At 60.0% G+C, this 111,633-nt stretch carries 113 protein-coding genes, 2 tRNA genes and 1 pseudogene (2 of these 116 running past the window's edge); 86 read left to right on the plus strand and 30 right to left on the minus strand.

The genetic code is table 11. The features are described 5' to 3' along the window. A protein-coding gene (gene plsB / locus AC3WMV_RS01320) for a glycerol-3-phosphate 1-O-acyltransferase PlsB (protein WP_097086427.1) crosses the window boundary here: on the minus strand, nt 1-1,551 show its 5' portion. 948 nt of this gene lie to the left of the window's left edge; the window shows 1,551 of its 2,499 coding nt (coding positions 1-1,551); the start codon lies at nt 1,549-1,551; the stop codon falls past the left edge of the window. 237 nt (nt 1,552-1,788) lie between these two features. Here plsB and AC3WMV_RS01325 point away from each other — a divergent pair, with 237 nt between their 5' ends. Further along, the gene (locus tag AC3WMV_RS01325; protein WP_016771489.1) at nt 1,789-1,998 is read left to right on the plus strand and encodes a cold-shock protein; all 210 of its coding nucleotides are present in this window, start codon (nt 1,789-1,791) and stop codon (nt 1,996-1,998) included. Nucleotides 1,999-2,138: 140 nt separating this feature from the next. On the opposite strand, the gene AC3WMV_RS01330 is transcribed toward AC3WMV_RS01325, so the two are convergent. The 4 genes from AC3WMV_RS01330 to AC3WMV_RS01345 form a co-directional block, all read right to left on the minus strand. Then, complete coding sequence (locus tag AC3WMV_RS01330; RefSeq protein ID WP_007964251.1) at nt 2,139-2,516, minus strand: hypothetical protein; 378 nt, start codon at nt 2,514-2,516, stop codon at nt 2,139-2,141. Between the two features lie 75 nt (nt 2,517-2,591). Next, nucleotides 2,592-3,401, minus strand: coding sequence for a putative RNA methyltransferase (locus AC3WMV_RS01335; RefSeq protein WP_103368421.1), 810 nt, complete (start codon nt 3,399-3,401; stop codon nt 2,592-2,594). After that, nucleotides 3,401-4,552, minus strand: coding sequence for a succinyl-diaminopimelate desuccinylase (gene dapE / locus AC3WMV_RS01340; protein ID WP_103368420.1), 1,152 nt, complete (start codon nt 4,550-4,552; stop codon nt 3,401-3,403). The genes AC3WMV_RS01335 and dapE overlap by 1 nt, the downstream gene beginning before the upstream one ends. A 216-nt stretch (nt 4,553-4,768) precedes the next feature. Further along, on the minus strand, nt 4,769-7,360 hold the full coding sequence (locus tag AC3WMV_RS01345) for a glycosyltransferase (protein WP_003222095.1): 2,592 nt from the start codon (nt 7,358-7,360) through the stop codon (nt 4,769-4,771). A 382-nt stretch (nt 7,361-7,742) separates the two neighbouring features. Here AC3WMV_RS01345 and tcdA point away from each other — a divergent pair, with 382 nt between their 5' ends. After that, nucleotides 7,743-8,561, plus strand: a complete 819-nt coding sequence (gene tcdA, locus AC3WMV_RS01350; protein ID WP_103368419.1) for a tRNA cyclic N6-threonylcarbamoyladenosine(37) synthase TcdA — start codon at nt 7,743-7,745, stop codon at nt 8,559-8,561. A gap of 102 nt (nt 8,562-8,663) precedes the next feature. Here tcdA and AC3WMV_RS01355 read toward each other — a convergent pair whose 3' ends face one another. The 4 genes from AC3WMV_RS01355 to AC3WMV_RS01370 all read right to left on the minus strand — a co-directional run bounded on the left by AC3WMV_RS01355 (nt 8,664) and on the right by AC3WMV_RS01370 (nt 11,828). Next, on the minus strand, nt 8,664-9,068 hold the full coding sequence (locus AC3WMV_RS01355; RefSeq protein WP_103368418.1) for a SufE family protein: 405 nt from the start codon (nt 9,066-9,068) through the stop codon (nt 8,664-8,666). Next, nucleotides 9,065-10,270, minus strand: coding sequence for an aminotransferase class V-fold PLP-dependent enzyme (locus AC3WMV_RS01360; protein ID WP_103368417.1), 1,206 nt, complete (start codon nt 10,268-10,270; stop codon nt 9,065-9,067). Before AC3WMV_RS01360 ends, AC3WMV_RS01355 begins: the two co-directional genes overlap by 4 nt. Before the next feature lie 128 nt (nt 10,271-10,398). Continuing rightward, nucleotides 10,399-11,433, minus strand: a complete 1,035-nt coding sequence (gene dapD, locus AC3WMV_RS01365) for a 2,3,4,5-tetrahydropyridine-2,6-dicarboxylate N-succinyltransferase (RefSeq protein ID WP_007954762.1) — start codon at nt 11,431-11,433, stop codon at nt 10,399-10,401. Between the two features lie 32 nt (nt 11,434-11,465). Then, complete coding sequence (locus AC3WMV_RS01370; RefSeq protein WP_003222107.1) at nt 11,466-11,828, minus strand: ArsC family reductase; 363 nt, start codon at nt 11,826-11,828, stop codon at nt 11,466-11,468. A gap of 279 nt (nt 11,829-12,107) precedes the next feature. Between AC3WMV_RS01370 and AC3WMV_RS01375 the strand changes: the two genes are divergently transcribed. Further along, on the plus strand, nt 12,108-13,739 hold the full coding sequence (locus AC3WMV_RS01375; protein WP_103368416.1) for a Na+/H+ antiporter: 1,632 nt from the start codon (nt 12,108-12,110) through the stop codon (nt 13,737-13,739). 20 nt (nt 13,740-13,759) lie between these two features. On the opposite strand, the gene AC3WMV_RS01380 is transcribed toward AC3WMV_RS01375, so the two are convergent. The 5 genes from AC3WMV_RS01380 to map all read right to left on the minus strand — a co-directional run bounded on the left by AC3WMV_RS01380 (nt 13,760) and on the right by map (nt 20,374). Next, on the minus strand, nt 13,760-14,524 hold the full coding sequence (locus AC3WMV_RS01380) for a zinc metalloprotease (RefSeq protein WP_256584957.1): 765 nt from the start codon (nt 14,522-14,524) through the stop codon (nt 13,760-13,762). A 147-nt stretch (nt 14,525-14,671) separates the two neighbouring features. Further along, nucleotides 14,672-15,364: a M12 family metallopeptidase gene (locus tag AC3WMV_RS01385; protein ID WP_103368414.1), complete on the minus strand. Its 693-nt coding sequence runs from the start codon at nt 15,362-15,364 to the stop codon at nt 14,672-14,674. A gap of 163 nt (nt 15,365-15,527) precedes the next feature. Continuing rightward, nucleotides 15,528-16,727 carry a succinyldiaminopimelate transaminase gene (dapC, locus tag AC3WMV_RS01390; RefSeq protein WP_103368413.1) on the minus strand — a complete coding sequence of 400 codons (1,200 nt, stop codon included), beginning with the start codon at nt 16,725-16,727 and terminating at the stop codon, nt 15,528-15,530. 120 nt (nt 16,728-16,847) lie between these two features. Beyond that, nucleotides 16,848-19,550 (minus strand): [protein-PII] uridylyltransferase, encoded by a 2,703-nt coding sequence (locus tag AC3WMV_RS01395; protein ID WP_103369683.1) that lies wholly within the window; start codon nt 19,548-19,550, stop codon nt 16,848-16,850. Nucleotides 19,551-19,591: 41 nt separating this feature from the next. Beyond that, nucleotides 19,592-20,374 (minus strand): type I methionyl aminopeptidase, encoded by a 783-nt coding sequence (map, locus tag AC3WMV_RS01400; protein ID WP_007964271.1) that lies wholly within the window; start codon nt 20,372-20,374, stop codon nt 19,592-19,594. Between the two features lie 373 nt (nt 20,375-20,747). Between map and rpsB the strand changes: the two genes are divergently transcribed. From rpsB to ispD, 23 genes are all read left to right on the plus strand, one after another. Next, nucleotides 20,748-21,485 carry a 30S ribosomal protein S2 gene (gene rpsB, locus AC3WMV_RS01405; protein WP_003222119.1) on the plus strand — a complete coding sequence of 246 codons (738 nt, stop codon included), beginning with the start codon at nt 20,748-20,750 and terminating at the stop codon, nt 21,483-21,485. Between the two features lie 203 nt (nt 21,486-21,688). Continuing rightward, on the plus strand, nt 21,689-22,552 hold the full coding sequence (gene tsf / locus AC3WMV_RS01410; protein ID WP_027611027.1) for a translation elongation factor Ts: 864 nt from the start codon (nt 21,689-21,691) through the stop codon (nt 22,550-22,552). A 212-nt stretch (nt 22,553-22,764) separates the two neighbouring features. Beyond that, nucleotides 22,765-23,508 carry a UMP kinase gene (gene pyrH / locus AC3WMV_RS01415; protein ID WP_003222124.1) on the plus strand — a complete coding sequence of 248 codons (744 nt, stop codon included), beginning with the start codon at nt 22,765-22,767 and terminating at the stop codon, nt 23,506-23,508. Next, nucleotides 23,505-24,062 carry a ribosome recycling factor gene (frr, locus tag AC3WMV_RS01420; RefSeq protein ID WP_047291868.1) on the plus strand — a complete coding sequence of 186 codons (558 nt, stop codon included), beginning with the start codon at nt 23,505-23,507 and terminating at the stop codon, nt 24,060-24,062. Before pyrH ends, frr begins: the two co-directional genes overlap by 4 nt. 14 nt (nt 24,063-24,076) lie before the next feature. Beyond that, nucleotides 24,077-24,832, plus strand: a complete 756-nt coding sequence (gene uppS, locus AC3WMV_RS01425) for a polyprenyl diphosphate synthase (protein WP_003222128.1) — start codon at nt 24,077-24,079, stop codon at nt 24,830-24,832. Further along, a complete protein-coding gene (locus AC3WMV_RS01430; protein WP_027611029.1) occupies nt 24,832-25,638 on the plus strand; it encodes a phosphatidate cytidylyltransferase in 807 nt (268 codons plus the stop codon). Before uppS ends, AC3WMV_RS01430 begins: the two co-directional genes overlap by 1 nt. Beyond that, entirely contained in the window at nt 25,635-26,825 is a 1,191-nt protein-coding gene (ispC, locus tag AC3WMV_RS01435) for a 1-deoxy-D-xylulose-5-phosphate reductoisomerase (RefSeq protein WP_103369682.1), read from the plus strand. The genes AC3WMV_RS01430 and ispC overlap by 4 nt, the downstream gene beginning before the upstream one ends. A 54-nt stretch (nt 26,826-26,879) precedes the next feature. After that, nucleotides 26,880-28,232, plus strand: a complete 1,353-nt coding sequence (gene rseP / locus AC3WMV_RS01440) for a sigma E protease regulator RseP (RefSeq protein WP_103369681.1) — start codon at nt 26,880-26,882, stop codon at nt 28,230-28,232. Between the two features lie 74 nt (nt 28,233-28,306). After that, nucleotides 28,307-30,694 carry an outer membrane protein assembly factor BamA gene (gene bamA, locus AC3WMV_RS01445; RefSeq protein WP_027611032.1) on the plus strand — a complete coding sequence of 796 codons (2,388 nt, stop codon included), beginning with the start codon at nt 28,307-28,309 and terminating at the stop codon, nt 30,692-30,694. 45 nt (nt 30,695-30,739) lie between these two features. Then, on the plus strand, nt 30,740-31,243 hold the full coding sequence (locus AC3WMV_RS01450; protein WP_003222140.1) for an OmpH/Skp family outer membrane protein: 504 nt from the start codon (nt 30,740-30,742) through the stop codon (nt 31,241-31,243). 3 nt (nt 31,244-31,246) lie between these two features. Next, the gene (lpxD, locus tag AC3WMV_RS01455; RefSeq protein ID WP_027611033.1) at nt 31,247-32,302 is read left to right on the plus strand and encodes a UDP-3-O-(3-hydroxymyristoyl)glucosamine N-acyltransferase; all 1,056 of its coding nucleotides are present in this window, start codon (nt 31,247-31,249) and stop codon (nt 32,300-32,302) included. Between the two features lie 106 nt (nt 32,303-32,408). Then, nucleotides 32,409-32,849, plus strand: a complete 441-nt coding sequence (fabZ, locus tag AC3WMV_RS01460; RefSeq protein WP_003222142.1) for a 3-hydroxyacyl-ACP dehydratase FabZ — start codon at nt 32,409-32,411, stop codon at nt 32,847-32,849. Then, complete coding sequence (lpxA, locus tag AC3WMV_RS01465) at nt 32,846-33,622, plus strand: acyl-ACP--UDP-N-acetylglucosamine O-acyltransferase (protein ID WP_007964278.1); 777 nt, start codon at nt 32,846-32,848, stop codon at nt 33,620-33,622. The genes fabZ and lpxA overlap by 4 nt, the downstream gene beginning before the upstream one ends. Nucleotides 33,623-33,624: 2 nt before the next feature. After that, nucleotides 33,625-34,755: a lipid-A-disaccharide synthase gene (gene lpxB / locus AC3WMV_RS01470; RefSeq protein ID WP_027611035.1), complete on the plus strand. Its 1,131-nt coding sequence runs from the start codon at nt 33,625-33,627 to the stop codon at nt 34,753-34,755. 8 nt (nt 34,756-34,763) lie between these two features. Then, complete coding sequence (gene rnhB, locus AC3WMV_RS01475; RefSeq protein ID WP_027611036.1) at nt 34,764-35,390, plus strand: ribonuclease HII; 627 nt, start codon at nt 34,764-34,766, stop codon at nt 35,388-35,390. 76 nt (nt 35,391-35,466) lie between these two features. Next, a complete protein-coding gene (gene dnaE, locus AC3WMV_RS01480) occupies nt 35,467-38,988 on the plus strand; it encodes a DNA polymerase III subunit alpha (RefSeq protein WP_097086450.1) in 3,522 nt (1,173 codons plus the stop codon). A 139-nt stretch (nt 38,989-39,127) separates the two neighbouring features. Then, a complete protein-coding gene (locus tag AC3WMV_RS01485) occupies nt 39,128-40,075 on the plus strand; it encodes an acetyl-CoA carboxylase carboxyltransferase subunit alpha (RefSeq protein WP_064586192.1) in 948 nt (315 codons plus the stop codon). Between the two features lie 145 nt (nt 40,076-40,220). After that, nucleotides 40,221-41,537 carry a tRNA lysidine(34) synthetase TilS gene (gene tilS, locus AC3WMV_RS01490; protein ID WP_256584952.1) on the plus strand — a complete coding sequence of 439 codons (1,317 nt, stop codon included), beginning with the start codon at nt 40,221-40,223 and terminating at the stop codon, nt 41,535-41,537. A 274-nt stretch (nt 41,538-41,811) separates the two neighbouring features. Further along, on the plus strand, nt 41,812-43,443 hold the full coding sequence (gene pyrG, locus AC3WMV_RS01495) for a CTP synthase (protein WP_003222153.1): 1,632 nt from the start codon (nt 41,812-41,814) through the stop codon (nt 43,441-43,443). Nucleotides 43,444-43,447: 4 nt separating this feature from the next. After that, nucleotides 43,448-44,293 carry a 3-deoxy-8-phosphooctulonate synthase gene (gene kdsA / locus AC3WMV_RS01500; RefSeq protein WP_103367847.1) on the plus strand — a complete coding sequence of 282 codons (846 nt, stop codon included), beginning with the start codon at nt 43,448-43,450 and terminating at the stop codon, nt 44,291-44,293. 156 nt (nt 44,294-44,449) lie between these two features. Then, the gene (eno, locus tag AC3WMV_RS01505; RefSeq protein WP_003222156.1) at nt 44,450-45,739 is read left to right on the plus strand and encodes a phosphopyruvate hydratase; all 1,290 of its coding nucleotides are present in this window, start codon (nt 44,450-44,452) and stop codon (nt 45,737-45,739) included. Nucleotides 45,740-45,910: 171 nt separating this feature from the next. Further along, nucleotides 45,911-46,189 carry a cell division protein FtsB gene (ftsB, locus tag AC3WMV_RS01510; protein ID WP_007964293.1) on the plus strand — a complete coding sequence of 93 codons (279 nt, stop codon included), beginning with the start codon at nt 45,911-45,913 and terminating at the stop codon, nt 46,187-46,189. Next, nucleotides 46,186-46,893, plus strand: coding sequence for a 2-C-methyl-D-erythritol 4-phosphate cytidylyltransferase (gene ispD, locus AC3WMV_RS01515; RefSeq protein WP_027611041.1), 708 nt, complete (start codon nt 46,186-46,188; stop codon nt 46,891-46,893). Before ftsB ends, ispD begins: the two co-directional genes overlap by 4 nt. A gap of 143 nt (nt 46,894-47,036) precedes the next feature. Here the strand turns inward: ispD and AC3WMV_RS01520 are convergent, their stop codons facing one another. Then, on the minus strand, nt 47,037-47,933 hold the full coding sequence (locus tag AC3WMV_RS01520) for a LysR family transcriptional regulator (protein WP_007964295.1): 897 nt from the start codon (nt 47,931-47,933) through the stop codon (nt 47,037-47,039). A gap of 115 nt (nt 47,934-48,048) precedes the next feature. On the opposite strand from AC3WMV_RS01520, the gene AC3WMV_RS01525 reads away from it, so the two are divergent. The 8 genes from AC3WMV_RS01525 (at nt 48,049) to rpoS (ending at nt 55,268) form a co-directional block, all read left to right on the plus strand. Then, nucleotides 48,049-49,161 carry an S-(hydroxymethyl)glutathione dehydrogenase/class III alcohol dehydrogenase gene (locus AC3WMV_RS01525; RefSeq protein WP_027611042.1) on the plus strand — a complete coding sequence of 371 codons (1,113 nt, stop codon included), beginning with the start codon at nt 48,049-48,051 and terminating at the stop codon, nt 49,159-49,161. Between the two features lie 65 nt (nt 49,162-49,226). Further along, on the plus strand, nt 49,227-50,072 hold the full coding sequence (gene fghA / locus AC3WMV_RS01530; RefSeq protein WP_103367846.1) for an S-formylglutathione hydrolase: 846 nt from the start codon (nt 49,227-49,229) through the stop codon (nt 50,070-50,072). A gap of 43 nt (nt 50,073-50,115) precedes the next feature. Continuing rightward, nucleotides 50,116-50,589 (plus strand): 2-C-methyl-D-erythritol 2,4-cyclodiphosphate synthase, encoded by a 474-nt coding sequence (gene ispF / locus AC3WMV_RS01535; protein WP_027611044.1) that lies wholly within the window; start codon nt 50,116-50,118, stop codon nt 50,587-50,589. Further along, nucleotides 50,586-51,644: a tRNA pseudouridine(13) synthase TruD gene (gene truD / locus AC3WMV_RS01540; RefSeq protein WP_027611045.1), complete on the plus strand. Its 1,059-nt coding sequence runs from the start codon at nt 50,586-50,588 to the stop codon at nt 51,642-51,644. Before ispF ends, truD begins: the two co-directional genes overlap by 4 nt. Further along, a complete protein-coding gene (gene surE, locus AC3WMV_RS01545) occupies nt 51,632-52,381 on the plus strand; it encodes a 5'/3'-nucleotidase SurE (protein ID WP_047601272.1) in 750 nt (249 codons plus the stop codon). Before truD ends, surE begins: the two co-directional genes overlap by 13 nt. A gap of 41 nt (nt 52,382-52,422) precedes the next feature. Beyond that, nucleotides 52,423-53,058: a protein-L-isoaspartate(D-aspartate) O-methyltransferase gene (locus AC3WMV_RS01550; RefSeq protein ID WP_169841266.1), complete on the plus strand. Its 636-nt coding sequence runs from the start codon at nt 52,423-52,425 to the stop codon at nt 53,056-53,058. Nucleotides 53,059-53,270: 212 nt separating this feature from the next. Further along, a complete protein-coding gene (locus AC3WMV_RS01555; RefSeq protein WP_027611047.1) occupies nt 53,271-54,152 on the plus strand; it encodes a peptidoglycan DD-metalloendopeptidase family protein in 882 nt (293 codons plus the stop codon). Between the two features lie 105 nt (nt 54,153-54,257). Continuing rightward, complete coding sequence (gene rpoS, locus AC3WMV_RS01560; protein ID WP_103367845.1) at nt 54,258-55,268, plus strand: RNA polymerase sigma factor RpoS; 1,011 nt, start codon at nt 54,258-54,260, stop codon at nt 55,266-55,268. Between the two features lie 612 nt (nt 55,269-55,880). Here rpoS and fdxA read toward each other — a convergent pair. Both fdxA and mutS read right to left on the minus strand, forming a co-directional pair. After that, nucleotides 55,881-56,204, minus strand: coding sequence for a ferredoxin FdxA (gene fdxA, locus AC3WMV_RS01565; protein WP_003222178.1), 324 nt, complete (start codon nt 56,202-56,204; stop codon nt 55,881-55,883). A 163-nt stretch (nt 56,205-56,367) separates the two neighbouring features. Further along, nucleotides 56,368-58,950 carry a DNA mismatch repair protein MutS gene (gene mutS, locus AC3WMV_RS01570; protein ID WP_103367844.1) on the minus strand — a complete coding sequence of 861 codons (2,583 nt, stop codon included), beginning with the start codon at nt 58,948-58,950 and terminating at the stop codon, nt 56,368-56,370. 209 nt (nt 58,951-59,159) lie between these two features. Here mutS and AC3WMV_RS01575 point away from each other — a divergent pair, with 209 nt between their 5' ends. The 46 genes from AC3WMV_RS01575 to recX all read left to right on the plus strand — a co-directional run bounded on the left by AC3WMV_RS01575 (nt 59,160) and on the right by recX (nt 93,343). Beyond that, nucleotides 59,160-59,894, plus strand: a complete 735-nt coding sequence (locus tag AC3WMV_RS01575; RefSeq protein WP_027611049.1) for a LexA family transcriptional regulator — start codon at nt 59,160-59,162, stop codon at nt 59,892-59,894. A gap of 698 nt (nt 59,895-60,592) precedes the next feature. Then, complete coding sequence (locus AC3WMV_RS01580; RefSeq protein ID WP_256584953.1) at nt 60,593-60,811, plus strand: tail fiber assembly protein; 219 nt, start codon at nt 60,593-60,595, stop codon at nt 60,809-60,811. Between the two features lie 49 nt (nt 60,812-60,860). After that, nucleotides 60,861-61,283 carry a tail fiber assembly protein gene (locus AC3WMV_RS01585; RefSeq protein WP_103367843.1) on the plus strand — a complete coding sequence of 141 codons (423 nt, stop codon included), beginning with the start codon at nt 60,861-60,863 and terminating at the stop codon, nt 61,281-61,283. 265 nt (nt 61,284-61,548) lie between these two features. Next, the gene (locus tag AC3WMV_RS01590; RefSeq protein WP_178085231.1) at nt 61,549-61,977 is read left to right on the plus strand and encodes a tail fiber assembly protein; all 429 of its coding nucleotides are present in this window, start codon (nt 61,549-61,551) and stop codon (nt 61,975-61,977) included. A gap of 145 nt (nt 61,978-62,122) precedes the next feature. Next, nucleotides 62,123-62,464, plus strand: coding sequence for a phage holin family protein (locus AC3WMV_RS01595; protein ID WP_003222183.1), 342 nt, complete (start codon nt 62,123-62,125; stop codon nt 62,462-62,464). A gap of 72 nt (nt 62,465-62,536) precedes the next feature. Then, nucleotides 62,537-63,058 carry a hypothetical protein gene (locus AC3WMV_RS01600; protein ID WP_103367842.1) on the plus strand — a complete coding sequence of 174 codons (522 nt, stop codon included), beginning with the start codon at nt 62,537-62,539 and terminating at the stop codon, nt 63,056-63,058. A 3-nt stretch (nt 63,059-63,061) separates the two neighbouring features. Next, nucleotides 63,062-63,670 (plus strand): phage baseplate assembly protein V, encoded by a 609-nt coding sequence (locus AC3WMV_RS01605; RefSeq protein WP_103367841.1) that lies wholly within the window; start codon nt 63,062-63,064, stop codon nt 63,668-63,670. A 14-nt stretch (nt 63,671-63,684) separates the two neighbouring features. Then, the gene (locus AC3WMV_RS01610) at nt 63,685-64,017 is read left to right on the plus strand and encodes a phage baseplate protein (protein ID WP_003222189.1); all 333 of its coding nucleotides are present in this window, start codon (nt 63,685-63,687) and stop codon (nt 64,015-64,017) included. Then, nucleotides 64,014-65,009, plus strand: coding sequence for a baseplate J/gp47 family protein (locus tag AC3WMV_RS01615; RefSeq protein WP_103367840.1), 996 nt, complete (start codon nt 64,014-64,016; stop codon nt 65,007-65,009). The genes AC3WMV_RS01610 and AC3WMV_RS01615 overlap by 4 nt, the downstream gene beginning before the upstream one ends. After that, nucleotides 65,006-65,659 carry a phage tail protein I gene (locus tag AC3WMV_RS01620; RefSeq protein WP_103367839.1) on the plus strand — a complete coding sequence of 218 codons (654 nt, stop codon included), beginning with the start codon at nt 65,006-65,008 and terminating at the stop codon, nt 65,657-65,659. The genes AC3WMV_RS01615 and AC3WMV_RS01620 overlap by 4 nt, the downstream gene beginning before the upstream one ends. 69 nt (nt 65,660-65,728) lie before the next feature. Then, nucleotides 65,729-66,259, plus strand: a complete 531-nt coding sequence (locus AC3WMV_RS01625; protein ID WP_103367838.1) for a hypothetical protein — start codon at nt 65,729-65,731, stop codon at nt 66,257-66,259. 80 nt (nt 66,260-66,339) lie between these two features. Further along, on the plus strand, nt 66,340-66,960 hold the full coding sequence (locus tag AC3WMV_RS01630; RefSeq protein WP_103367837.1) for a hypothetical protein: 621 nt from the start codon (nt 66,340-66,342) through the stop codon (nt 66,958-66,960). 9 nt (nt 66,961-66,969) lie between these two features. Then, on the plus strand, nt 66,970-67,227 hold the full coding sequence (locus AC3WMV_RS01635) for a tail fiber assembly protein (RefSeq protein WP_232519474.1): 258 nt from the start codon (nt 66,970-66,972) through the stop codon (nt 67,225-67,227). A gap of 87 nt (nt 67,228-67,314) precedes the next feature. Further along, nucleotides 67,315-67,500 (plus strand): hypothetical protein, encoded by a 186-nt coding sequence (locus AC3WMV_RS01640; RefSeq protein ID WP_103367836.1) that lies wholly within the window; start codon nt 67,315-67,317, stop codon nt 67,498-67,500. A 2-nt stretch (nt 67,501-67,502) separates the two neighbouring features. After that, the gene (locus AC3WMV_RS01645) at nt 67,503-68,669 is read left to right on the plus strand and encodes a phage tail sheath protein (RefSeq protein ID WP_047291938.1); all 1,167 of its coding nucleotides are present in this window, start codon (nt 67,503-67,505) and stop codon (nt 68,667-68,669) included. Continuing rightward, nucleotides 68,669-69,175: a phage major tail tube protein gene (locus AC3WMV_RS01650; RefSeq protein ID WP_103367835.1), complete on the plus strand. Its 507-nt coding sequence runs from the start codon at nt 68,669-68,671 to the stop codon at nt 69,173-69,175. Before AC3WMV_RS01645 ends, AC3WMV_RS01650 begins: the two co-directional genes overlap by 1 nt. A 171-nt stretch (nt 69,176-69,346) precedes the next feature. Beyond that, a complete protein-coding gene (locus AC3WMV_RS01655; protein WP_102355682.1) occupies nt 69,347-69,928 on the plus strand; it encodes a phage tail assembly protein in 582 nt (193 codons plus the stop codon). Between the two features lie 128 nt (nt 69,929-70,056). Next, the gene (locus AC3WMV_RS01660; RefSeq protein WP_103370573.1) at nt 70,057-72,531 is read left to right on the plus strand and encodes a phage tail tape measure protein; all 2,475 of its coding nucleotides are present in this window, start codon (nt 70,057-70,059) and stop codon (nt 72,529-72,531) included. Beyond that, nucleotides 72,528-72,911, plus strand: a complete 384-nt coding sequence (locus tag AC3WMV_RS01665; RefSeq protein WP_007964328.1) for a phage tail protein — start codon at nt 72,528-72,530, stop codon at nt 72,909-72,911. The genes AC3WMV_RS01660 and AC3WMV_RS01665 overlap by 4 nt, the downstream gene beginning before the upstream one ends. Next, a complete protein-coding gene (locus AC3WMV_RS01670; protein WP_007964330.1) occupies nt 72,904-73,116 on the plus strand; it encodes a tail protein X in 213 nt (70 codons plus the stop codon). Before AC3WMV_RS01665 ends, AC3WMV_RS01670 begins: the two co-directional genes overlap by 8 nt. A gap of 9 nt (nt 73,117-73,125) precedes the next feature. Beyond that, nucleotides 73,126-74,154 (plus strand): phage tail protein, encoded by a 1,029-nt coding sequence (locus tag AC3WMV_RS01675; protein ID WP_103367833.1) that lies wholly within the window; start codon nt 73,126-73,128, stop codon nt 74,152-74,154. A 169-nt stretch (nt 74,155-74,323) separates the two neighbouring features. Continuing rightward, nucleotides 74,324-74,908: a phage tail terminator protein gene (locus tag AC3WMV_RS01680; protein ID WP_103367832.1), complete on the plus strand. Its 585-nt coding sequence runs from the start codon at nt 74,324-74,326 to the stop codon at nt 74,906-74,908. Next, nucleotides 74,905-75,084: a DUF2635 domain-containing protein gene (locus AC3WMV_RS01685; RefSeq protein ID WP_027611066.1), complete on the plus strand. Its 180-nt coding sequence runs from the start codon at nt 74,905-74,907 to the stop codon at nt 75,082-75,084. Before AC3WMV_RS01680 ends, AC3WMV_RS01685 begins: the two co-directional genes overlap by 4 nt. After that, nucleotides 75,084-76,580 (plus strand): phage tail sheath subtilisin-like domain-containing protein, encoded by a 1,497-nt coding sequence (locus AC3WMV_RS01690; RefSeq protein ID WP_027611067.1) that lies wholly within the window; start codon nt 75,084-75,086, stop codon nt 76,578-76,580. The genes AC3WMV_RS01685 and AC3WMV_RS01690 overlap by 1 nt, the downstream gene beginning before the upstream one ends. A gap of 67 nt (nt 76,581-76,647) precedes the next feature. Further along, nucleotides 76,648-76,995, plus strand: a complete 348-nt coding sequence (locus tag AC3WMV_RS01695) for a phage tail tube protein (protein ID WP_007964335.1) — start codon at nt 76,648-76,650, stop codon at nt 76,993-76,995. Beyond that, complete coding sequence (locus tag AC3WMV_RS01700; protein ID WP_003222226.1) at nt 76,992-77,288, plus strand: phage tail assembly protein; 297 nt, start codon at nt 76,992-76,994, stop codon at nt 77,286-77,288. The genes AC3WMV_RS01695 and AC3WMV_RS01700 overlap by 4 nt, the downstream gene beginning before the upstream one ends. Nucleotides 77,289-77,418: 130 nt before the next feature. After that, nucleotides 77,419-79,416, plus strand: coding sequence for a phage tail tape measure protein (locus tag AC3WMV_RS01705; RefSeq protein ID WP_103367831.1), 1,998 nt, complete (start codon nt 77,419-77,421; stop codon nt 79,414-79,416). Further along, nucleotides 79,403-80,638, plus strand: a complete 1,236-nt coding sequence (locus AC3WMV_RS01710) for a DNA circularization protein (RefSeq protein ID WP_103367830.1) — start codon at nt 79,403-79,405, stop codon at nt 80,636-80,638. Before AC3WMV_RS01705 ends, AC3WMV_RS01710 begins: the two co-directional genes overlap by 14 nt. Before the next feature lie 3 nt (nt 80,639-80,641). Then, a complete protein-coding gene (locus AC3WMV_RS01715; protein ID WP_103367829.1) occupies nt 80,642-81,685 on the plus strand; it encodes a phage baseplate assembly protein in 1,044 nt (347 codons plus the stop codon). Between the two features lie 141 nt (nt 81,686-81,826). After that, nucleotides 81,827-82,336, plus strand: coding sequence for a phage baseplate assembly protein V (locus tag AC3WMV_RS01720; RefSeq protein WP_027611071.1), 510 nt, complete (start codon nt 81,827-81,829; stop codon nt 82,334-82,336). Continuing rightward, a complete protein-coding gene (locus tag AC3WMV_RS01725; RefSeq protein ID WP_103367828.1) occupies nt 82,336-82,734 on the plus strand; it encodes a phage GP46 family protein in 399 nt (132 codons plus the stop codon). The genes AC3WMV_RS01720 and AC3WMV_RS01725 overlap by 1 nt, the downstream gene beginning before the upstream one ends. Continuing rightward, a complete protein-coding gene (locus tag AC3WMV_RS01730; protein ID WP_103367827.1) occupies nt 82,724-83,770 on the plus strand; it encodes a baseplate J/gp47 family protein in 1,047 nt (348 codons plus the stop codon). The genes AC3WMV_RS01725 and AC3WMV_RS01730 overlap by 11 nt, the downstream gene beginning before the upstream one ends. Beyond that, nucleotides 83,758-84,357 carry a YmfQ family protein gene (locus tag AC3WMV_RS01735; protein WP_003222238.1) on the plus strand — a complete coding sequence of 200 codons (600 nt, stop codon included), beginning with the start codon at nt 83,758-83,760 and terminating at the stop codon, nt 84,355-84,357. The genes AC3WMV_RS01730 and AC3WMV_RS01735 overlap by 13 nt, the downstream gene beginning before the upstream one ends. Nucleotides 84,358-84,371: 14 nt before the next feature. Continuing rightward, on the plus strand, nt 84,372-85,103 hold the full coding sequence (locus tag AC3WMV_RS01740) for a hypothetical protein (RefSeq protein ID WP_027611074.1): 732 nt from the start codon (nt 84,372-84,374) through the stop codon (nt 85,101-85,103). Between the two features lies 1 nt (nt 85,104). After that, nucleotides 85,105-85,530 (plus strand): phage tail assembly chaperone, encoded by a 426-nt coding sequence (locus AC3WMV_RS01745; protein ID WP_103367826.1) that lies wholly within the window; start codon nt 85,105-85,107, stop codon nt 85,528-85,530. A gap of 57 nt (nt 85,531-85,587) precedes the next feature. Beyond that, nucleotides 85,588-86,682, plus strand: coding sequence for a phage tail protein (locus AC3WMV_RS01750; RefSeq protein ID WP_103367825.1), 1,095 nt, complete (start codon nt 85,588-85,590; stop codon nt 86,680-86,682). A gap of 8 nt (nt 86,683-86,690) precedes the next feature. Next, nucleotides 86,691-87,257, plus strand: coding sequence for a tail fiber assembly protein (locus AC3WMV_RS01755; protein ID WP_103367824.1), 567 nt, complete (start codon nt 86,691-86,693; stop codon nt 87,255-87,257). 22 nt (nt 87,258-87,279) lie between these two features. Continuing rightward, nucleotides 87,280-88,176: a gp53-like domain-containing protein gene (locus tag AC3WMV_RS01760; RefSeq protein ID WP_103367823.1), complete on the plus strand. Its 897-nt coding sequence runs from the start codon at nt 87,280-87,282 to the stop codon at nt 88,174-88,176. Beyond that, complete coding sequence (locus AC3WMV_RS01765) at nt 88,177-88,623, plus strand: tail fiber assembly protein (RefSeq protein WP_097086504.1); 447 nt, start codon at nt 88,177-88,179, stop codon at nt 88,621-88,623. It abuts the gene before it with no gap. An 18-nt stretch (nt 88,624-88,641) separates the two neighbouring features. After that, nucleotides 88,642-89,802 (plus strand): glycine-rich domain-containing protein, encoded by a 1,161-nt coding sequence (locus AC3WMV_RS01770; RefSeq protein WP_103367822.1) that lies wholly within the window; start codon nt 88,642-88,644, stop codon nt 89,800-89,802. Beyond that, nucleotides 89,802-90,056: a hypothetical protein gene (locus AC3WMV_RS01775; protein WP_103367821.1), complete on the plus strand. Its 255-nt coding sequence runs from the start codon at nt 89,802-89,804 to the stop codon at nt 90,054-90,056. The genes AC3WMV_RS01770 and AC3WMV_RS01775 overlap by 1 nt, the downstream gene beginning before the upstream one ends. Nucleotides 90,057-90,089: 33 nt before the next feature. Beyond that, entirely contained in the window at nt 90,090-90,656 is a 567-nt protein-coding gene (locus tag AC3WMV_RS01780) for a glycoside hydrolase family 19 protein (RefSeq protein ID WP_097086509.1), read from the plus strand. Then, nucleotides 90,635-91,153, plus strand: a complete 519-nt coding sequence (locus tag AC3WMV_RS01785) for a lysis system i-spanin subunit Rz (RefSeq protein WP_103367820.1) — start codon at nt 90,635-90,637, stop codon at nt 91,151-91,153. Before AC3WMV_RS01780 ends, AC3WMV_RS01785 begins: the two co-directional genes overlap by 22 nt. 68 nt (nt 91,154-91,221) lie before the next feature. Further along, nucleotides 91,222-91,722, plus strand: coding sequence for a CinA family protein (locus AC3WMV_RS01790; RefSeq protein WP_096795871.1), 501 nt, complete (start codon nt 91,222-91,224; stop codon nt 91,720-91,722). A gap of 83 nt (nt 91,723-91,805) precedes the next feature. Continuing rightward, the gene (gene recA, locus AC3WMV_RS01795) at nt 91,806-92,864 is read left to right on the plus strand and encodes a recombinase RecA (RefSeq protein ID WP_003222269.1); all 1,059 of its coding nucleotides are present in this window, start codon (nt 91,806-91,808) and stop codon (nt 92,862-92,864) included. 8 nt (nt 92,865-92,872) lie between these two features. After that, nucleotides 92,873-93,343: a recombination regulator RecX gene (gene recX / locus AC3WMV_RS01800; protein WP_027611085.1), complete on the plus strand. Its 471-nt coding sequence runs from the start codon at nt 92,873-92,875 to the stop codon at nt 93,341-93,343. Nucleotides 93,344-93,399: 56 nt separating this feature from the next. On the opposite strand, the gene AC3WMV_RS01805 is transcribed toward recX, so the two are convergent. After that, a complete protein-coding gene (locus AC3WMV_RS01805; RefSeq protein ID WP_097086513.1) occupies nt 93,400-94,518 on the minus strand; it encodes an LOG family protein in 1,119 nt (372 codons plus the stop codon). A gap of 358 nt (nt 94,519-94,876) precedes the next feature. Between AC3WMV_RS01805 and AC3WMV_RS01810 the strand changes: the two genes are divergently transcribed. Beyond that, on the plus strand, nt 94,877-95,071 hold the full coding sequence (locus AC3WMV_RS01810) for a hypothetical protein (protein WP_027611087.1): 195 nt from the start codon (nt 94,877-94,879) through the stop codon (nt 95,069-95,071). Here AC3WMV_RS01810 and AC3WMV_RS01815 read toward each other — a convergent pair whose 3' ends face one another. Then, nucleotides 95,072-95,497, minus strand: a complete 426-nt coding sequence (locus tag AC3WMV_RS01815; RefSeq protein ID WP_027611088.1) for a PA3611 family quorum-sensing-regulated virulence factor — start codon at nt 95,495-95,497, stop codon at nt 95,072-95,074. 189 nt (nt 95,498-95,686) lie between these two features. Here AC3WMV_RS01815 and AC3WMV_RS01820 point away from each other — a divergent pair, with 189 nt between their 5' ends. The 3 genes from AC3WMV_RS01820 (at nt 95,687) to AC3WMV_RS01830 (ending at nt 97,745) form a co-directional block, all read left to right on the plus strand. Continuing rightward, a complete protein-coding gene (locus AC3WMV_RS01820; protein WP_177408950.1) occupies nt 95,687-96,433 on the plus strand; it encodes a tRNA-uridine aminocarboxypropyltransferase in 747 nt (248 codons plus the stop codon). Between the two features lie 224 nt (nt 96,434-96,657). Continuing rightward, a complete protein-coding gene (gene erdR, locus AC3WMV_RS01825; protein WP_103367819.1) occupies nt 96,658-97,308 on the plus strand; it encodes a response regulator transcription factor ErdR in 651 nt (216 codons plus the stop codon). A 74-nt stretch (nt 97,309-97,382) separates the two neighbouring features. Beyond that, entirely contained in the window at nt 97,383-97,745 is a 363-nt protein-coding gene (locus AC3WMV_RS01830; RefSeq protein WP_003222276.1) for a diacylglycerol kinase, read from the plus strand. Here the strand turns inward: AC3WMV_RS01830 and AC3WMV_RS01835 are convergent. Beyond that, nucleotides 97,742-98,668: a LysR family transcriptional regulator gene (locus AC3WMV_RS01835; RefSeq protein ID WP_007964377.1), complete on the minus strand. Its 927-nt coding sequence runs from the start codon at nt 98,666-98,668 to the stop codon at nt 97,742-97,744. The two genes, AC3WMV_RS01830 and AC3WMV_RS01835, sit on opposite strands and share 4 nt — an antisense overlap. Before the next feature lie 133 nt (nt 98,669-98,801). Between AC3WMV_RS01835 and fpr the strand changes: the two genes are divergently transcribed. Continuing rightward, nucleotides 98,802-99,581: a ferredoxin-NADP reductase gene (gene fpr, locus AC3WMV_RS01840; protein ID WP_003222277.1), complete on the plus strand. Its 780-nt coding sequence runs from the start codon at nt 98,802-98,804 to the stop codon at nt 99,579-99,581. A 171-nt stretch (nt 99,582-99,752) separates the two neighbouring features. Here fpr and tsaA read toward each other — a convergent pair whose 3' ends face one another. From tsaA to rimO, 5 genes are all read right to left on the minus strand, one after another. Further along, entirely contained in the window at nt 99,753-100,451 is a 699-nt protein-coding gene (tsaA, locus tag AC3WMV_RS01845) for a tRNA (N6-threonylcarbamoyladenosine(37)-N6)-methyltransferase TrmO (RefSeq protein ID WP_103367818.1), read from the minus strand. Nucleotides 100,452-100,636: 185 nt separating this feature from the next. Then, entirely contained in the window at nt 100,637-101,104 is a 468-nt protein-coding gene (locus AC3WMV_RS01850) for a YehS family protein (protein WP_103367817.1), read from the minus strand. 71 nt (nt 101,105-101,175) lie between these two features. Continuing rightward, entirely contained in the window at nt 101,176-101,886 is a 711-nt protein-coding gene (locus AC3WMV_RS01855; RefSeq protein WP_103367816.1) for an rRNA pseudouridine synthase, read from the minus strand. Between the two features lie 189 nt (nt 101,887-102,075). Then, nucleotides 102,076-102,549: a GNAT family N-acetyltransferase gene (locus AC3WMV_RS01860; RefSeq protein ID WP_103367815.1), complete on the minus strand. Its 474-nt coding sequence runs from the start codon at nt 102,547-102,549 to the stop codon at nt 102,076-102,078. A 328-nt stretch (nt 102,550-102,877) separates the two neighbouring features. Next, complete coding sequence (rimO, locus tag AC3WMV_RS01865) at nt 102,878-104,215, minus strand: 30S ribosomal protein S12 methylthiotransferase RimO (RefSeq protein ID WP_003222282.1); 1,338 nt, start codon at nt 104,213-104,215, stop codon at nt 102,878-102,880. Nucleotides 104,216-104,564: 349 nt separating this feature from the next. Between rimO and AC3WMV_RS01870 the strand changes: the two genes are divergently transcribed. Further along, on the plus strand, nt 104,565-106,406 hold the full coding sequence (locus AC3WMV_RS01870; RefSeq protein WP_409077702.1) for a potassium transporter Kup: 1,842 nt from the start codon (nt 104,565-104,567) through the stop codon (nt 106,404-106,406). A gap of 185 nt (nt 106,407-106,591) precedes the next feature. Here the strand turns inward: AC3WMV_RS01870 and AC3WMV_RS01875 are convergent. The 5 genes and pseudogenes from AC3WMV_RS01875 to AC3WMV_RS01895 all read right to left on the minus strand — a co-directional run. Then, nucleotides 106,592-106,723, minus strand: a pseudogene (locus tag AC3WMV_RS01875) (DUF3077 domain-containing protein); the annotation flags it as partial. Nucleotides 106,724-107,063: 340 nt separating this feature from the next. Beyond that, complete coding sequence (locus tag AC3WMV_RS01880) at nt 107,064-108,356, minus strand: virulence factor family protein (RefSeq protein ID WP_103367813.1); 1,293 nt, start codon at nt 108,354-108,356, stop codon at nt 107,064-107,066. After that, a complete protein-coding gene (mprF, locus tag AC3WMV_RS01885) occupies nt 108,356-110,995 on the minus strand; it encodes a bifunctional lysylphosphatidylglycerol flippase/synthetase MprF (protein ID WP_103367812.1) in 2,640 nt (879 codons plus the stop codon). The genes AC3WMV_RS01880 and mprF overlap by 1 nt, the downstream gene beginning before the upstream one ends. Before the next feature lie 279 nt (nt 110,996-111,274). Then, a tRNA-Met gene (locus AC3WMV_RS01890) sits at nt 111,275-111,351 on the minus strand. 220 nt (nt 111,352-111,571) lie between these two features. Continuing rightward, nucleotides 111,572-111,633 (minus strand) — tRNA-Met (locus AC3WMV_RS01895); it runs 115 nt beyond the window's last position.

Raw genomic sequence — 111,633 nt, forward strand, 5'->3', positions numbered from 1 at the left:
CGCGACTTTCTCGCCAAGGCGGTTGGTGGTCTCGTTGAGCCACGCCGGTTTGTACTGCGGGCCGAGTTCCTGCTGGCGCCAGTCTGGCTGTTCGCTGTCGAGGAATTCCGCGAGTTTGATCGGCTCGCCGAAGTTCACCGCGACCTGACCGAAGCGCTGCTTGAGCGCGCCGATGACTTTGAAGATGTCGAAGATCGACTCTTTCTTCTTGCTCGCGCCACGCAGTTCGCCGAGGTAGGTGCGGCCTTCCAGCACGCGCTCGTAACCGATGTACACCGGCACGAAAACGATCGGCATCCGCGACGAACGCAGGAAGCTGCGCATCGTGATCGCGAGCATCCCGGTTTTCGGTTGCAGCATGCGCCCGGTGCGCGAGCGGCCGCCCTCGACGAAGTACTCGACCGGGAAACCTTTGGTGAACAGGGTGTGCAGGTATTCGTTGAACACCGAGGTGTACAGCGGATTGCCCTTGAACGTGCGGCGCATGAAGAACGCGCCGCCACGGCGCAGCAGGCTGCCGATCACCGGCATGTTCAGGTTGATTCCGGCGGCGATATGCGGCGGTGTCAGGCCGTTGCGGAACAGCAAGTACGACAGCAACAGATAGTCGATGTGGCTGCGGTGGCACGGCACGTAGATCACTTCGTGACCCTGGGCGACCTTCTGCACGCCTTCGATGTGGTTGACCTTGATCCCGTCGTAGATCTTGTTCCAGAACCAGCTCAGCACCACTTCGAGGAAGCGGATCGCGGTGTAGGTGTAGTCCGAGGCGATCTCGTTGCCGTAGCGCAGGGCCTGGGCCTTGGCTTTTTCCGGGGAGATGTTTTCGCGCTCGGCTTCGTCGAGGATCGCTTGCTTGACCAGCGGCTGGTTGAGCAGGCCTTTGACCAGATTACGACGGTGCGAGATGTCCGGGCCGATGACGGCGGCTTTCAGATTGCGGAAGTGCACGCGCAGGATGCGCTGGGCCATGCGCACGGTGCGTTCGTGGCCCTTGTTGTGCTCGATCAGTTCGCGCAGGTGGATCGGCGCCGAGAACTGCACACGGGTTTTACGCCCCAGGACAATGATGCTCAGCAGCCGGCGCAGGCGCCCGGTGACCGCCCAGCTGTCAGCGAACAGCAGCTTCCATGGGCTGTTTTCGCTGTCCGGCGACTGGCCCCAGAAAACGCTGACCGGAATGATCTGCGCGTCTTCGGCGGCGTTTTGCGTCAGGGCGCTGACCAGTCGGGTCAGGGTCGGCGGCGCACCGCGCTTGTCCTGACGGCCGAGCCAGTCCGGATCTGGCGTCAGATAGAAAAACGCCGCCGGTTCGATCAACGGCCCCACCGACACCGGCAGTACCGGACGCGGCAGACCGGCCTTGGTGCACTCGGTGTCGACCACCGCCAGATCGGTGAGCGAGGGGTTTTGCAGGACGTAGAACACCGGACGACTGCGGTCGAGGTTGAGGGTGAACGACGACTGGTTGATCGTCTCCGAGCGAACCCAGAGGTACAACAGTCGGCGCAAGGTGCCAAACACAAGACGGCGGAACGGGGAACGGGTCATACGGCTTCTGCGTGAGTGAATAAAACCGAGCGTTTGCTCGGGCGGTCGACAGTTTGCCGTATTAGTCGAAAATCGGCAAAAAAGCGGCGAAGTAATCTCCTGTTGAGACTTTTTGCGCCTGTCATATACTCGGCAATCTGTCGCCGGGGCCCTTTATGGACGTCGGGCGCAGGCTGACGTTCCGCAAAGGCTTTCCTGCGAAAAGCCTGTTCAATAATAAAAAAGGAGTATGAACAGATGGCAACACGTGAAACCGGCAATGTGAAGTGGTTCAACGACGCCAAGGGCTACGGCTTCATTCAGCGCGACGACGGGGTGGACGTGTTCGTGCACTACCGCGCGATCCGTGGCGAAGGGCATCGCTCGCTGACTGAAGGTCAGCAGGTTGAGTATGCGGTGATTACTGGCGAGAAGGGATTGCAGGCTGAGGATGTGGTCGGTCTGTAACACAACCCTCCAAAACATCCCAAAACCAATGTGGGAGCGGGCTTGCTCGCGAATACGTCGTGTCATTCAGCACAACTGTAGCTGATACACCGCATTCGCGAGCAAGCCCGCTCCCACATTTGGATATGCGTTGTCCGGGATTACGCGGTTTTCCAAGTGATTTCTTCTTCACCGTCGGCGCTGATGCGAATCCAGCGATCCGCCGTCTCTTCGCCTTCTTCCTCGACCCACGTGCCCGGTGCGCAACGCACTTCGACGTTCAGCGCGGCAAAGGCTGCACGGGCGCAGGCGATGTCGTCGTCCCAAGGGGTCGCATCGCTTTCCAGGTACAAGCTGTTCCATTTGCCCACGGCTTTCGGCAACCAGGTCACCGGGATGTTGCCGGCCTTGCACTTGTAGGTCTGGCCTTTCTGTACCCAGTCGCTGCACGGGCCCAGAGCCTCACCGAGCCAGGCGGAAATTGCCTTGTGGTCGACGTCGGCGTCTTTCAGGTAAATCTCGATATCCGGTTGGCGCATGGATGTCCTCACTGCGGGTCTGAAAAATCCATTCGCGGATTTAGCCGGCCCCGGGCACTTGCCCGAGACCAAAAGTTATTGAAGAACGAAATAATCGTAGCGCATCGACACGGTGGTCACGAACGGCTCGGCCTGTTCGATCACGGCGGTGCGGCGTTCGGCACTGGCGCGCCAGCCGTGGGGCGTCATCGCCAGCAGGTTGGCGCGATCCTCGGGCTTGTCCAGCGTCAGTTTGAATTCCAGGGTTTCGCTGTGCGCCAGCGCCATGCCTTCGGGCACCAGGGCCAGATGCTTGTCGTCGGTGTACTCGCGCACTTCGTCGTACAGGCGTTCGCGCAGTTCCATAAGGTGGCCGCTGGTCGGGCCGACCTTCATCAGGCCGCCGCCAACGCTGAGCAGACGCTTGGCTTCTGCCCAGTCCAGCGGACTGAAAACGCTCGCCAGAAACTGGCAACTGCCCGACGCCAACGGCACGCGGGCCATGCTGGCGATCAACCAGGTGATTACCGGGTTGCGTTTGCAGGCGCGTTTCACCGCCTCGCGGGAGATGTCCAGCGCGTAGCCATCGGCGTCCGGCAGGGCATCGGCAATCTGTGCGGTGTAGTAACCCTCACCGCAACCAATATCGACCCAACGTGCCGGCGTATAACTTGCCGCCAGCTCGGCCAGACGCTTGGCCACCGGCGCGTAATGCCCGGCGTTCAAGAAGTCGCGGCGCGCCTCGACCATCGCCTGATTGTCGCCAGGGTCACGGCTGTTCTTGTGCTGTACCGGCAACAGGTTCAGGTAGCCCTGACGCGCACGGTCGAAGCGGTGGCCGGCGGGGCAGACCACGCCGTTGTCGACGCTGTTCAGCGGTTCACTGCAGATCGGGCACGCGAGCATCAGGCGAGCAACTTGATCAGGGTCTGGTAGTAGATCTCGGTCAGCACGTCGAGATCGGCCGCCAGCACACGTTCGTTGACCTGGTGAATGGTCGCGTTGACCGGGCCCAGCTCAACCACTTGGGTACCCATGGTCGCGATGAAACGGCCGTCGGAGGTACCGCCGCTGGTCGACGCCTTGGTCTCGCGGCCGGTGATGTCCTTGATGCTCGACGACACCGCGTCGAGCAGCGCGCCCGGCTCGGTGAGGAACGGCAGACCGGACAGCGCCCAGTCGATGTGCCAGTCCAGACTGTGTTTGTCGAGGATATCGGCCACGCGTTTCTGCAGGCCTTCGACGGTGGATTCGGTGGAGAAGCGGAAGTTGAACACCGCCACCAGATCACCCGGGATCACGTTGGTCGCGCCGGTGCCCGAGTTGAGGTTGGAAATCTGGAAACTGGTCGGCGGGAAGAAATCGTTGCCGTGATCCCAGTGCTCGGCGGCCAGTTCGGCCAAGGCCGGGGCGGCGAGGTGGATCGGGTTCTTCGCCAGGTGCGGGTAGGCCACGTGACCCTGCACGCCGCGCACGGTGAGCTTGGCGCCCAGCGAGCCGCGACGACCGTTTTTCACCACGTCACCGACCAGCGTGGTGCTCGACGGTTCGCCGACGATGCACCAGTCCAGACGTTCCTTGCGCGCCACCAGACGTTCCACCACCGCTTTGGTGCCGTGGTGCGCCGGGCCTTCTTCGTCGCTGGTGATGAGGAACGCGACCTTGCCCTTGTGGTTCGGGTAGTCGGCGACAAAACGCTCGGCGGCGACGGTCATCGACGCCAGGCTGCCTTTCATGTCCGCCGCGCCGCGACCGCAGAGCATGCCGTGTTCATCGATCACCGCGTTGAACGGGTCGATCTGCCAGGCGGTCACCGGACCGGTCGGCACCACGTCGGTGTGGCCGGCGAAGCACAGCACCGGGCCGTCGTCGTTGCCGTGGGTGGCCCAGAAGTTATCCACGTCCTCGATGCGCATCGGCTCGAGGGTGAAACCGGCATCGCCCAGGCGCTGCATCATCTGCTTCTGGCAATCGGCGTCGACCGGCGTCACGGACGGACGGCGGATCAGGTCGATGGCGAGTTGGAGGGTCGGCGAAAGGTCGGCGTGGGCCGTCATGGAAAACTCCGGAGTCATGAATGTGGGCGCGGACTAACAATGTGGGAGCGAGCCTGCTCGCGAATGCGGTGTGTCAGTCAACATAATCGGTGAATGTTACAAAGCCTTCGCGAGCAGGCTCGCTCCCACAGGGATTAGAGGAGTGCCCCGCAAAATGGCGGTTATCTTAAAGCAAAACGGCGACCATTGGCCGCCGTTTAGTGGATCAAAGAGGAATTAGACGACAGGCGCCGGTTCAGGCGCTGTCGCAGGTTTTGGCAGCGACGAGAGGAACGCCATGATCAGCGCGGCCAGGTATGGCAGCGACTGCACCAGCAGCATTGCGACCCAGAAGCGCATGTCGTTGCTTGGAATGCCCTGCACCAGGTAGATCCCCAGCGCCGCGCCCCACAACAGCAGCATGATGAACAGCTCTTCCCGCGCTTCGGAAATCGCCACCCAGAAACCATGGTTGTCGGCGTTTTTCGGCGTGCGGAAGAACGGAATGCTGCTGGTGAAGAAGCCGTACAGCACCGCTTTGGCGATGGTGTGCGACAACGCCAGGCCAGCCAGTGCGGCGCAGAACGCATCTTTGAGGTTCACGCCCACGGCGCGACGGTAGAGGAAGATGATCTTGCCGACCTTGAACACGAACAGCGCCAATGGCGGGATTGCGAAAATCAGCAGCGGCGGATCGACCCGTTGCGGCACGATGATCATCGCCGCCGACCACAGCAGGGCGCCGACGGTGAAGAAGATGTTCATGCCGTCCGCGACCCATGGCAGCCACCCCGCGAGGAAGTGGTAACGCTGGCCACGGGTCAGTTCGGTGTCCTTGCCGCGCAGCAGGCTGCGGGTGTGGCGCTTGATGATCTGGATCGCGCCATAGGCCCAGCGGAAACGCTGCTTCTTGAAGTCGATGAAGGTGTCCGGCATCAGACCCTTGCCGTAACTGTCGTGGTAATACGCTGCCGACAGACCTTTCTCGAACACGCGCAGACCCAGCTCGGCGTCTTCACAGATGCACCAGTCGGCCCAGCCCAGCTCTTCCAGAACCGAACGGCGGGTCATGGTCATGGTGCCGTGCTGAATGATCGCGTCGCGGTCGTTACGGGTGACCATGCCGATGTGGAAGAAGCCTTTGTATTCGGCGTAGCAGAGCTTTTTGAAGGTACTTTCGTTCTGGTCGCGATAGTCCTGCGGCGACTGCACCACGGCGATTTTTGGATCGGCGAAGTGCGGCACCATGTGCTTGAGCCAGTTCGGATGCACGCAGTAGTCGGAGTCGATCACCGCGATCACTTCGGCGTCCTTGGCGGTGTGCGGAATCAGGTAGTTCAGCGCACCGCCCTTGAACCCGGCCAGCGGTGATACGTGGAAGAACTTGAAGCGCGGGCCGAGGGTGGCGCAGTAGTCGCGCACCGGTTCCCAGACGGCTGGGTCTTTGGTGTTGTTGTCGATGATCAGGACTTCATAGTCCGGGTAATCGAGGGCGGCCAGGGCGTCGAGGGTCTGTTTGACCATCTCCGGCGGCTCGTTGTAGCACGGTACGTGGATCGAGACTTTCGGTCTGTAGTCCGAATCGCCCACCACCGGCAGGAATTCACGCCGGCGCTTGTGGGTCCAGACCGCTTCGGCCAGTTCATGCGCTTCGGTCAGCAGCACGATGAACACCCCGAGCGCACCCAGTGCCAGGAGGAAACCCACCGTCAGGCTGAACCACGTGCTGTATTGCTGGCTGTAGTCGTAACCGATCCACACCAGCACCGAACCGCAAAGGAACGCGATAAAGGTCAGGAAGGTGCGGCCACGCTGGCGCAGGGCCGAGCCGTCGATCATCAGCAGGGTCAGCGACAGCAGCGCCAGCACCACCGAACCGATGGCCAGCACGCGCCATTGCGGGATGGCGACGACCGGGCCTTCGAAGTTGAATTTCTGCTGGCGCGCGGCGTTGAACACGCCCCAGTAGGCGCCCACCGAACCTTCGTCACTGGCCTTCCACGGCTGGTCGAAGGCTTCGATCACGAAGTAGTTGAAGCCCTGACGGTTAAGTTTGTTGACCAGCGTACGCAGATAGATAGCCTGATCCGCCGGCGACGCATCGGCGCCACCACGCATGCGACCGTTGCTCGGCCAGCCGACTTCGGACAGCAGCAACGGCTTTTTCGGGAACAGCTTTTTCAGGTCACGGGCGCGGTCGAAGACGAACTGTCCGGCCTTGTCCACGGGGATGAATTCCCAGTACGGCAGGACGTGCGCAGCGATCAGGTCAACGTGCTTGGCCAGTTCCGGGTGTTCTTCCCAGACGTGCCACTGCTCGGAGGTGGTCACCGGCACTTTCACCGCCGCGCGCACCCGATCCAGCAGCACGCTCAGTTGCTCGGCAGTGATTTCCTTGCGGAAGATCGCCTCGTTACCGACCACCACACGAACCACGCTGCGCGAGGTGTTGGCCAGTTCGATGGCGCGCTGGATCTCGCGCTCGTTGCGTTCCTGATCGGGGCTGATCCAGATCCCGAGGGTCACGCGCAGACCGAACTCTTCCGCCAGTTTCGGGATGTCCTGCAGCGAACCGTCGACCGAGTAGATGCGGATGTTGTCCGTCAGCTTGCTCATGATCTCCAGGTCACGGCGCATTTCGTCGTCAGTCGGATACTGATCCTTCTGTGGGAATTGGCCCTGCTGGAATGGCGAATAAGAGAAACCGGAGATCTGCTCCGGCCAGTTGGGCGCGGAGACCGGGCGATTGATCAGCGCCCAGAAACCGGTGAACAGGGCGGCGATTGCCAGAACCACCACCAGGTTGAGACCAAATTTACGCGATGACATAGCTATTTCGGGTTCCAAAGGCTGTGGAACGAAGGAACGGATCGGCTTACGCCAAAAGGGCGCGAATCCTACACCGGCAGTTCACTGCTCGTACACCGGGCAGGAAAATGCCCGACATTGGGCAGTCCAACCTGATTTAAGTTCTTTAGTAACAGCTTGTAAGAGAAAACTTTGTTATTCAGTTATAGCAATTCCCAGTGGCGAGGGAGCTTGCTCCCGCTGGACTGCGAAGCAGGCTGCTTTCAAAGGGCCGCTTCGTGACCCGGCGGGAGCAAGCTCCCTCGCCACAAGGCTTGCGCAAAACGGCTGCGTTCACCGTTCATAGCGTCAAAGATGCTCTTGGCCGCCGACGGCCCTATAATGCGCGCCGGTTTTTGGGGTAATGGTCATGAGTACAGAAGATCCGCGGTTTGCAGGCATCGCCCGTTTGTATGGCATCGAGGGCCTCGAGCGCCTGCGTGCGGCCCATGTGGCGATTGTCGGCGTCGGTGGCGTCGGTTCCTGGGCGGCGGAAGCCATGGCCCGCTGTGGCGTCGGTGAGATTTCGCTGTTCGACCTCGATGACGTCTGCGTCAGCAACGCCAACCGCCAGTTGCACGCGCTGGACAGCACCGTCGGCAAACCCAAGGTCGAAGTGATGGCCGAGCGCCTGCGCGGGATCAATCCGGATTGCACCGTGCATGCGGTGGCGGACTTCGTGACGCGCGACACCATGGCCGAATACATCACGCCGAACATCGATTGCGTGATCGACTGCATCGACGCGGTCAACGCCAAAGCTGCGCTGATCGCCTGGTGCAAACGCCGCAAGATCCAGATCATCACCACCGGCGGTGCGGGTGGGCAGATCGATCCGACGCTGATTCAGGTCTGCGACCTCAACCGCACGTTCAACGACCCGCTGGCCTCGAAAGTGCGTTCGACGTTGCGTCGCGACTATGGCTTCTCGCGTACCGTGACTCGCCATTACAGCGTGCCGTGTGTGTTCTCCACCGAACAACTGCGCTATCCGAAACCGGACGGCAGCATCTGTTTGCAGAAGAGTTTTGTCGGCGACGGGGTGAAGCTCGACTGCGCCGGCGGGTTTGGCGCGGTGATGATGGTCACGGCGACGTTCGGCATGGTCGCGGCGACCAAGGCGGTGGACAAGATTGTGGCGGGTGTGCGGCGCCCGGCGGATCGGGTCAAGCCTAAGGTTTGATTCTGGGGCTGATGGCCTCATCGCGAGCAGGCTCACTCCTACAGGGGGACGCATTCCAATTGTAGGAGTGAGCCTGCTCGCGATGGCTGCGAAGCAGCCGCTTTATTTAGCCAACTCATTCATCCGCTGGAGCACGGCATTCAAGCCATTACTGCGCGACGGCGACAACTGCCGCGAAAGTCCCAGCTGATTGAACCACTCGGGCAAATCCACCTGCCGCAACTCGGCAGCGCTCAAGCCGTTGACCCGCAACAGCAGCAACGCCACCAACCCACGAATCATCCGCGCATCGCTGGCAGCGCTGAACTGCCAGTGACCGTCCTGCAACTCACCCACCAGCCACATTTGGCTCTCACAGCCATGCACGCGATTGGCTTCACATTTGTCCGCGTCATCCAGCGGCGGCAGACGATCGCCAAACTGCATCAGCAATCGCGCCCGTTGTTCCCAACCGGCAGCGTTCTGAAAGGTCAACAATGCTTCGGCGGCGGCGAGCGGCAGACTCATCGCAGCAACTCCAGGGCCTGATCCAGCGCCTCGAAGAAACGTTCGAGATCTTCCGAGTCGTTGTACAGCGCCAGTGACACGCGAATAGCCCCGGCCAGTTCGAAGCTTTTCAGCAACGGCATGGCGCAGTGATGCCCGGCGCGCACGGCGATACCTTGCTCGGTCAGCAAGTGCGCCAGATCGGCGTTGTGCACGCCCTCGACGACGAAACTCGCCAGCGCCAATTGCGGCTTGCCCAGCAGACGAATGCCGTTGCGCGCGGCCAGGCCTTGCAGCAGGTAAGCGTGCAGCGCCGCTTCGTGGGCCGACACCGCGTCCTGATCCAGCCCGGCCAAATAGTCGAGGGTTGCGCCGAGGCCGATCACGCTGGCAATCGGCGGCGTGCCCGCCTCGAAACCCAGCGGGGCAGGGCGGAAGCGTGCATCGTGATAGTTGGCTTCCAGCACCATTTCGCCGCCGAACTGCCACGGCTGCAGTTGCTCAAGTGCGGTGTTGCGCCCGAACAGCACACCGAGGCCGTCGGGGCCATACAGCTTGTGGCTGGAAAACACATAAAAGTCGCAACCCAGCGCCTGCACGTCGTGGCGACCATGCACCACACCCTGGGCGCCATCGACCACGGTCAGCGCGTTGTGCGCCTTGGCCATCGCCAGCAGCGCCGGCAACGGTTGCCAGGCACCGAGCACGTTGGACAGCTGACTGACCGCCAGCAAGCGAGTGCGCGGGGTGATCAGACGCACAGCGGCGCCGAGGTCGATCACGCCGTCGGCGTCCAGCGGCAGGATCACCAGTTTCAGCTCGCGACGCTGTGCCAGTTGCTGCCACGGCAGCAGGTTGGCGTGATGCTCCAGGGCGCTGATGACAATTTCATCGCCCGGGTGGAAAAGATGTTCCAGGCCATAGGCCAGGAGATTCAGCGCACTGGTGGCGCCATGGGTGAAGATGATCTGCCCGCTGTCACCGGCATTCAGCCACTGGGCAACCTTGAGCCGACTGTCTTCGAACGCCTGCGTCGCGTGCGCGCCGGGCAGATGCTGCGCACGGTGCACATTGGCTGCGCCGTTGGCGTAGTAATGCGTCAGTGCGTCGAGCAGGGCCTGGGGTTTTTGCGTGGTGGCGGCGTTGTCCAGATAGGTCTGGTCTTGCCGTTGCAGGGCGGCGATGGCCGGAAAGTCGGCGCGCCAGGGGGAGGGAATCATCATCTGTTCAGCCCTGTGAACTTGGGCGGGGTGTACACAAGACACTGTGGGAGCGAGCCTGCTCGCGAAGCTTTTTGCGACCTCAAGGACGCCTTCGCGAGCAGGCTCGCTCCCACAAGTGCCTGCGGCACTTAGTTGTGAGCGTGCAGCGCTTCGTTCAGCTCGATCGCCGATTTGTGGGTTTTGCATTCCACGGCACCGGTTTCCGAATTGCGACGGAACAGCAGGTCAGTCTGACCGGCCAGTTCACGCGCCTTCACAACCTTGACCAGGTTGTTGTGCTCGTCCAGCAGCGCCACCTTGGTGCCGGCGGTCACGTACAGGCCCGACTCGACGGTGTTGCGGTCGCCCAACGGGATACCGATACCGGCGTTGGCGCCGATCAGGCAGCCTTCACCCACCTTGATCACGATGTTGCCGCCGCCCGACAGGGTGCCCATGGTCGAGCAGCCGCCGCCCAGGTCCGAACCCTTGCCGACGAATACGCCAGCGGAAACGCGGCCTTCGATCATGCCCGGGCCTTCGGTGCCGGCGTTGAAGTTGATGAAGCCTTCGTGCATTACGGTGGTGCCTTCGCCCACGTAAGCGCCCAGACGCAGACGTGCCGCGTCAGCGATACGCACGCCGGCCGGCACCACGTAGTCGGTCATTTTCGGGAACTTGTCCACCGAGAACACTTCCAGCAGTTCGCCGCGCAGACGCGCTTCGAGTTGCAGTTCAGCCAGTTCGCTCAGGTCGATTGCACCCTGGCTGGTCCAGGCCACGTTCGGCAGCAGCGGGAAGATCCCGGCCAGGCTTACGCCGTGTGGCTTGACCAGACGATGCGACAGCAGGTGCAGCTTGAGGTACGCCTCTGGCGTCGAGGTCAGCTGTGCGTCTTCGGCCAGCAGGGTGGCAACCAGCGGCTTGTGGCTCTCGGCCAGACGGGTCAGCAGCTTGCCTTGAACGGCGTCGATGCCTTTGACCGCTTCAGCCAGTTGCGCAGCCTGTGCAGTGGTGAAGGTGATGGCCTGGTTGCCTTCGGTGTAACCGAGGATCGGCGCAACAGCGGCGACCAGTTCGGCCGACGGGTTGAGCAGTGGCTGAGCGTAGAACACTTCCAGCCAGGCGCCTTGACGGTTTTGCGTGCCGACACCAAAGGCGATGCTGAACAGAGAGTTGGACATGTGAATACCTCTAGCAATAAGTGACGGGCTGCTTACTTGAGTGCGGCCGCGTAGATGTCTGGCTTGAAGCCAATCAGGGTTCGGTCACCGAGATCGAGCACCGGGCGCTTGATCATCGAGGGTTGAGCGAGCATCAGTTCGATGGCTTTCGACTGGTCGAGATCGGCTTTACGTTCGTCGTCGAGTTTGCGAAAGGTCGTGCCTGCACGGTTCAACACCGTTTGCCAGCCGTGCTCGTCACACCATTGGGTCAGGTGCTCACGATCGATACCGGCGGTTTTGTAATCGTGGAAGTCGTAGCTGACAGCGTGTTCATCGAGCCAGGTGCGCGCCTTCTTCATGGTGTCGCAGGCTTTGATGCCGAAAAGGTGCAACGTTTTACTTGAAACGGTCAAGGAATCGCCCCCTTTACAGGTGCTGGAAAAAAATGGTGTCGGATTATGCCATGACCAAACGGTTTCGTCGGCCACGGTTGTCGTAACGCTGCAAAACCTGTGGGAGCGAGCCTGCTCGCGAAGGGGCCATGACAGGCAATATCTCTGTTGAAGGAGACGCCGCATTCGCGAGCAGGCTCGCTCCCACAAGGGCAGTGCGACATAGGTGCAAACGCCAGACGCATCCTAAGCGGCTAATATGGCAGTTCAACGCTGTCGATTGTCTGAGATTTCCGCTTTATGCAAACCGCTTATACCGTCCTGATCCTGCTGATGCTGGTCAGCGTCTCCCGGCTGGTCGGACGGGTCATCCCGCTGCCGCTGCCCCTCGTGCAAATCGCCGCCGGTGCCTTGCTGGCCTGGCCGACACTGGGCCTGCACGTCGCGCTGGACCCCGAATTGTTCCTGTTTCTGTTCCTGCCCCCGCTGCTGTTTTCCGACGGTTGGCGCATGCCCAAACGCGAGTTCTGGCATCTGCGCGGGCCGATCCTGACGCTGGCGGTTGGCCTGGTGCTGTTCACCGTGGTCGGCGCCGGGTACTTCATTCACTGGCTGTTGCCGAGCATTCCGCTGCCGGTGGCCTTCGCGCTGGCCGCCGTGCTCTCGCCGACCGACGCCGTGGCGGTCTCGGCGATCTCGCAGAACCGCTTGCCGACACCGCTGATGCACATCCTGCAAGGCGAGGCGTTGATGAACGATGCCTCGGGTCTGGTGACGTTCAAGTTTGCCTTGGTGGCGGCGGTGACCGGGGTGTTCTCGCTGGCCAATGCCAGCCTGACGTTCGTACTGGTGGCGGTCGGGGGCTTGGCCGTCGGCGTCGCGCTGAGCTGGCTGGTCGGGCGCTTGCGCGCGTGGATGATTGCCCGGGGCTGGGACGATCCGGCCACTCACGTGGTGTTCATGTTGCTGCTGCCGTTCGCCGCCTATGTATTGGCCGAGCGCCTGGGCGCTTCGGGGATTCTTTCGGCTGTCGCGGCGGGGATGATGCAGAGCTGGCTCGATCTGCTCCCGCGGCAGACCAGCACCCGGCTACTCAATCGCAGCGTCTGGTCGCTGCTTGAATTTGCCTTCAACGGCCTGATCTTCCTGCTGCTGGGTCTGCAATTGCCGGACATCATCAAGGCCGTGGTCAGCCACGAACCGACGTTGTGGCCGACGCTGATGTATCGCGGCCTCGACGTGGTGGCGATTTTCCTCGCACTGGTGCTATTGCGCTTTATCTGGGTACAGAGCATCTGGCGTTTGTCGGTACTGCTGCGACGGCTGCGCGGCAAGGGCGACCTGACGCAAGTGCCGACCGCTCGATCCTGCTGGCTGCTGACTGTCGGCGGAGTGCGCGGGGCGGTGACGCTGGCCGGTGTGATGTCGGTACCGATGTTGATGGGGGCCGAGGCGTTCCCCGAGCGTGATCTGCTGATCTTCATCGCCGCCGGGGTGATTCTGTTGTCGCTGATTTGCGCCTGCATAGCCTTGCCGTTGCTGTTGCGCGGCATCGAGAAAAGCCCGGACGACAAGCGCCGCCAGGAAGTGCGCGACGCCTGGCGCAAGACCGCCGAGGCGGCGATCCATGCGCTGGAAACCGAAGAGGTCGGCCCGCAGGATGCGGCGCAGGCCGCACTCTCGGCGGAACTCAAGGCGCGGATCATGTCCGAGTATCGTCATCAGCTCGACGTGTTCAATGATTCGGCCGAAGCCCAGGCGCTGGCGTTCCAGATGGATCTGCTGGAACGCCGATTGCGCTTGAAGGCGTTGCGGGCGCAACGCCTGGAGCTGTATAGCCTCAGCCGTCAGCACCAGATCGGTGATGACGTGTTGCGCGAGGTTTTGGCAGACCTGGATTTAAGCGAAGCGAATCTGGGGCAGGTCAAATAGCCGACACGGACCTGATGCGCTCACTCATTCGCGGAGAAGGGATAAGCGTTCGCCATGAAGATTTTGTCCTTTTCGCTGAGATCCAGATTGATGAAGAGCTGGAAGTCTCCGATGGTCCAGGACTGGCTGATGCGATAGTGCATGATCGACTTTGGATCGTATTCCGAATAAATGCTTTCGTCGGGATTGCCGCGGTCAAAGTACCAGTCGTGCAGGCGTTTGCGCGTCACGCTCGCCTGGAAGTCGTCTTCTTCCGGGTCGGCGGTGATTCCAAATTGTGCGTAGATGGCTGGTTTGTCCCAGGGAATGTCTGCCGTGGGATTGGTCTGTTCATGCTCCGCGCCCAGCATGTGACCGAACTCATGCATGACATTGGCTGCGAAGTAACGTGCCTGACTGGGTGGATGCGGCCAGAGTGTCATGGTCGGCTCATCGGGGTGTAGCAGAGCATCCGTACCTATCCGGGAGGAAAACGTTCCTTCCTGACTGAGTATGCGGATGTCGCCCACTTCACCTTCAACGAAATCGAATTTCAAGTTGATGTGCGGCAACCAGTTGCTGGCAGCGGCAATGGTCGCGTCCTTGAATTCCTGCGTACCGTTGAGGAAGGCGATGCGGAGAGTGCTGCCGGGAGTCCAGAATTTTGCCGGATTGTTTTTAGCCCACATTTTTCTGAACCTCCGAAGTGCATTTGATGTTGCGGGAGGTGCGTGTGGTTTCGGTTTTTTTGTTTGGCTGAAGCCGGGTTGAGTGCATAACTGAACATCCATGTTTTCGTTCGTCATATTTAACTTCTCGGGTTGCTTGTTGTTCCCGGAAAGTCGCTTTGAATGAAGGATGCTAGTTGCTGCGCCTGAACAGGTAAATTGGATATGTGTACGATTTTATGACGGGTTACCGTGCCAACAGAACTGGCACGGTAAAGATGTGATTCAACGTGGGTAAATCAACCGCATGAGCTGTTTGTCTTTATCACTGATTTCGCGATTGATCGGATTCGCCCAATTGCCAAGCGTCAAATTGTTGGGAACCGGATGGTGCATGATGGATTTTCGATCGTATGGCAAGTAAAGCGCGTCGGCATCGTCAAAAGGCGTAAATATATTGTCGTCAACTTCGCCTCGCGACAGTGGATTCATCGGTCTGTTCTGGTAGTAGTTGTAAACATTTTCTTTATTCCAGGGGATTTGCGCCTTGGGGTGCTGGTGTTCGTGCATCGCGCCGAGTGCGTGGCCAAACTCGTGGATGACGACCGTCTCGAAGTCTTCGTGTTCGGGGTCGATGCCAAGGTTCATGGTTGGCGTGTCAGGAAACATATCCAGTGCATCGGTACCCAGAAATGAACTGTTCACCACACCCTCGGTGGCGATTCGGATCTCACCCTCTACGCCTTCAACGAACTCAAACTTCAAACTGATATAAGGAAGCCATTTTTCGGCGGCGGCAATGATTTTATCTTTGTGTTCCGGAGTTGGGTTATCCATGAAAGCTATTTTCAGAGTGTGTCGGCTTGGCCAAAGTTTGTCGTAGTGTACCAACGAGCGTTTTTTTCGGCTGTTGTTAAGGGCGCTGGATTTGAGTTCTTTAGCCGGTTTTTGCAGCGTGCAATATTGAAAGTTGTCCATGCTTTGTCTTGCTCCTTGATTTGTCTTTTTGGTTGTTTCGCGCATGCAAAAAACCACTGCGCGAGATTAAGCTTCGGGCAGTGTCTGGAGTAGTCGTAAAGTGGTTTTAAATGTAACTTGAGGGGTATGTCCGTGCCAGATGACTGGCACGGATATTAAAAACTCAGTGTTGGCGGGTGATGAAGTCGCGGATCCGTTCTGCAGCTTCAACACATTCAGCCAAAGGCGCAACCAGTGCCATGCGCACGCGCCCGGCGCCCGGATTCACGCCGTCGACCTCGCGCGACAGATACGAGCCTGGCACGACAGTCACATGTTCCTGCTCGAACAGGTCGCGGCAGAATGCGGCATCGTCACCGGCCACGTTCGGCCAGAGGTAGAAGCTGCCGTCCGGACGCTGTACGTCCATCACCGGGCTGAGAATTGCCAGCACTGCGTCGAACTTCTCGCGGTACAGCGCACGGTTGGCGCGTACATGCACTTCGTCATTCCACGCCGCAACGCTGGCCAGTTGGGTTTGCACCGGCATCGCGCAACCGTGGTAGGTGCGGTACAGCAGGAAACCCTTGAGGATATCCGCGTCACCGGCGACGAACCCGGAGCGCAGGCCCGGCAGGTTGGAGCGCTTGGACAGGCTGTGGAACACCACGCAACGCTTGAAGTCCTTGCGGCCCAGTTCGACGCAGGCGCTGAGCAGGCCCGGCGGCGGGGTCTGTTCGTCAAAGTACAGTTCGCTGTAGCACTCGTCGGCGGCGATCACAAAGTCGTATTCGTCGGCCAGGGCGATGAGTTTTTTCAGTACATCAACCGGGATCAAAGCGCCGGTCGGGTTGCCTGGCGAGCACAGGAACAGGATCTGGCAGTGTTTCCAGATGTCCGGTGACACGGCGTCGAAATCCGGGTTGAAGCCGTTTTCGTCCAGGCAAGGCAGGTAGTGCGGCTTGGCCCCGGCGAGGAACGCTGCGCCTTCGTAGATCTGATAGAACGGGTTCGGGCTGACCACCAGTGCATCGTCGCCACGGTTGACCACGGTCTGGGTGAAAGCGAACAGCGCTTCGCGGGTACCGTTGACCGGCAGCACATTGCGCGCCGGATCGATCCAGCCGCTCGGTACGCCAAAACGACGTTCGCACCAGCCGGCGATGGCTTCGCGCAGGGCCGGGATGCCGAGGGTGGTCGGATACACCGCCATCTGATCCAGATTGTTCGCCAGCGCTTCGGCGACAAAGCTTGGCGAACGATGTTTCGGTTCGCCGATCGACAGGGCGATCGGGCGTTTGTCCGGGTTCGGGGTCACGGTGCCGAGCAGGGCGCGGAGCTTTTCGAACGGGTAGGGCTGGAGCTGGTTCAGAGCGTTGTTCATGGGGGCCTCGTTCAATGTGGGAGCGGGCTTGCTCGCGAAAGCGGTGTGTCAGTGAATGATGTGTTGCCTGACACACCGCTTTCGCGAGCAAGCCCGCTCCCACAGGGGGGAATTGCTGGATCAAATACTGATGCGCGAAAGCTTGATATCCGGTTCCTGATTGACGCTCAGTTGCTCGACGATTGCGTCCTGCAGGCGACTGCACAGCAGCGGGTCGGAGAGCGGCTGGTTGTGGGCGTCGGTGATGAAGAACACGTCTTCCACGCGTTCGCCCAAGGTCGCAATCTTGGCGTTCTGCAGCGACAGGTCGAACTCGAGGAAGATCCCGCCGATCCGTGCCAGCAGGCCCGGGCGATCCGGTGCCGTCAGTTCCAGCACTGTCACCGGACGCTGGGCGTCGTTGTGGATCGTCACCTGCGGCGCGAAGGCGAAGTGCTTGAGCTGGCGCGGCACCCGGCGTTGGATGATCGTCGGGTAGTCGTCGGGGTTACGCAGGGCGTCGGTCAGGCCGTCGCGAATCTGTTTGACCCGCGCCGGGTTGTCGCCGATCGAGTCGCCGTCGGTGTCGAGCACGATGTAGGTGTCGAGGGTGAACTGGCTGCTCGAAGTGATGACCCGGGCGTCGTGAATGTTCAGGTTGAGCTGGTCCATCGCGGCCACGGTTACGGCGAAGAAGTCGTGCTGGTCCGGGGCGTAGATGAAGATCTGCGTGCCGCCCTCGAACTCGCGCTGGGTGGTTTCCTTGATCAGCACCAGCGGACCGCCATCGGCCGGCTGCTGCAGGATCGCGTCACTGTGCCAGGCCACATCGCCGGCTGTGTGACGCAGGAAATAGTCATCGCCCAACTGTGCCCACAACTGCTCGACATCGTCCGGATCAGTGCCACCGCGCACCAGGATGTCCAGCGCCGCACTCTGGGTCTGGCGGATCTGCTCTTCGCGATCCACCGGGTTTTCCAGGCCACGGCGCAGAGCGCGTTTGGTCTCGGTGTAGAGCTGGCGCAGCAGGCTGGCGCGCCACGAATTCCAAAGCGTCGGGTTGGTCGCGTTGATGTCGGCCACGGTAAGCACATACAGGTAATCCAGACGGGTTTCGTCGCTGACGATCTGCGCGAAGTCGTGGATCACCTGTGGATCGGACAGATCCTTGCGCTGCGCGGTGGTCGACATCACCAGATGGTTCTGCACCAGCCAGACGATCAGGCGGCTGTCCCACAGCGGCAACTGATGGCGCTGGCAGAACGCTTCGGCATCGACCGCGCCGATGTCGGAGTGGTCGCCATGCCGGCCCTTGCCGATGTCGTGATACAGGCCGGCCATGTAGATCAGTTCGGGCTTGGGCAATTTGGCCATTAGCTTGGCGGCCAACGGGAATTTTTCCGACACCTGGGTGTACTGCAACTTACGCAGGTGCTTGATCAGGTTCAGCGTGTGCGCATCGACCGTATAGATGTGGAACAGGTCGTGCTGCATCTGCCCGACGATGAAACCGAACTCCGGCAGATAGCGCCCGAGGATGCCGTAACGGTTCATCCGGCGCAGGTTGCGGTGTACACCGATCTTGCACTTGAACAGCTCGATGAACAGGCTGGTGTTGCGGATATCGTTGCGGAAGTTGTCGTCGATCAGGTGCCGGTTCTCGCGCAGCAGACGAATGGTGTCAGCGCGCACGCCTTTGATTTCCGGTTGCTGGGCCATCAGCACGAAGATCTCGAGCATGGCGAACGGCGTGCGGCGGAATACGTTGTCGTTGCGTGCTTCGATGTAGCCGTCGTGCAGCTGGAAGCGCGAGTTGATCGGTTGCGGCGGCGCTTCGTCTTCCGGGGCGAGGATGACTTCCTCGAAATGCTGGATGATCAGGTCGCTGAGTTGGGCGATGCTCATGACCACGCGGAAGTACTGCTGCATGAAGTTTTCGACGGCCTGTTTGGCGTCGTCGCCTTCAAAACCGAGCAGGCCGGCGATGGTCCGTTGATGATCGAACAAGAGGCGGTCTTCCGAGCGCCCGGCGAGCATGTGCAGGGCGTAACGCACTTTCCAGAGGAGTTCCTGGGACGACGCCAACAGGGCGTTTTCGCTCTCGACCAGGAAACCTTCACCGGCGAGGGCGCGCAGGTTCAGGGTGCCGTACTGACGCCGGGCCACCCACAGAATCGTCTGGATATCCCGCAGGCCACCGGGCGAGCCTTTGACGTTGGGTTCCAGGTTGTATTCGGTGTCGTTGTACTTGTGGTGACGGGCCTTTTGTTCGGCGCGTTTGGCCAGGAAAAACTCCTTGGCCGGCCACATGTGCGCGGTGCTGGTGACATCGAGCATGCGCTGGCGCAGGCGTTCGGGGCCGCAGATGGTGCGGCTTTCCATCAGGTTGGTGACCACTGTCAGGTCGGCGCGGGCCTCTTCGGCGCATTCGTCGACCGAGCGTACGCTCTGACCGACTTCCAGACCGATGTCCCACAGCAGCGTCAGAAAGCGCTCGATGGAATCGCGGAAGACTTCGTGATCGGCGCTGTCCAGCAGGATCAGCAGGTCGATGTCGGAATAGGGGTGCAACTCACCCCGGCCGTAGCCGCCGACCGCGACCAGCGCGATATCGGCGTCTTCGCTCCAGTTGAACTGCTCCCAGGCTTTTTGCAGGATGTTGTCGACGAACCATGCACGGTCTTCGATCAGTCGGCGGATGTCGCGGCCGCTGCGAAAACGCGTGTCGAGGACCTCGCGCGCCTGGCGGATCGCCTTCTTGAACGCCGCGATGGGACTCGCTTTCAGGGCCAGTTCAGCCTGGAACTGGCCGCGGTCGAAGAGTTCGGGATCCACCTGCGGCATCGATTGGCTTTCCTTCTATAAGGCTGGGAGCGTTCTTGGGATCAGGCCGAGACGCGCGGGATGGTGTCATCGGCGCGCAGGGTGAAAATCTCGTAGCCAGTGTCGGTCACCAGCAGGGTGTGTTCCCACTGCGCCGAGAGTTTGCGGTCCTTGGTGATGGCGGTCCAGCCGTCGCCCAGTACCTTGGTGTCGGCCTTGCCCTGGTTGATCATCGGTTCGATGGTGAAGGTCATGCCGGCCTTCAGTTCCATGCCGGTGCCGGCGCGACCGTAATGCAGGATCTGCGGCTCTTCGTGGAACACCTTGCCGATGCCGTGGCCGCAGAACTCGCGAACCACCGAGAAGCCGTTCTTTTCCGCGTGCTTCTGGATGATCTCACCGATGTCGCCGAGGCGGCAGCCAGGTTTGACGATTTCGATCGCCTTGTACATGCATTCCTGAGTGACCTGCGATAGGCGTTCGGCCCAGACCGGCACTTCGCCAACGTGGAACATGCGGCTGGTGTCGCCGTGGTAGCCGTCCTTGATCACGGTGACGTCGATGTTCAGCGTGTCGCCATTCTTCAGCGGCTTGTCATTCGGGATGCCGTGGCAGACGACGTGATTGATCGAGGTGCAGATCGACTTCGGGTAGCCTTTGTAGTTGAGCGGGGCAGGGATGGCCTGCTGCACGTTGACGATGTAGTCGTGGCAGATCTGGTTCAGTTGATCGGTGGTCACGCCCGGTTTGACGTGTTCGGCAATCATTTCCAGCACATCGGCGGCCAGTTTGCCGGCGACACGCATGCCAGCGATGTCCTCGGGGGTTTTGAGGTTGACGGTCATACAGGCTCTCTCTGCGCTCGGCGGCGCTTGCTGATACGGATAGGGTGGCAGGTGTGGGATTTGCGACCCTGAAAAACGCGATTCTACCAGACGAAAGGAGCAAATCCGCGCCTGCGTGCATCGCGTCTGTCTATACAATGGTGCGCTTGTAGGCGATTCCAAGGGGGCTGCGCCCATGTCCCTGGCGCGATTGCAGATTCCGGGTTCCGTTTCTGTGCACCCTGTGGTATAAAATGCGCCGCTTTCCGGGGATACCCCGAAAAGCTTAAATCCACACACGTGTCGACACGATGACCTGGGTGCTTTTGGCTTTATGCCACTGGTTGGTCATTGGGATACGTGGAGGCCAAACCCGACTTATTAAGGAACTATCATGTCCCAAGTCAACATGCGCGATATGCTGAAGGCCGGTGTGCACTTCGGTCACCAAACCCGTTACTGGAATCCGAAAATGGGTAAGTACATTTTCGGCGCGCGTAACAAGATTCACATCATCAACCTTGAAAAAACCCTGCCAATGTTCAACGAAGCTCTGACTTTCGTAGAGCGTCTGGCCCAGGGCAAAAACAAGATTCTGTTCGTCGGCACCAAGCGTTCCGCTGGCAAGATCGTTGCTGAAGAAGCAGCACGTTGCGGTTCGCCGTACGTCGATCACCGCTGGTTGGGCGGCATGCTGACCAACTTCAAAACCATTCGTGCTTCCATCAAGCGTCTGCGTGACCTTGAAGTTCAAGCCGAAGACGGTACCTTCGCCAAGCTGACCAAGAAAGAAGCGCTGATGCGCTCCCGTGACCTGGAAAAGCTGGATCGTTCGCTGGGCGGCATCAAGGACATGGGCGGTCTGCCAGACGCACTGTTCGTGATCGACGTTGACCACGAGCGCATCGCGATCACCGAAGCCAACAAGCTGGGCATCCCGGTCATCGGCGTTGTCGATACCAACAGCAGCCCGGAAGGCGTTGACTACATCATCCCAGGCAACGATGACGCAATCCGCGCTATCCAGCTGTACATGGGTTCGATGGCTGACGCAGTGATCCGTGGTCGCAACAATGTTGCTGGCGGCACTGTTGAATTCGCAGCTGAAGAAACTCAGGCTGCAGCTGAGTAATCGACGCCCTGGCGTTGACTCAGTAAGCAAAAAGGGGGCTTGGCCCCCTTTTTGCCACCTCGAAAACCGTTTGTTGGCGCCCACTTGTGGCAGCGCACCTCCTGCATTTGTAACGTGCAGCAGCTACAAGGTGTTTCGGGAAGAATTGAACGCCCGTTCGATCGGGTGGAATGGTTGAAAACCTATCCAAGAGGAATTTGAAAATGGCAGCAATTACTGCAGCGTTGGTTAAAGAACTGCGCGAGCGTACCGGCGAAGGCATGATGGACTGCAAGAAAGCCCTGGAAAAGGCTGACGGCGACATCGAAAAAGCCATTGATGACATGCGTGCTTCGGGCGCGATCAAGGCTGCGAAAAAGGCTGGCAACGTTGCCGCTGAAGGCGCAATCGCAATCAAGGACGACGGTAAAGCTGCCGTTATCCTGGAAGTGAACTCGCAGACCGACTTCCTGGCCCTGCAAGACGACTTCAAAAACTTTGTCGCTGCCAGCGTTGAAAAAGCTTTCGCTGACAAGCTGACCGACGCTGCTCCGCTGATCGCTTCGCAAGAAGCTGCTCGCGAAGCACTGGTTGCCAAAGTAGGCGAGAACGTCAACATCCGTCGTCTGGCCCGTATCGAAGGTGACGTTGTCGGTTCTTACCTGCACGGCAACAAGATCGGCGTGGTTGTGGCTCTGAAAGGCGGTGACGTCGAGCTGGCCAAAGACATCGCGATGCACGTAGCTGCCAGCAACCCTGAGTTCCTGCTGCCTTCGCAAGTTTCGGCTGAAGCGATCGAGCGTGAAAAAGCTGTGTTCCTGCAGCTGAACGAAGAGAAGATCAAAGGCAAGCCAGAAAACATTGTTGAGAACATGGTCAAAGGCCGTATCAGCAAGTTCCTGGCAGAAGCAAGCCTGGTTGAGCAGGCGTTCGTCAAGAACCCTGAAATCAAGGTTGGCGAGCTGGCCAAGAAAGGCGGCGCAGAAATCGTTTCCTTCACCTACTTCAAAGTAGGCGAAGGCATCGAGAAGCCGGTCGACAACTTCGCTGAAGAAGTTGCTGCCCAGCTGGCTGCCGCCAAGCAATAAGACGGTTTTTCAACTGTCGCCCGAAAGAGGCTGCCCGCTCACGCGCGCAGCCTCTTTTCAGATGGGGTTACCATTTTTTAATTGGTTTCCACTGGGAACTGACTTACAAAGCCAGGTTCCGATGGCGCTGAAGCAGCGCCAAGCTAGAGTGAACGGCAGCTGTAAAACAGCTTGCACAGAATTTTTTAAATACGCCGCAGGAGAGATTCGCAATGGCTCAGCAGGGCAGTGGTTATCAGGCTCGCTATAAACGCATTCTACTCAAGCTTAGCGGCGAGGCCCTGATGGGCTCGGAAGAGTTCGGGATCGATCCAAAAGTGCTGGATCGGATGGCGCTGGAAGTCGGCCAACTGGTCGGCATCGGCGTACAGGTCGGTCTGGTGATCGGCGGTGGCAACCTGTTCCGTGGCGAGGCCTTGAGCAAGGCTGGCATGGATCGGGTGACAGGCGACCACATGGGCATGCTGGCCACTGTGATGAACGCCCTGGCCATGCGCGATGCGCTGGAACGTGCCAATATCTCGGCCATCGTGATGTCGGCCATTTCCATGGTTGGCGTGACCGATCACTATGATCGCCGCAAAGCCATGCGCCACCTGAACTCCAAGGACGTGGTGATCTTCGCCGCCGGTACCGGTAATCCGTTCTTTACCACGGATTCGGCAGCCTGCCTGCGTGCCATCGAAATCGATGCCGACGTCGTGCTGAAAGCGACCAAGGTTGATGGCGTTTACACCGCAGACCCGTTCAAAGACCCGCATGCCGAGAAGTTCGATCATCTGACTTATGATGAAGTGCTGGATCGCAAGCTGGGTGTAATGGATCTGACTGCTATCTGCCTGTGCCGCGATCACAAGATGCCGCTGCGCGTATTCAACATGAACAAGCCCGGCGCCCTGCTGAACATTGTGCACGGCGGCGCTGAAGGGACTTTGATCGAGGAAGGCCAACAATGATCAACGAAATCAAGAAAGACGCCCAAGCGCGTATGCAGAAATCCCTGGAATCTCTGAACCACGCGTTCGGCCAGATTCGTACCGGCAAGGCTCACCCGAGCATCCTCGGCAGCGTCATGGTGCCTTATTACGGCACTGACACCCCGCTGAGCAGCGTGGCCAACGTCACCGTGAAAGATTCGCGTACCCTGCAAGTCGTGGCCTTCGAGCGCAATATGCTCGCTGCCGTCGACAAGGCGATCCAGAGCGCCGGTCTGAACCTCAATCCGACCAACCTGGGTGAGTTGCTTTTGATCCCGATGCCTGCCCTCACCGAGGAAACGCGCAAGGGCTTCACCAAGCAGGCTCGTAGCGCAGCGGAAGACGCGCGCGTTGCCGTGCGCAACATTCGTCGTGACGCATTGGGTGAGCTTAAAAAGCTGGTCAAGGACAAGGAAATCAGTGAAGACGAAGAGCGTCGTGCCATCGCTGATATCGATAAGCTGACCAAAGAATCCGAGGCCCAGATCACCAAGGCCACGGACGAGAAAGAAAAAGACCTGATGGCCGTATAAGGGTCGAGCTTTTAATGGACAAGACCAAGCAGTCTGCGCCGTCCGCGGTGCCGCGCCATGTCGCGATCATCATGGATGGCAATAATCGCTGGGCGAAAAAACGCTTTATGCCGGGTGTCGCCGGGCATAAGGCCGGCGTGGATGCTGTGCGGGCAGTGATCGAGGTGTGCGCCGAGGCCAAGGTCGAAGTGCTCACCCTGTTCGCCTTTTCCAGTGAAAACTGGCAGCGCCCGGCCGATGAAGTCAGTGCCTTGATGGATTTGTTCTTCAAGGCGCTGCGTCGTGAGGCCAAGCGTCTGAACGACAACAACATCAGCTTGCGCATCATTGGCGATCGCTCGCGTTTCCATCCTGAGCTTCAGGCAGCGATGCGCGAAGCGGAAGCCATGACCGCCGGTGCCAACCGTTTCATCCTGCAGATCGCCGCCAACTACGGCGGTCAGTGGGATATTGCCCAGGCGGCGCAGCGTCTGGCGCGTGAAGTCCAGGCCGGGCATCTGCGTCCGGAGGACATCACCCCGGATCTGCTGCAAACCTGTCTGGCCACCGGTGATCTGCCGCTGCCGGACCTGTGCATCCGCACCGGTGGCGAGCACCGCATCAGCAACTTCCTGCTGTGGCAACTGGCGTATGCCGAGTTGTACTTCTCCGACCTGTTCTGGCCGGACTTCAAACACGAAGCCATGCGCACTGCGCTGGCCGATTTCGCTTCACGCCAGCGTCGCTTCGGTAAAACGAGCGAACAGGTTGAAGCTGGAGCCCGGGTTTAATGCTTAAACAACGAATCATCACTGCGCTGATCCTGCTGCCGATCGCCCTGTGCGGGTTTTTCCTGCTCGAAGGCTCCGGTTTCGCGCTGTTCATCGGTCTGGTCGTAAGTCTGGGCGCCTGGGAATGGGCGCGCCTGGCTGGCTTTACCGCACAGTCGTTCCGTGTCGGCTATGCCGCTGTCGTCGCGCTGATGCTGTTCGTCATGTACGTCCTGCCGGGCCTCGCCCCTTGGGTGTTGGGCGCTTCGGTGTTGTGGTGGGCGGTAGCGACGTACCTGGTGCTGACGTACCCGCGCTCGAGCGAGCACTGGTCTACGGCGGCCACCAAACTGGTGATCGGCTTGCTGATCCTGTTGCCGGCCTGGCAAGGGCTGGTGCAGATCAAACAGTACCCGCTGGGTAACTGGCTGATCATGGCGGTGATGGTGCTGGTCTGGGGTGCCGACATCGGTGCTTACTTCTCCGGCCGTGCTTTCGGCAAGCGCAAGCTGGCGCCGCAAGTCAGCCCGGGTAAGAGCTGGGAAGGCGTTTATGGTGGTCTGGCGCTGAGTCTGGTGATCACCGCGATCGTCGGCCTGGTGCGTGACTGGACCGTGGCCGAACTGCTCAAGGGCTTGATCGGCGCTGCGTTGATCGTGTTCATTTCGGTGGTGGGCGACCTAACCGAAAGTATGTTCAAGCGCCAGTCCGGCATCAAGGACAGCAGCAACCTGCTGCCCGGTCATGGCGGTGTGCTTGATCGCATCGACAGCCTGACCGCTGCGATCCCGATTTTTGCCGTACTGCTGTGGATGGCTGCACCGTGAGCCGCCCGCAACAGATCACTGTTCTGGGGGCTACCGGTTCGATTGGCCTGAGCACCCTCGACGTTATCGCTCGGCATCCCGAGCGTTATCAGGTTTTCGCCCTGAGCGGTTTCACGCGCCTGAGCGAGTTGCTCGCCTTGTGCGTTCGCCATGTGCCTCAATTCGCGGTAGTGCCTGAAGTGGCGGCGGCGCGTGGTCTGCAGGACGACTTGCGGGCTGCCGGTCTGTCCACTCGTGTATTGGTCGGCGAGGAGGGCCTGTGCCAGGTTGCCTCCGCCCCTGAAGTCGATGCTGTGATGGCGGCCATTGTCGGCGCCGCGGGCCTGCGCCCGACGCTGGCGGCGGTGCAGGCCGGGAAGAAAATTCTCCTGGCCAACAAAGAGGCGCTGGTGATGTCTGGCGCGCTGTTCATGCAGGCCGTGCACAAGAGCGGTTCGGTGTTGCTGCCGATCGACAGCGAACACAACGCGATCTTCCAGTGCATGCCGCAGGATTTTGCCCGTGGACTGGGTGCGGTCGGCGTGCGGCGGATTCTGCTGACGGCTTCGGGCGGTCCTTTCCGGCAGACGCCGATGAGCGAGCTGGCGCATGTTTCGCCTGATCAGGCGTGTGCGCACCCGAACTGGTCGATGGGTCGCAAGATTTCGGTGGACTCGGCCAGCATGATGAACAAGGGCCTGGAGTTGATCGAGGCCTGCTGGCTGTTCGATGCCAAGCCGTCGCAGGTGGAGGTGGTGATTCATCCGCAGAGTGTGATTCACTCGCTGGTCGACTATGTGGATGGCTCGGTATTGGCACAGTTGGGCAACCCTGACATGCGCACGCCGATTGCCAACGCATTGGCCTGGCCTGAGCGGATCGACTCGGGTGTGGCGCCGCTGGATCTGTTTGCCGTTGCGCGCCTGGATTTCGAGGCACCGGACGAGCAGCGCTTCCCCTGCCTGCGCCTGGCGCGACAGGCGGCGGAAACCGGCAACAGCGCACCGGCCATGCTCAATGCGGCCAACGAAGTGGCAGTCGCGGCGTTTCTCGACGGACGCGTTGGTTATCTGGAAATCGCGAGTATCATCGAGGACGTGCTGAACCTCGAGCCAGTGGTTGCGCTTGAGGATCTGGATGCGGTGTTTACCGCAGACGCGAAAGCGCGGATTCTGGCGGAACAATGGCTTGATCGTCACGGCCGATAGCCGTTGCAGAACCATGGCGTCACGCGGCACTGAACAGGATTGCGGAGAAAGTAGATGAGCGCGCTCTATATGATTGCCGGCACCCTGATCGCTTTGGGTGTACTGGTCACCTTTCACGAATTCGGCCACTTCTGGGTCGCGCGTCGTTGTGGCGTCAAGGTTTTGCGTTTTTCCGTAGGCTTCGGCATGCCCCTGCTGCGCTGGCACGACAAGCAGGGCACTGAATTTGTTGTCGCCGCGATTCCGCTGGGTGGCTACGTCAAAATGCTCGATGAGCGTGAAGGCGAGGTGCCAGCCGATCAGCTTCATCAGTCCTTCAATCGCAAATCGGTTCGGCAGCGCATCGCTATTGTCGCGGCGGGACCGATCGCCAACTTCCTGCTGGCCCTGGTGTTTTTCTGGGTGCTGGCGATGCTCGGCAGTGAGCAGATCCGTCCGGTCATCGGTGCCGTCGAGTCCGGCAGCATCGCGGCCAAGGCCGGTTTGAATGCCGGTCAGGAGATCGTCGCCATCGATGGCGAGCCGACTTCCGGCTGGGCGGCCGTCAATTTGCAGCTGGTCCGTCGTCTTGGGGAAAGCGGTTCCCTGCAATTGCTCGTGCGAGAGCAGGGCTCTACCGCTGACACGCCGCGCGAACTGGCGCTGGATCACTGGCTCAAAGGGGCTGATGAACCCGATCCGATTCGCTCGCTGGGTATTCGCCCATGGCGCCCGGCCTTGCCGCCGGTGCTGGCCGAGCTCGATCCAAAAGGTCCGGCGCAGGCCGCTGGTCTGAAAACCGGCGACCGCCTGTTGTCGCTCGATGGCCAGGCGCTGGGTGACTGGCAGCAAGTGGTCGATACCGTTCGTACGCGTCCTGATACCAAAATCTTGCTGCGCGTCGATCGCGACGGTGCTCAAATCGACGTCCCGGTGACCTTGGCTGCGCGTGGCGAAAGCAAGGCGCCGAGCGGTTATCTGGGTGCTGGCGTGAAAGCAGTGGACTGGCCGCCGGAAATGATCCGCGAGGTCAGTTATGGCCCGTTGGCCGCAATTGGCGAGGGTGCCCGGCGTACCTGGACCATGAGCATCCTGACGCTGGACTCACTGAAGAAAATGCTGTTTGGCGAGCTCTCGGTAAAAAACTTGAGTGGGCCGATAACCATTGCTAAAGTGGCGGGCGCTTCTGCCCAGTCGGGCGTTGCTGATTTCCTGAATTTCCTTGCTTATCTGAGTATTAGCCTGGGGGTTCTGAATTTGCTGCCCATTCCTGTACTGGATGGGGGGCATTTGTTGTTTTATCTGATTGAGTGGGTGCGTGGTCGCCCCTTGTCGGATCGGGTGCAAGGTTGGGGGGTGCAGATCGGTATCAGTTTGGTGGTCGGAGTGATGTTGCTTGCTCTGGTCAATGATCTGGGTCGACTGTAAAGCTTCGCTGAATTGCGAATCTGCCGCATTTTGCGGCAGTTTGTTTATTGCCAGTTGGAATAAGAAAGGACTTCATGAAACGTCTGCTGCTAACTGCGGTTCTCACCGTATTGATGATCGCCGAAGTTCACGCCGAGTCCTTCACTATCTCTGATATTCGCGTCAATGGCCTCCAGCGGGTCTCCGCGGGTAGCGTCTTTGGTGCCTTGCCGTTGAACGTCGGCGAGCAGGCGGATGATCGTCGCCTGGTGGAATCCACTCGTGCGTTGTTCAAAACCGGTTTCTTTCAAGATATCCAGCTGGGCCGCGAAGGCAACGTTCTGGTGATCACGGTCGTCGAACGTCCGTCGGTCGCCAGTATCGAGATCGAAGGCAACAAGGCGATCTCCACCGAAGACCTGATGAAGGGCCTCAAGCAGTCCGGTCTGTCCGAAGGTGAAATCTTCCAGCGCGCCACCCTCGAAGGTGTCCGTAACGAGCTGCAACGTCAGTACGTTGCCCAAGGCCGTTACTCGGCGACCGTCGACACCGAAGTGGTCTCGCAGCCGCGCAACCGCGTCGCGCTGAAAGTGAAGATCAACGAAGGCACCGTGGCGGCCATCCAGCACATCAACGTGGTGGGTAACACGGTCTTCCCTGATGACGATCTGATCGACCTGTTCGAGCTGAAAACCACCAACTGGCTGTCGTTCTTCAAGAACGACGACAAGTACGCCCGTGAAAAACTCTCCGGTGACCTGGAGCGCCTGCGTTCCTACTACCTGGACCGTGGCTACATCAACATGGATATCGCTTCGACCCAGGTGTCCATCACCCCGGACAAGAAGCACGTCTACATCACCGTCAACATCACCGAAGGCGAGAAGTACACCGTTCGTGACGTCAAGCTCAGCGGTGACCTGAAAGTGCCTGAAGACCAGGTCAAGTCGCTGTTGCTGGTGCAGAAAGGCCAGGTGTTCTCGCGCAAGCTGATGACCACCACCTCCGAACTGATCACCCGCCGTCTGGGTAACGAGGGTTACACCTTCGCCAACGTCAACGGCGTACCTCAGCCGCATGACGACGATCACACTGTGGACATCCTGTTCGCCGTCGATCCGGGCAAGCGTGCCTACGTCAATCGCATCAACTTCCGTGGCAACACCAAGTCCGAGGACGAAGTGCTGCGTCGTGAAATGCGTCAGATGGAAGGTGGCTGGGCTTCTACCTACCTGATCGACCAGTCCAAGACCCGTCTGGAGCGTCTGGGCTTCTTCAAGGAAGTGAACGTTGAAACGCCGGCTGTACCGGGTGTCGACGACCAGGTTGACGTGAACTACGCCGTTGAAGAACAAGCTTCCGGTTCGATCACTGCCAGTGTCGGTTTCGCGCAGAGTGCCGGTCTGATCCTCGGTGGTTCGATCACCCAGAACAACTTCCTCGGTACCGGTAACCGTGTGAGCGTGGGCCTTACTCGCAGCGAATACCAGAGTCGCTACAACTTCGGCTACGTTGACCCCTACTGGACCGCCGATGGCGTGAGCCTGGGTTACAACGCGTTCTATCGCACCACCGACTACAAAGACCTCGACGTCGACGTAGCGAGCTATGCGGTCGACAGCCTGGGTGCCGGCGTCAACGTTGGCTACCCGATCAGCGAGACTTCGCGTCTGACCTTCGGTCTGTCCGCTCAGCAGGACAAGATCAAGACCGGTCAATACACCGTTGACGAGATTTTCGACTTCGTTAACAAGGAAGGCGACAACTACCTGAACTTCAAGGCTTCGGCCGGCTGGTCCGAGTCGACCCTGAACAAGGGCGTGCTGCCGACCCGTGGCCGTTCGCAGAGCCTGACGCTGGAAACCACGATCCCGGGCAGCGACCTGTCGTTCTACAAACTCGACTACCGTGGTCAGTTGTTCCAGCCGATCACCGAAAACTACACCCTGCGTCTGCACACCGAACTGGGTTATGGCGACGGTTATGGTTCGACCGACGGCTTGCCGTTCTATGAAAACTACTATGCTGGTGGTTTCAACTCGGTACGTGGCTTCAAGGACAGTACGCTGGGTCCTCGCAGTACCCCGAGTCGCGGTTTCGACAAGACTGGTAATGTTGGCACTATCGCCGACCCGGATCAGGATCCACTGCCGTTCGGTGGCAACGTATTGATTCAGGGTGGTGTTGAAGTCCTGTTCCCGCTGCCGTTCGTGAAAGATCAACGCTCCCTGCGCACCTCGGTATTCTGGGATGTGGGTAACGTGTTCGATTCGACTTGCAAGTCGACCAGCAACGCTGACGGTACAAAAGCCAACACTCAGTGCAACGACATCAGCCTGAGCAACATGGCCAGTTCCGTCGGTGTGGGCGTGACGTGGGTAACCGCACTGGGGCCTTTGAGCTTCGCGTTGGCCATGCCGATCAAGAAACCGGATGACGCTGAAACTCAAGTGTTCCAATTCTCCCTCGGCCAGACGTTCTAAGCGTCTGACCCAAGATAACGACAATGGATTTTGTAGGAGTGCATCGTGCGTAAGTTGACTCAATTGGTTCTCTTGGCCTCCGTACTGGTGGCAGGCCCGGCGTTCGCCGACATGAAAATCGCCGTTCTGAACTATCAGATGGCATTGCTGGAATCCGATGCGGCCAAGAAATACGCCGTGGATGCCGAGAAGAAGTTCGGTCCGCAACTGACCAAGCTCAAGACGCTGGAAAGCAGCGCCAAGGGCATTCAGGACCGTCTGATGGCCGGTGGCGACAAGATGCAGCAGGGCGAGCGTGAGCGTCTGGAGCTGGAATTCAAGCAAAAGGCCCGTGACTTCCAGTTTCAGTCCAAGGAGCTGAACGAAGCCAAGGCAGTTGCCGACCGCGAAATGCTCAAGCAACTGAAGCCGAAACTGGATAGCGCAGTGGAAGAAGTCATCAAAAAAGGTGGTTTTGACCTGGTGTTCGAGCGTGGCGCAGTGATCGATGTCAAACCTCAGTACGACATCACGCGCCAGGTTATCGAGCGCATGAATCAGCTGAAGTAACCCATGACCGTGACTATCAAGCTCGGCCAGTTGGCCGAGTTCCTCGGCGCCACCCTGCGTGGCGACCCCGAGAAGCAAATTACTGGGCTAGCCACCTTGCAGGAGGCTGGCCCAGCTCAGTTGAGCTTTCTGGCAAATCCTCAATACCGTAAATACCTGGCAAGTTCCCAGGCGGCTGCGCTATTGCTCAAGGAAGCCGACGCCGAAGGTTTTGCCGGTAACGCGCTGGTGGTGCCGGATCCTTATCTGGCTTACGCCCGTATCTCCCATCTGTTCGATCCCAAACCGAAAGCCACTGCGGGTGTTCATCCCACGGCGGTGATTGCACCGGATGCGGTGGTTGATCCAAGCGCCAGCATCGGTCCGTTTGTGGTGATCGAGGCCGGTGCGCGCATCGGTGCGCAGGTCACCCTGGGCGCCCATTGCGTCATCGGTGCCCGCAGTGAAATCGGCGAGGGCGGCTGGCTCGCTCCTCGGGTGACGCTGTACCACGACGTGCGCATCGGCAAGCGTGTAGTGATCCAGTCCGGTGCCGTTCTCGGTGGTGAAGGCTTCGGTTTTGCCAACGAGAAAGGTATCTGGCAAAAGATCGCCCAGATCGGCGGCGTGACCATCGGCGACGATGTCGAGATCGGCGTGAACACTGCCATCGACCGTGGCGCGCTGGCGGATACCGTGATCGGCAACGGCGTGAAACTCGACAACCAGATCCAGATCGCGCACAACGTCCAGGTCGGTGATCACACCGCCATGGCGGCCTGTGTCGGTATCTCCGGCAGCACCAAAATCGGCAAGCACTGCATGCTCGCCGGTGGTGTCGGCCTGGTGGGGCACATCGATATTTGCGACAACGTTTTCCTGACCGGGATGACCATGGTGACCCACTCGATTACCGAGCCAGGCGCCTATTCTTCCGGCACAGCCATGCAACCGGCGGCCGAATGGCGCAAAAGCGCGGCCCGCATCCGTCAGCTCGATGACCTCGCGCGACGTTTGAAGCAGCTGGAAAAGCGCGTCGGAGAAGTGACCCCCGGCAGCAATGCTTCATCTGATGGCTGATACCATTTCCATATCAAGTGTGCACAGCCTCTAGACTGCCTCCTTGATTTGCTAGAGGAGTGCGCGTCAGTCGCGCTCCCAATCTTTACATAGGCTTCCCCCCGAAATGATGGACATCAACGAGATTCGCGAATACCTGCCTCACCGTTACCCGTTCCTGCTGGTGGACCGGGTGGTGGAACTGGACACTGAAGGCAAGCGCATTCGCGCCTACAAGAATGTCAGCATCAATGAGCCATTCTTCAACGGCCACTTCCCGGCGCACCCGATCATGCCGGGCGTACTGATCATCGAAGCGATGGCCCAGGCTGCCGGGATTCTCGGTTTCAAAATGCTCGACGTGAAACCGGCCGATGGCACCCTTTACTACTTCGTCGGTTCCGACAAGCTGCGTTTCCGTCAGCCGGTGCTGCCGGGTGACCAGCTGATCCTGGAAGCCAAGTTCATCAGCTGCAAGCGCCAGATCTGGAAATTCGAATGCCAGGCTTCGGTCGACGGCAAGCCAGTCTGCTCGGCTGAAATCATCTGTGCGGAACGCAAGCTATGAGTTTGATTGACCCTCGCGCAATCATCGATCCGTCGGCCGTTCTGGCTGATGGCGTCGAGGTCGGCCCGTGGTCGATCGTCGGCGCAGGTGTGGAAATCGGCGAGGGTACTGTGATCGGACCGCATGTGGTCCTCAAAGGCCCGACCCGCATCGGCAAGCACAACCGCATCTACCAGTTTTCCTCGGTAGGCGAAGACACGCCGGATCTGAAGTACAAAGGCGAAGAAACCCGTCTGGTGATCGGTGATCACAACGTCATTCGCGAAGGCGTGACGATTCACCGTGGCACCGTGCAGGACCGTTCGGAAACCACGCTGGGCGATCACAACCTGATCATGGCCTATGCCCACATCGGGCATGACAGCGTCATCGGCAACCACTGCATCCTGGTCAACAACACCGCGTTGGCCGGGCATGTGCACGTTGACGATTGGGCGATCCTTTCCGGTTTCACCCTGGTGCATCAGTACTGCCACATCGGCGCCCACAGTTTTTCCGGCATGGGCACTGCCATCGGCAAGGACGTTCCGGCGTTCGTCACCGTGTTCGGCAACCCGGCCGAAGCGCGCAGCATGAACTTCGAAGGCATGCGCCGTCGTGGTTTCAGCGAAGACGCGATTCACGCGCTGCGCCGCGCTTATAAGACCGTGTATCGCCAGGGCCTGACCGTGGAGCAAGCGTTGGCCGAATTGGCCGAACCTGCTGCGCAGTTCCCGGAAGTTGCGCTGTTTCGTGACTCGATCCAGTCGTCGACTCGCGGCATCACCCGCTGATCATGGCCAGTCTGCGTATTGCGCTGGTGGCGGGCGAAGCTTCCGGCGACATTCTGGGCGCCGGCCTCATGCGCGCCCTCAAGGCTCAACATCCGGCAGTCGAGTTCATCGGTGTCGGCGGTCCGTTGATGCAGGCCGAGGGCCTGACGTCTTATTTCCCCATGGAACGTCTGTCGGTCATGGGGCTGGTGGAAGTCCTTGGGCGGCTGCGCGAATTGCTCAAGCGCCGCAAGGACCTGATCGCCACGCTGATCGCCGAGAAACCGGATGTGTTCATCGGCATCGACGCTCCCGATTTCAACCTCAACATCGAACTCAAGCTGCGTCAGGCCGGGATCAAGACCGTGCATTACGTCAGCCCTTCGGTGTGGGCGTGGCGCCAGAAGCGTGTGCTGAAGATTCGCGAAGGCTGCGATCTGATGCTCACCCTGTTGCCGTTTGAAGCAAAATTCTACGAAGAGAAGGGCGTGCCGGTGCGGTTCGTCGGTCATACGCTGGCCGATACCATTCCGCTGCAGGCCGATCGCGCCGCAGCGCGTGCCGAACTCGGCTTGCCCGACGGGCCGCTGGTGGCATTGATGCCCGGCAGTCGCGGTGGCGAAGTCGGCCGTCTCGGTGCGCTGTTCCTGGATACGGCCGAGCGTCTGCGGGCCATGCGCCCCGGGCTGCGCTTCGTCATCCCGTGCGCCAATGCCGAGCGTCGCGCTCAGCTCGAAGAGTTGCTGGTTGGCCGCGACTTGCCAGTAACCCTGCTCGACGGCAAGTCGCATCTGGCCTTGGCGGCGTGTAACGCGGTGCTGATCGCTTCGGGCACGGCGACGCTGGAAGCGTTGCTGTACAAGCGGCCAATGGTCGTCGCGTATCGCCTGGCACCGCTGACCTTCTGGATTCTCAAGCGCATGGTCAAGAGCCCGTACGTGTCGCTGCCGAACCTGCTGGCCCAGCGTCTGTTGGTGCCGGAATTGTTGCAGGATGATGCGACAGTCGAGGCCCTGGCCCAGACACTGTTGCCATTGATCGAAGGCGGCGAAGAGCAGACCCGAGGCTTCGACGAGATCCACCGCACCCTGCGGCTGGATGCTTCCAATCAGGCGGCGGATGCCGTCCTCAACCTGATCGGTCAGAAACAATGAGCAAGACGATGCAGATGGGCCTGGATTTCACCCTGGTCGCCGAAGTCGAAGAACTGGTGGCCGGTGTCGACGAAGTCGGTCGTGGCCCGTTGTGCGGCGCAGTGGTGACGGCGGCGGTGATCCTCGATCCGAACCGGCCGATCCTCGGCCTCAACGACTCGAAGAAACTCACTGAAGCCAAGCGCGAGAAGCTCTACGACGAGATCATCGAGAAATCCCTGAGCTGGTGCATTGCACGCGCCGAAGTCGAGGAAATCGACGAGCTGAACATCCTCCACGCGACCATGCTCGCCATGCAACGCGCAGTGGCCGGGCTGCATATTCAGCCGAAACTGGCGATGATCGACGGCAACCGCTGCCCGAAACTGCCGATGCGCGCCGAAGCGGTGGTGCAGGGTGACGGCAAGGTACCGGCCATCGCTGCCGCGTCGATTCTGGCCAAAGTCAGCCGCGACCGTGAAATGGCTGCATTCGAATTGATCTACCCGGGGTACGGCATCGGCGGTCATAAAGGCTACCCGACGCCCGTTCATCTGGAAGCGTTGGTGCGCCTTGGCCCGACCCCGATTCACCGGCGCTCCTTCGCCCCGGTGCGTCAGGCTTACGAGGCGCTCGAAGGCCTGACGCAGGTTTAGGCGCAAGGCTGATGTTTTGTTCGAGGCCCGGTACAATCCGGGCCTTGTTGTCTCTATGTAACTGGACAGGATCACTATGCCGGCTTCATTCGTTCATCTACGCCTGCACACTGAATACTCCCTGGTCGACGGGCTGGTGCGGATCAAGCCACTGGTCAAGGCGCTGACCGGCATGAACATGCCGGCCGTGGCGGTCACCGATCAGAACAACATGTGTTCCCTGGTCAAATTCTATAAAAACGCCATGGGCGCCGGCATCAAGCCGATCTGCGGTGCCGACCTGTGGCTGTCGAACAAGGATCCGGACGGGCCATTGAGCCGGATCAGCCTGTTGGTGATGAACGCCAAGGGTTATCGCAATCTCACCGAGCTGATCTCGCGCGGCTTCATCGACGGCCAGCGCAACGGCATGATCATCATCGAGCGTGAATGGGTCGCCGAGGCCAACGAAGGCCTGATCATGCTGTCCGCCGCCAAAGAAGGCGAGATCGGCATGGCCATGATCAGTGGCAACCCGGACGAAGCCGAAACGCTGGCGCGCGAATGGATGGCGGTGTTCCCGGATCGTTTCTATCTGGAGATCCAGCGCACCAATCGTCCCAACGACGAAGAGCAACTGCACGGTGCCGTGGCCCTGGCCGACAAGCTCGGCGCGCCGCTGGTGGCGACCAACGATGTGCGCTTCATCAAGCAGGAAGACTTCGCCGCTCACGAAACCCGCGTGTGCATCGGTGAGGGCCGTGCCCTCGACGATCCGCGGCGTTCGAAGAATTACAGCGACCAGCAATACCTCAAAAGCGCCGAGGAAATGGCCGAGCTGTTCAGCGACATTCCCGACGCGATCGAAAACACCGTCGAGATCGCCAAGCGCTGCAACATCGACGTGAAGCTGGGCAAGCACTTCCTGCCCGACTACCCGATTCCCGATGGCATGACCATCGACGAATATTTCCGCAAGGTGTCGTTCGACGGTCTGGAAGACCGCCTCAGCGTATTGCTGCCCAAGGACACCACCGAAGACTATGAGGCCAAGCGTCAGGTCTATGTCGACCGGCTGAATTTCGAGCTGGATATCATCATCCAGATGGGCTTCCCCGGTTATTTCCTGATCGTGATGGACTTTATCCAGTGGGCCAAGAACAACGGCGTGCCGGTGGGCCCGGGCCGTGGGTCGGGTGCCGGCTCGCTGGTGGCCTATGTGCAGAAGATCACTGACCTCGATCCGCTGGAATACGACCTGCTGTTCGAACGTTTCCTTAACCCGGAACGGGTCTCGATGCCCGACTTCGACGTCGACTTCTGCATGGACGGTCGTGACCGGGTGATCGACTACGTGGCCGAGAAATACGGTCGCAACGCGGTAAGCCAGATCATCACCTTCGGTTCCATGGCCGCCAAGGCTGTGGTGCGCGACGTGGCGCGGGCCCAAGGCAAGTCATTCGGCCTGGCGGATCGTCTGTCGAAGATGATTCCGTTCGAAGTCGGCATGACCCTGGAAAAAGCCTACGAGCAGGAGGAGATCCTGCGCGACTTCATCAAGGTCGATGAGGAAGCGGCGGAAATCTGGGAGATGGCGCGCAAGCTTGAGGGCGTGGTGCGTAACGTCGGCAAGCACGCCGGAGGTGTGGTAATCGCCCCGACCAAGCTGACCGACTTCTCGCCGATCTATTGCGACGAGGCTGGCGATGGTCTGGTGACCCAGTTCGACAAGGACGACGTCGAGGCGGCCGGTCTGGTGAAGTTCGACTTCCTCGGCCTGCGGACCCTGACGATCATCGACTGGGCGCTGAAAACCATCAACCGTGACCGCGCCAAGGTCAACGAGCCGCCGCTGGATATCGCGTTTATCCCGCTGGATGACAAACCGACTTATCAGTTGCTGCAAAAAGCTGAAACCACCGCGGTATTCCAGCTCGAATCCCGGGGCATGAAAGAGCTGATCAAAAAGCTCAAGCCTGACTGTCTCGAAGACTTGATCGCACTGGTGGCCCTGTTCCGTCCGGGCCCGCTGCAATCGGGCATGGTGGATGACTTCATCAACCGTAAGCACGGTCGCGCCGAATTGGCTTATCCGCATCCGGATTACCAGTATGAAGGCCTGCAGCCGGTACTGGCGCCGACTTACGGCATCATTCTGTATCAGGAACAGGTGATGCAGATCGCCCAGGTCATGGCCGGTTACACCCTCGGTGGTGCGGACATGCTGCGTCGGGCGATGGGTAAGAAAAAACCCGAGGAAATGGCCAAGCAGCGCGGCGGCTTTATTGAAGGTTGTGCGTCGAACAATATCGACGCGGATCTTGCCGGTAACATTTTCGACCTGGTGGAAAAATTCGCCGGTTACGGCTTCAACAAGTCCCACTCCGCTGCTTACGGCCTGGTGTCGTACCAGACTGCCTGGCTGAAAGCCCACTACCCGGCGCCATTCATGGCAGCGGTGCTTTCGGCGGATATGCACAACACCGACAAGGTCGTGACCTTGATCGAGGAAGTGCGCACGATGAAGCTGCGCCTCGACGCGCCGGACGTGAACACTTCGGAGTTCAAGTTCACGGTGAACGACGAAGGCCGCATCGTGTACGGCCTGGGCGCGATCAAAGGTGTCGGTGAAGGTCCGGTGGAAGCGATTACCGAGGCTCGTCAGGCCGGTCCGTTCAAGGATCTGTTCGACTTCTGCGCCAGGGTCGACCTCAAGCGCATCAACAAGCGCACGCTGGACGGTTTGATCCGCAGCGGCGCGCTGGATCGCCTCGGGCCGTACTTCCACGATGAACAAAAGGCTTATCAGGCCAACATCGACCGCAACCGCGCGGTGCTGTTGGCGGCGATGGAGGAGGCGATCAAGTCGGCCGAACAGACCGCGCGCACCCGCGACAGCGGCCATGCCGACCTGTTCGGCGGGCTGTTTGTCGAGGAAGATGCGGACGTCTACGCGACGCACCGCAAGGCCAAGGAGCTGACCCTCAAGGAGCGGCTCAAGGGTGAGAAAGACACTCTGGGCCTGTACCTGACCGGTCACCCGATCGACGAGTACGAAGGCGAGATTCGCCGTTTCGCCCGGCAGCGCATCATCGACCTGAAACCGGCCCGCGACACGCAAACCGTGGCCGGGATGATCATTGCCCTGCGGGTGATGAAGAACAAGAAGGGCGACAAGATGGGCTTTATCACCCTCGACGACCGCTCGGGGCGGATCGAGGCGTCGCTGTTCGCCGATGCGTTCCACTCCGCGCAGTCACTGCTGCAGACCGACGCGATGGTGGTGGTCGAAGGCGAGGTCAGCAACGACGACTTCTCCGGCGGCCTGCGCCTGCGGGTCAAACGGGTGATGAGCATGGAAGATGCACGGACCAATCTGGCCGAGAGCCTGCGCCTGAAGCTGCACACTCAGGACTTGAAAGGCGATCAGCTACGCTGGTTGGGTGAGCTGCTCAAGCGTCACCGCGGGGCGTGCCCGATCACTATGGAGTACACCAGCCCCGATGCGAAGACCTTGCTGCAGTTTGGCGAGACCTGGCGAATCGACCCGGCGGATGCGTTGATTCAAGCCCTGCGTGACCAGTTCGGGCGAGACAACGTCTTCCTCCAATACCGTTGACCGGCAAGTGCCATCATTGCGCTTGCCCACAACCTGAATTTTTAATCTCGACCTCAGCGCGCCTCTCCCTTAAGGTAGGGCGCGAATAGACAACCGGCCGGCCCAAGCTCATTTGGGACACGACCCAAGACGGACGCCTATGAACCCGAATTTTCTAGATTTCGAACAGCCGATCGCCGACCTGCAAGCCAAGATCGAAGAGTTGCGCTTGGTCGGTAATGACAATTCGCTGAATATCGGCGATGAGATCTCCCGCTTGCAGGACAAGAGCCGCACGCTGACCGAAGACATCTTCGGCAAGCTGACCAGCTGGCAGATCGCACGCCTGGCGCGTCACCCGAAACGCCCGTACACCCTCGACTACATCGAGCACATCTTCACCGAGTTCGACGAACTGCACGGTGACCGTCACTTCTCCGACGACGCGGCCATTGTGGGCGGCGTTGCACGTCTGGAAGACCAGCCGGTGATGATCATCGGCCACCAGAAGGGCCGTGAAGTGCGCGAAAAGGTACGCCGCAACTTCGGCATGCCGCGTCCGGAAGGCTACCGCAAGGCCTGCCGTCTGATGGAGATGGCCGAGCGCTTCAAGATGCCGATCCTGACCTTCATCGACACCCCGGGTGCTTACCCGGGCATTGACGCTGAGGAGCGTAACCAGAGCGAGGCTATCGCCTGGAACCTGCGCGTGATGTCGCGCCTGAAGACCCCGATCATCGCCACCGTCATCGGTGAGGGTGGTTCCGGCGGTGCACTGGCGATCGGTGTCTGCGATCAGCTGAACATGCTGCAATATTCGACCTACGCGGTGATCTCGCCGGAAGGTTGTGCTTCGATTCTGTGGAAAACCGCCGAAAAGGCACCGGATGCCGCTGAAGCCATGGGCATTACCGCCGAGCGCCTGAAAGGTCTGGGTATCGTTGACAAGGTGATCGGCGAGCCTCTGGGCGGCGCCCACCGTGATCCGGCCGCTGCCGCTGCGTCGATCCGTGCCGAGCTGAGCTCGCAACTGGCGATGCTGAAGAAGTTCGACAACGAAGCGCTGCTCAAGCGTCGTTACGATCGTCTGATGAGCTACGGTCTCTGACAGATCTCGCAATACCCAATGTGGGAGCGGGCTTGCTCGCGAAAGCGGTATAACAGTCGACAGATGTGTTGATTGTTGAAACGCCTTCGCGAGCAAGCCCGCTCCCACATTTGATTTGGGCAAACAGTTAGATAGGGGTCAGTCCGTGAGTGATCTGCCGTCCCGGCTTCTGCTGAACGTTGCAGCCTGGCGCAATGCCAGGACCTGGCGCGTGGCTTTCTCCGGTGGTCTCGATTCCACCGTCCTGCTGCATCTGCTGGCCCATCTCGCCCAACACCATTCCCTGCCGGCGCTCAGCGCCATCCATATCCACCATGGCCTCCAGGCTGCGGCTGATGCGTGGCCGGCGCATTGTCAGTCGGTCTGCGATGCGCTGGGTGTGCCGCTGCACGTGATGCGGGTGACGGTGCAACCCGGCGCCAGTCTTGAAAGAGCGGCGCGGGAGGCGCGGTATGCGGCGTTCGCATCGCTGACCGAGGCTGGGGATTTGCTTCTGACAGGTCAGCACCGTGATGATCAGGCCGAAACCCTATTGTTTCGTTTAATGCGCGGTGCGGGCGTTCGCGGTCTTTCGGCGATGCCGGCGCAGCGGCCGTTGGGGCAGGGTGTGCTGCTGCGGCCATTGCTCGACGTGACGCGCGCCGAGCTTGAGGCTTACGCCCGCGCGCATCAATTGCACTGGATCGAGGATCCGTCGAACGAAGATCGGCAATTTTCCCGCAACTACCTGCGCCATCAGGTGCTGCCGTTGCTCACCGCGCGCTGGCCGCAGGCGCAGGCGAGCATGGCCCGCAGCGCGGCGCACCTGCGTGAGGCGCAAGGCCTGCTCGATGAGCTGGCGCAGCTAGATCTCGCGCAAGCCGCCACGCCGAGCGAGTTTTCATGGCTGGGTCTGCCGTCGCTGGAGCTGGCGCCGCTGACGAGTCTGTCCGCCGCTCGTCAGCGCAATGCACTCAGCCACTGGCTCGAACCGCTGACCCGGTTGCCCGACACTGACCATTGGTCGGGTTGGGACGACCTGTGCGGTGCTGCCAGCGATGCATCCCCGGTCTGGCGTCTGGCCGACGGTGAGCTGCATCGCAGCGCCGGCCGGGTATGGTGGTTGAGCGGAGGCTGGCTGCGGGCGCCAGCGGTCAGCGTCGAGTGGCCTGACCCGTCGACGCCGCTACGCTTGGCGAATAACGGGCGTGTCATGTTCAGCGGGCAGACTCCCGTCGAGCCGCTGCGCATTGGCTATCGGCAGGGCGGCGAGCTGATGCATCTGGCGGGGCGCGGCCACCGCGATCTCAAGCGCCTGCTCAATGAGCGCGCGGTGCCGGGCTTCGTCCGTGGCAGATTGCCGCTGCTGTTTCGCGGCGCAGAATTGCTCGCCGTGGCGAACCTGCCGGGCCTTGACGGGCAGGGGCCGGACGGCTGGACATTGCATTGGCAGCCAACAGACGAAGATCAAGGTTTGAGATGAAAGGGGCATTCCGGTAGACTACGCTCCCTTCTTGATACAACTTCTGTGGATTCGCCTGAATTGCAGGAGTTGCCGATTACCAAGCAGTCTTTGCTGGGCGATTCCAAAAAATGTGTAGCGAGCAACGTACCGGTGTTTCATCTGCCGGTCTGTCCCAACGCGGCGGTTTTTTTGAAAGGTGCACTGTGATTAATGCAGGTGATCGGGGGCTTCGGCCTTCCTTCGCTTTCCCCGGCGGCTCGTACCGCTTTAACGCAGACTTCTAGGGTTTTTCATGACGCGCTACATATTCGTCACGGGCGGTGTTGTTTCTTCATTGGGGAAAGGCATTGCCTCGGCTTCATTGGCGGCCATCCTGGAGGCGCGGGGGCTTAAGGTCACCATGCTTAAGCTGGATCCGTACATCAACGTCGACCCGGGCACCATGAGCCCGTTCCAGCACGGTGAAGTGTTCGTCACCCACGACGGCGCCGAGACCGACCTGGACCTGGGCCACTACGAGCGGTTCATCCGCACGACCATGACCCAGAACAACAACTTCACCACCGGCCGTGTCTACGAGCACGTGCTGCGTAAAGAGCGCCGTGGTGACTACCTGGGTGCAACCATCCAGGTGATTCCGCACATCACCGACGAAATCAAGCGTCGCATCATCAAGGGTGCCGGCGATGCCGACGTGGCCCTGGTGGAAATCGGCGGTACCGTTGGCGACATCGAATCGCAACCGTTCCTCGAAGCCATCCGTCAACTGCGTGTGGAAGTCGGTTCCAAGCGCGCGATGCTGATGCACCTGACGCTGGTTCCGTACATCGCCACCGCTGGCGAGACCAAAACCAAGCCAACCCAGCACTCGGTCAAAGAGCTGCGTTCGATCGGCCTGCAGCCAGACGTGCTGATCTGCCGCTCCGACCATCCGGTGGATGTGTCGTCGCGTCGCAAGATCGCGCTGTTCACCAACGTTGAAGAGCGTGCGGTGATCTCCCTGGAAGACGTCGACACCATCTACAAGATTCCGGCCGTGCTGCACGCTCAGGGTCTGGACGATTTCGTCGTCGAGCGTTTCGGCCTGCAATGCAATGGCGCCGACCTGTCCGAGTGGGAAAAGGTCGTCGATGCCAAGCTCAATCCAGAGCACGAAGTGACCATCGCGATGGTCGGCAAGTACATGGAACTGCTGGACGCCTACAAGTCGCTGATCGAAGCGATGAGTCACGCCGGCATCACCAACCGTACCAAGGTCAACCTGCGTTACATCGATTCCGAAGACATCGAGAACCAGGGCACTGCACTGCTCGAAGGTGTCGACGCGATCCTCGTACCGGGCGGCTTCGGTCTGCGTGGCGTGGAAGGCAAGATTACTGCCGTTCAGTACGCTCGTGAGAACAAGGTTCCGTACCTGGGCATCTGCCTGGGCATGCAAGTGGCGGTTATCGAGTTCGCCCGTAACGTGCTGGGCTGGAAAGACGCCAACTCCACCGAATTCGATCGCGCCAGCGGCCATCCGGTCGTGGGTCTGATCACCGAGTGGGAAGACGCCACCGGCGCAGTTGAAGTGCGTACCGAAGCGTCCGATCTGGGCGGCACCATGCGCCTCGGCGCTCAGGAATGCCTGCTCGAAGCCGGCTCCAAGGTGCACGATTGCTACGGCAAGGACGTGATCGTTGAACGTCACCGTCACCGCTACGAAGTGAACAACAACCTGCTGCCACAAATCATCGAAGCCGGCCTGAAAATCTCCGGTCGCTCCGCTGATGCCGCGCTGGTTGAAGTGGTCGAAGCGCCGGATCATCCATGGTTCGTCGCTTGCCAGTTCCACCCGGAGTTCACCTCGACGCCACGTGACGGTCACCCGCTGTTCAGCGGTTTCGTGAAAGCTGCGTTGGCTCAACACCAGAAGAAGGCGTAACCCGATGGCACAGAAGATCATCCGCGTCGGCGACATCGAAATCGCCAATGACAAACCCATGGTGCTGTTCGGCGGCATGAACGTGCTGGAAAGCCGCGACATGGCCATGCAGGTTTGCGAAGAGTACGTGAAGGTCACCGAGAAACTCGGTATCCCTTACGTGTTCAAGGCCAGCTTCGACAAGGCCAACCGGTCTTCTGTGACTTCGTATCGCGGCCCTGGCCTGGAAGAAGGCATGCGCATCTTCCAGGACATCAAACAAGCCTTCGGCGTGCCGATCATCACCGACCTCCACGAGCCTGATCAGGCCGCGGTCGTCGCTGAAGTCTGCGACATCATTCAGCTGCCGGCCTTCCTGTCGCGCCAGACCGATCTGGTCGTGGCGATGGCCAAGACCAACGCTGTGATCAACATCAAGAAAGCCCAGTTCCTCGCGCCTCAGGAAATGAAACACATCCTGAACAAGTGCGTGGAAGCGGGTAACGATCAATTGATCCTCTGCGAGCGCGGTTCGAGCTTCGGCTACAACAACCTCGTGGTCGACATGCTCGGCTTCGGCATCATGAAGCAGTTCGAGTACCCGGTATTCTTCGACGTGACTCACTCGCTGCAAATGCCTGGCGGTCGTTCCGACTCCGCCGGCGGTCGCCGCGCCCAGGTCACCGATCTGGCCAAGGCCGGCATGAGCCAGTCGCTGGCCGGTCTGTTCCTCGAAGCGCATCCGGATCCGGACAACGCCAAATGCGACGGCCCTTGCGCCTTGCGTCTGGACAAACTGGAGCCATTTCTGGCCCAGCTCAAAGCTTTGGACGAACTGGTGAAGAGTTTTCCGACGGTAGAAACCGCGTAAAGCTCATTTCTCCGGTAAAGTACCGCACGATTTGTCGCACATGCCCTCGGGCATGTGCGTTGTCGTCTGCAAGCTGCCCGCTGCACACCACTTGCCGACGGTAAAAAGATTTCCTCTAGCTGCGTCGTTTTCGTCAACTTTGGAGTGTTTACAACAATGGCAAAAATCGTCGACATCAAAGGTCGTGAAGTTCTCGACTCCCGTGGCAATCCCACCGTGGAAGCGGACGTGCTTCTCGACAACGGCATCATCGGCAGCGCTTGCGCGCCGTCCGGTGCATCCACTGGCTCGCGTGAAGCGCTCGAGCTGCGTGATGGCGACAAGAGCCGTTACCTGGGCAAAGGTGTGCTCAAGGCGGTAGCCAACATCAACGGTCCGATCCGCGATCTGCTGCTGGGCACCGACCCAAGCGACCAGAAAGCCCTCGACCACGCGATGATCAAGCTCGACGGTACCGAAAACAAGGCAACCCTGGGCGCCAACGCCATCCTCGCCGTTTCCCTGGCTGCGGCCAAAGCGGCTGCACAGGACCAGGATCTGCCACTGTACGCACACATCGCCAATCTGAACGGCACCCCGGGTGTGTACTCGATGCCGGTTCCGATGATGAACATCATCAACGGTGGCGAGCACGCCGATAACAACGTCGACATCCAGGAATTCATGGTGCAGCCGGTTGGCGCCAAGACGTTCTCGGAAGGTCTGCGCATGGGCACCGAGATTTTCCATCACCTTAAAGCAGTGCTGAAGGCCCGTGGCCTGAGCACCGCCGTTGGCGACGAAGGCGGTTTCGCACCGAACCTGGCGTCCAACGAAGACGCGCTGAAAGTGATCTCCGAAGCCGTGGCCAACGCCGGTTACAAGCTGGGCACCGACGTGACCCTGGCACTGGACTGCGCAGCCAGCGAATTCTACGAAGACGGCAAGTACAACCTGTCCGGCGAAGGCCAGGTGTTCACCGCTGAAGGTTTCGCCGATTATCTGAAAGGCCTGACCGAACGTTATCCGATCATCTCGATCGAAGACGGTCTGGACGAGTCCGACTGGGCTGGCTGGAAGATCCTCACCGACAAAATCGGCGAGAAGACCCAACTGGTCGGCGACGACCTGTTCGTGACCAACACCAAGATCCTGAAAGAAGGGATCGATAAAAAGATCGCCAACTCGATCCTGATCAAGTTCAACCAGATCGGCACCCTGACCGAAACCCTGGAAGCCATCCAGATGGCCAAGGCTGCCGGTTATACCGCGGTGATCTCGCACCGTTCGGGCGAAACCGAAGATTCGACCATCGCCGACCTGGCCGTGGGCACTTCGGCTGGCCAGATCAAGACCGGTTCGCTGTGCCGTTCCGACCGCGTTTCCAAGTACAACCAACTGCTGCGTATCGAAGAGCAGTTGAATGGCAAAGCCAAGTACAACGGTCGCTCCGAGTTCCGCGGTTAAGCAGTAGATGGTAAAAAGACACCGGATTGTGTCGGAAAAGTCGTGACAGCGATGGATTTGCCACTAATCTGATGCCTTACATGCACAAGCCTGGATCTTCCAGGCTTCGTGCTATCAGACGTTTCAAAGTTTTGGCGTGGCTGTCTTTTTTCACTGGATACCTGATATTCGATGCGCAGTCCTTACTGGTTGTTTCTCGTTTTGCTCTTGCTGCTGGCCGGTCTGCAGTACCGCCTGTGGGTGGGCAATGGCAGTCTGGCGCAGGTCGCCGAGCTGAAGCAGCAGATTGCTGATCAGCACGCCGAGAACGAAGGCCTGCTGGAGCGCAATCGGGTGATGGACGCCGAAGTCAGCGAGTTGAAGAAAGGCATGGAGACCGTTGAAGAACGGGCTCGCCATGAGCTGGGCATGGTCAAGGACGGTGAAACCCTTTACCAGCTCGCGCAATGATCGATTCCCTGCCGGCCTTCTGGGCCGTGATTCCTGCCGCGGGCGTCGGTGCCCGAATGGCCGCGGACCGTCCCAAGCAATATCTGCAACTGGGCGGGCGCACAATTCTCGAACACAGCCTCGGCTGTTTCCTTGATCACCCGAGCCTCAAGGGGCTGGTGGTCAGTCTGGCTGTTGATGATCCTTATTGGCCAAACCTGGCTTGCGCCAGCGACTCGCGGATTCAGCGGGTCGAGGGCGGCACGGAGCGTTCCGGGTCGGTGCTGAACGCTTTGCTGCATTTGCATGCGCAGGGTGCCGATGACGATGACTGGGTGCTGGTGCACGATGCGGCACGGCCCAACCTGAGTCGCGACGATCTCGACAAGTTGCTGGTTGAACTGGCGGATGATGCCGTCGGCGGTCTGCTGGCCGTGCCGGCGCGCGATACCCTGAAGCGGGTCGACAAGCACGGTCGTGTGCTTGAAACCGTGGATCGCAGCGTGATCTGGCAAGCCTATACGCCGCAGATGTTCCGTCTCGGTGCCTTGCATCGGGCGTTGGCTGACAGTCTGGTGGCGGATGCGGTGATTACCGATGAAGCCTCGGCGATGGAGTGGGCCGGTCTGGCGCCGCGTCTGATCGAAGGGCGGGCGGACAACCTCAAGGTCACCCGGCCGGAAGACCTGGAGTGGTTGCGTCAACGTTGGGCTAACCGTCGCTGATTGCTGTGGAGCCTGTCAGATTGCCTTCGCGAGCAGGCTCGCTCCCACATTTGATTTGCGCCTGACCCCGAATGTGCATGCACCGCCGATCCCCTTTGGGAGCGAGCCTGCTCGCGAAGGCGATCGTTCAAGCAACCCATCACTCAGCCCCGATACTCCGGCCGCTCGGCCAATCCTTCCTTCAAGAAATCCACCAGCTTGCGCACCTTCGGCGACAAATGCCGCTGCTGTGGATACAACGCCCACACCGCCGTATTCGGCGGCTGATGCGCCTCCAGCAGCGAAATCAGCGCACCACTGTGCAAATGCTCCAGCACGTAATAGTCCGGCAACTGACACAAGCCGACCCCTTGCAGCGCCGCATCCAGCACCGCTTGCCCACTGTTGCAGCGCCAGTTTCCCTGTACGCGCTGGGAAAACTCCCGGCCGTTCTGTTCCAGTTGCCACAGGTCCGAACTGCCGATCAGGCAATTGTGCCGGCTCAGTTCCGACAAGCTGTGTGGGCGGCCATACCGTTCCACGTAGGAAGGAGACGCGCACAGGTACATCCGACGCGGCGCCAGGCGGGTGGCGACCAATCGAGAATCCTGCAATCGGCCCAGACGGATCGCCAGATCCAGTCCCTCATGCACCAGATCGAGTTGGCGGTTACTCAGCTCGATATCAACGCGCAGTTGCGGGTATTGCCCCATGAACCGCGTCACCAACGGCACGATAAACCGCTCGCCATAGGCCACGGCGCAGGTCATGCGCAGCATGCCTTTCGGTTCGCTGGTCAGGTCGCCGACCGCGCGCAGAGCTTCTTCGCGACCGTCCTGCAGGCGCTGACAATGCTGCAGAAAGGTCTGACCGGCTTCGGTCAGGGTCACACGACGGGTGCTGCGGTAGAGCAGGCGCGTCTGTAATCGATCCTCCAGCCGTACGATTTGTCGACTGATGTGTGAGGAAGAAACCCCAAGGCGTTCGGCCGCAGCGGTGAATTGGCTGCATTCGGCGACGGCGACGAACTCGTCGATACCTTCCCAGCGGTTTTCGGACATTTGATTATCCCTGTACAGCAATAATATTTTGCATTTGTCCGGATTATTAATCAGTTGGCGCTGAACTACACTGCCGGTCTGGTTTTTTATTCATTGGATTCACTGGAGAGTCAGCATGATCAAGTCGCGCGCCGCCGTTGCCTTCGAGGCCAAGAAGCCGCTGGAAATCGTAGAAGTCGATGTGGCCATGCCCAAGGCCGGTGAAGTGTTGCTGCGCGTGGTGGCTTCCGGGGTTTGCCACACTGACGCCTACACCCTGTCCGGCGCGGATCCGGAAGGTATCTTCCCGTCGATCCTCGGCCACGAAGGTGGCGCGATCGTTGAAGCCATCGGCGAGGGCGTCACCTCGGTCGCCGTCGGTGACCACGTGATTCCGCTGTACACCCCGGAATGCGGCCAGTGCAAATTCTGCAAGTCGGGCAAGACCAACCTGTGCCAGGCGATTCGAGCCACTCAGGGCAAAGGCCTGATGCCGGACGGCACTTCGCGCTTTTCCTACAAGGGCCAAACGATTTTCCACTACATGGGTACTTCGACGTTCTCGGAATACACCGTACTGCCGGAAATCTCCGTGGCGAAAATCGCCAAGGATGCGCCGCTGGAAAAGGTCTGCCTGCTCGGTTGCGGTGTAACCACCGGTATCGGTGCGGTGATCAACACCGCCAAGGTCAAGCCGGGTGACACTGTGGCGATCTTCGGTCTCGGCGGCATCGGTCTGTCGGCCGTCATCGGTGCAGTGAAAGCCAAGGCTGCGCGGATCATCGCCATCGACATCAATCCGGCCAAGTTCGAGATCGCCAAGCAGTTGGGCGCCACCGATTGCGTCAACCCGAAAGACTTCGATCGTCCGATCCAGGAAGTGATCGTCGACATGACCGACGGCGGCGTCGATTTCTCTTTCGAGTGCATCGGCAACGTGCAACTGATGCGCGCGGCGCTGGAATGCTGCCACAAGGGCTGGGGCGAATCGGTGATCATCGGTGTTGCCGGTGCCGGTCAGGAAATTTCGACCCGTCCGTTCCAACTGGTGACCGGTCGCGTCTGGCGTGGTTCGGCGTTCGGTGGCGTGCGTGGCCGTACCGAGCTGCCAAGCTATGTCGACATGGCGCAGAGCGGCGAGATTCCGCTGGATACTTTCATTACCCACACCATGGGTCTGGAAGATATCAACAAGGCCTTCGACCTGATGCACGAAGGCAAGAGCATCCGTACCGTCATTCATTTCTGATCATTCGCGACGCCACGGCTACAGACCTTGAAGGTTTATAGCCGGGGCCGCGTAGGAGTCTTTACATGAGTCTGGAAAATATCTCCTGTCAGAAAAGTTTCGGCGGCTGGCACAAGCGCTATCGCCACCGTTCCGACGTGCTCGGCTGCGACATGGTGTTTGCCGTGTATTTGCCGCCGCAAGCGGAGCAGGGTGGCAAGCTGCCGGTGCTGTACTGGCTGTCCGGTCTGACCTGCACCGACGAGAACTTCATGCAGAAGGCCGGGGCGATGCGCATGGCCGCCGAACTCGGTCTGATCATCGTCGCGCCGGACACCAGTCCGCGCGGCCCGGATGTGCCGGGTGATCCAGATGGCGCCTGGGATTTCGGCCTTGGCGCCGGGTTCTATCTGAATGCCACGCAGGAACCATGGTCGCGGCACTATCGGATGCATGACTATGTCGTGCAGGAATTGCCTGCACTGGTTGAAGCGCATTTCCCGGCGTCGGACAAACGCAGCATCAGCGGCCACTCCATGGGCGGTCACGGCGCACTGGTCTGCGCGCTGCGCAATCCGGGGCGTTATCAGTCGGTGTCGGCGTTTTCGCCGATCAACAACCCGATGGATTGTCCGTGGGGGCAGAAAGCATTCTCCCGCTATCTGGGCGAAGACCGTTCCAAGTGGAAAGAATGGGATGCCTGCGCGCTGATTGCTGAAGCCGACGAGAAACTGCCGTTGCTGGTCGATCAGGGGGATCGCGATGACTTCCTCGCCACGCAGCTCAAACCCGAAGCCCTGCAACAAGCTGCAAAACAAGCGGGTCATCCGCTGACGCTGCGCCTGCAACCGGGCTACGACCACAGCTATTTCTTCATCTCAAGCTTCATTGACGACCACTTGCAGCATCACGCACGCGCCCTGCGCGGTTAATGCAGGTAGAATCACGCCCTGACAAAAATCGGGGCGTTTTTTTATGCGTATTGGCCACGGCTACGATGTTCACCGTTTCGCTGAAGGCGATTTCATTACTCTGGGCGGCGTGCGTATTGCACACGGCTTCGGGCTGCTCGCTCATTCCGACGGTGACGTTCTGCTGCACGCCTTGAGCGATGCCTTGCTCGGCGCGGCCGCGCTGGGCGATATCGGCAAGCACTTTCCGGACACCGACCCGCAATTCAAGGGCGCCGACAGCCGTGTCCTGCTGCGGCATGTGGTCGCGCTGATCCACGCCAAGGGTTGGAAAGTCGGCAACGTCGACAACACCATCGTCGCTCAGGCACCGAAAATGGCCCCGCATATCGAAGCGATGCGCGCGTTGATCGCCGCCGATCTGCAAGTTGAACTGGATCAAGTGAACGTGAAAGCTACCACCACCGAAAAGCTCGGCTTTGTCGGTCGCGAAGAAGGCATCGCCGTGCATTCCGTTGCCTTGTTGCTGCGCGCATGAACGAACTGCAATTGCTTGGCCCGCGGGCCTATGGCGAACCACTCGGCACTGCGGTTCTGAAAGCCATTGCCGAAGATTTTCAGGTCGATGAAGTGCTCGACATCCCGTTCAGCGGCGATGGTGAGCACCTGTGGATCTGGGTCGAAAAACGTGGCCTGAATACCGAAGAAGCAGCGCGCCGAATTGCCAAGGCCGCCGGCGTGCCGTTGCGCACCGTCAGTTATGCCGGGCTGAAGGATCGTCAGGCGTTGACCCGTCAGTGGTTCAGCGTGCAACTGCCGGGCAAGGCTGATCCGGATCTCTCGGCGGCGGAAAACGACACGCTGAAGATCCTCAAGACCACGCGCCACAAGCGCAAGCTGCAACGCGGCGCGCATTCGGCGAACGGCTTCACCTTGCGCCTGACCCAGTTTGCCGGCGACAAGGATGCGATCGAGCAGCGTCTGCAACTGATCGCCAAGCAAGGCATTCCCAATTATTTCGGCGCCCAGCGTTTCGGCCATGACGGCGGTAACGTCGTTGATGCGCGTGCCTGGGCGGCGCGCAAGGCGCTACCGGAGCAGCGCAATGTGCGCTCGCGGCTGCTATCGACGGCGCGCAGTTTTCTGTTCAATCAGGTACTGGCCGCTCGGGTTGCCGATGGCACCTGGCAGCAGGCGCAAGTCGGCGATCTGCTGGCGTTCACCGACAGCCGCAGTTTTTTCCCGGCCGGTGAGGCCGAATGCAGCGATCCGCGCCTGGCGATTCTCGACCTGCACCCGACCGGTCCGCAGTGGGGCGAAGGTGACTCACCCGCCGCTGGCGCTGTCCATGATCTGGAGCAGGGGATTGCCGAGCGTGAAGCGGATCTGCGCGATTGGTTGATCAATGCCGGAATGAGCCACGAACGTCGCATCCTGCGGCTGCCCATTGGCGGGTTGTCGTGGCATTATCCCCAGCCTGACATTCTGCAACTGGAATTCGTCCTCCCGGCCGGATGCTTCGCCACCGTATTGGTGCGCGAACTCGTTGATCTGGTGCCGGTGGGGCAGACGGACAGCCCATGCGTATTCTGATTTCTAACGACGATGGGGTAACCGCACCCGGTCTCGCCGCGCTTTATGCTGCGCTGGCGGATTACACCGAGTGCGTGGTTATCGCCCCGGAGCAGGACAAAAGCGGCGCCAGCAGTTCGCTGACGCTCGACCGTCCGTTGCACCCGCAATACCTGGCAAACGGTTTCATCAGCCTCAACGGTACGCCGACCGACTGTGTGCACCTGGGCCTCAACGGCCTGCTGGAGCGCGAGCCGGACATGGTGGTTTCCGGGATCAACCTCGGTGCCAATCTGGGCGATGACGTGCTGTATTCCGGCACCGTGGCGGCTGCCCTCGAAGGGCGCTTTCTCGAGCGCCCTTCGTTTGCGTTCTCGCTGTGCTCACGACAGGTGGACAACCTGGCGACAGCCGCACATTTCGCGCGCAAACTGGTCGAGGCCCACGCCGGGCTGGACCTGCCGCCGCGCACGGTGCTGAACGTGAACATTCCCAATCTGCCGATCGATCATATTCGTGGCATTCAACTGACCCGTCTGGGCCATCGCGCCCGTGCTGCGGCGCCGATGAAAGTGGTCGACCCGCGTGGCAAGGCCGGCTACTGGATTGCTGCGGCCGGTGATGCCGAAGACGGCGGCCCGGGCACCGACTTTCATGCGGTGATGCAGGGGTATGTGTCGATCACGCCGTTGCAGCTCGATCGCACTTTCAATGATGCCTTCAGAAGTCTCGACGGCTGGCTGGAGGAACTGCGCTGATGGCTCGTGAACACGAAGACAGACTGCGCAGTGGCATCGGCATGACGTCGCAGCGCACCCGTGAACGTCTGATCCAGCGCCTGTATGAAGAAGGCCTGTCCAACGCCAAGGTGCTGGAAGTGATCCGCCGTACGCCGCGTCATCTGTTTGTCGATGAAGCGCTGGCGCATCGTGCCTACGAAGACACCGCACTGCCGATCGGCCACAACCAGACCATCTCTCAGCCTTATATGGTGGCGCGCATGAGCGAGCTGCTGCTGGAGGCGGGGCCGCTGGACAAGGTGCTGGAGATCGGTACCGGTTCGGGCTATCAGACCGCCGTGCTGTCGCAACTGGTCGAGCGGGTATTTTCGGTCGAGCGCATCAAGGTTCTGCAGGATCGGGCCAAGGAACGCCTGGTCGAGCTCAACCTGCGCAATGTGGTGTTCCGCTGGGGCGATGGCTGGGAGGGCTGGCCGGCGCTGGCGCCATACAACGGCATCATCGTCACCGCAGTCGCGACTGATGTACCGCAGGCCTTGCTCGATCAACTGGCACCGGGTGGACGGATGGTGATTCCGGTTGGCTCGGGGGAAGTGCAGCAACTGATGCTGATCGTGCGTGAAGAACACGGCTTTTCCCGTCACGTATTGGGAGCTGTGCGCTTCGTGCCATTGCTCAATGGCCCGCTGGCCTGAGCATTTGTTTGCGGACGCTGAATTCCTCGCGCTGGCCTGTGTCTTACACCGGCAGCGATGGTTTAAACGCTACGAATTGTCCAAGGGCAAACGTGTGCGTGAAGCGTTTTCGCATCTTTAACGGTAAAGCCGGTTCGGCCCGTTATACTTGCGACACTACTTGCCGCGATTCGGCATTCCACATATTTCAGCCACCACAAAGGGAGCGGCGGGTGAGTCTCACAGTCATTGCGCAGCGTATGGGTAACACGAGCTTTCAGCGCCTGGTGACTGGCCTTGTATTGAGCACCTTGCTGGTCGGTTGCTCCAGCACCAAATCGAGCAACGTGCGGGTGGTCGATCGCAACAGCGCGGCGGCCCAGCGTCCTGCCGTCACGACCGGGCAGTATGTAGTCCGTCCGGGCGATACGCTGTTTTCCATCGCTTTTCGCTATGGCTGGGACTACAAAGCCCTCGCGGCCCGCAACAATATTCCTACGCCGTATACGATCCACCCGGGTCAGACAATTCGCTTTGACGGCCGCACCGGTTCAACACCGACAGCGGTGGTGAGCAACGGCAGTTCCGCGCCATCATCGTCTAGCAAAACCACGGTAATCCGGCGCCAGGCGAATGGCACGACGACCACCACCGTGACCGGCTCTGGAGCCGCTGCTGCGGGGGCTGCACCGTCCGTCGCGAACAAATCGGCTCCGGCTCCGATGCCTCCACCGGGCCCGGCCCCGACCGGCTGGGGATGGCCATCTAATGGCATTCTGATTGGAAAATTCTCTTCAAACGGTAGTTTGAATAAAGGAATTGATATCGCCGGAGATTTGGGACAGCCTGTTTTAGCTGCGTCTGATGGGACGGTGGTTTACGCCGGGAGTGGCTTAAGGGGCTACGGCGAATTAGTCATCATCAAACACAGCGAAACCTACGTCAGTGCCTACGGACATAACCGCAGGCTGTTGGTACGGGAGGGGCAGCAGGTCAAGGTCGGACAGACAATTGCCGAAATGGGGTCCACGGGTACAGACCGGGTGAAACTGCATTTTGAGATTCGCCGCCAAGGTAAACCTGTAGATCCGCTGCAGTTCCTGCCCAAACGTTGATTTGAGGCCAGCCTGTTCCGTCGCGTAGAGGGGACAGGCTCCAGCGCTGCCAAGGATAAAGGCGTCGCTTGAGCTTGGGGTCGAACTCACCAAAGGACTATAACAATGGCTCTCAGTAAAGAAGTGCCGGAGTTTGACATCGAGGATGAGGTTCTCCTTATGGAGGCCGGCATCGATTCGGAATCTTCGATGTCGAATGATGAAGGGGCTGCTCCACCTTCCGTTCGTTCCAAATCCAGACAATCCGCTTCACTTAAACAACACAAGTACATCGACTACACTCGGGCACTCGATGCCACGCAGCTGTATCTCAACGAAATCGGCTTTTCACCACTGCTCTCCCCGGAGGAAGAAGTTCATTTTGCGCGTCTGTCGCAAAGTGGCGACCCTGCCGGGCGCAAGCGCATGATTGAAAGTAACCTGCGGCTGGTCGTGAAGATTGCCCGGCGTTACGTCAATCGGGGGCTGTCGCTGCTGGATCTGATCGAAGAGGGTAATCTCGGCCTGATCCGCGCAGTGGAAAAGTTCGATCCCGAACGTGGCTTCCGCTTCTCGACCTACGCGACCTGGTGGATCCGTCAGACCATCGAGCGCGCGATCATGAATCAGACCCGGACCATCCGGTTGCCGATCCATGTGGTCAAGGAGCTCAACGTGTACCTGCGGGCGGCACGGGAGCTGACGCAAAAGCTCGATCACGAACCCTCACCCGAAGAAATCGCCAACCTGCTGGAAAAACCGGTGGGCGAGGTCAAGCGCATGCTCGGCCTGAACGAGCGGGTTTCTTCGGTCGATGTCTCGCTGGGTCCGGATTCGGATAAAACCCTGCTGGACACCCTGACGGATGACCGTCCGACCGATCCATGTGAACTGCTGCAGGATGACGACCTGTCGCAGAGCATCGATCAATGGCTCTCGGAACTGACCGACAAGCAGCGCGAGGTGGTCGTACGCCGCTTCGGCCTGCGCGGCCATGAGAGCAGCACGCTGGAAGACGTAGGCCTGGAGATCGGCCTGACCCGTGAACGGGTGCGGCAGATCCAGGTGGAAGGCCTCAAGCGCCTTCGCGAAATCCTCGAGAAGAATGGCCTGTCGAGCGAGTCGCTGTTTCAGTAAGCGCCTCACACGCCTGCTGCAAGAAGCCCCGACTGGTTCGGGGCTTTTTTATTGCTCGGATATTGGCTGATGACTGTCTGTGGCGAGGGAGCTTGCTCCCGCCGGGTTGCGCAGCAACCCTAAAGGTTCATGAGCGCTGCGCACTCAAGCGGGAGCAAGCTCCCTCGCCACAAAGTTCATTGCCGGACAAATGGTCAGCATTTCCATCGTTTGTAGTCTTGCGGTGTAAGCCTTGGCTTACTCTTTCGTAAGCGTTCCCCATTTTTGCAGGACGGTAGACGTCGACTTCTGCCGAGAGTCGTTTTTAACCAATTGATTTATATGCTTATTTTTTAATATGAAGTGCTTATTACAGCGACTTTCACCCCGCCGGGCCGATTGCTCTCGGCAGGGAACTCTCTAGTATCAGCACTGTGTCGACGGACAGACACGCCCTTCAAGGAAGAGGGGAACGGACATCGCAGGACGCGATTCATCAGGACGATGAAAAGGAATACAGGGAATAGGGAAAAAATGTGGGCGGGTCAAACCGCCCCTTTTTTTGCCTGTAGAAAAGTAAAATCCGAAAAAGCAAAAAGGCCCGCAAGGGGCCTTTTGGTAACGCGCGACAGATCAGCGTTCGAGGTCTTTGATCTTGCCTTTGACGCCATCCCACTCTTCGGCATCCGGCAGCGATTCTTTCTTCTCGGTGATGTTCGGCCAAATTTCAGCCAATTCAACGTTCAGCTGAATGAACTCCTGCATATCCTCCGGAACTTCGTCCTCGGAGAAAATCGCGACGGCCGGGCATTCCGGTTCGCACAGGGCACAGTCGATGCACTCGTCCGGGTGAATCACCAGGAAGTTCGGGCCTTCGTAAAAGCAGTCCACCGGACAGACTTCTACGCAGTCGGTGTACTTGCACTTGATGCAGTTGTCGGTGACGACGAAGGTCATTTCTAATTTTCTCCTCAGGCGGCGGCAGCGTAGCCCCTTCACGGTTGGGGTCGCCAGGTTCGGGAGCGATGTCTGCCAGCCAGGCTATTAGCCAGCAGCATCCCAAACCGCGCGAGATTCTAACAGCTTGAAGCCGTTTGCGTTATATCCGGTTCTTCGCTGCTTAGATCCGGTTCTTAAGTGCATATAACAATTCGAGCGCTCGACGCGGGGTCAGGTCATCGAGATCCACTTTGGCCAACTCATCGAGCACCGGGTGCGGCAGGCTGGCAAACATGTCGCTCTGCTGCGGGACCGCCGGTTTGCCTTTGACGGCAGGCTTGGGCGCTTCATGCGGCAATGCGGTGTCTTCCAGTCGGCTCAGGTGCTCACGGGCCCGCACGATCACTTCACTCGGCACGCCGGCCAGTTGCGCCACCGCCAGGCCGTAGCTCTGGCTGGCAGGCCCCGGCAACACGTGGTGCAGGAACACGATGCGCTCGTTGTGCTCAGTGGCGTTGAGGTGCACGTTGGCCACCAGCGGCTCGGCTTCCGGCAACACGGTCAGTTCGAAATAGTGCGTGGCAAATAGAGTATAGGCACGCAGATGCGCCAGACGCTCGGCGGCCGCCCATGCCAGCGACAGACCGTCGAAGGTGCTGGTGCCGCGCCCAACTTCGTCCATCAGCACCAGACTGCGCTCGGTGGCGTTGTGCAGGATGTTGGCGGTTTCGCTCATCTCGACCATGAAGGTCGAACGGCCACCGGCCAGGTCATCGCTGGAACCGATTCGGGTGAAGATCCGGTCCACCAGCGACAACTCGCAACTGGCCGCCGGCACGAAGCTGCCGATATGCGCCAGCAGCACGATCAATGCGGTTTGGCGCATGTAGGTGGATTTACCACCCATGTTCGGGCCGGTGATTACCAGCATCCGGGTGTTGTCATCCAGGCTCAGGTCGTTGGCCACGAACGGCGTGGTCAGCACCTGCTCGACCACCGGGTGACGACCCTGGGTGATGCGCATGCACGGCTCGCTGACGAAGCGCGGGCAGTTCAGGTCAAGGTTCAGCGCACGCTCGGCAAGGTTGCTCAGCACGTCCAGCTCGGCCAATGCGCCGGCAGTGTCCTGCAGCGGTGGCAACTGGCTGATCAGGTCTTCCAGCAGTGCCTCGTAGAGCATTTTCTCGCGAGCGAGGGCACGGCTCTTGGCCGAGAGCGCCTTGTCTTCGAACTCTTTCAGCTCCGGCGTGATGAAGCGCTCGGCGCCCTTGAGGGTCTGACGACGGATGTAATCGGCTGGAGCCGATTCGGCTTGCTTGCTCGGCAGTTCGATGAAGTAGCCGTGAATACGGTTATAGCCAACTTTCAGGTTGGCCAGACCGGTGCGGGCCTTTTCCCGGGCTTCCAGATCGATAAGGAACTGGCCGGCGTTTTCGCTCAGCGATTGCAACTCGTCGAGTTCGCTGTCGTAACCGGTTTTCAACACGCCGCCGTCACGGATCACCGCTGGCGGGTTGTCGATGATGGCTTTTTCCAGCAGCGCCGCCAGTTCCGGGTAGGTGCTGGTGGAGGTGGCCAGGCGTTGCAGGTGCGGCGCTTCGAGGTCGGTCATCGCCACTTGCAGTTGCGGCAGGGCACCGAGAGCATCGCGCAGACGAGCGAGGTCACGAGGGCGCGCATTGCGCAGACCGATCCGCGCCAGAATCCGCTCGATGTCGCCGATTTCCTTGAGCTGCGGCTGCAGCTTTTCGAAGCGGTAGCCGTCGAGGAGGCAAGTGATCGAGGTCTGCCGCGCCAAAAGCACGGTCAGATCGCGCAGCGGACGGTTCAGCCAACGGGTCAGCAGGCGGCTGCCCATCGCGGTCTGGCAGCGATCAACCACCGATTGCAGGGTGTTGTCGCGGCCGCCAGCCAGGTTAGTGTCGAGTTCGAGGTTGCGGCGGCTCGCACCGTCGAGCACCACGGTGTCGTCCAGACGCTCATGACGCAGGCTGCGCAGATGGGGCAGGGCGGTGCGCTGGGTTTCCTTGGCGTAGGCCAGCAGGCAACCGGCGGCGCCGATGGCCAGGGTCAGGGTTTCGCAACCGAAGCCTTTCAGGTCTTGTGTGGAAAACTGCTGGCAGAGACTTTTCAGCGCCGAATCACGCTCGAAATCCCACGGCGCGCGACGACGCACACCACGGCGTTTTTCCGCCGGCAGATCTTTCGGCCAATCGTCCGGGATCAGCAGTTCCACCGGGTTGACTCGCTCCAGCTCCGCCAGCAGGTTTTCCCAGCCCTTGATCTCCAGCACCGTGAAGTTGCCGCTGGTGATGTCCAGCACTGCCAGACCGAACAGGCGCTCGTCGCCTAGCACGGCGGCAATCAGGTTGTCGCGGCGTTCATCGAGCAGCGCTTCGTCGCTGACCGTGCCCGGGGTAATGATCCGTACCACCTGACGTTCTACCGGGCCCTTGCTGGTGGCCGGATCGCCGACCTGCTCGCAGATCACCACCGACTCACCGAGCTTGACCAGTTTCGCCAGGTAACCTTCCGCCGCGTGGTAAGGAATCCCGCACATCGGGATCGCTTGCCCCGCCGACTGGCCGCGCGCGGTCAGAGTGATGTCGAGCAACTTGGCCGCCTTCTTCGCGTCTTCATAGAAGATCTCGTAGAAGTCGCCCATGCGATAGAACATCAGCTGATCCGGGTGCTGATTCTTCAGGCGCCAGTATTGCTGCATCATCGGGGTGTGGGAGGACAGGTCGGAGACGGCTTTATTCATCGGATTGTCAGGTAACTCGTTAAATGATGTAGGGCAAAAGCGAGGGCAACCGCCGGGCTTTTCCGCGATGGGCGCAAGGTTACCATGGGCGGTCGGCTCGACGCAGGCATGACGCCCCATTGACACTTTCTGCGTTTATTCGTGATTTATGCATGATTTATGCAAATCAGCATTTGTCTTCGGAAAAAACTTCAAGCACTATGCGCGTTATGCAAAAACGCAACGTATCCTCCGTCTTAAGAGCACTGCTCGACCAGCACGGGATCTCCCCCACGGAGCTCCACCGTCGCACCGGCGTGCCTCAATCAACGCTCTCGCGGATTCTCAGCGGGAAGATCGTCGATCCTTCGGATAAACATATCTCGAAGATCGCCGAATACTTCAATGTGAGCACCGATCAATTGCGTGGCCGCGCCGATGTCGCGATCGCGACCGGTGGCGCGCGCGATGACGTGCATGCGGAACTCAAGGACATAAGCCTGTGGGACGACGATACCCCTGTCGATGACGACGAGGTGTCGGTGCCCTTTCTTCGTGAGGTTGAATTGGCTGCTGGATCAGGAAGATTCGTCATCGAAGAGAGCGAACGCTCTAGCCTGCGCTTCGGCAAACGCAGCCTGCGCCATAACGGTGTGCAGTTCGACCAGGCCAAATGCGTGACGGTGCGCGGTAACAGCATGATGCCGGTGTTGCGTGACGGCGCCACGGTCGGAGTCAATGCCGGCAAGTGCGGCATCGGCGATATCATCGATGGCGATCTGTACGCGATCAACCACAACGGTCAGTTGCGCGTGAAGCAGCTCTACCGCCTGCCGACCGGTATCCGTCTGCGCAGTTTCAACCGTGATGAACATCCGGACGAGGACTACAGCTTCCAGGATATGCAGGACGAGCAGATAGTCATCCTTGGTCACGTCTTCTGGTGGGGCATGTACGCCCGATAGGCAATCCCCTCCACAGCAAACCCGTCTCATGACGGGTTTTTTTTCGTCTTAAGAAAACCCTCGAACCCTTTATTTATGCGGGCCGCATGCAGCTGTGCATTTATTGCGCATAAATAAATGCATTTATGCATTGACTGTATATGCATCCATGCATATTCTTGCCACCAAGCCGCTCGACAAAGCGGCTGGCAACAACAGCTCTTTAGTTCCACAAGAACAGGCAGCGATGAACCGGCCTCAACGGTTCAGAGGGTTGGCAACTGACCCGGGTGTGCAGCGTAAAGCACCAAGAGCAGTTATCCGGCGGGCAGGGACCGCGGTCGGAAAAACAATTTGAATGGACTCGTACCGCGCCAGTAGCGCCGAAAAGTCAGCTTCCTTCTCGAAAACAGGATTTGAAGGAAGGCGAAGGAGCGCATTACTGAAAAGCCCGGTGCTCAGTGCCGGGCTTTTTGGAATGCCTGCCAGATCCATCACGACAGTTATCGCTAACACCGCACAAAGGAAGACTAAATGAATCTCTATGCACTGGTTGAATACAGCAAAGTTACCCAGCTCAAGGAAAGTGAAGTCAGCCCGGAAGCACCTGCTCGCCAACTTCGTTTTGGGTTGATGTAACAGGTAATACGCAGATTCGCGTCGGCTGGGGCGCAACATTCGATGGCGTCTGGACATTCACGCCGCCCTCCGAGCAAGACCTGCGCGATGAAGCGCAGCAGCAGAAATGGCAATTGCTGAATGTTGCCGCTGGCTGGTTGCTGCTCAACTCCCTGAATTACAAAGTTGAGACCGGCGTTGCCACCCCGGCAGAACAAGCCCTGCTGTTGACGCACAAGCAATATTGCATCGCCATCAGCGACATCGATAAACAGCCGGGTTATCCGGCAACTATCGTCTGGCCAGTCGCCCCGTACTGACAGACATGACAAACAGCGTTCGCTGGTCATCAATAAAAAGGAAGTTGGAATGAATCGTTACGCACTTACAACGACAGTAATGGGTTACACCGTGATTCTTCAGATCGTCGAGTCTGAGGGCGCGGCACCCGCTGTTCCGGCAAATGAACCTTTTGCCCAATGGCGAAACATCACCGGTAACGACATTGCGCAACCGGGAATGAAAATCAGCTGGGGGCCTTTTGGCGATGAGTATGTTGAGACAACTCTCCTCGAGCAACAGATGACCACCAATGGCCGCATGCAACAACGCTTTGACGCAGCCGGGCGCTGGTTGATGTTCAACCCTTTGCAATACAAGCTGGATCTCGGCATCGCCACTGCGGCAGATGAGTCGGCATTGGTTGCCTATAAGCAGTACTGCGTTGCCGTCAGCGAAGTTATCAACCAGAACACCTTCCCGACAATCAACTGGCCAGTCGCCCCGTTCTGATGCAAATGCGTTAACGCGCCTGCCTCTTAGAGCGCATTACTGAAAAGCCCGGTCTCACCAACGGGCTTTCGAAATGCCTGCCTGATTTCTGTAGCTACCCCAAAAGAACATGCGTTGCTACTGGCTCACAAGCAGTATTCCATGGCTGTCAGCGACATTGAAACAGTCCGGCTATCCGAAAAAATCATTTGGCCTGTTGCGCCTTACTGAATCTTTGGCGCATCGAAAACTTTGTCTCGGCCCATTTTGTTATAAGGAAATATTCATGAAGAAATACGTTTTCATTGAGATGAGCAATATTGCTGCGTATTCCAAGGCGGTAATGATTCAGGTCTCTGAGGACCAACCTGTCATCAATCCCCCGGGCATAGCCGGCGGTTGGTACGGATTTGCAATTGACACCGTTGTTCAAGTGGGCTGGAAGGCTACATACGGCGCGAATGGCTGGGAGTTTTCTGAGCCCACTTATCAAGACCATGTTGATCAGGTAACGCTGTTTGTACGACAGCGGCTCGGCGTAGCCGCTGGCTGGCTTGATATCAACCCGGTCAATTACAAGGTGAATCTCGGTGTTGCCACGCCAGAGGAAGAAGCCGCATGGCTCGCTTATCAGCAATATTACATTGCAGTCTCCGACGTGAAAAAACAGGCTGGCTATCCCTACACGATTGACTGGCCAGTGGCTCCTTTCTGATTCAGGCATAAGCGTTAACCCCGTCAGCGGGAGCGCATTACTGAAAAGCCCGGCCTCAGCGCCGGGCTTTTTGGAATGCCTACCTGAAGAGACATCGCTTGAACCCAACACACAACACTCATCAACTAGAACCAGGAGGCGTGACATGACAAACGAGCAACAAGCGTTGGCGGACATGCCGATCTGGCTGGTCATCCTCCTCGCTGTAGTGGGAGGGGTGTCCGGCGAAATGTGGCGCGCCGACAAGGAGGGCGCCCGCGGCTGGTCATTGCTGCGGCGTCTGGCCCTGCGCTCCGGCGCCTGCATGATCTGCGGCGTCTCGGCGATCATGCTGCTGTACGCCGCCGGGCTATCCATCTGGGCCGCCGGTGCCTTCGGTTGCCTGACCGCCATGGCCGGGGCCGACGTGGCCATCGGTCTGTACGAACGCTGGGCCGCCAAGCGCATCGGCGTCTGTGAAGTTCCCCCGCCGCGCGATCCCCAGTAACTCAACACTTTCCTGCCTCGCTGCAACTGATGCGGCGGGGCTGCGCGTGGACAATTGAAAAGGAGGTCATGCATGCCCGCACCGATCCAGCAGCCTTCGCAGCTGTTCACGGCGATGGCGACAACCTTGCGCAACAGCGACGGCCTGAATCTGCAGGTTGGCAATCACGACGACTTCACGGCACCCGGCGCTCAGGCCTGGGCGTTGATCGACTTCGACCGTAATGCACCGGGCGCACGTGCCGCTGACGGGCGTATCGCCCACGTCATGACGGTGTCGCTGCAAGTCATTCCGGCACTTTCTGCGAGTGCATTTGCCGCGTGCGATCTGATCGCCGTACTGAAAAACCTGATCACCGACAACCGTTGGAGCCTGCCCGGCGCTCAATGTGATCTGCCGATGAATATTGATGGTCTGCCGTCAGTGCTCACACGCGCCGATCAGCAATACAAGGCTTGGACCCTGACTTTCACCCAGACCCTCTATCTCGGCCCGACCTTGCTCGAGGACCCGCTCGGCACGCCGAAATTCGCCCGTACCTGGGAAGTCAGCAACATCGATGACCCCGACCAATACACCGCGCTGGAGGCTTGACCGATGTTCGACGCATTACTGCGCATGCAACTGGGGCCGATCATCGAGCGGCTGGCCGAGATGGAAGCGGAAATCGACGACCTGCACCGACGCGCCGAGAATTTCTGTCGCATCGGCGTCTGTCAGGCAGTCGATGCCGCGAGCAACACCTGCCAAGTCAGCCACGGAGGATTGCTCACGCCGTCGATCAAGTTCTTCAACCCCAGCGCCGGAGCGCAGAGCGAGTCGCGGATTCCGAGCGTGGGCGAGCAGTGCCTGCTATTCAACTACGGCAGCGGTGAAAGTGGCGCGCAAAGCGTGGCGTTGTTCGGCTTGAACAGTGACCGCTTTCCACCGACGGCAACGGTACCGACGCTGACGCGCCGGATGCATGTCGATGGCACTGAAAGCGGCTACGACGACGCCACACACACCCTGCATTGGCAAAACGGCCCGGCGGCTTTCACCGGTTCTCGCGAGTCGCTTGCACTGAGCATCGGCCCGGCGCAACTGACGATGACGCCACAGCTGATCAGCCTGCAACTGGGCGCCATCGGCCTGAGCATCGACGCCTCGGGCGTGCACTTCAGCGGCCCGTTAGTGGATCACCAGGGCCGCGTCATCAGCCCCTGAATCAAGAGCTTCCCATGATCGGAATCGATAGAGACTCCGGGGCCACGGTCGACGACTGGCTGCAGTTTGTGCAGCGCGCGACCCGGGCCCTGACCACGCCGCTGGGCACCCGGCAAAAAAGGCCCCTTTATGGCTCGCTGATCCCCACGCTGCTGGGGCAGAACCTCGGTGACGACGTTCTGCTTCTAGCCCAGAGCCACGCGGCTCAGGCGTTCTACAACGCGCAAAACGGGATCAGCGATTTTCAGCCGAGCGTGATCGTCGCCAGCCGCCAGGGCGCGGGCCTGCTGCTGCGCTTCGCCGGCACCTGGAAAAACCGTCAACAGACATTCGAGGTCGTGACATGAGCATGTTGATCCCCGGCCAGAACCAATTGGCCGAACCGGCGCTGATCACTGTCGACGCCTTCGAAGACTTGCTCGCCGAGTTCAAGACCTTCGTCGTTGAGTACGTCGGCGCCCGAGCGCCGGACAGCGCAGCGAAACTCAAGACCAGCCTCGACAACGAGAGCGAACTGCTGACCCTCGCGCTGGAAGCCTTCTGCGTGCGCCTGCAGACCCATGAACGCAAATACAACGCCCGCATCAAGCAGATGCTGGCGTGGTGGGCCACTGGCAGCAACCTCGACGCACGGCTGGCGGACATGGGCCTGGAGCGGCAGTTGCTCGACCCCGGCGACCCGGCGGCATTTCCGCCGGTACCGCCGATTTATGAAAGTGATGACGACGCCCGGCTGCGCTATTACCTGGCGCCGCATGCCCCGGCTGCGGGTTCGCGAATGCAGTATCGCCGCGAGGTATTCACCCTCGGTGAACGGCCAACGGTGAAGGTCGAATCCAGCGATGGCGGTGTGGTAAACGTCACCTACACCTTCAACCCGGACGGCTTGGCGGCACAGGTCAAGGACGGCAATGGTCGGCGCACTGCGCCGGGCGAAGTGCAGGTCACGGTGTTGTCGCGAGACGGCGATGGCACTCCGTCTGCAGCGTTGCTGGATGGCGTGCGTCAGCACTTCGCCCGCCCTGATGTGCGGCCGGAAACCGACCTCGTCACGGTCAAGGCTGCCGACATTCAGCGCTACAAGATTCGTGTGGTGGCGAAGATCAATTCCGGCCCCGACTCGGGCCTGACCAAAGTTGCCGCACAGCAGCAATTGCAGGCCTACGCCGACAGTTGCCATCGCCTCGAAGGGCGGGTCGATCCGAGCTGGATCGACTACACGCTGCACAGCGCTGGCGCCGTGCAACTGCAGATTCTTGAACCGCTGGCGCCGATCGTGACCACTGCGTTTCAGGCACCGTACTGCACGGCGGTCGAGGTCGAGGTGTTGACGCTATGACTGAGCCAACGCATAGCCCGACCTTGTTGCCAGCCAACAGCTCGGCACTCGAACGTGGACTGGATCTGGGCTTTGGCGCACTGCTGGATCGCATCGCGCCGCCGTTCCCCGAACTGATGAATCCGAGCGAAACACCGGTCGCATTCCTGCCGTATCTGGCAGCGGATCGCGGTGTCAGTGAGTGGGATGCCGATGCCGGCGAGACCGAAAAACGTCTGACGGTATCGCTCGCCTGGCAAATACAACGCCAGGCGGGTACTCGCCAGGCGCTGAGTCATGCCGTTGAGTCGTTGGGTTTCACGCCGAATATAGCGGCCTGGTATCAGCAGCGACCAGCAGGGCAGCCCTATTCCTTCGACGTGCAGGCGCTGATTGGTACGCGTTGGTCGAGCGGCGATCACAACCGCCTGATACGGCGTATCAATGCAGCGAAAAGCGAGCGTGATGAGGCAACCATTACCATCGTTCACAGCACCCGCGCCGGTTTGCAAGCTGCGATGGCTGTGGACCCCGGTCTGAGTATTCATGACCGCGAGCGGGCAGGGGCTCTGCCGCAAATCGAGTTGCCTGCTCTGGTGGGGTTTGGCGCAGGTGCATCGTTGCCGCTCTCTGATAGCGAGCTGTCTCTGCACTCGGCGCTGCCTGAGTGAAGGGCGAGGCGCGGCCAATAAACGCTGGAACTCCAGCGCATCAAAAATCAATGATTGAAGGGCGCAGTTATGACGGATGACGTTACGCGCCTGGTTCGCTTCACCTCTGTGGGACTTGGTGAAGTGTTGCAGGCAAAAAACCAGGGTTTGAAGGGCGAGATCACGCATATCGGTGCCGGCACCGCTCGCTACGATCCTACCGGCGCCGAAACCGCACTTCGCGATGAGCGACAGCGCGTTGCGATTGTCGATTACGAAGACCTGGGTGCAGGACAACTCAGGATGGGAGCGCTGTTCAGCGGTCCGGATGAATATGAAATCGGGGAATTCGGCTTCTATCTCGCCAGTGGCACGCTCCTGGCGGTTTACTCCGTAGCCGGCAAGTTACTGACCTACAAGGCAAGTGCCGCGCGCGTATTGCAGAAGTTCACCCTGGATGTCTCTCCGTTGCCGGCGAACAGCGTCACCGTGTCGGTAGGGACGGAAAATCTCAATATATTGTTGAGTGAAGAGTTTACGGCGTTGGCATGTGCCGATATCGATAATATGTCCCGTCATGTTCAACTGCTGTTACGGGTAATGGCGCTTGAAACCCGATAAGTCATCGCGGTTGCAGCTGATAAAGGCGAGTCTCTCGTCAAGGGTTGTGTCGGCTTATTAATAAAACAGGAAACTTAAACGTGAGTCTAGAAACCACTGTTGCATCGTTGGTCACGGCTGCAAACAATTTGACCAATGTCGTGAATGGGAAAATTGGCAGCATTAATACCACCATGGCCGCGGCGTTGAATCAGTTCAATGAATGGCGAAGTCTAAAAGATGTTGAAGGTGATCCAACGGCCCTGGGTACTATCCGTCGGAACATATTGCAAGGTTTTGTCACCGGCACGGGGGGCGTGCATGGGGTGGGTGCGCAGGGTGATTTTGTGTCGACAGATCTGGCGAGCAGTCTTAATGTCTACATGCATTTCAAAATCCCATTGAATATCAATGTCAACTCCGAAATGTTCTGGTTCAATATAAAAGGCTACAGTTATGGCACGGCAAAAATCATTGAGGAAACAATAGTTGGTTATTGCTACCAGCCTACCCGCACGCTTCAGAATGTTTCTACCTTTGGCAATATGACGCCTGCTGTTTATGTGGATGCAAATGGCAATATTGTTATGCGAGTGCTGATTCCAAATATTTATTTCACCACGGTTCGTATCGATACCATGCGCGTGGGTAATGGCCGCTTATTCAATCTGGGTGACTTGAAGACGAAGTTGTCCCTGGCCGACACCGTTTTGTTCAACTAAGGAGAGAGCATGACTGAGCAATCAGAAAATATCATGGCCGATCTGCCCCTGGCAGTGCCCATGCTGGAGATCGAATGGGCTGCCATTCGCAGTCGTCGCGATCAATTGCTGCGCGCCACTGACTTTACTCAATTGCCTGATTATCCGGCTACCGCCGAGCAACTGGCACAGCTCAAGGCTTACCGAAAGGCTCTACGCGACATTCCTGAAACGGTGGAACAACCGGCTGAACTGGTCTGGCCTGAGTTGCCCTCTTTCATCAAGTAAGCCACATACCGCGAAAGCGGTTTTTTTTCGTCAGCACAAAGCCCCGGCATGGGGCTTTTGCATTTTTGCGTCTGGAGAATTTCGCAAATGTCTGTTCGCCAAACCTACACCGTGCTCGTTCCATTCCCCACCGGCGGTGGGCACTGGTCGAGCGTCGGTCAAGACCTTGATCTGCTCGACGTCGAGGCCAGTGCCCTGCACAGCGCCGGTCGACTGGAACTGAAAACACCTACCACCCAGGCCAAAAAGGCCGCTGCCAAGAAGGCTGACTAACCATGGCTGAGGTTCTGAACTTCGAGCACAACGGCATTACCGTCAATGCCACCGAATCCCCCGAGGCCATGGGTGGCCTGGGTGACAACGTCATCGGTCTGGTCGGCACTGCGCCGAAAGCCGATCCGCTGATTCCGCGTAACGCACCGTTCCGCATCAACAGCTTCACCACTCACGCGCTGCTCGATCCGACCGGCGCCGAAGAGGGCACGCTGTATCACGCGGTTTACCAGATCCTCAAAGTGGTCAAGGTGCCGGTGTACGTGGTGATCGTCGAAGCGGGCGCGACCCCGGCCGACACCGTCAACGCAGTGATCGGCGGTGTTGATCCAACCACCGGCCGCAAGCTCGGTCTGGCCGCACTGGGCAGTGTCCCGGAAGACCTGACCATCATCGGCGCGCCGGGCTTCACCGGCACCAAAGCAGTGGCCAGTGAGTTCGCTTCGTTCGGCAAACGCATCAAGGCCCGTGTGGTGCTGGACGGCAAGGATGCCTCGGTCGCTGATCAAGTGACTTACAGCCAGGAACTGGGCGGCGCCGATCTCGGTTTCGACCGTTGCCTGGTGGTGCACAACATGCCCGCCGTGTACTCGAAAGCCGCGAAGAAAAACGTCTTCCTCGCGCCGTCCAGCCTGGCGATTGCCGCGCTGGCCAAGGTCAAGCAGTGGGAGAGCCCGGGCAACCAGGTGACCTACGCCGAAGACGTGTCCCGCGTCGTTGAGTACAACATCCTCGATACCTCCACCGAAGGCGATCTGCTCAACCGCTACGGCGTGAGCTACTACGCCCGCACCGTGCTCGGTGGCTTCTCGCTGCTGGGTAACCGTTCGATTACCGGCAAGTTCATCAGCTACGTCGGCCTTGAAGATGCGATCAGCCGCAAGCTGGTCAAGGCCGGCCAGAAAGCCATGGCCAAGAACCTGACCAAGTCGTTCATGGATCAGGAGGTCAAGCGCATCAACGACTGGCTGCAGACCCTGGTCGCCGACGAAACCATTCCTGGCGGCAGCGTGTACCTGCACCCGGAACTCAACAGCGTCGAGAAGTACAAGAACGGCACCTGGTACGTGGTCATCGACTACGGCCGCTACGCGCCGAACGAACACATGGTTTATCAACTCAACGCCCGCGATGAAATCATCGAGCAGTTCCTGGAGGACGTTCTCTAATGTTTACCAACCGCGTAAGACAGGCCATCGCGGCCACCCTGCAAGGCCTGCCGTTGTCGGCGACCGTTGAGGAGTTCACCCCGCCGAAAATCGATTTCGACATGGAAAGCATGACGGGCGGGCGCTTCATCGTTGAGGAAATGGCCAAGAGCGCCAAGCCGCTGAATGCCACGCTCAAGCTGCAAGGCACCGGTGCAGAAGTGTTGCTGGCGATGGGTGTGAAGCTGGGCGACGACATCCTGCTGAACGTGCGTGAAGCCGGTCAGGATCAGGACGGCAACACCTGGTTCACCTATCACACCATCGGCGGCAAGCTCAAAACCATGGGCGAAGACGCGATCAAGATGGGCGGCAAAGCCCTGACGACTCTGGAGTTCTCCTGCCGCACCTACAACCGCCTGGAAAACGGCATCCCGGTGATCGACATCGACGTACGCACCCAGAAATTCGTGCTCAACGGCGTCGACATCCTTGGTGATGCGCGCCGTGCGGTGCTGATGCCGTAGTCCGTTACACCGCAAAACCTGTGGGAGCGAGCCTGCTCGCGAAGAGGCCATCACATTCGCTACCTATGTGACTGTAAGACCGCTTTCGCGAGCAGGCTCGCTCCCACACTGGGTCGGGTTGACTGGCCCCATTGCGCAATACCCCCTCAAGAATCACCAAGGAATTCATAAATGTCGTGGATGCCACCCAAGCATGACCTGCTGTCGCCGATCACCGGCGACGACGGCGCGCAGATCGAACAGATCCAGCTCAAGCCGCTGTTCTACGCCGCGCAAAAAGAAGCGCTGGAACGCGCCGGCGATGATGAAGACGATCAGTTCTTCGAACTGGCGCTGCTCGCCACCGGCCTGTCGGTCAAGGAACTCGACCAGCTGAAACGCCCGGACTACGTGAGCATCGCCCAGTACGTGCACGAGATGTCGACCCGTCCGGCGTCGTACTTTCTGGAGCAGGTCGAGGACGCGGAAAAGTCCGCCGATCCTGACCAGGTGCAACTGCTGCAACCGCTCGCCGTGACTGGCCGCACCGTGACCTCGCTGTCGCTGGAAATGCCGGCACTGCGCGCCACCAAAGTGATGAAGAAACTGAAAACGGCCAAGGAACGCGCCGAGTTCATCACCGCGCATTGCACCGGCCTGATGATCCCCGATCTGGCCCAGATGAGCGTCCCGGACTGGACTCAATTGCAGGTGCGCATCGACGATTTTTTAAACCAGCCGGCGGCCTACTTTCGGAACGCGACATCGAAGTAATCCTCGATATCGTCCCGCTCATTTACCCGGTAAGTGAGGCGGAGATTCTGGAATGGGACGCCGAAAAGGCGTTGCGCCGCTACGACATAGCGATCACTCGCCTTGGCGTGAAACAGGAGTAGAGCGGCATGGCAGACACATCGTTTTCGCTGATGTACGCCGCGCAAACCGGCGGCGCGGGTTCCGGTTTGTCGGCAGGGGGATCGGCCACAGACAGCCTGATCAACCCACTGTCCGAACTGAAAGAGGCGCTGCTCACGGCCAGCCTGGACATCCGCAGTCTGGTGCGTGAACAGATCAAACTCGGCGCCGTTGTCCTGGGGCTGAACACGGCCTTGGCATCGTTCAAGGTGCCAATGGTAACTGCCGCACCGGCGGCTGGCGGCGAAAGCAAGTCAAAGCTCAAGGCTGAGATTGAACAACGCTCGCCTCCGGCCTACCTGCAATCGGCCATGGCCCTGGAAACCGCCATGGCCCAGATCAAGCAGGTTCAAGGCCTGAGTGGCGACCTCGACACGCTGTCGAAAGCCAACCTTGAACTGGCCACCGACAAACGAGTTGCCGGCAGTGGGGCGACGGTCGTGGATCTGGTGCAGGTCGAAGTCGCGGCTGGCCGATCCGGGATTGGCGCGGGTCTCAAGGGCGCCGACAAGGAACAGGTGCTGCTGGACTTTGCCCAGGATGCAGCGGTCAATGCGTCGGCGTTCGGCATCAGCCTGAAGTCGGCCGGTGAAATGCTGTCGGCCTGGCAATTGTCGATGAAACTGGATCGCACTCAAGGTCAGCTGCTGGCCGATGCGACTCAGCATCTGGGCAACAGCGGACTGAATGCGACGGCTGCCGACATCGGCTCGGTCGTGCAGCAATCCGGCGAGTCGGCCGTTGCAGTGGGGATCCTGCCCGAGCAGTTGGCGGCGCTGTCAGCCGCGTTGCTCAACGCTGATGTCGACAAGGCCGGTGCCGGCGCGGCGGTGAAACGTATCAGCGCAGCCCTGGACAAAGGCACCCAAGGCTCGGCGGCCGAGCAGTCGGCGTGGAAGGCGTTGGGCCTTGATCCCGGCAAGTTGACTGAAAACGTACCGGACAACCTTGTCAAAGCGTTGGCGGCATTGAAGCAACAACCGGCAGAGCAGCAAACGGAGCTGGTCAAGACACTTTTCGGTGGTAACGACGGTGTGCGCAAACTGCTGGCGAAACCCGAAGACCTGCAAAAAGCGTTTTCGCTGGTTGCGCCGGCCAAACTGGAAGGAACGTCGACGCTTGTGCCATCGCAAGCGACCCAGGGCAGCCTCGCATCGCCATTCAAGGGTGAGGGGGGCGTGCGCCAGTGGATGGGCAAGCCCGGGGAGGCTCAGACGCCGCTTTCATTGCTCAAGCCTGATGATCCACTGACACCGGCTTACAGCGGCGCGATTCAACGCAGCGCCGAGCCTGCGGGTAAAGATCCTCAGCGAAGCTGGAACGCGTTCGATGCCAGTCTCAATCGTCTGATCACGGCGTTGGCACCGGATGCGACCGGCACGCTGGACTCGCTGACGAATATGACCAATGGCGTGGCCGATATGGCTGAAGCCCATCCCAAGACCTCGACGGCATTGGCCCTTGCGGGCGCTGGACTGTCGGCCATCGTGGTGGCGGTGATGGCCAAGGCATTCGGCAATTTCACCGACAAGCTGCTCAAGGGCGTCGCTTCAAAATTGCCGCTTGGTCTTGGCGGTTTGATTGCCGATATTGAAGACCCGAAAGCCAAGAAAACGTCTGCCGGAAATGGCGCGGGCCATGACTGCTGCTGCAAACCGCTGGGCGGTGGGACAGGCGACAAACTCAAGCCTCGCCGGTCAAGCACCAAGCCTCGAGTCAGACGTGAACAAACCGGTCGAGGCGGGAAAAGCCCCCGCACGGTGCCTCCTCGGCCACTACGGATCAGTGCACCGCCGGCGTCGCCGGCACGACCCGTTCTGCCCCGCATGTCCGGCACGTCCTGGCCGGCAAGCATGACCGCATTTGCAGGGTCATCAGCCGTCAGTCCTGCCCCGGCCGCTTCACTGTCCGGTTCTTACGCCAAGGCAGGCAGACTGCTTGCCAAACGGGCACCGCCGCTGCGGTTGCTCAGTGCCGGATATGAAATGGTCACCGGCGTCATGAAGGGCGATACGCGTGCCGTCGTGTCGTCCGGTGCCTCGTTGGCCGGGTCTTCTGCTGGGGCCGCCGTCGGTGCAGCACTTGGCACGTTGATTTTGCCCGGTGTGGGCACGGCAATTGGCGGGTGGCTCGGAAGCATGGCGGGGGGCGCGATCGGTGAATCCCTGGGCGACAAGCTAGGGACACAAGTCGATCGTCTCGGCTCACCTGCACAGGTCAGCAAAGACCTTATCGCGACTTCGGCGATTTCCACGATCCCCGGGGCACCTGCGATCACAGCCGCCAGCCAGCCGGTCACGTTCAACTCAACCATTAACATCAATGGTCAGGACCAGACCAGCGCCCAGGCACTGGCCAATCTGGTGGTGCAAACCACCATGGGGCAGTTGGGCCAGATCATGCCGACCAATTCCCTCGCCACACGACGTGACGCAGCCCTGACCGATGGAGTCGCCACATGAAACAACAAATGGCCTTGGGCAGTTTCATCTTTGGCCTGTCACGCGGCTTTGCCTACAGCAGTTTTCTGCGCAAGTCCGACGGCGGCTGGACGGAACTGCAGATTCTCACCAGCAAACCCAAGTCCCATCAAATTGGCCAGAAACCCGAAACCCTGACCATCACCGGTAAATCAATGTACGCGGTGGCCATGGATCGGCTGGATGAGCTGCGGGCGCTGCAAGCCCTTCGTGTGCCGCTACCGCTGATTGATGGCATCGGCCGTAATTGGGGCCTGTGGCGAATCACCATGGTTCAGGAAACCCAGACCTGCATCATCGATGATGGTACGGCAATGGTGGTCGACTGGACCCTTGAACTGGCGGAGTTCAACAATGCGTAAGGTACGAAGCATGGCCGGCGATTCGGTGAATCTGCTGCTCTACCGTGAAACCGGTCGCAGCGATGACAGCGCCGAAGAAGCCCTGTGGAAACTCAACCCGACCTTGGCCGAACGTGGTCCGATTCTCCCGGCAGGTGTCTGGGTGACACTGCCGGAACTCGACAGCAAACCCGCCGCGATCAAACCGGTTCTGGCCTGGGACTAAGGAGGTTGCATGACACAGGGATTCACCCCGGCGATCGAAATCTACGGGGCCAACAAAGACTTGCTGAATCAGCGTCTGATCAGTTGGGAGCACGTTGATGCTGCCGGGATGGAGTCCGATCAACTGACACTGGTGATCGACCTGGAAGGCCTCGAAGGCTTGCCGACCCTGGGCGGAACCATCGGCCTGCGGGTGGGTTATCTGGAATCCGGGCTGGTCGAAAAGGGCCAATTCAAGGTGACCAGACTGACACCAACGCTGTTCCCGCTGCGCCTGACGCTGGTCGCTACGGCCGCGCCTTTCAGCGGCAAGGACGAAACCGGATTCAAGGAACGGCGTACGGCCAGTCATGGCCCCACCACCCTTGGCGCACTGTTTCGCGAACTGGTCTCGCGGCACGATTTTTCGCCGCGCGTCGATCCTGAACTGGCGCTGATCCGGATTGCTCATATCGACCAGTCGAACGAAACCGACATGAGCTTCATCACGCGACTGGCAAAGAAGTACGACGCGGTGGCCAAACCGTTCAACAACCTCTACGTGCTGGCTAAACCGGCGCAGTTGAAAAACCTCTCGGGCCAGGTGATACCGGACGTCAGGCTGTCGGTGACCAGCAACAATCGGCCGGGTGATCACGCCTTTATCAGCGCGACACTGGAAGAGACTGCCCGCACCCAGAATCAGGGTTGCAAGACCTGCTTCTGGGACGGTGCTCTTGGCAAGCTGCAGGAGGTGATCACCGGTTCCGCGCCCTACAAGGTCATTCGCCAGAAACAGGCGAGTGAAGAAGAAGCCAAGGCCATCGGCGAAGCCGAAGTGCGCAAGATGCTGCGCGAGAAATACAAGCTGAAGGTCACTTGCCCGGGCGACCCGCTACTGGCTGCCGAAGGCCTGTTGGTACTCGATGACACCTGGCCAGACTTCATGCGCGGTCGCTGGTCGATCGAAAAAGTCACCGCCAGCGGCAAGCGCGAGGAAAGCTATCGCTGCCTGATCGAAGCAACCGGCCTCGATCCCAAGGCGGGCGTCAAAGACTGATTCACTCTTTCTCAGAGCGACAACCCCCCCCTGTGGGAGTGAGCCTGCTCGCGATAGCGGTGTGTCAGGCACATTGATTTTGAATGTGGCACCGCCATCGCGAGCAGGCTCACTCCTACAGTGGATTCGCGGTGTTTTCTGCAACTCATTTCAACTCTGGAACACCACCATGAAGATCACCCCGATCCTCACGCAGCTGCGTGGGCAATGCCCAAGCCTTGCCGATCACATTGCGGTGGGTGTCGATCTGGCGTTGCTGCAAGGCAACGCTGATCTGCCGACACCCTCGGCTCATGTTCTGCCCCTGGCGGATCTCGCCAGCACCAGCACCGCACAAAACCTCACCGCCCAACCGATCCGCGACCGCTTCGAAATCGTCCTGGCGCTCGACGCCAGCGACAGCACAAAAGCGCTGGATCTGTTGCACGACCTGCGCGCCGAACTGTGGCGCGCGCTGGTGGGGTTCAAACCGGGCAATGACTACAGCGCCATCGTCTACGACGGCGGCGAGATGGTTTCGATCAACAGCAGCCGGGCCTTCTATCGGCTGCGCTTTTTTGCCGAGTTCCAGCTCGGCCGCAATCTGCCGAGTCAGCCTGCGGAGAGTTGGCACGAACGTGAACTGGACGGTTTGTCGTCCTTTACCGGGGTCACCGTGCGGGTCGATGCGATCGACCCGGCCGACCCCAATCTGAAACACCCGGGCCCTGACGGGCGCGTGGAAATGACTTTCTCTGGAGACGTAACCCCATGAGCAATCGCATCACCGTACTGCCGGCCGCTGGCCGTGCCGTGCCTGACCCGGAAGCGGGCGATCTGCTGCCCAAAGAAGGCCGTGAAGTGCTGGACAGCGCCTGGTGGCGCCGACGTCTGGCAGACGGCGATATCACTCTCAAAACTGTAAAAGTCAAAGCACAGGGAGCCAAATAATGGCGATCGGATTCAGCAACATCCCCGCGGACATTCGTGTACCGCTGTTCTATGCCGAAATGGACAACTCGGCCGCCAATAGCGCAACTTCGGCCATGCGCCGTCTGATCGTCGCTCAGGTCAACGACAACATCGCCCCGACCGAAGTCGGCAAACTGGTGCTGGTCTCCAGCGTCGCGCTGGCAAAAAGCATCGGCGGTCAGGGCTCGATGCTCGCCTCGATGTACGAGACCTTCCGTAAGGCCGACCCGATCGGCGAGATCTGGTGCCTGCCGCTGCACAACACTGAAGGCGCCATCGCCAAAGGCGTGCTGACCCTGACCGGCACCGCGACTCAGGCTGGCGTGCTCAACCTGTACGTCGCTGGTGTGCGGGTGCAAGCCACCGTGGTCAACGGTGCCACCGCTGCTCAAGCGGCTACCGCACTGGCGCAGAAAATCAACGCCACCGCCGATCTGCCGGTGAGCGCTGCGGCTGCCGAAGGTGTGGTTACCCTGAACGCCAAGTGGACCGGCGACAGCGGTAACGACATCAGCCTGCAGTTCAATCGCCTGGGCAAGAGCAACGGCGAAGAAACCCCGGCGGGCCTGACCACTGCGATCACCGCCATGACCGGCGGCGCCGGCGTGCCGGACCAGGTCGCAGCCGTGGCTGCACTGGGCGACGAGCCGTTCGAGTTCATCGCACTGCCGTGGTCGGATCTGTCGACCCTCAATACCTGGCAAGCAGTGATGGATGACAGCACCGGTCGCTGGTCCTGGGCCAAGCAACTGTTCGGTCACGTCTACAGCGCCAAGCGCGGCACCGTCGGCACCCTGGTTGCTGCTGGCCAGGCACGCAACGACCAGCACATGACCATTCAGGCGCTGGAGCCGGGCGTACCGCAACCGTTCTGGGTCCAGGCGGCAGCACTGGCTGCGCGCACCGCGGTGTTCATCTCCGCCGACGCCAGCCGTCCGACCCAAAGCGGCAGCCTGCCGGGTGTTGATCCGGCGCCGGCCAGCGAGCGATTCACCCTGACCGAGCGTCAGTCGCTGCTCAACTACGGCATTGCCACCGCGTACTACGAAGGCGGTTACGTGCGCATTCAGCGTTCGATCACCACCTACCAGAAGAACGCTTACGGTCAGGCCGACAACTCCTATCTGGACAGCGAAACCATGCACCAGTCGGCGTTCATCGTGCGTCGTCTGCAAAGCGTGATCACCAGCAAGTACGGCCGGCACAAACTGGCTTCCGACGGCACCCGTTTCGGCGCCGGCCAGCCGATCGTCACTCCGGCGACCATTCGCGGCGAGCTGATCGCGCAGTACGCCAAGCTGGAACTGGAAGGCCACGTGGAGAACGCCGAGCTGTTCGCCGAGCACCTGATCGTCGAGCGCGACGTACAGGATCCGAGCCGCGTGAACGTGCTGTTCCCGCCGGATTACATCAACGGTCTGCGCGTGTTCGCACTGCTCAACCAATTCCGTCTGCAATACGACGACGCGGCCTGATCGCCGCGTTTGGCCGTAAGCATTCAGCCCACTCCGGTGGGCTTTTTTATTTGAAGGGAGTAACACCATGGGTCAAGTGATTGCAGGCACCTGCTACGTCAAAGTCGACGGTGCACAACTGACTATCAACGGCGGCTGCGAAGCCCCGCTGATGGCCGTCAAACGCGAAACCGTCGTACCGGGTTTCTACAAGGAAACCGACGTCGCGCCGTCGTTCAAAGTGACCGCGCTGCACACCGCCGACTTCCCGCTGAAGAAGCTGATCGAAGGCACCGACATCACCGTCACCTGCGAATTCAGCAACGGCAAAGTCTACGTGCTGGCCGGTGCCTATCTGGTCGAAGAGCCGGTATCCAAAGGCGATGACGCCACCATCGAACTGAAATTCGAAGGCATCAAGGGGACCTGGCAATGAGCGGCGCCGTGAAGCTTCAGGTTGCGATCGAAGCTCACGGCGAGCCCCTGACCGAACTCGTCCTGCGCCGTCCGACGGTGCAGGAAGTGCGAGCGATCAAGGCGCTGCCGTACAAGATCGACAAAAGCGAAGAAGTCAGCCTCGACATGGACGTGGCGGCCAAATACATCGCCGTGTGCGCCGGCATCCCGCCGTCGTCGGTCAACCAGCTCGATCTGGCTGACCTCAACGCGCTGAGCTGGGCCGTTGCGAGTTTTTTCATGAGTGCGGCGTCGGAGCCATCACCGACCTGATCGCAGTCGCCTATGACCTGGCCTGGTTCTGGAAGGTTGACCCCGAACAGATGATGGCCAGGCCACTGGATGTGCTCCGCGAATCGCTGGAGCACGCGCAACGGATCAATGCGATGCAGCAGGTGCAGTGATGGCGAATACAAATTTGAGCCTGATCCCGCAGAACTTTCCCGTCACGGTCAACATGCTCGTGGTGCTCAAGGGCGCCGAGAAAATGGAGACCGAGATGAAGGGGCTGCGCGGCAAGGTCGCAGCATTCAAGAAAAGCATGGAAGACAGCGGCCTCGAGCCGCTGGACGTGGCCGGCTTCATTGCCGAAGGTGGTTTGCTCAAGCCGTTTCAGGACGGCATCAAAAAAGCCATCGAAGCGCAGGATGCGTTGGCGAAGAAAGCCAGGGCACTCAAGGGCCTTAAAGTTCCGAAGGTGGTCCAGGGCGAAACCTCGGCCAACCTGGAAAAATTCAACAAGGCGCTGGATAACATCTCGCTGAAAATCGGTCAGGCGTTGTTGCCGGCGGTTAACGGCATCGTCACGGCGCTGACACCGGTGATGACTTCGATTGGCCAGTTTGTCGCCAACAATCCGTATCTGGTCGAAGGGCTGGCGGCCGCTGCCGTAGCGTTTACGGTGGTCACGGTCGGTGCGATGGGGCTGGTCGCGGTGCTGGGGATTCTGACCTCGCCCATCGGGCTGATTGCGGCAGCTATCGCGGCAGCGGTGGCCATCATCGTGATTGGCGCACGGTTGATTACCAATAACTGGGCGTCGATTTCCGGATTCTTCGGCAGGATGTGGGACTACGTTTCGACGAAATTCAACGCTGGAGTTGCGGCGACCACGCAGGCAATCGAATCGATGGGCGCATTGATCAGCAAAACGTGGGGGGAGATCAGCGCGGAATTTTTTGCCGGCGTCGACAGCGTCGTCAATATTTACAACGGCTTGGTATCGAAAGCGCAGGCAGGCACTGACAAGCTCGTGGCGGCTTTCGACTTCTCGCCGAGTGAGCTGTGGAACAAGGCGTTGGCGAAAGCCAGCAGCGTTGTCAGTGATTTCTTCGCCAGCACCATGGCGGATGCACAAGCAGGGATCGACAAGCTCAGGGCGAAGTTCGATTTCTCGCCGCGTGAGGTGTGGAACAAGGCGTTGGCGAAGGCCAGTAGCGTTGTCAGTGATTTCTTCGCTGGCACCATGGCGGATGCGCAAGCGGGTATCGACAGGCTCAGGGCGAAATTCGATTTCTCGCCGAGTGAAATGATGAGCAAGGCTTTTGCAACCGCGAGCAATGTCGTCAGTGATTTCTTCGCTGGCGCACAGGCCAAAGCTGCTGCCGGTGTGGACGCGCTCAAGGCGAAGTTCAGTTGGTCGCCAGTGCAGACGATTACTGAAGCCTGGGGTTCGCTGAACAATGTGTTTGGCAATCTTGTTGGCGGTGTTGCCGATAACGCCGCAGCGCAGTGGGAGCAGGTCAAATCGATCTTCACGCAATCGCCGGTAGCGATGATTGAATCGGCTTGGCAACCCGTGGCGCCGGTTTTTTCCGCGCTGTGGGACGTACTCAGGGCTGGAGCCCAGCCGTTGAAAGACGAGTTTCAAAACCTGTTTGGCAGCGCGCCTGTGGAAGCGGTCATGGCGAAGTGGAGTGGCGTGAGCGCGTACTTCTCCGGTCTGTGGGCATCGTTGACCACGGATGCACAAGTGGTGAAGAGCATCTTCGGCGATCTGTTCAGCCAGTCGCCGCTGGAGTCGATCCAGCAGAAATGGCAGCCGGTACTGACCTGGTTCAGCGACATGTGGAAAAACCTGCAAGGGATTTTCGGGCAGCTTAAAGAACTGTTCGGTGGCAATTTCTCCGGTGTCTTTGCAACCCTCACCGGTACCGCCCCGGCAGCGCCTGCCGGTGCCCCGAAGTTAAGCAGTTCGCTGCCACAAACCTCCAGCGCCCTGATCCAGCAGAGCGCGGCCAACAACCGTACGCAACTCGAAGGCGGCCTGACCGTGCGCTTCGAAAATGCACCGGCGGGGCTGCGCACCGATCAACCGCAAAGCAATCAACCGGGCCTGGCGCTGTCTTCGCGCATCGGCTATCGCTCGCTGTCGGCAGGAGGTTCCAATGAACTGGCGTGACCGCTTGTTGCCGGCATCGTTTCGCGGTGTCGGATTCTGGATCGATCAGGCGAAAACTCCGGTCGGTCGCAAAGGTCAGTTGCACGAATACCCGCAACGCGACCTGCCGTATTTCGAGGATCTCGGCCAGCAGGCCAAGACCCACGACCTCACGGCGTTCATCATCGGCGCCGATTGCCTGGAGCAGCGCGACAAGCTGCTCAAGGCCCTGGAGGCGGGCAGTGGTGAACTGGTGCATCCGTGGCTCGGACGCCTGCAAGTCAAGGTCGGCGAATGCGACATGACCCACACCCGCCAGGACGGCGGACTGGTGACGTTCAGTCTGAAGTTTTATCCCGACCGGCCGTTGCCTTTTCCGACTGCCACGGTCAGTACGCAAAAAATTCTCTTGGCCAAGGCTGACACGCTGTTGGGTTCGGCGGTGGCGCGCTTCGAGCAGGCGATGACGTTGATCAAGGCTGCGCGGATCGGCATTGCCAATCTGCGCAACAGCCTGACCGGCGTGTTTGAGGTGATCAAAGAGCAGCTCAAACCGCTGATCGAGCAGTATCGGCAGATCACCGAACTGGTCAAAGCGGTCAAGGAGTTGCCCAAGGAAGTGGCGGCGGAGTTCAAAGGCTTGCTCGGCGATATCAAGGAACTCAAGGCATTCGCGAAGGAGGGCTACCGTGGCGTGATTGCCGACGTGTCCCAACAACTCGAAGCCATCCGCAAGGCTGATGCGCCGAAGATCACCACCGGCAAGGACACCAACGCGGCGGCACAAGCCATGGCCGATCTGGTGCAGGACACGGTGCTGGTCAAAGTCGCGCAATGGGTGGCATCGATGCCGGTGGCGACAAGCCCGGTGAAACTGTCATCGACACCTACGGTAGGGCAGCAGGCGACGAGCCCGGTAACGCGCCAGGAAGTCCCGGTCAGTGACGACATGCAGGCATTGCGTGACGCCGTGGCGGTGGCGATCAACCCGATGCTGGACAAGGCCGACCCGGTGCACTACCAGGCCATCAGCGATGTGAAAGAGGCGCTGCTTGCGCACCTCAAGGCCGTCGCGTCGTCGGGTGTGCGGCAAGTCAGCAAGTCGTTCCAGGAAAGCTTTCCGGCACTGGTGGTGGCCTACAAGTACCTTGGCGATGCGACGCGGGTCACGGAAATCACTCAACGCAACGGGATCACCCATCCTGGTTTCTCACCCAACGAAGTGAAAGTCTCCGGGGAGTAAACCATGAGCGAGATAGACAACCGAGTCACGCTGACCGTCAACAACATGGAATACGGCGGCTGGAAAAGCGTGGAAATCACCGCCGATCTTGAGCGCCAGTTCCGCACCTTCAAACTCGACATCACCTGGCAGTGGCCGGGGCAGACGTTGGATCAACGGATCAAACCGGGTGACCCGTGCGAAGTGAAAATCGGCCAGGATCTGGTGCTCACTGGCTACGTGTTCAAGGCCCCGATCAGTTATGACGGACGCCAGATCAGCTTGAGTATCGAGGGCAGTTCCAAGACTCAGGATCTGGTCGATTGCGCAGCCACCAACCGGCCGAACCAATGGCAGGAGCAACCGCTGCTGAGCATCGTCCAGGCTCTGGCGGCGGAATACTCGCTGTACGTGGTCAACGAAATTCCCGAGACCGCGCGGCTCGCCAAACACACCATCGTGCCGGGCGAAACAGTGTTCCAGTCGATCGACCGATTGCTCTCGCTGTTTCGGGTGTTTTCCACCGATGACGAGCAGGGCCGGCTGGTGCTGGCCAAGCCCGGTAGTGGTGGTCGGGCCAGTGACGCGCTGGAGTTGGGCAAGAACATTCTGTCGGCGAACGCGCCGATGGATCAGAGCCAGGTGTTTTCTGAATACCGAGTGATCGGTCAGCAGAAAGGCTCGGACAAGAAGAGCGGGGCGGCCGTCAGCGAGGTTCAATCCAGCGCGGCTGATCTGAGCTTCAAGCGCCGCCGCACCACGATCATCAACGAGGGCACCGCGCTGACGTTCGAGTTGGCCCAGCAACGCGCCCAATGGGAAAGCGCCACCCGCATGGGCCGGGCGCAGACCACCACCTATCAGGTGCAGGGCTGGCGTCAGGCCAATGGCGATCTGTGGCGCCACAACACGCTGGTGAAGGTCACGGATCCGGTACTCGGCTTTGACGGCGACATGTTGATCTCCAAAGTCACGTATTCGCTCTCGGCGCAGGGCTCGGTGACCACGCTGCAAGTGGCGCCACCGCATACCTTCGATCCTGATCCCACCCCCCCGAAAAAAACCTGAGCCTGACACCGCCCCTGTAGGAGTGAGCCTGCTCGCGATAGCGGTAGACCGGCCACTGAAAGGTCGACTGCACTGACGCCATCGCGAGCAGGCTCACTCCTACAGTTGACCGCGTCGTGCCCATCTTTTGAAGGACAATTCATGAGCCTACTGACACGCCTGCTGGCGCGCGGCACTGTCGTGCTCGCCCATTCGGCATCCAAGCTGCAATCGCTGCAAATGCGCCTCACCGCCGGCGAGGTGAACGACGACATGGAGCATTTCGAACCCTACGGTTTCACCAGCAACCCGCTGGCCGGCGCCGAAGGCATCGTCACGTTTCTCGGCGGTGACCGGTCTCACGCCATCGCCCTGGTGGTCGCCGACCGCCGCTATCGCTTGCAGTCGCTGGCCTCTGGCGAAGTGGCGATCTACACAGACGAGGGCGACAAAATTCACTTCAAGCGCGGGCGGATCATCGACATCGAAACCGCCACCCTGAACATCCGCGCCAGCAGCGCGGTGAACTTCGACACGCCGGTGATCAACCAGACCGGCAAGATCGTTTCCACCGGCGACCAACTCGCCGGCGGCATCAGCCAGATCAAACACGTGCACGTCGGCGTGCAGGCCGGTAGCGGCCAGACCGGTGCGCCGGCAGGAGGCAAATAATGCTTGTCAGCCAGAACCTCCACGCCGCACTGACCCGCGCCGTGCTCATCAGCCTGTTCACCTGGCGCCGCGCCGCCGATGACGACGCCCTCGACGACGAGGAGCGCTTCGGCTGGTGGGGCGACAGCTTTCCCACCGTCGCCGACGATCGCATCGGTTCGCGGCTGTGGCTGTTGCGTCGGGTCAAGCTGACCCGACAGACCCAGATGGACGCCGAGTTCTATGCCCGCGAAGCCTTGCAATGGCTGATGGACGACGGCCACTGCAGCGCCATCGACATCATCAGCGAACGCCTCGACGCCCAGCGCCTGAACCTGCGCACGGTCCTGACCCTGGCCGACGGCGAACGTCTGGACATCAACCCCGATAACAGTTGGCAGGTGATCTATGCCGTTTGAAACCCCTTCGCTGCCGGTGCTGATCAAGCGCACCCAAAGCGACCTGGCCGGCGATTCGCTGCGCCAGTCCGATGCGCAAGTGCTGGCCCGCACCCTCGGTGGCGCCGCCTATGGCCTGTACGGTTATCTCGACTGGATTGCCGAGCAGATCCTGCCGGACAAGGCCGACGAATCGACCCTGGAACGCATCGCCGCGCTGCGCCTGAACCAGCCACGCAAACCGGCGCAAGTCGCCACCGGCAGCGTCAGTTTTACCGCGACCGCCGGTGCGGTGCTGGATGTCGACACGCTGCTGCAAGCGAGCGATGGCCGTACCTACAAGGTCACCACCGCGCGCACCACCGTCAATGGCAGCAACACCACCACCGTCGCGGCGCTGGATGCTGGCAGCCTGGGCAATGCCGACACCGGTCTGGCGCTGAACCCGGTGCAGCCGATCGCCGGTGTCGTCGGCAATAGCTTCGTGGTGCTCGCGCCCGGCCTCAGTGGTGGTGTGGCGCGGGAAAGTCTGGAGTCGTTGCGCTCGCGGGTGATCCGTTCTTATCGCGTGATCCCCCATGGCGGTTCGGCCAGCGACTACGAGACCTGGGCGCTGGAAGTGCCGGGCGTGACGCGGGCCTGGTGTCGTGGCGGCTTGCTCGGGCCAGGCACAGTGACGGTATTCATCATGCGTGACGAAGACCCGCAACCGGTGCCCAACGATGAGCAACTGGCGGAGGTTCAGGAGTACATCGAACCGCTGCGCCCAGTGACGGCAGAAGTGCATGTGCAGCGGCCGATTCAGGTGCCGGTGGTGTACCGCTTCAAGAGCGTCAATCCCGACACCAGCGCTGTGCGCGCCGCCGTCGAAGCGCAACTGCGCGACCTGCACAACCGCGAGGCCGACCTCGGTGTGGCGCTGCTGATCAGCCATATCCGCGAAGCCATCAGCAGCGCTGGCGGTGAGTACGACCACACGCTGACCGCGCCGGCCGCTGACGTGCCTGCCGGGCAAAGCGAACTGCTGACCTTCGGAGGTTGCGTATGGGGGGCATAAGAACCGCCGCGCAATATCAGGCGCAGCTGCGCGCCTTGCTGCCGAGCGGCCCGGCGTGGGACCCGGAACGCGTCCCGGAACTCGAGGAAGTGCTGCAAGGCGTCGCCGTCGAGCTGGCGCGCCTCGACGCCCGCGCCGCCGACCTGCTCAACGAGATGGACCCGGCGGGCGTCAGCGAATTGGTGCCGGACTGGGAACGGGTGATGGAGCTGCCCGACCCGTGCCTGGGCGCCACACCGCTGTTCGACGACCGCCGCCTCGCCGTGCGCCGACGCTTGCTCGCGGTCGGCAGTCAGGCTGTCGGTTACTACCTCGACATCGCCAAAAGCCAGGGCTACCCCAACGCCAGCATCACCGAACACGAAGCCCCGCGCATGGGCCGCGCGCGTTTCGGCGCGGCACACTGGGGCACCTGGGAAGCGCAATTCATGTGGACCCTCAACACCGGCGGCCGCCTGCTGCTTGGTCGGCGCTATGGCGCGAGTTACTGGGGCGAGCGCTTCGGCGTCAACCCGGGCTCGGCGCTGGAGTGCCTGATCCACCGCAGTGCGCCGGCGCATACCAAAGTGCACATCAATTATGACTAGGGAGGAATGACGGGATGGATTATCCGAAAAGTGTGCCCAGCGCCGGTCTGGTGAATGGGAAATTTGTCGATGAAAACCCGCTGACCGGGACGCCGGGGTCGCTGATTCCGGCGCGATGGGGCAACAGCGTTACCGATGAAATCATCAACGCGATCACTGCCGCCGGACTTGTGCCTGACGAGGGTAACAGCACGCAACTGAGATTGGCGATTTCGACGATTGTCGAGAAGAACAAAAATGATTCTTTGGCGAGCAAGGATGAGGCCGAAGCAGGTACCAGCAGCAGCCGTCTGATGACGCCGCAGCGCGTTTTCCAAGCGATCGAAAAGAAAGTGGTTCAAGCCACTGAAACGGTTTTGGGCTGGGCGCGGATCGCGACCCAAAGCCAAGTCAATGCGGGGACTGACGACACCGCCATTGTCACACCGAAAAAGCTCCGGTTTGGTGTTTCCTACAGCATTGGCGCGAACGGCTATATCGTCTTTCCGAGTTGGTTGGGGGGCTTCATGATCCAGTGGGTCCTGATCACCATTGCTGCAGATAAAACCTATGCTGCCCAACCTTGGCCGGTGGCTTTCAAGACCCAGTGTGCCGCTACTTGGGCGAGTTATTCGCACGGCGGAAACGCACCCTATTTCGATATCACCACTCCACCCTTGGTGACCTATTTTGATTCTAGCCAGGTGCAGGTTTTGAGTAATTCCGGTGGCACCGGTTTTGTCACTGTGCTGGGAGTGGGGAACTGAAATGAAACGTTTCTATAGCTGCACCACTGGCAACACTTATTTGTCGGGCTATCACACGAGCCTCCCGGGCGATGCCGTTGAAATTGACGACGAGCGTTACGAGTCGGTTATTGCTAACCCTGCAGCCGGAACCGAGCGGTCCCATGACGAGCAAGGTCTGCCGATACTGATCGAGTCGACGCCCCTTTCAGGCGAGCAAGCGCTGATCGAAGCAAAGGCATGGCGCGACAAGGAATTTGATCGCGTGGTCTGGTTGCGTGACCGCCATCGGGACGAAGTGGAATTGATAAAAGCCACCACGCTATCCGACTCTGAATATCTGACCCTGCTGAATTACCTGCAGGCGCTACGCAAGTGGCCCCAGGCGAAGAAATTCCCCTCCAAACGCTCTCGACCGAAAAAGCCTGCCTGGATGACTGCCGAGTGAATGGATGCTGCATTGTCGGCATCGCCCATCAATGTTCCAGGTAAAGGAAAGTTAACTATGGATTATCCAAAAAGCGTCCCCAGCGTCGGCCTGGTCGATGGCCGCTTTGTCGATGAAAACCCGGTGGCGGGAACCCCGGGTTCGTTGATTCCGGCGGTGTGGGGCAACAGCGTGACTCAGGAGATCCTGAGTGTGATTAACGGCGGCGGGTTGGTGGCTTCTGAAGCCGATACCGGGCAGTTGTACAAGGCGATTCAGTCGATCATCGGCAGAGCGAGCCCGATGCGTTCGGTCATCACCCGACTGGCCGCATCGAAAACCCTGACCGAAGCCGAGCTTGGCCTGGTGCTGATCGACGGCAGCCCGGGGCCAGTGACCTTGCTGCTGCCACCGGCCAACGCCGCCCTCGGTGTGCGCGACGTGATTGTTCGGCGGGTGGACAACAGCGGTAATCGCATGGTCATCCAGGCGTCCGGTACCGACTGGATTCGTTTTCACACCCATCTGTCGGCCAGCGGTTATCCGTTCTTCGTATTGATGGGCGGCGGTGACTGGTGGCATTTGCGCAGTGATGGGGCGGGGAGTTGGTGGCCGGTCGGTCGTTTCGACAATACGCCGTTGGGGCGGCCGTTTTTCGAGACGACCCTGATGCTCAGTCCCGGCGGATACGGTGCATTGAACGGCACCGTGATGAAACGCGCGGAATGGCCGTGGCTGTGGGATCACGCACAGCAATCGGGAATGCTGGGGACTGAAGCCTTACGCGTGGGCTCCGAGGGGAAATGGACCACGGGTGACGGTGCGACGACCTTTCGTGGTCCCGAAGGGCGAGGGGAATTTCTGCGGGTTCTGGATGAAGATCGTGGCGTGGATGCCGGGCGTGCCATGGGCACTTTTCAGACTGGATCGACGCATTCCTATGCACAAGGTGCCAATGGCGCAGGCGCTGTGGGCGCGTACTGGTCAGATAGCTTGACCAGTTTTGGCGCGGATACCCGGGAAGAACCGCAATACGTGACGGGATTGATCAATGGTGGTCCGACTTTTCCGGTGAATACCACTTACCAGAGGGATACCGCAGCAACATTGCTCTACGCCTTCAAATCCCGCCCGCGCAACATCGCCTATCCCGGCCGCATCAAACTCATCTGAGGCACTTCATGTTCAATTATCTATTTGATGGCTCGGGCGCTCTGTCCGGGCCTGTCGAGTTCATTGTCACGCCGGGCATTGGCATCCAGTTACCCGGTAATGCTGTTGAGCTGGCGTACGAGTTGCCTGAGCCGGAAACCGGTCGTTGCTGGGCACTGATCAACGGTGTACCGCGTGAGGTGATCGATCGCCGTGGCATGGTTTATCGCAAGGACGGCGGCGCGCAACAGATATGGACCGAGCTGGGTGAGTTGCCGGACACCCTGACCGCGCAACCATGGCCAGGCGAGTTCCACATCTGGCGCGACAACGCCTGGGTGCTGGATGAGCAGGCTCGTTTAGCGAGCGTCAGACAGCAATCTCTCGGCCAGCGCGACGCACTGCTGCGCGACGCCGTCCTGCGCATCGCCCCGCTGCAATACGCCGAAGACATCGGCGATGCCAGCCATGACGAACAACTGCTGCTGATCGAGTGGAAGCTTTACAGCGTAGAGCTGAACCGCATCGAAAAACAGGCGGGTTTTCCCGATGAAATCACCTGGCCGGTTGCGCCCGGATCAGCAGTAAACACCTGATTCACACACAAGGAGAAGTACCGTGGACTACCCAAACAGTGTCCCGAGTGCCGGCTTGGTCAACGGCCGGTTTGTCGATGAAGACCCGCTGACCGGCAAGCCGGGCTCGTTGATTCCGGCGAAATGGGGCAACAGCGTTACCCAAGAGTTGTTGAACGTCATCAATGCTGGCGGCACCGCTCCGACGGAAGCGAAAGATGATCAGGTGTTAACCGCATTGCGCAGCAACAAGTTGTTTTTGACTGCACCGCAGTTCTCCAATGATCAGTCGATGGCGACCACCGAGTTTGTTACGCGGGCGGGACTACAGTTCTCCGGTTTTGCTTCTTACGCCGCCAGCACGGTATTGAACGCTGCGAATATTGGCGGTGTCGCGAGTTTCTCCAGTGCCAGTGCGCTGACTGCGACGCTGCCGTCTACCAATGGTGTGGCCCATGCGAGCACCATTCACGTAATCAACGCAGGTACCGGCGTGTTGACCGTTAATCCTTCCGGTAACGATGGGCTTCTCACCTGTAATGGCACATCCGGCCCGCTCAAGTTGGGTATTGGTGACACTGCCTATCTGATCAAACTCACGGGACAGTGGCGCCTCTATGGCGGCTCGGTGAGTGATCGATATGCGTCGGCGCACTCCGGTGTGTACGGCAACATTGGCTACCAGCGTTATGCCAGCGGCAATATCGATCAATGGGGTGTTGGCACGACGGATGCCAATGGCGATGTCAACGTCGTCTTTCCGATCTCTTTCCCTACCGCGTTTTCTTCGATCATCGCCATGCACGTAGGAGGCGATGGAGCGATGGTCGTCATGTACGCGAACTCTGCGTCGAAGCAGGGGTGCCGTCTGAAAGTTCGAAGCTACAGCGGCGAAGTGTCTGCAGGCTGGGGTATCAACTTCTTCGCAAAGGGTTATTAAATGAATCCGTTCAATGTCTTGTTCAGCGCCAGCACCCGTGGGGTTTATGTTCCCGCTATCAACTCATCGGATATTCCGGATGACGTCATTGAAATTCCCCAGACCTATTGGATCTCACTGCTGCAGCAACTGGCGGTGAGTGCAAAAGTGGTCGGTGTGCACGCGGATAACGGTTATCCGACTCTGGTTGATCCACCACCTTATTCGGCAGAAGAAGCGGCAGATGCTGAACGTAGCTGGCGTACAGCACAACTGGCTGCCACCGATGGTCTGGTTGCACGTGATCGTGATGAGCTTGAAGACGGTGGTGGCACGACGCTGACCAGCGAGCAATATGCCGAGCTGCAAACCTATCGCCGCGAATTGCGCGATTGGCCGCAGGGTTCTTTTTTTCCTTTCAGTGAGCATCGGCCTGTAGCGCCGCGTTGGTTGGCAAATGCGGTTTGAGCCGTAGAGGAAACATACATGGATTATCCAAAAAGCGTTCCCAGCGTTGGGCTGGTGAACGGCAAGTTCGTCAATGAAGATGTCGTCGCGGGATTGCCCGGATCGTTGATCCCGGCGACCTGGGGCAACAGCGTCACCGATGAGTTGTTGAACGTCGTCAAATCCGCCGGCCTTGAGCCAAGCGAAGCCGATGCAACCCAATTGTTGCAAGCGGTGCAAAAACTCAGTCAGGCAGGTGAAGACAAACATGCCACTGACATCGGCGCCGCCAATCTATACATGGCCAATTATGTGCCTCCCATCACCGCGTTGAAGGACGGCTTGGCGCTGCGCTTTACCGCCGGTAATGCCAATACCGGAGCGAGTACCTTTGCACCGAACGGGTTGATGCCCAAGCCGCTGGTAAATCTTGCATCGAGTGCATTGCGGCCTGCCGAGATTGTCGGCGGCAGTGTGTGTGCGGTGGTGTACAGCGCGGCGTTGGACAGTTGGGTGCTGGTGTATGCCGGCGGTGGCAGTGGTGCCAGTGGGCGGTTGTTGAGTGTGAGGACGTTCACCTCGTCTGGCACTTATGTGCCGACGGTGGGGATGAAGAATGTGTTGGTGAAAGTTGTCGGCGGAGGGGGCGGGAGTGCAGGCATTGTTGGGACAACTGCTTCCCAGTATTCGCTTGCAGGTGGAGGGGCCTCTGGTAGTTACGCGGAAGCCTGGCTTTCGGCCGCAACGGTTGGAGCCAGTCAGATCGTCACGGTGGGCGTTGGTGGCGCCGCAGGTTTGATCGCATCCGACGCTGGAACGGGCGGAACCAGCTCCTTGGGATCGTTGGTTTCAGCGCCTGGCGGTGCTGGTTCGACCTCTTTGGGTTACACCAGCTTCCCAGGGACCGGTCTGTATGTTGGTGGGTATCCCGGCCAAGCTGCGAAAGGCGGGAACATCGTCAGCATGGCGGGTTCTGCCGGTTCGACAGGTATTTCCATCAATGCGTCGACCCTGGCCGGACATGGTGCCAACTCGCCCTTGGGCAATGGTGGTGTTGCCAGCAGTGCGCAGGGAGCAATCGCGGCCCCTGGTTCCGGGTTCGGTTCCGGGGCGGGCGGCATTGCCAACGCCCCCAGTCAATCTGGCAGACCGGGGGCTTCCGGTGCCCCTGGTGCAGTGATTATCTACGAGTACGCCTGATGAAAACCTACGCACGCATCGTCAACAACACTGTGGCCGAACTGTTCTCGACTGACGGCAACATGGCCAATATGTTCCATCCGGAACTGCTGTGGGTCGACATCACCGACGTGACACCGACACCGCAAATCGACTGGAACGCCAACTTCGGCACTCTCGGCTGGGTGTTCACGGCCCCCGAGGTCGCGGCACCGAACAACACCCTGACAACTCTGGCAAAAAAATGGCTGGGGGGCGTTGTCCGTCAACCATGATTCAATCGGAGCATCCAGGGAGGATTACGCATCATGCAAATCACTGAAGACAACCTTAAAACCATCATGCCCAACGCCCGCTCCCAAGCGGGCGTTTTTGTTTCTGCACTCAACAATGCAATGACTCGCCGCCATATCGACTCGCCAAAACGTATCGCTGCGTTTCTCGCGCAAATCGGTCACGAGTCGGGCCAGTTGCAATACGTGCGCGAACTGGGCAACAACCAGTACCTGAGCAAATACGACACCGGCACGCTGGCGCTGCGTCTGGGCAACACGCCCGAGGCCGACGGCGATGGGCAGAAATACCGTGGTCGCGGGCTGATCCAGATCACCGGGCGCAGCAACTATCGGCAGTGCAGTCTCGGCCTGTTCGGCGATGAGCGCTTGCTGTCCTTGCCGGAATTGCTTGAGCAACCGCAATGGGCAGCGGAATCGGCGGCATGGTTCTGGGAACAGAACGGCCTGAACGATCTGGCCGACCGCGACCAGTTCAACAGCATCACCCGCCGAATCAACGGCGGGTTGAATGGCCTGCAGGATCGGCTCGACATCTGGGCGCGGGCGAGGGCGGTGCTATGTCCGTCTCCTGGCGTTTAACCGGCTTTTTGTTGCTGACCTTGGGGGGCGCTGCGTTGGCCTGGCAGTTTCAGGACTGGCGTTACGAGCGACAACTCGCGGAGCAGGCGCGGTTAAACGCCGACACTCTCAATCAGCTGAATGTGGCCGCAGCCAGCGCGCAGCAGGTCGAGCAGGATAAACGTCTGGCCCTTGAGCAACGCCTCGCGGCCAGTGAACAAACCCACTATCGAGCACTCAGTGATGCCCAACGTGATCAGGATCGCCTGCGCGATCGTCTTGCCACTGCTGATCTGCGCCTGTCAGTCCTCATCGACGCCGGCGACGCTGCCCAAGGCTGCGGGGTGCCAGCCGCCACCGGCCCCGGCGGCGTGGATCATGCAGCCGTACGCGCCCGACTTGACCCGGCGCATGCTCAACGAATTATCGCCATCACCGACACCGGCGATCGCGGACTGATTGCCTTGCAGGCCTGTCAGGCCTATGTCAGAACGCTGGCGCCCGAACATTTTGAATGAGTCTGTGTATTGAAAGCGCAACCGGGTCGTGTACGGTGGTAGTCATTCCACCCGATCCGGAGCGCACCGTGAAAGAGATCACTCAACTGGCTGCCGAGCTTGGCAGACGTTTGCAGTTGCTCAACGCCCACGTCACCACGGCCGAGTCGTGTACCGGTGGCGGGATTGCCGAAGCGATCACGCGGATTCCGGGGAGCTCGGCGTGGTTCGAGGCCGGTTATGTGACCTACTCCAACCGGCAGAAGACCCGGCAACTGAATGTCCCCACCGAATTGTTCGGCACGGTGGGTGCGGTCAGTCGCGAAGTCGTCGAGGCGATGGTGCGTGGTGCGCAGAAGCACAGTCTGGCGCGGTTTGCCGTGGCGGTCAGCGGCGTGGCGGGGCCCGATGGCGGTACACCGAACAAACCGGTGGGCACGGTGTGGCTGGCCTGGGGCGTGGGCGATGCGGTTTCCAGTGAGGTTCAGCACTTCCCCGGCAACCGCGATGAAGTCCGCCGACAAACGGTGAAGGCCGCGCTAGAGGGGCTGTTGCGACTAGCGGCACGAGAAATCGAAAATCAGGGGTAGGCGATCCGCGAACGCTGTGGAATAATACTGGCTACTTATACAGGTGTTGGCCGTCAGGCCTTATTGATTACGTGAGGACTTTAATGGACGACAACAAGAAGAAAGCCTTGGCTGCGGCCCTGGGTCAGATCGAACGTCAATTCGGCAAGGGTGCCGTAATGCGTATGGGCGATCAGGACCGTCAGGCGATCCCGGCTATCTCCACCGGCTCTCTGGGTCTGGACATCGCACTCGGCATCGGCGGTCTGCCAAAAGGCCGTATCGTTGAAATCTACGGTCCTGAATCTTCCGGTAAAACCACACTGACACTGTCCGTGATCGCCCAGGCGCAAAAAGCCGGCGCGACCTGCGCATTCGTCGACGCCGAACACGCCCTCGACCCTGAGTACGCCGGCAAGCTGGGCGTCAACGTCGACGACCTGCTGGTTTCCCAACCAGATACCGGCGAACAGGCACTGGAAATCACCGACATGCTGGTGCGCTCCAACGCAGTAGACGTGATCATCGTCGACTCCGTGGCGGCACTGGTACCGAAGGCTGAAATCGAAGGCGAAATGGGTGACATGCACGTGGGCCTGCAAGCCCGTCTGATGTCCCAGGCGCTGCGTAAAATCACCGGTAACATCAAGAACGCCAACTGCCTGGTGATCTTCATCAACCAGATCCGCATGAAGATCGGCGTGATGTTCGGCAGCCCGGAAACCACCACCGGTGGTAACGCACTGAAGTTCTACGCCTCGGTCCGTCTCGACATCCGCCGTACCGGCGCGGTGAAGGAAGGCGACGAAGTGGTCGGCAGCGAAACCCGCGTCAAGGTTGTGAAGAACAAGGTGGCTTCGCCGTTCCGTCAGGCTGAGTTCCAGATTCTTTACGGCAAGGGCATCTACCTCAATGGCGAGATGATCGACCTGGGCGTGCTGCACGGTTTCGTCGAGAAATCCGGCGCCTGGTATGCCTATGAAGGCACCAAGATCGGTCAGGGCAAGGCCAACTCGGCCAAGTTCCTGGCAGACAACCCGGAAGTCGCTGCCAAGCTCGAGAAGCAGCTGCGTGACAAACTGCTGTCGCCAGCGGTGATCGCCGACTCCAAGGCTTCTGCGGTCAAAGAGACCGAAGACGACCTAGCTGACGCTGATATCTGATCGCAGCGATGACCACCGCTGTACTCGATACCCTCGTCGCGGTGCGGCGAACCGCCATGGACCTGCTCGCTCGACGCGAGCACGGTCGAGTCGAACTGACGCGTAAACTGCGTCAGCGCGGCGCTGAGGCGGAAATGATCGAAACAGCCCTCGACCGGTTGACGGAAGAGGGACTGCTTTCCGAAGCCCGTTACCTTGAAAGCTTTGTTTCCTACCGTGCCCGCTCCGGCTATGGCCCCTTGCGCATTCGCGAAGAGCTGGGTCAGCGTGGTTTGCAACGCGCCGATATCGAACTCGCCCTTCGTGAAAGCGGTATCGACTGGCAGGAGCAGCTTCGCGAGACGTGGCAACGCAAGTTCTCGGGACACTTGCCGATTGACGCCAAGGAGCGGGCCAAACAAGGCCGCTTCCTCGCCTATCGGGGTTTTTCGATGGAGATGATCAACCGCTTGTTCAGCGGCAGAAGCATGGACGATTAAGTCGGTTTAAATAGAAACGGCCCGCTATGAAAATAGCCGGCCGTTTTTTTTTGCCTTCAAATTACCTTTGATGGCTCACGTGCACGTTGGGCGGTCTGCGGTTGGGTGTGAGCCCAGTTTTCGGGGAGGTTGATGTAATCCACCAGTTCCCTGAGACGGCCATGATTTCGGGCATTGAACGCGAAAGCCAACCGCACCAGGTGGCTGTACTGCGCTTCGTCATGTTCCTCGCCGCTGTAAGCGTGTTGATGGAACTGGTCACTCAGGCACAGATCGGCGAAAGCCTCCTGCATATGCGCCATCGCCACGTCACTGAGCTTGTGATGCATACGAATCACGAACTGACGCTTAAGCCAGCGACTGGAGTGGAAGTTGCTGTAGAACTGGTTGATCTGCTCCACCGCCTCATCGACGTTATAGACCAGACGCATCAGTTTCAGGTCGGTGGGCAGGATGTAGTGGTTTTCTTCGAGTTGCTGGCGAATGAAATCCAGGGCGCCTTGCCAGAATGTTCCGCCCGGCACATCGAGCAGCACCACTGGCACCAACGGGCTTTTGCCGGTCTGGATCAGCGTCAGTACTTCCAGTGCCTCGTCCAGGGTGCCGAACCCGCCAGGGCACAGCACCAGCGCATCGGCTTCCTTGACGAAGAACAGTTTGCGGGTGAAGAAAAAATGGAACGGCAGCAGATTGCCGGTGCCGTCCACAGTCGGGTTGGCATGCTGCTCGAAGGGCAGGGTGATGTTGAACCCGAGGCTGTGGTCACGCCCGGCGCCTTCGTGCGCGGCGGCCATGATCCCGCCACCCGCACCGGTGATGACCATCATGTCTGATCGCGTCAGGGCCGCGCCGAGTTCACGCGCCATTGCATACAGGGGGTGCTCGACCGGCGTGCGCGCCGAGCCGAATACCGTGACTTTGCGTCGTCCCTTGAATTGTTCCAGCACCCGGAACGCCTGCTCCAGTTCACGCAGGGCCTGCAGGGTGATCTTGGCGTTCCAGCGGTTGTGATCCTCTTGGGCCATGCGCAGCACGGTCAGGATCATGTCGCGATAAATCGGCAGGTTCGGGCTGTCGGGGGAAATCTGTTTGAGCTGTTCTTCGACCTTGCTGATGAGGTCGGGGCCGCTTTCCTGAAAATGCCGGCTGAGCAGGTCATTCGGTTGGTAAGGCATTCAACGTCTCCTTCTGCACAGAGCGGGTGGCCCTGACGTGCGGCGTCAGTGCCGCGCTGCAAAAAAACACACACTCGGCAGCTCCTTTTTCTGCCGTGAACAGGTGATCGGGAATACTTTGAATCTAGACCCTTGCGAGCCATTGCGCTGAGTTGATCTTTACGCCGCGCAGGCTTTCCTGGCAACCGTTGCGGGCTGGCTGGCAATGAATATTCACCACTCGTCCGAACGTACGCCGTAGAGCAATCACTCTGATTTACTAACCTACAGGCACTGTACGACAGCTTTGAGTCGGCAACCGTACGCAGGGTGCGCGCTTTTCAAGGATTCGCGGGTAGCAGGCATGGAGGCGGGAAAGATGGCCAGAGTGGTTCTGGAAATCGATACGCAGTTGTATCGGATGCTGAAAGCATCAGCCGAGACCAATCAAGTGAGTCTCGAAGAGGAGTGCTGCCGTCGGTTGGCAGGTGGAGAACGACGTTCTCGCTACTTGCAGGCCCTGGTGGCCGAATTGCGCGCCGAGGATGAACAACGGCGCGCCAATACCCGATGATTACTTCTTCTTCGCCGGGGCAGCTTTCGGGCAATCGGAATCCTGGTAGCTGGCCGAGCCGATGGCCTTGTTGGTTTTATATTCACTGAAGTCGTAACGCATGATCGCACCCTTGGCCATCAGCTTGCGGTACGACGGGTTATTGCACACCGAAGCACCCAACTGGAAATACACGGCTTTTGGGTCAGCGCGCATCTTTTCGGCGTGGCTGGCCTGGACGCTCAGGTGGTTGATCAGAGTAACGCCCTCAACGGTGTAGCCCTGATCGAGAATGTCTTCATTGATCGCCCGCGGCGTGCCGACGCTGCTTTGCTCGGCGATGTTGCGCAGTTCTTTGTTCAGATTCTGCTCTTTCAAGGACGCCGCTTGTGCGCTGAAGGACAACGCCAGTGCGATGGCCGCGGTAGGAACGATAAGGCGCAGCATGAAACTCTCCTGATTCAGTGACTGGTGGTTCGACCAGCCCCGTGGCTGTGCGTTCAGTGGCGCCGGATTATAGGGGAGCCGGTCGGGACGGTACAGGTTTGCGCTCGTCGCTCTGGTAAACTGCCGGCCTTTATTGCCTTGCCGAGTGCTGTGTGTGTCGAGTTTTCCTGCCATAAGGCGTTGCCCGTGATCCATCATGCCCCCAACGCCGTAGCCCGCTTGCGTGACCAGCGCGAGGACGAAGGTATCAAGCCGATTCAGGCCCGTGGTTTTCGCTCCGAGCGTTGCCGCGACTGCCGGGTGATCATCAGCCACTGCCTGTGCGCTTGGCGGCCGACCGTCGAAACCCGTTCCGGTGTGTGTCTGATCATGACCGGCAAGGAAGTGTTCAAGCCGAGCAATACCGGCTGGCTGATCGCCGATGTGGTGCGCGACAACCACGCGTTCATCTGGTCGCGCACCGAGCCGGACCCGCGGATGCTGGCGCTGCTCAACGACCCGCAATGGCAGCCGTACCTTGTATTTCCCGGCGAATATGTAGAACCGTCGCGGGTGACCAACACCGTCGTGCCCGATAGCAGCAAGCGTCCGTTGTTCATCCTGCTGGATGCGACCTGGACCGAGGCGCGCAAGATTTTCCGCAAGAGTCCGTACTTCGACCGTTTGCCGATTCTCAGCCTGCTGCCCGACAGACTCTCGCGTTATCGCCTGCGCCGCTCGACCCGCAGCGAGCACCTGTGCACCGCCGAAGTCGCGGCTTTGTGCCTGGAACTGGCCGGGGACAGCGATGCAGCGTCGGCGCTGGACGCTTACTTCGATGTGTTCAGCCAGCACTATCTAGGCGCCAAACAACAGTTGCCGCTCAACGAGTCGACTCCGGCCCACGCCGAGCTCTTGCCTTATATACGAAAGCCGCAAGCGGTGTTGGCCCCATAGTGGCCCATACTTCACCCAGCGGCGGCCGTGCTGCTTGACCACCCCGGCTACGCTGGGCATGCTTGGCGCCGATTGGGGTGCGGCCAGGGTTTGAAACGCCGTGTTTGCTCGTGATTGGCGTTGAACGTGCCCCTGTGGATAGCGCTGTGCGGCGCTATCTCGAGTTGCTTTGGCGAGACCCGAATGCGTCGGGTCTGCCATCAAAAAACAGGATCATTTGAAAAATGTCCACATACGACATCCTGATTGCCGATGATCACCCTCTGTTTCGTAGCGCGCTGCATCAAGCGGTGACACTGGGCCTTGGCCCGGATGTGCGACTGGTGGAGGTGGCGAGCATCGCCGAGCTGGAAGCGCGCCTGACCGAAAAGTCCGACTGGGATCTGGTCCTGCTGGACCTGAACATGCCCGGCGCGTTCGGGTTTTCCGGTCTGGTCATGCTGCGCGGGCAGTACCCGCAGATTCCGGTGGTGATGGTCTCGGCCCAGGAAGAGGCTTCGGTCATGGTCAAGTCCCGGGAGTTCGGCGCCAGTGGCTTCATTCCCAAGTCCAGCGACCTGAATGTGATTCAGCAAGCTGTGCGCAAGGTGCTCGATGGCGATGTGTTCTGGCCCCCGCAGGCATTCGAAGCCGTCAGTGTTTCCGATGAAGCCAAAGCCGCCAGCGACGGCCTGGCCAGTCTCACCCCGCAGCAGTTCCGCGTACTGACCATGGTCTGTGAAGGCCTGCTCAACAAGCAGATTGCCTACGAGTTGAGCGTGTCCGAAGCGACCATCAAGGCCCACGTCACGGCGATCTTTCGCAAGTTGAATGTGCGCACCCGGACTCAGGCGGCATTACTTCTGCAACAACTTGAGTCAATTCCGAGCCAATAAAGGCTGGCGTCTTCACGCTTTTTTGACTTTTGTTGCTCTAGCTTTCCCACTCCTTTCTGGTTGGTTTTTACGTTATGTCACCTTTCAAGGGCCAGACCGGCCTGAAACGCATCCTCAACGCATCCGGCTACTCGCTGGACGGCCTGCGCGCAGCCTTCACCGGCGAAGCCGCATTTCGCCAACTGGTGCTGCTCAATGTGGTGCTGATTCCGCTGACGTTCTTCCTGAATGTCAGTCGCGTTGAACAGGCGCTGCTGATCGCTGTGTGCCTGCTGGCGCTGATCGTCGAGTTACTGAATTCGGCGGTGGAAGCGGCGATTGACCGCATTTCCCTAGAACTGCACCCGCTGTCGAAGAACGCCAAGGACATGGGCAGCGCCGCGCAATTCGTGGCCCTGAGCATGATTGCCCTGGTGTGGGCGGTGATTCTGCTTTAAGCGATACTCGGCAAGACGATCTCGTCGCTGCGCTGCACCCCGGCGGTGAAGGCGCGGCACAGATCGAGAAACTCGCGCATGGCCGAAGTCTGGTATTTCTGCTTGTGCCAGATGAAGTAGAACTGCCGCGCCAGGTCCAGATCCGGCGTTTCCACCGCCACCAGGCTGCCGCGTCGAAACGCATCGCGCAGCGCCAGCCGCGAAATACAGCCAATCCCCAACCCTGATTCCACCGCGCGTTTGATGGCTTCGGTGTGCTCCAGCTCCAGGCGGATATTCAGCGCACTGCGATGGTGCCGCATGGCCTGATCAAAGGTCAGGCGCGTGCCGGAACCCTGTTCACGCAGAATCCACGCTTCGTGCGTCAACTCTTCCATGGTCGCGCTGCCACGTTTGGCCAGTGGGTGCTGCGGCGCGCAAAACACCACAAGTTCATCTTCCACCCAGCTCTGCACTTCGATGTCCGGATGGCTGCAGTCGCCTTCGATTAGACCCAGATCAATTTCGTAATGAGCGACTTGATGCACGATATTGGCAGTGTTCTGTACGTGCAGTTTTACCTGGCTTTCCGGGTGGCGCTGCATGAAGCCGCCGATCAACAGGGTCGCCAGATAATTGCCGATGGTCAGGGTGGCGCCCACCGAGAGTGAGCCGAAACCGGATTTGCCGTTGAGCAGGTCTTCGATTTCCTTGGACTGGTCGAGCAGTGCCACCGCTTGCGGCAACAGCTGTTTACCGAGGGCGTTCAGGCTCAGGCGTTTGCCGGCGCGATCGAACAGCTGGCAGCTGGACTGGCGCTCCAGTTCGGTGATCGAGGTGCTCGCCGCCGACTGCGAGAGGTTGAGCAGACCCGCAGCACGGGATACGCTTTCCTGCTGGGCGACGGCGACGAAGACTTGCAGTTGACGAAGAGTAAATCGCATATCGATATAACCGATAACCCTTATCTTAATAATCCAGTTAACAGATATTGTCGTCGCTATTAGAATGCGTTGCAATTGCGCACTGTCGGCCGCATAGGCGAGCGCAGACCCAATATCCAGGAGTCCCACGTACATGAGCAACATGAACCACGAGCGTGTCCTCAGTGTTCACCACTGGAACGACACTCTGTTCAGCTTCAAGTGCACCCGCGATCCGGGCCTGCGCTTCGAGAACGGTCAGTTCGTGATGATCGGCCTGCAACAGCCAAACGGCCGCCCGCTTATGCGCGCTTACTCGATCGCCAGCCCGAACTGGGAAGAGCATCTCGAGTTCTTCAGCATCAAGGTGCCTGATGGTCCGCTGACCTCGCAGCTGCAGCACCTGAAGGAAGGCGACGAGATCATCATCTCGAAGAAGCCTACCGGCACCCTGGTGCTCGACGACCTGAACCCGGGCAAGCACTTGTACCTGTTGAGCACCGGTACCGGTCTGGCGCCGTTCATGAGCGTGATTCAGGACCCGGAAACCTACGAGCGCTTTGAAAAAGTGATCCTGGTGCACGGCGTGCGCTACGTCAACGAAGTCGCCTACCGCGAATTCATCACCGAGCACCTGCCGCAGAACGAGTTCTTCGGTGAAGCGCTGCGTGACAAGCTGATCTACTACCCGACCGTGACCCGCGAGCCGTTCGAGAACCAGGGCCGTCTGACCGACCTGATGCGCAGCGGCAAGCTGTTCAGCGACATCGGTCTGCCACCGATCAACCCGCAGGACGACCGCGCGATGATCTGCGGCAGCCCGAGCATGCTCGACGAGACCAGCGAAGTGCTCGACAGCTTCGGCCTGAAGATCTCGGCGCGTATGCGCGAGCCGGGTGACTACCTGATCGAGCGTGCATTCGTCGAGAAGTAAGCCGCAATACCTGTGGGAGCGGGCTTGCTCGCGAAGGGGGGCTGTCAGTCGACGTCAATGTTGAATGGCGCACCGCTTTCGCGAGCAAGCCCGCTCCCACAATGGTTTCGTGCTACACAGAAAAGCCCGCGTTGCCTGAGAAGGCAGCGCGGGCTTTTGCGTTTCCGGGGTTCAGGTGTTGGCGGGGATGACTTCCAGTACCCGGATCTGCTCCGGCGTCGGGTAATGCCAGCGCACGTCCAGATCCCAGAACTGCGCACCGTATTCGCGCTCTGGTGTCGGCGTCTGATACGCCGGACGCGGATCCTGAGCCAGGCACTGCTCGATCAACTCGACCAGAGGCTCGCCGAGGCGCTGAGCATGGCCGTGCGCCTGTTGCAGTGCGGCGTCCGTCCACCGCACGTCAATCAGCTGTGGCGCGGCACTGGCGATGCTGTTGGAGGCGTCAGCGATGATGTCGGCGTAAGGTACATAGGGTTTGATGTCGAGAATCGGTGTGCCATCGAGCAAATCGATCCCCGAAATGAACAGCCGATGGGCCTCGACCTTGTCCAGCTTCACCACAGACTGCCCGATGCCATTGGGCCGGTGCGTCGCACGGGTGGCGAACACGCCCATGGACTTGTTACCGCCCAGACGCGGTGGCCGCACCTTCAGACGCGGCTTCTCTTCCAGCGCCTGATGAAACAGGAACAACAGCCAGACATGGCTGACCTGCTCCAGCCCTTGCACGGCGTCTCCCTGATCGAACGGCGCCACCAGCTCCAGCACGCCACGGGCGGCGGGGGCCAGTTGCGGCTGGCGCGGGATGGCGAACTTCTCCTTGAAGCAGGAGCGCACGAAGCCGATGGGGGAGACGTTGTAAGTCATGGTCTGGAGTCGAGGTGGGAGCGGGGTGGGGATGATAACCCGAGGTGGCCGGGCCGACGCCTTCGCGAGCAAGCCCGCTCCCACAGGGATCTCGAGTGGAGTCCGGTGTTGTGTCAGCCACAAAACCTGTGGGAGCGGGCTTGCTCGCGAAGGCCGCGCCGCCGATTCAGAGCTTATGGCGCAGATCAGCCACGAACGCGCAGGGTCAGGCCCTTGAGGAAGTTGCGCAGCAACTGGTCGCCGCACGCGCGGTAATTGGTGTGGCCGACCTTGCGGAACAGTGCGCTCAGCTCAGGCTTGGACACCGGGAACTCGGCTGCCTTGAGGATCGCGTGCATGTCGTCTTCCTTGAGTTCGAAGGCCACGCGCAGCTTCTTCAGGATGATGTTGTTGGTCACCGGCACTTCGATCGTCTGCGGTGGACGGCTTTCGTCCTTGCCGCGCTTGAACACCACCAGACCGTCGAGGAAGTGCGCCATGACTTCGTCCGGGCAGCGCACGAAGCCTTCTTCGTCTTCTTCTTTCTTGTCGAGGTACGCGACGACGTCTTTGAGCTCCACGTCCAGGCCGCCGAGCTTGATGATCTCGATGACTTTCTTGTCGCTGATGTCGAGCATGTAGCGCACGCTGCGCAATACGTCGTTATGAATCATTGGGTAATCCTGATAATCGTTGTGGGCAGCACGCAGGCGCGCTGCCGGAATGTGTGGCGGCAGTGGAAGCTTTAGAACTTCTCTTTGCCGGACAGGTAGCGCCATTGGCCCACCGGAACCTTGCCAATCGACACGCCGCCGATGCGGATGCGGCGGATGCCGACGACCTTCAGGCCAACCGCTTCGCAGAACTGCGCGATGATCCCCGGCTGCGGGTTCTTCATGGCGAAGCGCAGGCGGTTTTCGTTCTGCCAGCTGGCCTTGACCGGCGGCAGCTCCTTGCCCTTGTGGGTGAGACCGTGCTGCAGGCGATTGAGGCCGTGGGCAACCATGTCGCCTTCGACCTCGACCACGTATTCCTGCTCGATCTTGGCCGCATCGGCAGTCAGTTTGCGCAGCACTTTCCAGTCCTGTGTAAACACCAGCAGACCGCTGGCCTTGGGCTGCAGATCGGCGCTGGCCGTCAGGCGCAGGAAGTGGCCGCGCAACGGGCGTTTGCCGTAGCGGTGCTCTTCGCTGAGGGTGTCGGCGCTGAGCGATTGCATGGCGGTGTCGACATCCATGCCGGCCGGCACGTTGAGCAGGATGGTCACCGGCTCCGGCGCGGTGGCCTGGGCATCCTTGTCGAGCTCGACCTTCTGGTCGCCGACCTTGAATTGCGGTTCGTCGATCACTTCGCCGTCCACGGTGACCCAGCCGCCCTCAATGAACAGCTCGGCCTCCCGGCGGGAGCAACCGACCAGTTCGATGAGGCGTTTGGAGAGGCGAATCGGGTCAGTCATGACAGGGCCGTAACAAAAAAGGGGTGGGCATTGTACCTGCCTGGCGCCGGTTAAGCCCGGTTCCATTTGCAGGGTGTTCGCAATTCCTGTGGGAGCTGGCTTGCCAGCGATGGCATCACCTCGGTGCATCTGTCAGACCGAGTCGCCTGCATCGCTGGCAAGCCAGCTCCCACAGGGTTCTACGATGTGTCAGCCGTTACTTGAGCGCTGCTGGGTCTGCCGCAGGCGCATATGCAGCAACGGGTACGGCTGGCCCATGCCATCCACCTCCGAGCGGCCGATCACTTCAAAACCCTGCTTGAAGTAAAACCCCAGCGCCTGCGGGTTCTGTTCGTTGACGTCGAGTTCATCGGCATTCAGATGTTGCATGGCGTAGTTGAGCAGTTTCTTGCCCAAGCCTTGGCCACGATACTCGGGATCGATGAACAGCATTTCGATTTTGCCCGCCGCCACCCCGGCGAATCCGGTGATGCGCTGCTGACGATCCCTGGTGCAGATCAGCATCACCGCGTCCAGATAACGGGTGAGCACCAGATTGCGCAGCAACTCGATGTAGCTGTCCGGCAGAAAATCATGGGTCGCGCGGACCGAGGCCTCCCAGACCCGGGTCAGTTCCTGATAATCGCTGAGTTTCGGCGTGTGAATGACCGAATGCTGACGCATGCCCGGCTGCCTCTTTTCAAATGGGTGAGCGGGATTCCTTCCCACTGCAAACGATAGACGCAAAAAAGCCCCGCATCTCGTAAAAAGAGCGGGGCTTTTTGTATTTATTTCGGTGTCTGGCTGGCTGTTAATGTTGCCTGCAAGAGCTTCCCCCTCACCCCAACCCTCTCCCCCCAAGGGGGGCAAGGGGGGAAGGGAGCTGATCTTCATGCTGTTCAAAATCTGAGGTCGACTCGATATTTCAAGTCGCCGTCATTCGAAAGAGCAACTCAATCAGTCCCCTCTCCCTCAGGGAGAGGGTTAGGGTGAGGGGCTTTTGATCTTCAGATCAGATCTGCTCAGCCCACAGGTCGTATTCGTCAGCGTCAGTCACCTTGCACCAGACCTTGTCGCCCGGCTTGAGGTTGCTGCCGTTGTCGATGAACACGTTGCCGTCGATTTCCGGGGCATCGAAGAAGCAGCGGCCGACGGCGCCTTGCTCGTCGACTTCGTCCACCAGCACTTCGATCTCGCGCCCGATGCGCATTTGCAGACGGGCCGAGCTGATCGCCTGCTGGTGCGCCATGAAGCGCTCCCAACGGTCCTGCTTGACGTCGTCCGGCACCACTTCCAGGTCCAGATCGTTGGCGGGGGCACCATCGACCGGCGAATACTGGAAGCAGCCGACGCGGTCGAGCTGGGCTTCGGTCAGCCAGTTCAGCAGGTACTGGAAGTCTTCTTCGGTTTCGCCCGGGAAGCCGACGATGAAGGTCGAACGGATGATCAGGTCCGGGCAGATCTCGCGCCAGTTCTTGATCCGCGCCAGGGTCTTGTCTTCGAACGCCGGGCGTTTCATCGCCTTCAGCACTTTCGGGCTGGCGTGCTGGAACGGGATGTCCAGGTACGGCAGGATCTTGCCGGCGGCCATCAGCGGGATCAGCTCGTCAACGTGCGGGTACGGGTAAACGTAGTGCAGACGCACCCACACGCCCAAGGTGCTCAGCGCCTCGCAGAGTTCGGTCATGCGGGTTTTCACCGGCGCGCCGTTCCAGAAACCGGTGCGGTATTTCACGTCGACACCGTAGGCGCTGGTGTCTTGCGAAATCACCAACAGCTCTTTGACGCCGGACTTGACCAGGCGCTGCGCTTCGTCGAGCACATCACCCACCGGACGGCTGACCAGTTTGCCGCGCATCGACGGGATGATGCAGAAGCTGCAGCTGTGATTGCAGCCTTCGGAAATCTTCAGGTACGCGTAGTGACGCGGGGTCAGCTTGATGCCTTGCGGCGGCACCAGGTCGATCAGCGGGTTGTGATCCTGACGCGGCGGCACCACTTCGTGCACCGCGTTGACCACTTGCTCGTACTGCTGCGGACCGGTCACGGCCAGCACGCTCGGGTGTACGTCGCGGATATTGCCTTCTTCCACGCCCATGCAACCGGTGACGATCACCTTGCCGTTTTCCTTGATCGCTTCACCGATCACTTCCAGCGACTCAGCCTTGGCCGAGTCGATGAAACCGCAGGTGTTGACCACCACCACGTCGGCGTCCTGATAGGTGGACACCACGTCATAGCCTTCCATACGCAGCTGGGTCAGGATGCGCTCGGAGTCGACCAGTGCTTTCGGGCAACCCAGAGATACGAAGCCAACCTTTGGATTGGCCGGCGCAGGAGTGGTGGACATGTCTAACCTCGGTGTTTTGTGACGTCGCTTGCCGTGTGGGAAAGCCGACGGATGGGCGCTTAGGGTGCGCCTCTGATCAAAAAGTGCGCAATTCTAGCGATGAGCAACGCACTTGACCAGCTTTATGCAGGGAAATACGACGAGTGCTGCGCTATGCTTCGCGCCGTTGAGCTTTACCAATTTTTTACAGTCAACAAAACTTCTGTAACAACAGGTAAAACAGCGCATGCTGCACCACAAAGCATAGTGCTTCATTCAAAGAAGCCGGTTCGAGAATCAGGAGTGTTGGATGGGTCAGGCAAGTAGTCAGGCGGCGGGCGCCGAGCATTCGGCTGCAAAACCGCTGAGCATGCTGGTCGCGGCAGTCGGGGTAGTTTACGGCGACATCGGCACGAGCCCGTTGTACACCCTCAAAGAAGTGTTTTCCGGCGCGTATGGCGTGCCCGTCAATCACGATGGGGTACTGGGTATTCTGTCGTTGATCTTCTGGTCGCTGATCTGGGTCGTTTCGATCAAATACATGATGTTCGTCCTGCGCGCCGACAACCAGGGCGAGGGTGGCATCATGGCGCTCACCGCACTGGCACGCCGTGCGGCGGGCAAGCGCAAGAGGTTGCGTTCGTTGCTGGTGGTTTGCGGACTGATCGGCGCGGCGTTGTTTTACGGCGACAGCATGATCACCCCAGCGATTTCCGTGCTGTCGGCGATCGAAGGCCTGGGCCTGGCGTTCGACGGCATCGACCACTGGGTGGTGCCGCTGTCGCTGGTGGTGCTGGTCGGCTTGTTTCTGATCCAGAGCCACGGTACGGCGCGGATCGGCATTCTGTTCGGGCCGATCATGGTCACCTGGTTCCTGGTGCTCGGCGCCCTCGGGGTGTATGGCATCAGCCATTACCCGGAAGTGCTGCATGCGTTGAATCCGGTCTGGGCGGTGCGTTTCTTCATGGTGCACGCCGGCATGGGCGTGGCGATCCTCGGCGCGGTGGTACTGGCGCTGACCGGTGCCGAAGCGCTGTACGCCGACATGGGCCACTTCGGGCGCAAGCCGATTGCCCGTGCGTGGTTCCTGCTGGTGCTGCCGGCGCTGGTGCTGAACTACTTCGGTCAGGGCGCACTGCTGCTGGAAAACCCGGAAGCGGCACGTAACCCGTTCTACCTGCTGGCGCCGAGCTGGGCGCTGATTCCGCTGGTGGGGCTGTCGACGCTGGCCACGGTGATCGCCTCGCAAGCGGTGATTTCCGGCGCGTTCTCCCTGACTCGTCAGGCGATCCAGCTCGGTTACATCCCGCGCATGTACATTCAGCACACCTCCAGCGATGAACAAGGTCAGATCTACATCGGCGCGGTGAACTGGTCGCTGATGGTCGGCGTAGTGCTGCTCGTACTCGGCTTTGAATCCTCTGGCGCCCTGGCTTCGGCCTACGGCGTGGCAGTGACCGGTACGATGCTGATGACCACCATTCTGGTGTCGGCCGTCATGCTGCTGCTGTGGAAATGGCCGCCGGTCCTCGCGGTGCCGGTGCTGATCGGTTTCCTGCTGGTGGACGGTCTGTATTTCGCCGCCAACGTGCCGAAGATCGTGCAGGGCGGTGCATTTCCGGTGATCGCCGGTATTGCGCTGTTCGTGCTGATGACCACCTGGAAGCGCGGCAAGCAATTGCTGGTCGAACGCCTCGACGAAGGCGCGTTGCCGCTGCCGATCTTCATCAGCAGCATCCGCGTGCAACCACCGCACCGCGTGCAGGGCACCGCGGTGTTCCTCACTGCGCGCTCCGACGCCGTGCCGCACGCGCTGTTGCACAACCTGCTGCACAACCAGGTACTGCATGAGCAAGTGGTGCTCCTGACCGTGGTCTACGAAGACATCCCGCGCGTACCGCCATCGCGCCGCTTCGAAGTCGAGGCCCACGGCGAAGGCTTCTTCCGGGTGATCCTGCACTTCGGCTTTACCGACGAGCCGGATGTGCCTCAGGCGCTGAAACTGTGCCATCTGGATGAACTGGACTTCAGCCCGATGCGCACCACTTACTTCCTCAGCCGCGAAACGGTGATCGCCTCGAAACTCGAAGGCATGGCCCGCTGGCGCGAGGCGCTGTTTGCGTTCATGTTGAAAAATGCCAACGGCAACCTGCGGTTCTTCAATCTGCCGCTGAACCGGGTTATTGAGTTGGGGACGCAGGTGGAGATGTAGTCGCGCCCTAACTGGAAAGCCCCCGTCAGCTTCGAGGCTGGCGGGGGCTTTTTTGTGCCCGCACATAAACCTCAAGTCCACCACAAATCCCCTGTGGGAGCTGGCTTGCCAGCGATGAGTCCGGCACATCAAGAATCAATGTCGACTGACTCACCGCCATCGCTGGCAAGCCAGATCCCACAAGGTTATGAGGTGGGTTCAGCCAGTTCGGCTTCAGATTCGGTCTTCGTCCGCGCAGGTCGCGGCATCAGCGCTTGGATCACGTCATCAATCAAGGCTTTGCCCATCACGGTCAGGTAATGCGCAGCCCAGGCGTGGTGCTGAATGGGTCAGCGACGTCCAGAGAGTATCTCGTCAAAAAACAGCGCAATAGAGCCGCAAAGCGCCCGAACACGAGTTTCGGAGTTTGCCTACAAGGTCTGTGGCGTCATCTGATATTGCGAAACTGGAAGTAAACGAAACTAAACATCCGGCACGAAACTGACCCTGTGGGAGCGGGCTTGCTCGCGAAGGCGTAGTGTCAGTCGACGAACCCGTTAGCTGAAACGCCGCCTTCGCGAGCAAGCTCGCTCCCACAGGGAAATGTGTGGATTGCTGGAATGTAAAAAGCCCCCGCAAGCGTAAGGCTGCGGGGGCTTTTTGTTTGGCCGGCTCAGATCACTCTGCCGGCTGATCCTTGCTCTGACGCTTCTCGATCAAGTCCACTAGGCGCTTGGCCAGCGCCGGGTAGTTCTCGTCGAAGTGGTGGCCGCCAGGCAGTTTCACCGCTTCGCCGACTGCCGTCTTGTCGGTGCAGCCGCTTTCGTCGGTTTCTTCGGCGCCGTAGATGCACACCACTTTGGCGGCAGGCAGCTTGGCCATTTCCGGGCCGGTGGCGGCTTCTTTGCCGGCGTTGCCGAGCCAGCCTTCGACTTCGATTTCGAAGCTGCCGGTGCGGGCGAAAGCCAGCAGGATGATGGCGTCGACGCGTTGCTGCTCGGTGTCCGGCAGGCGGTTGTAGATCGCTGGCAGGACGTCGGCACCGAACGAGTAACCGGTCAGGATGAAGCGTTTGGTGCCCCACTTCTGCCGGTAGTGCTGCATCAGTTCGGTCAGGTCCAGCGCGCTTTGCTCGGGGCTCTTGTGCTGCCAGTAGTAGCGCAGGGTGTCGATGCCGACCACCGGGTAGCCAATCTTGGCCATCTCGCCCGCTACGTCGCGGTCGAGGTCGCGCCAGCCGCCGTCACCGGAGAGGAACAGCGTGACGGTGTCTTTGGCCTGACCGGCCGGCACTTCCACCACCGGGATTGCCAGACCGCCGTTGGCCTTGTCGCCGCCGACGAGGATCTTGCGCAGCTCGTTGTTCAGCACTTGCGGCAGGTTGATGTCGTAGTCGCTGATGCTGGTTTCAGCGTTCGGTTGATCGCGCACGAAACCGGCGCTGGTGTCGTCCGGGTTGTCGTTCCATGCCACCAGCCAGTGGCCATGAGCCGCGGCTTTCGGCAGCAGGTGAGTGCAACCGGGTTTTTCCAGCGCCAGGTCAACCGAGATCGCCTGGGCCTTGTCGTCCTTCTGCTCGGACAACCAGCGCCAGGCCAGCACGGCGCCAGGGCCGATACCGCTGACCAGCGTGGCCGGGCCGTTCAGTTCGCGCAGGCCGGTCTGCAGGGCGCGGCTCTGTTGCAGGCAGTCCTTGGGCAGAATCACTTGAACGATCTGCGCCGAGGCGCTGCGGCTCAGGGTGCTCAGTTGGTTGTCGGTCAGCTTCTGGTCGTCATTGACCGCGACCAGCACCTGAGCCTTGGGCTGGGTGCCGGGAATGACGCGGGTCATTACCGTGCCGTCGGCGGCCGTCAGTGGTTGCAGAGTCGGTTGCGGTGCCGGGCGTTTGAGGTACCAGTAACCGCCGCCGGCAATCACGGCCAGCACGATCAGTGCGGCCAGGATGTACTTCAGGGAGCGTTGAATCATCAGCGTTTCACCAATCCAGTCAAGCCGCCCGCGATCAGGGCAGCAGTATCGGCCAGCGCCACCAGCGGATCGAGTCCGGCGGGCACTGCCATATAACGGGGTTCCCAGTCAGGCTGGAACTTGTCTTTGAAGCGGCGCAAGCCTTGGAAGTTGTACAGCTGCTCACCACGGCGGAAGACCATCGAACCCAGACGCTGGGTCAGCGGTGCACCACGCCGGGGTTGCAACCCCGACAACGGCACCATGCCCAGGCTGAAGCGCGCGTATCCGTGACTCTTATAGTGTTGAATCAGGCCGACCATCAGGAATTCCATGGTCAGCTTGGGGGCGTCCGGGTGCGAGCGCATCAGGTCCAGACTGGCCAGGTCATGGCTGAAAGTCTCGAGCAGGTTGGCGAACGCCACCGGGCGACCTTCGAAGCGAATCACCGCAATGCGGAAATGCTTCAGGTAATCGTCGCTGAACCGACCGAGGGAGAAACCTTTCTCGCGCACGTTCTTGCCGGTCAGCCACGCATCGGAAATCACTTTCAACTCGTCCATCGGCGCCTGGCCCGGTTCATGGATTTCCAGCGACAGACCATCGCGGGTACCACGGTTCCAGGTGTAGCGCAGGTCCTTCATCTCTTTGCCCTTGGCTTCCAGGTCAAAGCGCTGCAGATCGACCCGGGCTTCTTCGCCGAGCTTGATCGCGGTCAGGCCGATGTCCATGTAGTACGGCAGGTTTTCCGCACGTACCTGATAGAACACCGGGCGAGCGTGATGGATGTCGCACAGGTCGCGGAACTGCCAGATCATCTCGGCGCGTTGCTGGCCGGGGCCGATCGGGTCGTACAGCGCCACCAGGCTGCGGCCACGGCGGGCGTACATCAGGAAGGCTTCGTCGTTCTGGTGAAACAGCAACGCCTTGTCACCGGTCAGCGCGAGGCCGCCATCGGGTTGCGACGAAGCCATCAGGATTTTCGCGGCGCGATCCAGTTCGTCCGGGGTCGGCAGGTGGATCACCGGGCGCGCGGTGCGCAGCAGCCAGGTCAGCGCGATCACCAGTAACAGCACGGCGGCGCCGAGCAGCGAACGCAAGCCGCGCGGGGCGTCAGCGTCTAGGGTGAACTGCCACCACAGTTGATGGCTATACGGCACGTCCTGATAGGCGAACAGCAGCAACCAGGTCGAGGCGCCCAGGACGCAAAGGCTGGCCACCAGATACAGCGGCGAGAACGGCAGTTCGGTCAGGCGGCTCGGGCGATAGAACGAACGGCGGAACACTCCCAGCAACGCGGCGGTGAGTGTCATCAGCGTGGCTTCTTCCCAGTCGAAGCCTTTGAGCAGCGAGAGCAGGGCGCCGACCAGTAACAGAATGGTGGTCAGCATCCACGCCGCCGACAGACGCCGGCGCAGGCCCTGCGCCAGCATCAGACACAGCACACCGATCAGGCTGGCGCCGAAGTGCGAGGCGTCGACCAGCCGATGCGGGATCAGGAAGCCGATGTGTTCCAGACGCGTGTCGATCTCCGGGGTGGCGCCGGAAAACAGCAGCACCACGCCGGACAGAAACACCAGCACCGCCAGAATCGGCGCGGCCAGACCGGATGCGGCGCGCATGGTCTGGGTCTGGAACAGGCGCTGGCCTTCGTTGATCAGCAAAAACAGGCAGGCTACCAACAGCGGCAGCACGACGTAGATCAGACGATAAAGCAGCAGGGCGGCGGCCAGCGGTGCGGCACCGAGAGTGTCTGCAAACGCGGCGAGCAGGATCGCTTCGAAGACCCCGACACCCCCCGGTACGTGGCTGAGGACGCCGGCGGCCAGGGCCAGCAGGTACACCAGCAGGAAGGCGCCGAATGGCGGGGCTTCCGGCAGCAGCAGATAAAGCACGGTGGCCGCTGCGGCGACGTCGAGGGCGGTGATGATCAGTTGCAGGAAGGTCAGGCGGCGGCCTGGCAGGCGCAACGTCCGGCGACCGGCCCTGACCAGCAGGTTATCGCGGTACGGCTGCTCCGGCAGGCGGCGGCGATAGATGCCGATCGCCAGAGTCGCGCCCAGACCCAGCACCACCATGGCAATCGTGCCGAGCAGGCCTTCTGACAGGCCCAGTGCGGCGGAGGCGGCGGGCAGGTCGCTCAGGGTCGCGAGAGCCGCCAGCGGTGGCAGGGCGCAACCCAGCGACAGGCTGGCGAACAGGGTCATGTGCGCGACTTCGGAGGCGCCCAGCCCATGGCGTGCATACAAACGGTAGCGCACCGAGCCGCCGGACAGCAGCGACAGGCCGATGGCGTTGCCAATCGCAAATGCGGTGAAGCCGCCCAGCGCCAGAGTGCGCGGCGGCAGTGTCACGCCGGCATAGCGGCTGGCCGACCATTCATAGCCCAGCAATATGATGAAGCCGACCACCGTAGCAGCCACTGCGCCGAGCAGGGCCGGTTTCGGCACCGCCAGGATCGAGTCATGCAGGGCATACAGATCGAGTTCACTCAGCAGATGGCGGCAGGCAATCAGCGCAATGGCAAACAGCAGCAACGTGACCGCCAGACCGATCGGCTGGCGATATTTGCTCAACCGATCCAGCAAGCGCAGGCGCTCGGGTTTGATCGGATGTTCTGCTGTGACGGTGTCTTGTGAATCAGACGAGTTGGCGCGCATCAATCACCTCTTGGATTGTGCGCGACAGGATGGAGGTATCCAGCCAAGTTACCAATCCCTGTAGAAAAAAATAATCACAAAATACTACGCCTCTCATCCGGGATCGGCGAGGGCGGGTCATGGATTGCAGACGTCTTGCCTGCGACTCAAGCATAGTCGCAACTCGGTCGGTCTGATGATCCTGAGCGTTTCACTGCAGCGTGACAGATCATTGTTGCGAAAGGACTTTTTCCACAGATACAAAAAAGGCCACTCTTTCGAGCAGCCTTTTTTGATGTTTGGTTGCGGGAGCCGGATTTGAACCGACGACCTTCGGGTTATGAGCCCGACGAGCTACCAGACTGCTCCATCCCGCGTCTGTGTGGCGGCATTCTACAGGCGAACGGCGAGGTGTCAACCGCTAATCCCGTAAAGGGTCAAATAAGTGTGAATTTGCGTCAAACGGTCGCAGCGGTGCGGTAAGTTTCGGAAATGCAACGAATTCCTGTTCGCCCCGATGTGCGTGATGCAGAGGCTGGTCTGAAAAACAGACAGACACAAAAAAGGCCACTCTTTCGAGTAGCCTTTTTTGATGTTTGGTTGCGGGAGCCGGATTTGAACCGACGACCTTCGGGTTATGAGCCCGACGAGCTACCAGA

Source organism: Pseudomonas sp. FW305-3-2-15-E-TSA4 (assembly GCF_058787295.1).

Excerpts from the sequence above, each read along its gene's own strand:
- AC3WMV_RS01745 (WP_103367826.1), top strand. The coding sequence starts at position 85,105 with ATGAAACGTTTCTATAGCTGCACCACTGGCAACACTTATTTGTCGGGC.
- AC3WMV_RS01605 (WP_103367841.1), top strand. The coding sequence starts at position 63,062 with ATGTTCGACGCATTACTGCGCATGCAACTGGGGCCGATCATCGAGCGG.
- dnaE (WP_097086450.1), top strand. The coding sequence starts at position 35,467 with ATGCCGGCTTCATTCGTTCATCTACGCCTGCACACTGAATACTCCCTG.
- AC3WMV_RS01620 (WP_103367839.1), top strand. The coding sequence starts at position 65,006 with ATGACTGAGCCAACGCATAGCCCGACCTTGTTGCCAGCCAACAGCTCG.
- AC3WMV_RS01665 (WP_007964328.1), top strand. The coding sequence starts at position 72,528 with ATGAAACAACAAATGGCCTTGGGCAGTTTCATCTTTGGCCTGTCACGC.
- mprF (WP_103367812.1), bottom strand. The coding sequence starts at position 110,995 with ATGCGCGCCAACTCGTCTGATTCACAAGACACCGTCACAGCAGAACAT.
- AC3WMV_RS01850 (WP_103367817.1), bottom strand. The coding sequence starts at position 101,104 with ATGATTCATAACGACGTATTGCGCAGCGTGCGCTACATGCTCGACATC.
- AC3WMV_RS01735 (WP_003222238.1), top strand. The coding sequence starts at position 83,758 with ATGGGGGGCATAAGAACCGCCGCGCAATATCAGGCGCAGCTGCGCGCC.
- AC3WMV_RS01805 (WP_097086513.1), bottom strand. The coding sequence starts at position 94,518 with ATGCCTTACCAACCGAATGACCTGCTCAGCCGGCATTTTCAGGAAAGC.
- AC3WMV_RS01345 (WP_003222095.1), bottom strand. The coding sequence starts at position 7,360 with ATGTCATCGCGTAAATTTGGTCTCAACCTGGTGGTGGTTCTGGCAATC.
- AC3WMV_RS01775 (WP_103367821.1), top strand. The coding sequence starts at position 89,802 with ATGAAAACCTACGCACGCATCGTCAACAACACTGTGGCCGAACTGTTC.
- AC3WMV_RS01675 (WP_103367833.1), top strand. The coding sequence starts at position 73,126 with ATGACACAGGGATTCACCCCGGCGATCGAAATCTACGGGGCCAACAAA.
- truD (WP_027611045.1), top strand. The coding sequence starts at position 50,586 with ATGAACGAACTGCAATTGCTTGGCCCGCGGGCCTATGGCGAACCACTC.
- AC3WMV_RS01660 (WP_103370573.1), top strand. The coding sequence starts at position 70,057 with ATGGCAGACACATCGTTTTCGCTGATGTACGCCGCGCAAACCGGCGGC.
- rnhB (WP_027611036.1), top strand. The coding sequence starts at position 34,764 with ATGCAGATGGGCCTGGATTTCACCCTGGTCGCCGAAGTCGAAGAACTG.
- AC3WMV_RS01855 (WP_103367816.1), bottom strand. The coding sequence starts at position 101,886 with ATGACTGACCCGATTCGCCTCTCCAAACGCCTCATCGAACTGGTCGGT.
- AC3WMV_RS01610 (WP_003222189.1), top strand. The coding sequence starts at position 63,685 with ATGATCGGAATCGATAGAGACTCCGGGGCCACGGTCGACGACTGGCTG.
- fdxA (WP_003222178.1), bottom strand. The coding sequence starts at position 56,204 with ATGACCTTCGTCGTCACCGACAACTGCATCAAGTGCAAGTACACCGAC.
- rpsB (WP_003222119.1), top strand. The coding sequence starts at position 20,748 with ATGTCCCAAGTCAACATGCGCGATATGCTGAAGGCCGGTGTGCACTTC.
- AC3WMV_RS01810 (WP_027611087.1), top strand. The coding sequence starts at position 94,877 with ATGGCCAGAGTGGTTCTGGAAATCGATACGCAGTTGTATCGGATGCTG.
- pyrG (WP_003222153.1), top strand. The coding sequence starts at position 41,812 with ATGACGCGCTACATATTCGTCACGGGCGGTGTTGTTTCTTCATTGGGG.
- tsf (WP_027611027.1), top strand. The coding sequence starts at position 21,689 with ATGGCAGCAATTACTGCAGCGTTGGTTAAAGAACTGCGCGAGCGTACC.
- dapD (WP_007954762.1), bottom strand. The coding sequence starts at position 11,433 with ATGTCCAACTCTCTGTTCAGCATCGCCTTTGGTGTCGGCACGCAAAAC.
- AC3WMV_RS01725 (WP_103367828.1), top strand. The coding sequence starts at position 82,336 with ATGCTTGTCAGCCAGAACCTCCACGCCGCACTGACCCGCGCCGTGCTC.
- AC3WMV_RS01585 (WP_103367843.1), top strand. The coding sequence starts at position 60,861 with ATGAATCGTTACGCACTTACAACGACAGTAATGGGTTACACCGTGATT.
- dapE (WP_103368420.1), bottom strand. The coding sequence starts at position 4,552 with ATGACGGCCCACGCCGACCTTTCGCCGACCCTCCAACTCGCCATCGAC.
- bamA (WP_027611032.1), top strand. The coding sequence starts at position 28,307 with ATGAAACGTCTGCTGCTAACTGCGGTTCTCACCGTATTGATGATCGCC.
- AC3WMV_RS01330 (WP_007964251.1), bottom strand. The coding sequence starts at position 2,516 with ATGCGCCAACCGGATATCGAGATTTACCTGAAAGACGCCGACGTCGAC.
- AC3WMV_RS01380 (WP_256584957.1), bottom strand. The coding sequence starts at position 14,524 with ATGACGAACGAAAACATGGATGTTCAGTTATGCACTCAACCCGGCTTC.
- AC3WMV_RS01360 (WP_103368417.1), bottom strand. The coding sequence starts at position 10,270 with ATGATGATTCCCTCCCCCTGGCGCGCCGACTTTCCGGCCATCGCCGCC.
- AC3WMV_RS01375 (WP_103368416.1), top strand. The coding sequence starts at position 12,108 with ATGCAAACCGCTTATACCGTCCTGATCCTGCTGATGCTGGTCAGCGTC.
- AC3WMV_RS01835 (WP_007964377.1), bottom strand. The coding sequence starts at position 98,668 with ATGCGATTTACTCTTCGTCAACTGCAAGTCTTCGTCGCCGTCGCCCAG.
- AC3WMV_RS01755 (WP_103367824.1), top strand. The coding sequence starts at position 86,691 with ATGTTCAATTATCTATTTGATGGCTCGGGCGCTCTGTCCGGGCCTGTC.
- AC3WMV_RS01740 (WP_027611074.1), top strand. The coding sequence starts at position 84,372 with ATGGATTATCCGAAAAGTGTGCCCAGCGCCGGTCTGGTGAATGGGAAA.
- AC3WMV_RS01680 (WP_103367832.1), top strand. The coding sequence starts at position 74,324 with ATGAAGATCACCCCGATCCTCACGCAGCTGCGTGGGCAATGCCCAAGC.
- ftsB (WP_007964293.1), top strand. The coding sequence starts at position 45,911 with ATGCGCAGTCCTTACTGGTTGTTTCTCGTTTTGCTCTTGCTGCTGGCC.
- AC3WMV_RS01615 (WP_103367840.1), top strand. The coding sequence starts at position 64,014 with ATGAGCATGTTGATCCCCGGCCAGAACCAATTGGCCGAACCGGCGCTG.
- AC3WMV_RS01325 (WP_016771489.1), top strand. The coding sequence starts at position 1,789 with ATGGCAACACGTGAAACCGGCAATGTGAAGTGGTTCAACGACGCCAAG.
- uppS (WP_003222128.1), top strand. The coding sequence starts at position 24,077 with ATGGACAAGACCAAGCAGTCTGCGCCGTCCGCGGTGCCGCGCCATGTC.
- AC3WMV_RS01860 (WP_103367815.1), bottom strand. The coding sequence starts at position 102,549 with ATGCGTCAGCATTCGGTCATTCACACGCCGAAACTCAGCGATTATCAG.
- fpr (WP_003222277.1), top strand. The coding sequence starts at position 98,802 with ATGAGCAACATGAACCACGAGCGTGTCCTCAGTGTTCACCACTGGAAC.
- tcdA (WP_103368419.1), top strand. The coding sequence starts at position 7,743 with ATGGTCATGAGTACAGAAGATCCGCGGTTTGCAGGCATCGCCCGTTTG.
- AC3WMV_RS01520 (WP_007964295.1), bottom strand. The coding sequence starts at position 47,933 with ATGTCCGAAAACCGCTGGGAAGGTATCGACGAGTTCGTCGCCGTCGCC.
- AC3WMV_RS01685 (WP_027611066.1), top strand. The coding sequence starts at position 74,905 with ATGAGCAATCGCATCACCGTACTGCCGGCCGCTGGCCGTGCCGTGCCT.
- frr (WP_047291868.1), top strand. The coding sequence starts at position 23,505 with ATGATCAACGAAATCAAGAAAGACGCCCAAGCGCGTATGCAGAAATCC.
- AC3WMV_RS01830 (WP_003222276.1), top strand. The coding sequence starts at position 97,383 with ATGTCACCTTTCAAGGGCCAGACCGGCCTGAAACGCATCCTCAACGCA.
- recX (WP_027611085.1), top strand. The coding sequence starts at position 92,873 with ATGACCACCGCTGTACTCGATACCCTCGTCGCGGTGCGGCGAACCGCC.
- rimO (WP_003222282.1), bottom strand. The coding sequence starts at position 104,215 with ATGTCCACCACTCCTGCGCCGGCCAATCCAAAGGTTGGCTTCGTATCT.
- fghA (WP_103367846.1), top strand. The coding sequence starts at position 49,227 with ATGAGTCTGGAAAATATCTCCTGTCAGAAAAGTTTCGGCGGCTGGCAC.
- rseP (WP_103369681.1), top strand. The coding sequence starts at position 26,880 with ATGAGCGCGCTCTATATGATTGCCGGCACCCTGATCGCTTTGGGTGTA.
- fabZ (WP_003222142.1), top strand. The coding sequence starts at position 32,409 with ATGATGGACATCAACGAGATTCGCGAATACCTGCCTCACCGTTACCCG.
- AC3WMV_RS01645 (WP_047291938.1), top strand. The coding sequence starts at position 67,503 with ATGGCTGAGGTTCTGAACTTCGAGCACAACGGCATTACCGTCAATGCC.
- lpxA (WP_007964278.1), top strand. The coding sequence starts at position 32,846 with ATGAGTTTGATTGACCCTCGCGCAATCATCGATCCGTCGGCCGTTCTG.
- AC3WMV_RS01720 (WP_027611071.1), top strand. The coding sequence starts at position 81,827 with ATGAGCCTACTGACACGCCTGCTGGCGCGCGGCACTGTCGTGCTCGCC.
- AC3WMV_RS01815 (WP_027611088.1), bottom strand. The coding sequence starts at position 95,497 with ATGCTGCGCCTTATCGTTCCTACCGCGGCCATCGCACTGGCGTTGTCC.
- AC3WMV_RS01785 (WP_103367820.1), top strand. The coding sequence starts at position 90,635 with ATGTCCGTCTCCTGGCGTTTAACCGGCTTTTTGTTGCTGACCTTGGGG.
- AC3WMV_RS01600 (WP_103367842.1), top strand. The coding sequence starts at position 62,537 with ATGCCCGCACCGATCCAGCAGCCTTCGCAGCTGTTCACGGCGATGGCG.
- AC3WMV_RS01880 (WP_103367813.1), bottom strand. The coding sequence starts at position 108,356 with ATGATTCAACGCTCCCTGAAGTACATCCTGGCCGCACTGATCGTGCTG.
- erdR (WP_103367819.1), top strand. The coding sequence starts at position 96,658 with ATGTCCACATACGACATCCTGATTGCCGATGATCACCCTCTGTTTCGT.
- AC3WMV_RS01730 (WP_103367827.1), top strand. The coding sequence starts at position 82,724 with ATGCCGTTTGAAACCCCTTCGCTGCCGGTGCTGATCAAGCGCACCCAA.
- AC3WMV_RS01750 (WP_103367825.1), top strand. The coding sequence starts at position 85,588 with ATGGATTATCCAAAAAGCGTCCCCAGCGTCGGCCTGGTCGATGGCCGC.
- AC3WMV_RS01670 (WP_007964330.1), top strand. The coding sequence starts at position 72,904 with ATGCGTAAGGTACGAAGCATGGCCGGCGATTCGGTGAATCTGCTGCTC.
- AC3WMV_RS01355 (WP_103368418.1), bottom strand. The coding sequence starts at position 9,068 with ATGAGTCTGCCGCTCGCCGCCGCCGAAGCATTGTTGACCTTTCAGAAC.
- AC3WMV_RS01765 (WP_097086504.1), top strand. The coding sequence starts at position 88,177 with ATGAATCCGTTCAATGTCTTGTTCAGCGCCAGCACCCGTGGGGTTTAT.
- pyrH (WP_003222124.1), top strand. The coding sequence starts at position 22,765 with ATGGCTCAGCAGGGCAGTGGTTATCAGGCTCGCTATAAACGCATTCTA.
- AC3WMV_RS01655 (WP_102355682.1), top strand. The coding sequence starts at position 69,347 with ATGTCGTGGATGCCACCCAAGCATGACCTGCTGTCGCCGATCACCGGC.
- AC3WMV_RS01635 (WP_232519474.1), top strand. The coding sequence starts at position 66,970 with ATGACTGAGCAATCAGAAAATATCATGGCCGATCTGCCCCTGGCAGTG.
- AC3WMV_RS01640 (WP_103367836.1), top strand. The coding sequence starts at position 67,315 with ATGTCTGTTCGCCAAACCTACACCGTGCTCGTTCCATTCCCCACCGGC.
- AC3WMV_RS01575 (WP_027611049.1), top strand. The coding sequence starts at position 59,160 with ATGCAAAAACGCAACGTATCCTCCGTCTTAAGAGCACTGCTCGACCAG.
- mutS (WP_103367844.1), bottom strand. The coding sequence starts at position 58,950 with ATGAATAAAGCCGTCTCCGACCTGTCCTCCCACACCCCGATGATGCAG.
- surE (WP_047601272.1), top strand. The coding sequence starts at position 51,632 with ATGCGTATTCTGATTTCTAACGACGATGGGGTAACCGCACCCGGTCTC.
- lpxB (WP_027611035.1), top strand. The coding sequence starts at position 33,625 with ATGGCCAGTCTGCGTATTGCGCTGGTGGCGGGCGAAGCTTCCGGCGAC.
- map (WP_007964271.1), bottom strand. The coding sequence starts at position 20,374 with ATGACCGTCAACCTCAAAACCCCCGAGGACATCGCTGGCATGCGTGTC.
- AC3WMV_RS01770 (WP_103367822.1), top strand. The coding sequence starts at position 88,642 with ATGGATTATCCAAAAAGCGTTCCCAGCGTTGGGCTGGTGAACGGCAAG.
- AC3WMV_RS01525 (WP_027611042.1), top strand. The coding sequence starts at position 48,049 with ATGATCAAGTCGCGCGCCGCCGTTGCCTTCGAGGCCAAGAAGCCGCTG.
- kdsA (WP_103367847.1), top strand. The coding sequence starts at position 43,448 with ATGGCACAGAAGATCATCCGCGTCGGCGACATCGAAATCGCCAATGAC.
- AC3WMV_RS01715 (WP_103367829.1), top strand. The coding sequence starts at position 80,642 with ATGAGCGAGATAGACAACCGAGTCACGCTGACCGTCAACAACATGGAA.
- recA (WP_003222269.1), top strand. The coding sequence starts at position 91,806 with ATGGACGACAACAAGAAGAAAGCCTTGGCTGCGGCCCTGGGTCAGATC.
- lpxD (WP_027611033.1), top strand. The coding sequence starts at position 31,247 with ATGACCGTGACTATCAAGCTCGGCCAGTTGGCCGAGTTCCTCGGCGCC.
- ispD (WP_027611041.1), top strand. The coding sequence starts at position 46,186 with ATGATCGATTCCCTGCCGGCCTTCTGGGCCGTGATTCCTGCCGCGGGC.
- tsaA (WP_103367818.1), bottom strand. The coding sequence starts at position 100,451 with ATGACTTACAACGTCTCCCCCATCGGCTTCGTGCGCTCCTGCTTCAAG.
- AC3WMV_RS01430 (WP_027611029.1), top strand. The coding sequence starts at position 24,832 with ATGCTTAAACAACGAATCATCACTGCGCTGATCCTGCTGCCGATCGCC.
- AC3WMV_RS01335 (WP_103368421.1), bottom strand. The coding sequence starts at position 3,401 with ATGCTCGCGTGCCCGATCTGCAGTGAACCGCTGAACAGCGTCGACAAC.
- AC3WMV_RS01485 (WP_064586192.1), top strand. The coding sequence starts at position 39,128 with ATGAACCCGAATTTTCTAGATTTCGAACAGCCGATCGCCGACCTGCAA.
- rpoS (WP_103367845.1), top strand. The coding sequence starts at position 54,258 with ATGGCTCTCAGTAAAGAAGTGCCGGAGTTTGACATCGAGGATGAGGTT.
- dapC (WP_103368413.1), bottom strand. The coding sequence starts at position 16,727 with ATGAACAACGCTCTGAACCAGCTCCAGCCCTACCCGTTCGAAAAGCTC.
- AC3WMV_RS01595 (WP_003222183.1), top strand. The coding sequence starts at position 62,123 with ATGACAAACGAGCAACAAGCGTTGGCGGACATGCCGATCTGGCTGGTC.
- AC3WMV_RS01625 (WP_103367838.1), top strand. The coding sequence starts at position 65,729 with ATGACGGATGACGTTACGCGCCTGGTTCGCTTCACCTCTGTGGGACTT.
- AC3WMV_RS01590 (WP_178085231.1), top strand. The coding sequence starts at position 61,549 with ATGAAGAAATACGTTTTCATTGAGATGAGCAATATTGCTGCGTATTCC.
- AC3WMV_RS01385 (WP_103368414.1), bottom strand. The coding sequence starts at position 15,364 with ATGGACAACTTTCAATATTGCACGCTGCAAAAACCGGCTAAAGAACTC.
- AC3WMV_RS01695 (WP_007964335.1), top strand. The coding sequence starts at position 76,648 with ATGGGTCAAGTGATTGCAGGCACCTGCTACGTCAAAGTCGACGGTGCA.
- AC3WMV_RS01700 (WP_003222226.1), top strand. The coding sequence starts at position 76,992 with ATGAGCGGCGCCGTGAAGCTTCAGGTTGCGATCGAAGCTCACGGCGAG.
- ispF (WP_027611044.1), top strand. The coding sequence starts at position 50,116 with ATGCGTATTGGCCACGGCTACGATGTTCACCGTTTCGCTGAAGGCGAT.
- eno (WP_003222156.1), top strand. The coding sequence starts at position 44,450 with ATGGCAAAAATCGTCGACATCAAAGGTCGTGAAGTTCTCGACTCCCGT.
- AC3WMV_RS01690 (WP_027611067.1), top strand. The coding sequence starts at position 75,084 with ATGGCGATCGGATTCAGCAACATCCCCGCGGACATTCGTGTACCGCTG.
- AC3WMV_RS01710 (WP_103367830.1), top strand. The coding sequence starts at position 79,403 with ATGAACTGGCGTGACCGCTTGTTGCCGGCATCGTTTCGCGGTGTCGGA.
- AC3WMV_RS01705 (WP_103367831.1), top strand. The coding sequence starts at position 77,419 with ATGGCGAATACAAATTTGAGCCTGATCCCGCAGAACTTTCCCGTCACG.
- AC3WMV_RS01780 (WP_097086509.1), top strand. The coding sequence starts at position 90,090 with ATGCAAATCACTGAAGACAACCTTAAAACCATCATGCCCAACGCCCGC.
- AC3WMV_RS01870 (WP_409077702.1), top strand. The coding sequence starts at position 104,565 with ATGCTGGTCGCGGCAGTCGGGGTAGTTTACGGCGACATCGGCACGAGC.
- AC3WMV_RS01395 (WP_103369683.1), bottom strand. The coding sequence starts at position 19,550 with ATGCCGCAGGTGGATCCCGAACTCTTCGACCGCGGCCAGTTCCAGGCT.
- AC3WMV_RS01650 (WP_103367835.1), top strand. The coding sequence starts at position 68,669 with ATGTTTACCAACCGCGTAAGACAGGCCATCGCGGCCACCCTGCAAGGC.
- AC3WMV_RS01550 (WP_169841266.1), top strand. The coding sequence starts at position 52,423 with ATGACGTCGCAGCGCACCCGTGAACGTCTGATCCAGCGCCTGTATGAA.